General features: G+C 69.5%; 100 protein-coding genes and 4 pseudogenes (2 of these 104 running past the window's edge). 51 read left to right on the top strand and 53 right to left on the bottom strand.

Going from position 1 to position 115343, the window contains the following annotated elements:
• Positions 1-846: the 5' portion of an aminotransferase class V-fold PLP-dependent enzyme gene (locus tag H295_RS0103035; RefSeq protein WP_020133872.1), read on the bottom strand. It extends 849 nt beyond the left edge of the window; 846 of the gene's 1695 nt are visible here — the first part of the coding sequence; its start codon is at positions 844-846; its stop codon lies beyond the left edge, outside the window.
• On the bottom strand, positions 843-1295 hold the full coding sequence (locus H295_RS0103030) for an OsmC family protein (protein ID WP_020133871.1): 453 nt from the start codon (positions 1293-1295) through the stop codon (positions 843-845). The genes H295_RS0103035 and H295_RS0103030 overlap by 4 nt, the downstream gene beginning before the upstream one ends.
• A 276-nt stretch (positions 1296-1571) precedes the next feature.
• Between H295_RS0103030 and H295_RS0103025 the strand changes: the two genes are divergently transcribed.
• The 4 genes and pseudogenes from H295_RS0103025 to H295_RS47765 all read left to right on the top strand — a co-directional run bounded on the left by H295_RS0103025 (position 1572) and on the right by H295_RS47765 (position 4100).
• Positions 1572-2813 carry an NAD(P)/FAD-dependent oxidoreductase gene (locus H295_RS0103025; protein WP_020133870.1) on the top strand — a complete coding sequence of 414 codons (1242 nt, stop codon included), beginning with the start codon at positions 1572-1574 and terminating at the stop codon, positions 2811-2813.
• A 17-nt stretch (positions 2814-2830) separates the two neighbouring features.
• Positions 2831-3148, top strand: a complete 318-nt coding sequence (locus tag H295_RS0103020) for a TusE/DsrC/DsvC family sulfur relay protein (RefSeq protein WP_020133869.1) — start codon at positions 2831-2833, stop codon at positions 3146-3148.
• A 28-nt stretch (positions 3149-3176) separates the two neighbouring features.
• Positions 3177-3650: a DsrE/DsrF/DrsH-like family protein gene (locus H295_RS0103015; protein WP_020133868.1), complete on the top strand. Its 474-nt coding sequence runs from the start codon at positions 3177-3179 to the stop codon at positions 3648-3650.
• A gap of 1 nt (position 3651) precedes the next feature.
• Positions 3652-4100: pseudogene (locus tag H295_RS47765) on the top strand (PIG-L family deacetylase).
• Between the two features lie 16 nt (positions 4101-4116).
• Here H295_RS47765 and H295_RS0103000 read toward each other — a convergent pair.
• From H295_RS0103000 to H295_RS0102950, 11 genes are all read right to left on the bottom strand, one after another.
• Positions 4117-4722: a class I SAM-dependent methyltransferase gene (locus tag H295_RS0103000; protein ID WP_020133867.1), complete on the bottom strand. Its 606-nt coding sequence runs from the start codon at positions 4720-4722 to the stop codon at positions 4117-4119.
• Between the two features lie 10 nt (positions 4723-4732).
• On the bottom strand, positions 4733-4900 hold the full coding sequence (locus H295_RS47090; protein WP_020133866.1) for a hypothetical protein: 168 nt from the start codon (positions 4898-4900) through the stop codon (positions 4733-4735).
• Positions 4897-5202: a three-helix bundle dimerization domain-containing protein gene (locus tag H295_RS0102990; RefSeq protein ID WP_020133865.1), complete on the bottom strand. Its 306-nt coding sequence runs from the start codon at positions 5200-5202 to the stop codon at positions 4897-4899. Before H295_RS0102990 ends, H295_RS47090 begins: the two co-directional genes overlap by 4 nt.
• Positions 5203-5232: 30 nt before the next feature.
• Positions 5233-5529, bottom strand: a complete 297-nt coding sequence (locus H295_RS0102985; protein WP_020133864.1) for a metal-sensitive transcriptional regulator — start codon at positions 5527-5529, stop codon at positions 5233-5235.
• Positions 5530-5573: 44 nt separating this feature from the next.
• Positions 5574-6545 (bottom strand): sulfite exporter TauE/SafE family protein, encoded by a 972-nt coding sequence (locus H295_RS42675; RefSeq protein ID WP_020133863.1) that lies wholly within the window; start codon positions 6543-6545, stop codon positions 5574-5576.
• Positions 6542-7123 carry a rhodanese-like domain-containing protein gene (locus H295_RS0102975; protein WP_020133862.1) on the bottom strand — a complete coding sequence of 194 codons (582 nt, stop codon included), beginning with the start codon at positions 7121-7123 and terminating at the stop codon, positions 6542-6544. The genes H295_RS42675 and H295_RS0102975 overlap by 4 nt, the downstream gene beginning before the upstream one ends.
• Before the next feature lie 77 nt (positions 7124-7200).
• Positions 7201-8586: an MBL fold metallo-hydrolase gene (locus tag H295_RS0102970; protein WP_020133861.1), complete on the bottom strand. Its 1386-nt coding sequence runs from the start codon at positions 8584-8586 to the stop codon at positions 7201-7203.
• Positions 8587-8711: 125 nt separating this feature from the next.
• On the bottom strand, positions 8712-9941 hold the full coding sequence (locus H295_RS0102965) for an NAD(P)/FAD-dependent oxidoreductase (RefSeq protein ID WP_020133860.1): 1230 nt from the start codon (positions 9939-9941) through the stop codon (positions 8712-8714).
• A 47-nt stretch (positions 9942-9988) separates the two neighbouring features.
• Positions 9989-10315, bottom strand: a complete 327-nt coding sequence (locus tag H295_RS0102960) for a rhodanese-like domain-containing protein (protein WP_028808996.1) — start codon at positions 10313-10315, stop codon at positions 9989-9991.
• 68 nt (positions 10316-10383) lie between these two features.
• On the bottom strand, positions 10384-11871 hold the full coding sequence (locus H295_RS0102955; protein ID WP_028808995.1) for a HAMP domain-containing sensor histidine kinase: 1488 nt from the start codon (positions 11869-11871) through the stop codon (positions 10384-10386).
• On the bottom strand, positions 11861-12556 hold the full coding sequence (locus H295_RS0102950; protein WP_020133857.1) for a response regulator transcription factor: 696 nt from the start codon (positions 12554-12556) through the stop codon (positions 11861-11863). Before H295_RS0102950 ends, H295_RS0102955 begins: the two co-directional genes overlap by 11 nt.
• A gap of 173 nt (positions 12557-12729) precedes the next feature.
• On the opposite strand from H295_RS0102950, the gene H295_RS0102945 reads away from it, so the two are divergent.
• Positions 12730-13404, top strand: coding sequence for a ferritin-like domain-containing protein (locus H295_RS0102945; RefSeq protein WP_020133856.1), 675 nt, complete (start codon positions 12730-12732; stop codon positions 13402-13404).
• A 65-nt stretch (positions 13405-13469) separates the two neighbouring features.
• Here the strand turns inward: H295_RS0102945 and H295_RS42670 are convergent.
• Positions 13470-14253 (bottom strand): annotated as a pseudogene (locus tag H295_RS42670) (alkaline phosphatase family protein); the annotation flags it as partial.
• 986 nt (positions 14254-15239) lie between these two features.
• A complete protein-coding gene (locus H295_RS44645) occupies positions 15240-16628 on the bottom strand; it encodes a GNAT family N-acetyltransferase (RefSeq protein WP_106960757.1) in 1389 nt (462 codons plus the stop codon).
• Positions 16629-17092: 464 nt separating this feature from the next.
• Between H295_RS44645 and H295_RS47440 the strand changes: the two genes are divergently transcribed.
• The 4 genes from H295_RS47440 to H295_RS0102905 all read left to right on the top strand — a co-directional run bounded on the left by H295_RS47440 (position 17093) and on the right by H295_RS0102905 (position 25124).
• Positions 17093-17659: a hypothetical protein gene (locus tag H295_RS47440; RefSeq protein ID WP_199788549.1), complete on the top strand. Its 567-nt coding sequence runs from the start codon at positions 17093-17095 to the stop codon at positions 17657-17659.
• 81 nt (positions 17660-17740) lie between these two features.
• Positions 17741-19774, top strand: coding sequence for a hypothetical protein (locus H295_RS0102915; protein ID WP_020133851.1), 2034 nt, complete (start codon positions 17741-17743; stop codon positions 19772-19774).
• Between the two features lie 115 nt (positions 19775-19889).
• The gene (locus tag H295_RS42655; RefSeq protein WP_020133850.1) at positions 19890-24773 is read left to right on the top strand and encodes a DNA repair ATPase; all 4884 of its coding nucleotides are present in this window, start codon (positions 19890-19892) and stop codon (positions 24771-24773) included.
• A gap of 105 nt (positions 24774-24878) precedes the next feature.
• Positions 24879-25124, top strand: coding sequence for a hypothetical protein (locus H295_RS0102905; protein WP_020133849.1), 246 nt, complete (start codon positions 24879-24881; stop codon positions 25122-25124).
• Here H295_RS0102905 and H295_RS0102900 read toward each other — a convergent pair.
• The 7 genes and pseudogenes from H295_RS0102900 to H295_RS0102875 all read right to left on the bottom strand — a co-directional run bounded on the left by H295_RS0102900 (position 25043) and on the right by H295_RS0102875 (position 31033).
• Positions 25043-26119 carry a PucR family transcriptional regulator gene (locus H295_RS0102900; protein ID WP_020133848.1) on the bottom strand — a complete coding sequence of 359 codons (1077 nt, stop codon included), beginning with the start codon at positions 26117-26119 and terminating at the stop codon, positions 25043-25045. The two genes, H295_RS0102905 and H295_RS0102900, sit on opposite strands and share 82 nt — an antisense overlap.
• 454 nt (positions 26120-26573) lie before the next feature.
• The gene (locus H295_RS0102895; RefSeq protein WP_020133847.1) at positions 26574-27074 is read right to left on the bottom strand and encodes a CBS domain-containing protein; all 501 of its coding nucleotides are present in this window, start codon (positions 27072-27074) and stop codon (positions 26574-26576) included.
• 118 nt (positions 27075-27192) lie between these two features.
• A complete protein-coding gene (locus H295_RS0102890; RefSeq protein ID WP_020133846.1) occupies positions 27193-28491 on the bottom strand; it encodes an SLC13 family permease in 1299 nt (432 codons plus the stop codon).
• Positions 28488-28940, bottom strand: a complete 453-nt coding sequence (locus H295_RS44640) for a hypothetical protein (protein ID WP_020133845.1) — start codon at positions 28938-28940, stop codon at positions 28488-28490. The genes H295_RS0102890 and H295_RS44640 overlap by 4 nt, the downstream gene beginning before the upstream one ends.
• Complete coding sequence (locus H295_RS0102880) at positions 28927-30162, bottom strand: cation:proton antiporter (RefSeq protein ID WP_020133844.1); 1236 nt, start codon at positions 30160-30162, stop codon at positions 28927-28929. Before H295_RS0102880 ends, H295_RS44640 begins: the two co-directional genes overlap by 14 nt.
• 302 nt (positions 30163-30464) lie before the next feature.
• Positions 30465-30590, bottom strand: a pseudogene (locus H295_RS48700) (cation:proton antiporter); the annotation flags it as partial.
• A 29-nt stretch (positions 30591-30619) separates the two neighbouring features.
• Positions 30620-31033, bottom strand: coding sequence for a MerR family transcriptional regulator (locus tag H295_RS0102875; RefSeq protein WP_020133843.1), 414 nt, complete (start codon positions 31031-31033; stop codon positions 30620-30622).
• 422 nt (positions 31034-31455) lie between these two features.
• Here H295_RS0102875 and H295_RS0102870 point away from each other — a divergent pair, with 422 nt between their 5' ends.
• The gene (locus H295_RS0102870) at positions 31456-32946 is read left to right on the top strand and encodes a SulP family inorganic anion transporter (RefSeq protein WP_420706178.1); all 1491 of its coding nucleotides are present in this window, start codon (positions 31456-31458) and stop codon (positions 32944-32946) included.
• A 261-nt stretch (positions 32947-33207) separates the two neighbouring features.
• Here H295_RS0102870 and H295_RS0102865 read toward each other — a convergent pair whose 3' ends face one another.
• The 6 genes from H295_RS0102865 to H295_RS0102840 form a co-directional block, all read right to left on the bottom strand.
• Positions 33208-33825: a uracil-DNA glycosylase gene (locus tag H295_RS0102865; protein ID WP_043216877.1), complete on the bottom strand. Its 618-nt coding sequence runs from the start codon at positions 33823-33825 to the stop codon at positions 33208-33210.
• A gap of 150 nt (positions 33826-33975) precedes the next feature.
• A complete protein-coding gene (locus H295_RS0102860) occupies positions 33976-34344 on the bottom strand; it encodes a hypothetical protein (RefSeq protein ID WP_020133840.1) in 369 nt (122 codons plus the stop codon).
• 544 nt (positions 34345-34888) lie between these two features.
• Positions 34889-35698 carry a hypothetical protein gene (locus H295_RS0102855; protein ID WP_028808992.1) on the bottom strand — a complete coding sequence of 270 codons (810 nt, stop codon included), beginning with the start codon at positions 35696-35698 and terminating at the stop codon, positions 34889-34891.
• Positions 35685-36344: an ABC transporter ATP-binding protein gene (locus H295_RS0102850; RefSeq protein ID WP_020133838.1), complete on the bottom strand. Its 660-nt coding sequence runs from the start codon at positions 36342-36344 to the stop codon at positions 35685-35687. Before H295_RS0102850 ends, H295_RS0102855 begins: the two co-directional genes overlap by 14 nt.
• A gap of 71 nt (positions 36345-36415) precedes the next feature.
• Complete coding sequence (locus H295_RS47435) at positions 36416-36655, bottom strand: hypothetical protein (RefSeq protein ID WP_020133837.1); 240 nt, start codon at positions 36653-36655, stop codon at positions 36416-36418.
• 497 nt (positions 36656-37152) lie between these two features.
• The gene (locus H295_RS0102840) at positions 37153-37668 is read right to left on the bottom strand and encodes a nitroreductase family deazaflavin-dependent oxidoreductase (protein ID WP_020133836.1); all 516 of its coding nucleotides are present in this window, start codon (positions 37666-37668) and stop codon (positions 37153-37155) included.
• A gap of 169 nt (positions 37669-37837) precedes the next feature.
• Between H295_RS0102840 and H295_RS0102835 the strand changes: the two genes are divergently transcribed.
• The 3 genes from H295_RS0102835 (at position 37838) to H295_RS0102825 (ending at position 40351) form a co-directional block, all read left to right on the top strand.
• Positions 37838-38935 (top strand): PP2C family protein-serine/threonine phosphatase, encoded by a 1098-nt coding sequence (locus H295_RS0102835; protein WP_020133835.1) that lies wholly within the window; start codon positions 37838-37840, stop codon positions 38933-38935.
• 34 nt (positions 38936-38969) lie between these two features.
• Complete coding sequence (locus H295_RS0102830) at positions 38970-39506, top strand: MarR family winged helix-turn-helix transcriptional regulator (RefSeq protein WP_028808990.1); 537 nt, start codon at positions 38970-38972, stop codon at positions 39504-39506.
• Between the two features lie 155 nt (positions 39507-39661).
• Complete coding sequence (locus H295_RS0102825) at positions 39662-40351, top strand: hypothetical protein (RefSeq protein WP_020133833.1); 690 nt, start codon at positions 39662-39664, stop codon at positions 40349-40351.
• Here H295_RS0102825 and H295_RS42645 read toward each other — a convergent pair.
• The 5 genes and pseudogenes from H295_RS42645 to H295_RS0102800 all read right to left on the bottom strand — a co-directional run bounded on the left by H295_RS42645 (position 40352) and on the right by H295_RS0102800 (position 44710).
• A pseudogene (locus H295_RS42645) lies at positions 40352-41098 on the bottom strand (DUF4142 domain-containing protein).
• Positions 41099-41259: 161 nt separating this feature from the next.
• Entirely contained in the window at positions 41260-41964 is a 705-nt protein-coding gene (locus H295_RS0102815; protein ID WP_020133830.1) for a DUF4396 domain-containing protein, read from the bottom strand.
• Positions 41965-41968: 4 nt separating this feature from the next.
• Complete coding sequence (locus H295_RS0102810; RefSeq protein ID WP_020133829.1) at positions 41969-42214, bottom strand: hypothetical protein; 246 nt, start codon at positions 42212-42214, stop codon at positions 41969-41971.
• 96 nt (positions 42215-42310) lie between these two features.
• Positions 42311-43990 (bottom strand): chloride channel protein, encoded by a 1680-nt coding sequence (locus H295_RS0102805; RefSeq protein ID WP_020133828.1) that lies wholly within the window; start codon positions 43988-43990, stop codon positions 42311-42313.
• Between the two features lie 198 nt (positions 43991-44188).
• Positions 44189-44710 (bottom strand): hypothetical protein, encoded by a 522-nt coding sequence (locus tag H295_RS0102800; protein WP_158691008.1) that lies wholly within the window; start codon positions 44708-44710, stop codon positions 44189-44191.
• 274 nt (positions 44711-44984) lie between these two features.
• Here H295_RS0102800 and H295_RS47760 point away from each other — a divergent pair, with 274 nt between their 5' ends.
• The 10 genes from H295_RS47760 to H295_RS42640 all read left to right on the top strand — a co-directional run bounded on the left by H295_RS47760 (position 44985) and on the right by H295_RS42640 (position 53355).
• Complete coding sequence (locus tag H295_RS47760; RefSeq protein ID WP_234021552.1) at positions 44985-45662, top strand: hypothetical protein; 678 nt, start codon at positions 44985-44987, stop codon at positions 45660-45662.
• Positions 45599-46246, top strand: a complete 648-nt coding sequence (locus tag H295_RS0102790) for a DUF1775 domain-containing protein (protein ID WP_020133825.1) — start codon at positions 45599-45601, stop codon at positions 46244-46246. The genes H295_RS47760 and H295_RS0102790 overlap by 64 nt, the downstream gene beginning before the upstream one ends.
• An 89-nt stretch (positions 46247-46335) precedes the next feature.
• Positions 46336-48138, top strand: coding sequence for a copper resistance CopC/CopD family protein (locus H295_RS0102785; RefSeq protein ID WP_051135488.1), 1803 nt, complete (start codon positions 46336-46338; stop codon positions 48136-48138).
• 128 nt (positions 48139-48266) lie between these two features.
• Positions 48267-49001 carry a hypothetical protein gene (locus H295_RS0102780; RefSeq protein ID WP_043216966.1) on the top strand — a complete coding sequence of 245 codons (735 nt, stop codon included), beginning with the start codon at positions 48267-48269 and terminating at the stop codon, positions 48999-49001.
• A gap of 175 nt (positions 49002-49176) precedes the next feature.
• Complete coding sequence (locus tag H295_RS0102775; protein WP_020133822.1) at positions 49177-49827, top strand: superoxide dismutase family protein; 651 nt, start codon at positions 49177-49179, stop codon at positions 49825-49827.
• Positions 49806-50408 (top strand): copper resistance CopC family protein, encoded by a 603-nt coding sequence (locus H295_RS0102770; RefSeq protein ID WP_020133821.1) that lies wholly within the window; start codon positions 49806-49808, stop codon positions 50406-50408. Before H295_RS0102775 ends, H295_RS0102770 begins: the two co-directional genes overlap by 22 nt.
• A gap of 353 nt (positions 50409-50761) precedes the next feature.
• On the top strand, positions 50762-51199 hold the full coding sequence (locus H295_RS0102760; RefSeq protein ID WP_020133819.1) for an NfeD family protein: 438 nt from the start codon (positions 50762-50764) through the stop codon (positions 51197-51199).
• A gap of 39 nt (positions 51200-51238) precedes the next feature.
• Complete coding sequence (locus H295_RS0102755; protein ID WP_020133818.1) at positions 51239-52339, top strand: SPFH domain-containing protein; 1101 nt, start codon at positions 51239-51241, stop codon at positions 52337-52339.
• 237 nt (positions 52340-52576) lie between these two features.
• The gene (locus tag H295_RS48340) at positions 52577-52711 is read left to right on the top strand and encodes a winged helix-turn-helix domain-containing protein (protein ID WP_020133817.1); all 135 of its coding nucleotides are present in this window, start codon (positions 52577-52579) and stop codon (positions 52709-52711) included.
• Positions 52708-53355 carry a penicillin-binding transpeptidase domain-containing protein gene (locus H295_RS42640; protein WP_324606047.1) on the top strand — a complete coding sequence of 216 codons (648 nt, stop codon included), beginning with the start codon at positions 52708-52710 and terminating at the stop codon, positions 53353-53355. Before H295_RS48340 ends, H295_RS42640 begins: the two co-directional genes overlap by 4 nt.
• A 164-nt stretch (positions 53356-53519) precedes the next feature.
• Here the strand turns inward: H295_RS42640 and H295_RS0102740 are convergent, their stop codons facing one another.
• Both H295_RS0102740 and H295_RS0102735 read right to left on the bottom strand, forming a co-directional pair.
• Positions 53520-54284 (bottom strand): DUF4142 domain-containing protein, encoded by a 765-nt coding sequence (locus H295_RS0102740; protein ID WP_020133815.1) that lies wholly within the window; start codon positions 54282-54284, stop codon positions 53520-53522.
• Between the two features lie 462 nt (positions 54285-54746).
• Complete coding sequence (locus tag H295_RS0102735) at positions 54747-55721, bottom strand: DNA-directed RNA polymerase subunit alpha (protein ID WP_020133814.1); 975 nt, start codon at positions 55719-55721, stop codon at positions 54747-54749.
• Positions 55722-57535: 1814 nt separating this feature from the next.
• Between H295_RS0102735 and H295_RS0102725 the strand changes: the two genes are divergently transcribed.
• The 3 genes from H295_RS0102725 (at position 57536) to H295_RS0102715 (ending at position 60624) form a co-directional block, all read left to right on the top strand.
• Complete coding sequence (locus H295_RS0102725) at positions 57536-58879, top strand: hypothetical protein (RefSeq protein WP_234021551.1); 1344 nt, start codon at positions 57536-57538, stop codon at positions 58877-58879.
• 110 nt (positions 58880-58989) lie between these two features.
• Complete coding sequence (locus tag H295_RS0102720) at positions 58990-60078, top strand: NucA/NucB deoxyribonuclease domain-containing protein (RefSeq protein WP_020133811.1); 1089 nt, start codon at positions 58990-58992, stop codon at positions 60076-60078.
• Positions 60079-60096: 18 nt separating this feature from the next.
• Positions 60097-60624, top strand: a complete 528-nt coding sequence (locus tag H295_RS0102715; protein ID WP_020133810.1) for a hypothetical protein — start codon at positions 60097-60099, stop codon at positions 60622-60624.
• Between the two features lie 41 nt (positions 60625-60665).
• Here the strand turns inward: H295_RS0102715 and H295_RS0102710 are convergent, their stop codons facing one another.
• The 4 genes from H295_RS0102710 to H295_RS42635 form a co-directional block, all read right to left on the bottom strand.
• Positions 60666-60911 carry a hypothetical protein gene (locus H295_RS0102710; RefSeq protein ID WP_020133809.1) on the bottom strand — a complete coding sequence of 82 codons (246 nt, stop codon included), beginning with the start codon at positions 60909-60911 and terminating at the stop codon, positions 60666-60668.
• A 389-nt stretch (positions 60912-61300) separates the two neighbouring features.
• A complete protein-coding gene (locus H295_RS0102705) occupies positions 61301-62830 on the bottom strand; it encodes a helix-turn-helix domain-containing protein (protein WP_020133808.1) in 1530 nt (509 codons plus the stop codon).
• 83 nt (positions 62831-62913) lie between these two features.
• On the bottom strand, positions 62914-63114 hold the full coding sequence (locus H295_RS0102700) for a DUF4236 domain-containing protein (protein ID WP_020133807.1): 201 nt from the start codon (positions 63112-63114) through the stop codon (positions 62914-62916).
• Between the two features lie 147 nt (positions 63115-63261).
• Complete coding sequence (locus H295_RS42635; protein WP_324606045.1) at positions 63262-64089, bottom strand: class I SAM-dependent methyltransferase; 828 nt, start codon at positions 64087-64089, stop codon at positions 63262-63264.
• A gap of 265 nt (positions 64090-64354) precedes the next feature.
• Between H295_RS42635 and acnA the strand changes: the two genes are divergently transcribed.
• The 3 genes from acnA (at position 64355) to H295_RS0102680 (ending at position 70116) form a co-directional block, all read left to right on the top strand.
• On the top strand, positions 64355-67072 hold the full coding sequence (gene acnA, locus H295_RS0102690) for an aconitate hydratase AcnA (RefSeq protein ID WP_020133806.1): 2718 nt from the start codon (positions 64355-64357) through the stop codon (positions 67070-67072).
• Between the two features lie 169 nt (positions 67073-67241).
• Positions 67242-68777, top strand: coding sequence for a sensor histidine kinase (locus H295_RS0102685; RefSeq protein ID WP_020133805.1), 1536 nt, complete (start codon positions 67242-67244; stop codon positions 68775-68777).
• A 274-nt stretch (positions 68778-69051) separates the two neighbouring features.
• Entirely contained in the window at positions 69052-70116 is a 1065-nt protein-coding gene (locus tag H295_RS0102680) for a lytic polysaccharide monooxygenase auxiliary activity family 9 protein (protein WP_199788548.1), read from the top strand.
• A 220-nt stretch (positions 70117-70336) separates the two neighbouring features.
• Here H295_RS0102680 and H295_RS0102675 read toward each other — a convergent pair whose 3' ends face one another.
• A complete protein-coding gene (locus tag H295_RS0102675) occupies positions 70337-71332 on the bottom strand; it encodes an acetylxylan esterase (protein ID WP_020133803.1) in 996 nt (331 codons plus the stop codon).
• Between the two features lie 203 nt (positions 71333-71535).
• On the opposite strand from H295_RS0102675, the gene H295_RS0102670 reads away from it, so the two are divergent.
• From H295_RS0102670 to H295_RS48540, 6 genes are all read left to right on the top strand, one after another.
• Positions 71536-72516 carry an ABC transporter permease gene (locus H295_RS0102670; RefSeq protein WP_020133802.1) on the top strand — a complete coding sequence of 327 codons (981 nt, stop codon included), beginning with the start codon at positions 71536-71538 and terminating at the stop codon, positions 72514-72516.
• Complete coding sequence (locus H295_RS0102665) at positions 72510-73382, top strand: carbohydrate ABC transporter permease (RefSeq protein WP_020133801.1); 873 nt, start codon at positions 72510-72512, stop codon at positions 73380-73382. Before H295_RS0102670 ends, H295_RS0102665 begins: the two co-directional genes overlap by 7 nt.
• A 35-nt stretch (positions 73383-73417) precedes the next feature.
• Positions 73418-75073: an extracellular solute-binding protein gene (locus H295_RS0102660; protein WP_020133800.1), complete on the top strand. Its 1656-nt coding sequence runs from the start codon at positions 73418-73420 to the stop codon at positions 75071-75073.
• Positions 75070-75654, top strand: coding sequence for a hypothetical protein (locus tag H295_RS0102655; protein ID WP_020133799.1), 585 nt, complete (start codon positions 75070-75072; stop codon positions 75652-75654). Before H295_RS0102660 ends, H295_RS0102655 begins: the two co-directional genes overlap by 4 nt.
• The gene (locus H295_RS0102650) at positions 75651-76328 is read left to right on the top strand and encodes a hypothetical protein (RefSeq protein WP_020133798.1); all 678 of its coding nucleotides are present in this window, start codon (positions 75651-75653) and stop codon (positions 76326-76328) included. The genes H295_RS0102655 and H295_RS0102650 overlap by 4 nt, the downstream gene beginning before the upstream one ends.
• Positions 76329-76847: 519 nt before the next feature.
• Positions 76848-76955 (top strand): hypothetical protein, encoded by a 108-nt coding sequence (locus H295_RS48540; protein WP_020133796.1) that lies wholly within the window; start codon positions 76848-76850, stop codon positions 76953-76955.
• Here the strand turns inward: H295_RS48540 and H295_RS0102635 are convergent.
• Entirely contained in the window at positions 76949-78892 is a 1944-nt protein-coding gene (locus tag H295_RS0102635; RefSeq protein WP_020133795.1) for an alpha-glucuronidase, read from the bottom strand. The genes H295_RS48540 and H295_RS0102635 overlap by 7 nt on opposite strands.
• A 20-nt stretch (positions 78893-78912) precedes the next feature.
• Positions 78913-82638, bottom strand: coding sequence for a GH92 family glycosyl hydrolase (locus H295_RS0102630; RefSeq protein ID WP_020133794.1), 3726 nt, complete (start codon positions 82636-82638; stop codon positions 78913-78915).
• 420 nt (positions 82639-83058) lie between these two features.
• Between H295_RS0102630 and ngcE the strand changes: the two genes are divergently transcribed.
• The 9 genes from ngcE to H295_RS0102585 all read left to right on the top strand — a co-directional run bounded on the left by ngcE (position 83059) and on the right by H295_RS0102585 (position 95059).
• Positions 83059-84519, top strand: a complete 1461-nt coding sequence (gene ngcE / locus H295_RS0102625) for an N-acetylglucosamine/diacetylchitobiose ABC transporter substrate-binding protein (RefSeq protein ID WP_020133793.1) — start codon at positions 83059-83061, stop codon at positions 84517-84519.
• Between the two features lie 16 nt (positions 84520-84535).
• Entirely contained in the window at positions 84536-85462 is a 927-nt protein-coding gene (locus tag H295_RS0102620; RefSeq protein WP_020133792.1) for a carbohydrate ABC transporter permease, read from the top strand.
• A 3-nt stretch (positions 85463-85465) separates the two neighbouring features.
• The gene (locus H295_RS0102615) at positions 85466-86389 is read left to right on the top strand and encodes a carbohydrate ABC transporter permease (protein ID WP_020133791.1); all 924 of its coding nucleotides are present in this window, start codon (positions 85466-85468) and stop codon (positions 86387-86389) included.
• Between the two features lie 194 nt (positions 86390-86583).
• Entirely contained in the window at positions 86584-87783 is a 1200-nt protein-coding gene (locus tag H295_RS0102610; RefSeq protein WP_020133790.1) for an ROK family transcriptional regulator, read from the top strand.
• 133 nt (positions 87784-87916) lie between these two features.
• The gene (locus H295_RS0102605) at positions 87917-89005 is read left to right on the top strand and encodes a sugar ABC transporter substrate-binding protein (RefSeq protein ID WP_043216960.1); all 1089 of its coding nucleotides are present in this window, start codon (positions 87917-87919) and stop codon (positions 89003-89005) included.
• Between the two features lie 274 nt (positions 89006-89279).
• Positions 89280-90071: an ATP-binding cassette domain-containing protein gene (locus H295_RS0102600; RefSeq protein ID WP_030313847.1), complete on the top strand. Its 792-nt coding sequence runs from the start codon at positions 89280-89282 to the stop codon at positions 90069-90071.
• On the top strand, positions 90068-91396 hold the full coding sequence (locus H295_RS0102595) for a sugar ABC transporter permease (protein ID WP_020133787.1): 1329 nt from the start codon (positions 90068-90070) through the stop codon (positions 91394-91396). The genes H295_RS0102600 and H295_RS0102595 overlap by 4 nt, the downstream gene beginning before the upstream one ends.
• 123 nt (positions 91397-91519) lie before the next feature.
• Positions 91520-93439: a 1-deoxy-D-xylulose-5-phosphate synthase gene (dxs, locus tag H295_RS0102590; RefSeq protein ID WP_020133786.1), complete on the top strand. Its 1920-nt coding sequence runs from the start codon at positions 91520-91522 to the stop codon at positions 93437-93439.
• A gap of 135 nt (positions 93440-93574) precedes the next feature.
• On the top strand, positions 93575-95059 hold the full coding sequence (locus tag H295_RS0102585; protein ID WP_020133785.1) for an amino acid permease: 1485 nt from the start codon (positions 93575-93577) through the stop codon (positions 95057-95059).
• Between the two features lie 141 nt (positions 95060-95200).
• Here H295_RS0102585 and H295_RS0102580 read toward each other — a convergent pair whose 3' ends face one another.
• Positions 95201-95569, bottom strand: coding sequence for a hypothetical protein (locus H295_RS0102580; RefSeq protein WP_020133784.1), 369 nt, complete (start codon positions 95567-95569; stop codon positions 95201-95203).
• 70 nt (positions 95570-95639) lie between these two features.
• On the opposite strand from H295_RS0102580, the gene H295_RS0102575 reads away from it, so the two are divergent.
• Positions 95640-96668: a hypothetical protein gene (locus H295_RS0102575; RefSeq protein WP_078616546.1), complete on the top strand. Its 1029-nt coding sequence runs from the start codon at positions 95640-95642 to the stop codon at positions 96666-96668.
• A gap of 90 nt (positions 96669-96758) precedes the next feature.
• Here the strand turns inward: H295_RS0102575 and H295_RS0102570 are convergent, their stop codons facing one another.
• The 4 genes from H295_RS0102570 to H295_RS0102555 all read right to left on the bottom strand — a co-directional run bounded on the left by H295_RS0102570 (position 96759) and on the right by H295_RS0102555 (position 103609).
• Positions 96759-98885 (bottom strand): 3-hydroxyacyl-CoA dehydrogenase NAD-binding domain-containing protein, encoded by a 2127-nt coding sequence (locus H295_RS0102570; protein ID WP_020133782.1) that lies wholly within the window; start codon positions 98883-98885, stop codon positions 96759-96761.
• Positions 98882-100108 carry a thiolase family protein gene (locus H295_RS0102565; RefSeq protein WP_020133781.1) on the bottom strand — a complete coding sequence of 409 codons (1227 nt, stop codon included), beginning with the start codon at positions 100106-100108 and terminating at the stop codon, positions 98882-98884. The genes H295_RS0102570 and H295_RS0102565 overlap by 4 nt, the downstream gene beginning before the upstream one ends.
• Before the next feature lie 118 nt (positions 100109-100226).
• On the bottom strand, positions 100227-101255 hold the full coding sequence (locus H295_RS0102560; RefSeq protein ID WP_020133780.1) for a LacI family DNA-binding transcriptional regulator: 1029 nt from the start codon (positions 101253-101255) through the stop codon (positions 100227-100229).
• Positions 101252-103609 (bottom strand): glycoside hydrolase family 2 protein, encoded by a 2358-nt coding sequence (locus H295_RS0102555; protein WP_020133779.1) that lies wholly within the window; start codon positions 103607-103609, stop codon positions 101252-101254. The genes H295_RS0102560 and H295_RS0102555 overlap by 4 nt, the downstream gene beginning before the upstream one ends.
• Before the next feature lie 163 nt (positions 103610-103772).
• Between H295_RS0102555 and H295_RS0102550 the strand changes: the two genes are divergently transcribed.
• From H295_RS0102550 to H295_RS0102540, 3 genes are read left to right on the top strand one after another with little or no spacing between them, the layout of a single operon-like run.
• Positions 103773-105092, top strand: a complete 1320-nt coding sequence (locus H295_RS0102550) for an ABC transporter substrate-binding protein (RefSeq protein WP_020133778.1) — start codon at positions 103773-103775, stop codon at positions 105090-105092.
• Complete coding sequence (locus H295_RS0102545) at positions 105092-106033, top strand: carbohydrate ABC transporter permease (protein ID WP_020133777.1); 942 nt, start codon at positions 105092-105094, stop codon at positions 106031-106033. Before H295_RS0102550 ends, H295_RS0102545 begins: the two co-directional genes overlap by 1 nt.
• Positions 106030-106860 (top strand): carbohydrate ABC transporter permease, encoded by an 831-nt coding sequence (locus H295_RS0102540; RefSeq protein WP_020133776.1) that lies wholly within the window; start codon positions 106030-106032, stop codon positions 106858-106860. Before H295_RS0102545 ends, H295_RS0102540 begins: the two co-directional genes overlap by 4 nt.
• Before the next feature lie 105 nt (positions 106861-106965).
• Here H295_RS0102540 and H295_RS0102535 read toward each other — a convergent pair whose 3' ends face one another.
• The 3 genes from H295_RS0102535 to H295_RS0102525 all read right to left on the bottom strand — a co-directional run bounded on the left by H295_RS0102535 (position 106966) and on the right by H295_RS0102525 (position 109972).
• Positions 106966-108246 carry a ribonuclease D gene (locus H295_RS0102535; protein WP_078616540.1) on the bottom strand — a complete coding sequence of 427 codons (1281 nt, stop codon included), beginning with the start codon at positions 108244-108246 and terminating at the stop codon, positions 106966-106968.
• Between the two features lie 159 nt (positions 108247-108405).
• Entirely contained in the window at positions 108406-109068 is a 663-nt protein-coding gene (locus tag H295_RS0102530) for a response regulator transcription factor (protein WP_007385400.1), read from the bottom strand.
• A gap of 235 nt (positions 109069-109303) precedes the next feature.
• Positions 109304-109972: a DUF3000 domain-containing protein gene (locus tag H295_RS0102525; protein WP_106960739.1), complete on the bottom strand. Its 669-nt coding sequence runs from the start codon at positions 109970-109972 to the stop codon at positions 109304-109306.
• Positions 109973-110088: 116 nt separating this feature from the next.
• Between H295_RS0102525 and hemE the strand changes: the two genes are divergently transcribed.
• Positions 110089-111144, top strand: coding sequence for a uroporphyrinogen decarboxylase (gene hemE, locus H295_RS0102520; RefSeq protein ID WP_020133773.1), 1056 nt, complete (start codon positions 110089-110091; stop codon positions 111142-111144).
• 6 nt (positions 111145-111150) lie between these two features.
• Here hemE and H295_RS0102515 read toward each other — a convergent pair whose 3' ends face one another.
• Positions 111151-111978, bottom strand: coding sequence for a rhomboid family intramembrane serine protease (locus H295_RS0102515; RefSeq protein ID WP_020133772.1), 828 nt, complete (start codon positions 111976-111978; stop codon positions 111151-111153).
• A gap of 135 nt (positions 111979-112113) precedes the next feature.
• Here H295_RS0102515 and H295_RS0102510 point away from each other — a divergent pair, with 135 nt between their 5' ends.
• Complete coding sequence (locus H295_RS0102510) at positions 112114-112440, top strand: hypothetical protein (RefSeq protein WP_028808988.1); 327 nt, start codon at positions 112114-112116, stop codon at positions 112438-112440.
• 54 nt (positions 112441-112494) lie between these two features.
• Here H295_RS0102510 and H295_RS0102505 read toward each other — a convergent pair whose 3' ends face one another.
• On the bottom strand, positions 112495-113889 hold the full coding sequence (locus tag H295_RS0102505) for an FAD-dependent oxidoreductase (RefSeq protein WP_043216869.1): 1395 nt from the start codon (positions 113887-113889) through the stop codon (positions 112495-112497).
• Positions 113890-113944: 55 nt separating this feature from the next.
• Positions 113945-114949, bottom strand: a complete 1005-nt coding sequence (locus H295_RS0102500; protein ID WP_020133769.1) for a DUF4349 domain-containing protein — start codon at positions 114947-114949, stop codon at positions 113945-113947.
• A 156-nt stretch (positions 114950-115105) separates the two neighbouring features.
• Here H295_RS0102500 and hemG point away from each other — a divergent pair, with 156 nt between their 5' ends.
• A protein-coding gene (gene hemG / locus H295_RS0102495; RefSeq protein ID WP_028808986.1) for a protoporphyrinogen oxidase crosses the window boundary here: on the top strand, positions 115106-115343 show its 5' end (the start). The gene runs 1202 nt beyond the window's last position; the window shows 238 of its 1440 coding nt (coding positions 1-238); it begins with the start codon at positions 115106-115108; the stop codon falls past the right edge of the window.

Below are 115343 nucleotides of genomic sequence, written 5' to 3'. Positions count from 1 at the left end.
GGCGACCGTGCCGCCGCCGGGCGCGGTGGGCACCGGATTGCGCACCAGTTCACGGCGTACGACGAGCACGCCGGGGGTCTGCGGGCCACCGACGAACTTGTGCGGGGACAGGAACAGCGCGTCCTTGTGGTCCCCGGCGCCCGGAGTGCTCGGGCCCATCTGGATCGGGATGTACGGGGCGGCGGCCGCGTAGTCCCAGAACGACAGGGCGCCGTACGCGTGCAGCAGGCGCGCGATGCGGTCGGTGTCGGTGAGGATGCCGGTGACGTTCGACGCGGCGGAGAAGCTGCCGATCAGCAGCGGGCGGCCGGTGTGCCGCCGTAGCCCCGTCTCCAACTGTGCGAGGTCGATGTGGCCGTCCGCGTCCTCGTCGATCACCACGACGTCCGCGACGGACTCGCGCCAGGGCAGTTCGTTGGAATGGTGCTCGTAGGGGCCCACGAACACCACCGGCCGCTCGTCCGGCGGCGGCTGGTCCGGGCGGCGCAGCGCCAGGATGCCGACCAGTTTGTTGACCGCAGCAGTGGCCCCCGAGCCACAGAAGATCACCAGGTCGTCCTCGGTGCCTCCGACAGCGTCGCGGATGATCCGGCGGGCGTCCTCGCGCAGCCGGGTGGTCTGCAGACCGGTGCTGGAACTCTCCGTGTGGGTGTTGCCGTAGCGCGGCAGCACCTGTTTGCGCACGAAGTCCTCGACGAAGTCGAGGGAGCGGCCGGAGGCGGTGTAGTCGGCGTAGACGATCCGCTTCGGGCCGTAGGGGCCGTCCAGCACCTCGTCGTCCCCGATGAGGCCGGCCCGGACGCGCTCCAGCAGCGCCGACGAGGCCGGCGCCAGGGACGTGCTCATGGCTCCAACTCGATGTCGATCTCGGGCGGCTGGTGCAGCGTGTTGTGCACCGTGCAGCGCGAGGCCACGGCCAGCAGGGCCGCCCGGCGCTGCTCCGGGAGATCCGACGGTGGCACGACCACGACGCGCAGGGAAGCGACGCGGGCGGGGCGGTCGGTGGCCATGGTGAACTCCGTACGGACCCGCAGTCCTGCCTGACCGAGGCCGTGCCGGTGGAGGAAACGGCCCGCGTAGAAGGCGACACAGGTGGCCAGGGAGGCGGCGAACAACTCGGTGGGAGTGGGTGCGGTGTCCGTACCGCCGGCCTCGATGGGCTGGTCGACCCGCAGGCGGTGCCCGCGGATGTCCACGGTGTAGGCGTCTCGCTCGACGTGGGTGACCTCGAAACTGTGCACGTCCGCGTTCTGTGGCCGGTTCGTGCCGAGGATCTGCTGCGTGCTGCCGGTCATGGCCGGGCCCTTCTCGCTGGTGCCGACTGCTGCCGGAATCCATTCGATCGCGGAAGGTGCGGCGGATCGAGAGGCCGGCGGGGTGCGACAGGGGCCGTTCGGCCCTCGTGCGTGCTGCCGTTGCGATATACCCTGCTGGGTATTTTACCAGTGTGTTTGCGGCGGGCAAGTGGGGTGTGGGGGCAAAGGGGCCGGGTGAAGGCATACCCCGGTGGGTACTCGGGACGGGACCAGCGGCCCATGTCCTGCTCTGATCTGCCGCACAACAGTGGGGACATGGGCACACACATCGTGATTCTCGGAAGCGGAACCGCCGGCACTCTGACGGCCAACCGTCTGCAGCGTATGTACGACGAGCGGGATTTCCGGATCACGGTCGTCGATCAGGACGACGACCACGTCTACCAGCCCGGCCTGCTGTTCGTTCCCTTCGGGCTCGCCCAGCCGCACCACCTCGTCCGCTCCCGGCCGCGGCAGCTGAACACGGCTGTCGACTACAAGTCGGCTCGGATCGACCGAGTGGACCTGAACGAGCGGACGGTGCACCCCGGCGGTGGCATCCGACTGTCCTACGACGTCCTGGTGGTCGCCACCGGGGCCCGGCTGCTGCCGGAGGAGACCGAGGGGCTGACCGGCCCCGGCTGGGGGGAGAAGGTGTTCACCTTCTACGACCTGCCCGGCGCCGTCGGACTGCATGATGCGCTGGAGCGCTTCGACGGCGGCCGCGTCGTCATCGACGTGGCGGACCTGCCGCTCAAGTGCCCCGTCGCACCACTGGAGTTCGCCTTCCTCGCCGACTGGTACTTCCAGCGACGCGGCATCCGTGACAAGGTCCAGCTGACCTACGCCACCCCACTGGACGGCGCGTTCACCAAGCCGGTCGCGGCGAAGGCGCTGGGCGGCCTGCTGACGGACAAGGGCATCGAGCTGGTCACCGAGTTCACGCTCGGCGAGGTCGACGGCCCGGGCGGCCGGCTGGTCTCGTACGACGAACGGGAGGTGCCGTTCGACCTGGCGGTCGTCGTCCCTCTGCACGGCGGCGCGGAGTACGTCGGACGCTCCGAGGGTCTCGGCGACGAGCTGGACTTCGTGCCCGTCGACCCGCACACCCTCCAGCACCCCGAGTACCCCGAGGTGTTCGCGATCGGCGACGCGGCGGGCCTGCCGGCCTCCAAGGCCGGGTCGGTGGCCCACTTCGAGGGCGAGGTACTGGTGCACAACATCGGCCGCTTCCTCGACGGGCAGCCGCTGGACGCCTCGTTCGACGGACACGCCAACTGTTTCGTGGAGACCGGCTTCCACAAGGCGCTGCTGATCGACTTCAACTACGACACCGAGCCGCTGCCCGGCCACTACCCGGGCCCGGTCGGGCTGCCACTGCTGAAGGAGTCGCACGCCGCCCACCTCGGCAAGCTCGCCTTCGAGTGGCTGTACTGGCACAGCCTGCTGCCCGGCCGGGAACTGCCCGGCATCGGCTCGGCGATGCCCGAGCACGGCAAGCACCACGCCCACGCCTGAACCAGAGGAGCACAGCCATGCCCACCGCCACCTATGACGGCACCCCCGTCCCGGTCGACGACGAAGGCTTCTTCACCGACCCCGGCCGGTGGACCGAGCCGATGGCCGAACCGATCGCCAAGGAACTCGGAATCGACACATTGACCGACCGGCACTGGACCGTCATCCACTTCATGCGCGCCCAGTACGCGGAGAAGGGCACCGGCCCCACCGTGCGGGTGCTCGGCAAGACGTCCGGCGTGAGCGTCAAGGAGCTCTACCAGCTCTTCCCGAAGGGCCCGGCGAAGACCGCCGCGAAGATCGCCGGCATTCCCAAGCCGCGCGGCTGCATCTGACATCTCTGCCACCGAGGAGCGTGCCGTCATGGCCGACACCGCCACCATCGAGAAGGTCTCGATCATTGTCTCCAAGGGATCCCTGGAGGGGATCTACCCGGCTCTGATCATGGCCAACGGCGCCCGCGCCGAGGGCATCGAGGCCGACCTGTTCTTCACCTTCTTCGGCCTCGACGCGATCACGAAGAAGCAGTACGACCACATCAAGCTCGCCACCGTCGGCAACCCCGGCCTCCACCTGCCCACCCTCCTCGGCGGACTGCCCGGCGTACCGGACCTGATCACCCGGTACATGGAACGCAAGATGGAGAAGCTCGACATCCCGCCCATTCCCGAGTTCATCGAGATGATCGCCGACACCGGCGCCGGGATCTACGCCTGCAAGGCGTCCGTGGACCTCTTCGAACTCGACAAGGACGACCTCATCGAGCAGGTCCAGGGCATCATCACGGTCGGCGAGTTCTACGAGCACGCGGCCGGCGGCCAGATCATCTACACCTGAGATGACCGCCGCCGTGTCCGGGCTGCCGGACGTGCGGCGGGTGTTGGCGGTGGTCGCCCATCCCGACGACGAGTCGTTCGGGCTGGGCGGCCTCCTCGCCCTGCTGTCCGGCGGCGGGGTGCCCACGACCGTGCTCTGCTTCACCCACGGCGAGGCGTCCACCCTGCACGGCAGGCCCGGCGCGACCTGCACACCATGCGTGCAGACGAACTCGCCTGCGCCGCACGGGAACTGGGCGTCGAGCGCGTGGAACTGACAGACCATCCGGACGGCGCTCTCGGCCACGTTCCCTTGTCCCGGCTCGCCGCGGAGGTGGCCTGCCTGATCGGCGAGCAGCGTCCCGGCCACCTGCTCGTGTTCGACACGGGAGGCGTCACCGGGCACCGGGACCACCAGCGGGCCACCGGCGCCGCGCTGCTCGCCGCCCGCCAGTCCGGCACAGCGGCCTGACGAGCGTCGGACGGTGTCATCTCCGTACGGCGTGGACGAGCGCGTCGAGGGCCGTGCGGCTGTTGCCTTCGGTGTCGGTCGCCGGCCGGGTGCGGGTCTCGGTCCGCAGGATGTCGGCATAGGGCCGCCACAGGTCGGCGACCTGCTCGGCGGTGTACAGCACGCGCGGATCCTGCGGACCGCCGTAGCCGTGCTCGGGATTGGCCGCGTCATGGCCGACGAGCAGCAGGGTGCCGCCCGAGCGGACGGCAGCGGCGGCCCGGGGCAGCACCTGGGCCATGTCCGGCCACGGCAGGTGCAGATACGCGATCAATACCAGGTCGTACGTCGTCTCCGGGGGCGCCCAGAGGATGAGGTCGGCGCGGACGGTCCGCAGCCGCACACCCCGCTCGGCGGCCAGCCGCTCGGCCTTCTCCAGCGCTACGGTGGAGAAGTCGACGGCGTCCACCTCCCAGCCCCGCTCCGCGAGCCACACCGCGTTGCGACCTTCGCCGGCGGCGAGATCCATCGCCCGCCCGGACGGTTTCAGACCGGCCAGCTCCTCGGCGACGAAGCGGTTGGGCTCGGCCTTCCACACCAGTTCGCTACCGCGGTAGCGCTCGTCCCAGCACGCCGCGTCCATGTCCTGCGCCTCATTCCTCCGCGTGCGCGGAATCGTCGTCCGTGTCGATGTCATCGTCCGGGTCCATCGTGTCGTCCCCGGCGAGCAGATAGGGGTAGGGGCAGCCGCTGGGATCCGGAGCGATGCAGGCGTTGCAGGGGCGGGATCGGTCCAGGACGCACTTCGGGGTCGGTCTCACGCCTCGCCGCCTCTCTCGCCCAGGGCGGCGAGACGTTCGGACAGCCGCCCCGAGGCACGTTTGAGGGCCAGGACGGGAACGTAGTGCCGTACACGTGCGTCGGCGAAGAGCGCGAACGCCTCCGCCGCCACCCTCGACAGGGTCTCGGACGGGACGTCCGGGAACTGGTGCAGGAGCCGCTCCTGGACATCCTTGCGGGCACGTTGCTCCGCCGCCGGTGTGGGGGGTCCGGCCGGTCGGGTGTCGGGGCAGTGGCTGCCCGACGGGACGGCCCAGTCGGTGATGACGGCGCGGGAGATCATTTCTGCACCCCCTGAATGGTGGGATCCGGGTCAGGCGAGCGTCAGGAACAGCTTCTCCAGTTCGGCCTCGCTCAGCGGCGGGACGTGTCCTCGTTGCCGTTCGGTGAGGCACTGGCGAATGCCCTCCGCCACTATCTTGAAGCCGGCCCGGTCCAGGGCGTGGGTGACCGCGGCCAGCTGGGTGACGACGTCCTTGCGGTCGCGGTCCGCCTCGATCATGGCGATGACCGCGGCCAGTTGTCCCTGGGCCCGCCGTAGCCGGTTGATCACCTCGGCCCACGAGTCCGCTTCCTTGGTGTCGGTGTTCACGACTTCGGTGGTGTTCACCGGACACCTCCTCAGGGCCGGGTTCCGGGAGCGTGTACCGCGCCCTACGGGATCTGTGGCGATGCGGTGGCGCCGTCGACGCGTACGGTCTCGGCACGGACGGCGAGCGGGACCGCGGAACCGCTCGCGTCATCCGGCATGTCCGAGGCGTGGCTCGTTTGCTCCGGTGCTCGTCCGGAGCGCCTGAGCATGTACCAGCTGAAGACGATTCCCGCCGCGGCGGCCACGGAGGCCCACGTCCAGGGGCTGGTCAGCAGGGTGTGACGCAGGTCGGAGCTGATCTGCTGGCCGAGGACGAACACGCCCATGACGGCGACGAACCAGCCGAAGGACTTGCGCAGCGCGTCCTGCGGGATCCGCCCGGCGACGAGTCCGCCGAGCAGGCTGCCGACCACTGCGGTCGCCGTGACGAGCGCCGCGAAGCCCCAGTCGATGTGCACGCTGGCGAGGTAGCCGGCCAGGCCCGCGAAGGACTTCATGGAGATGACCAGAAGTGAGGTGCCGACCGCGACGGTCATCGGCAGCCCGCCGAGCAGGGCGAGCGCGGGCACGACGAGGAAGCCTCCGCCCGCGCCGACCAGTCCGGTCACCAGGCCCACGACGATGCCGTCCAACAGGACGTGGAGCACGGGCAGTTCGTGGTGGACTTTCTTCGGCGCCTGTCGGCGACCGCGGATCATGGCGACGGCCGTGGCGATCATCATGAGGGCGAACGCGAGCAGCAGGACGCCGCCGGGGATGAACTCGGCGAGCCGTCCGCCCGCGTAGGCACCGGTCATGCCGGCCAGACCGAACAGCAGCCCGGTACGCCAGCGGACGCGTCCGGCCCGCGCATGGGAGACGACACCGGCGGCGCTGGTGACGCCGACGACGAACAGTGAGGTGGCGATGGCCTCCTTGGTCTCCATGCCGGCCAGGTAGATCAGGATGGGCACGGTCAGGATGGACCCGCCGCCGCCCAGGATGCCGAGGCTGACGCCGATGAGCAGGGACGCGGCGATGATGACGGCGATCATGGCGTCCCCCGCAGAGCGGTGACGACGCTGTCGAGGTCGGTGCGTGGTCCGCGGTTGTAGGGCAGTTTCGCCAGCAGCATGCCCATCGCGCAGGTGTTGGTGAGCGCGGCGACGGTCAGCCCGGCGCCGACGGCCGTACCGATCAGGTGCAGTCCGGGCACGAACAGGCCGGCGATGCCGGTGACCAGCACCAGCGTTCCGGCGACCAGTCGGACCTGGCGCTCCAGGTCCCAGCGCTCGGGGCCGCGGTTGAGCGGGCCGCCGGCGGACTCCCAGGCCATGACGCCGCCGTCGAGGACGCGCAGGTTGGGCAGTCCGGCCTCGGCGAGGGCCTGTTCGGCCTGGGTGGCGCGGGCGCCGGAGCGGCAGATGAGTATGACGTCCTCGTCGAGGTGGTGGCGCAGTTCGGCGCGGTGTTCGCGCAGGGTGTCCAGGGGGACGTTGTAGGAGCCGGGGATGTGGGCGGTGCGGAACTCGCCGGGCGTGCGCACGTCCAGCAGGCGCGGGCCCTCACCATCTCGGGTCAGGTCGCGCAGGGCGGCGGGGTCGAGGCGTGGCCTGTCAGGGTGCATGGTCATTGATGAACTCCAGAGTGTTTTCAAGGCGGTTGGGGGTGGCGGTCGGTTTCCGTGACCGCCACCCGGTGAGCGATGGCTCAGACGTCGGCGGACGCGGGCAGGGCGAGCCAGGCGCCGTAGCCGCCGAGGAGGTCGGAGACGTCGGCGCGGCCCTGGTGGCGCAGCAGGCTGGCGGCGATGGAGGAGCGGTGGCCGCCGGCGCAGTGCACGACCAGGGGCCGGTCGGCCGGGATCTCGCCTGCGCGGCGGGCGAGATCGGCCAGCGGGATGTGCAACGAGCCCTCGATGAAGCCCTCTTCGCGCTCGGCGGTGTTGCGCACGTCCAGCACCACCGGCGGTTCCTCGCCGTCCAGCAGCCGGTGCAGTTCGTCGGCGGTGAGCCGGCTGGCCTGCTCCATCTCGCCGGCCAGGGCGGGGAAGGCGCCTTCGGGTTCGCGCAGATAGCCGCCGACCTTGTCGAAGCCGATCCGGGCGAGACGGGTGACGACCTCCTCCTCGCGGTCCTGCGGCGCGATGACGACGACCTCCTGCTCGGGAGCGACGACCATGCCCGCCTGCTCGGCAAAACGGCCGTCGGCCGGCACGTTGACCGAGCCGCGCAGATATCCGGGTGCGAAGTCCTGCGGTGAACGGGCATCGACCACGACCGCCCCCGCCGCCCGCCGTCCCATGAACCCCTCCACCGACAGCGGCCGGGGTGCGGTGGCCGCGTCGAACAGGCCGTGCTCCTTGCGGTTGAGGATGGCGTCGTAGACGAAGTACGCGGGTGCGGAAGGCTGCCCCTGCGTCACCAGCGACACGAACTTCGCCTCGCTCATCGGCCGGCAGGCGTAGTTGGTGCGGCGCTGCTCGCCGATGGTGGACTGGCGCTGGGCGGAGAGGTTCTTGCCGCAGGCGGAGCCGGCGCCGTGGGCGGGGAAGACCCGGACCGCGTCCGGGAGGTCCATCAGCTTGTGCTGGATGGTGTTGTAGAGCATGCGGCCGAGTTCGTCGGCGGTCACGCCGATGGAGGCGAGCAGGTCGGGGCGGCCGACGTCGCCGATGAACAGCGCGTCGCCGGTGAGGACGCCGTAGGGGACGGTGTCCTGGGCGTGCTCGTACACCAGGACGCTGATCGACTCCGGAGTGTGGCCCGGGGTTTCGAGGATCCGGAGCTGGACGTCGCCGAGGGTGATGCGCTCACCGTCGACCAGTTTGTGGATGGGGTACTCGGCCTCGGCGCGCCGTCCGTAGCCGATCCAGGCGCCGGTGCGGTCGGCGAGCTCCAGGTGGCCGGCGAGGAAGTCGGCGTGGAAGTGGGTGTTGATGACCGCCTCGATGGTGAAACCGCGCTCGGCGGCGTCGGTGAGGTACTCGGAGACGTCGCGGCGCGGATCGACGACGACGGCCTTGCCCGTGGTCTCGTCGGCGATCATGTAGGACGCCTGGGAGAGGCAGTCGAGGTAGTACTGGGCGAAGAACATGGTCGGTTGACCTCCATGCCGGATGGGTTATATACCCAGGGGGGTATATAGAAGGGTCTGGTCCGCCCTTGTCCAGAGGCGGTTGGAGTGGTCGGCCCGGGTCGGGGGAGGCCCGGACCGACCGGTCAGAGGCGGCCGGTGAGCATGCCGTGCCAGTAGATCGGCGGCAGGCCGTACCGCTTGAAAGCCCACATCGTGCGCCGCTCCTTGAAGGGGTCGAGCAGCGGGAACGACGGGGTGGGGTTGAGGTCGTAGTCGAACTCGGCCAGCAGCATCCGGTCGCGGGCGGTCACCAGCGGGCAGGACGTGTAGCCGTCGTAGCGGTGCGAGGGGGAGCGGCCACTCATTACCTCCAGCAGGTTCGCCGCGACCACCGGGGCCTGCTTGCGTACGGCCGCGCCGGTCTTGGAGGTGGGCAGGTTCGCCACGTCGCCGAGCGAGAAGACGTTCTCGTACGAAGGGTGTTGGAGGGTGTGCTTGTCGGCTGCGACGAACCCCTGCTGGCTCGCGGGGTCGGCGAGCGGACTCGCCTTGACCCAGTCGGGGGCGCTTTGCGGCGGGACGGCGTGCAGGAGGTCGTAGCCGATGGTCTCCTTGGTGCCGTTCGTGTGGTCGGTGATCGTGACCTCGCGGGCGTCGCCGTCGACGGCGGTCATCTCGGAGCGCAGCCGTACCTCGATGCCGTACCGGCTGGCGACCTGCTCCAACACCTCCGACCAGGCAGGCACCTTGAACATCGCCGGATCGGGGATGACGAGGACGATTCGAATGTCGTCCAGGACCTTCTGGCGGCGCCAGTGGTCGGCGGCCAGGTAGGCGATCTTCTGCGGTGCGCCGCCGCACTTCAGCGGTGTCGCCGGGTGCGTGAAGACGGCGGTGCCGGACCGCATGTCCTTGATCAGGTCCCAGGTGCGCGGGGCGTACTCGGGTGCGTAGTTGCTGCTCACGCGGTCGTGTCCGACGGCCTCGGCCAGGCCCGGCACGCCGTCCCAGTCGAGTTGGAGGCCGGGCGCCGTGATCAGATGCTCGTAGGCGAGTTCGGCGCCGCCGGACAGCGTGACCGTACGGGCCTCCGGGTCGACTGCCAGGGCAGCGCGGCGGATCCAGCGCACGCCGTCGGGGATCACTGAGCCCTCGGGGCGGCGGGTGGTGCGCAGGGGCGCCTGGCCGCCGCCGACCAGGGTCCACAGCGGCTGGTACCAGTGGGTGTCGGACGGTTCGATCAGGGTGATGTCGCTGATGCCGGCGCGGCGCAGGCGGGCGGCGACGCTGATGCCGGCGCTGCCGCCGCCGATGACGGCGACACGGTGACGGCCGGAGACGGGTGAGTCGATGGGAGAGGGGGTGGCGGCCAAGGCGGTGCTCCTTTCCGGCTGGCCGGTGTGCGGGCTTCGGGCGGGGGTCAGGCGGCGTGCTCGTGCGAACCGGCCGCGACGGGACGCCCGCCGCGAGCCCAGGCGCCGGTGCCGCCGGTCACGGAGTAGGCGTCGATGCCGGACGAGTTCATCCGGTCGGCGGCCGTCCTGCTGCGGTTGCCGCTGGCGCAGATCACGAACACCGGTCGGCCGGTGGGCAGTTCGCCGCACCGGGCGGGCACCGTCCGCAGCGGCATGAGCCGTGCGCCCGGGACGTGCCCGGCCGCGTACTCGTCCGCCTCCCGTACGTCGACCACGAGCGCGCCGTCGGCCCAGGCCGCCGCGAACGTCTCCTGTGTCACTTCACGAGCCACTTCGTTGCCTCCTTAATTACCCCCGGGGGTATCTACACGGCGAGAGTACGGCGGCCCGGAGAGTGGCGTCAAATACCCCTAGGGGTATTTGCCCGAGAGGCAAGTCGCGGCTCGGCGACGGAGCTCGGACCGAGTCGTGATCCCTGTGGCGCGGGCCTGGGCAGCCGGACCGTCAGCCGTGTGACGCCCTCCGGTCCGGAAGCGGCGATGACTGTGCCGCCGTGCGCGGTGACCAGTTCCTTGACGACGGCGAGGCCGATGCCGCTGCCGTCCGTGGCGCGAGCGCGGGCCCCGCGCCACAGACGGTCGAAGACATGCGGCAGCTCGTCGGCGGGAATGCCGGGGCCGGTGTCCGCCACCTCCACGAGTGCTTCGGAAGGCGTGGCGGACGTGGTGACGGTGACGGTGTCGCCGGGACGGCAGTGGCGGGCGGTGTTGCTCAGCAGGTTGCCCAGAGCCTGGTGCAGCCGGTCAGCGTCCGCGCGGACCAGCAGCGGAACGGGGCCCGGGACGGTGCGCACGGTCAGTCCGGCGGTGCGCAGTTCGGGCTCCCGCTCGGCCGTGGCGGCCTCGGCCAGGGCGGTCAGATCCACCTCGGCCAGGTGCAGGGTCACACGGGCCGACTCCGCCTCGGCCAGCTCCCCGAGGTCGTCGACGATGCGGCCCAGCCGCAGCGCCTGGTCGTGCAGGGAGCCAAGGCGGTCCGGCGTCGGCTCGGTGTAACCGTCGCGCAGCTCTTCCAGCCCCGCCCGCAAGGACGCCAGGGGCGTGCGCAGTTCGTGGGCGACGTCCGCGGCGAGGCGGTGGCGCGCCTGCTCGGTGTGGCCGACGTCGTCGGCCATGGCGTCGAAGGCGCGGGCGAGGTCGCCCAGTTCGCCCGGTGCGTCGATCCGGGCCCGCGCGGTGCGGTCCCCTGCGGCCAGCGCACGCGCGGTCGCGGCGATCCGGACGACCGGGGCCGTCAGGCGCCGGGTGACGAACCAGCTCACGCCCAGCGCGAGAGCCAGGGCACCGACGGCGGCCACGGCCACCCACCCCCAGGCGACGGACCGGCCCGCCGATCCGGACCCGGCCGAGAAGACCAGCGACACGGAACCGACCGTGCTGCCGTCGACCACCACCGGAGCGCTCGCACTGGGTCCTGAGCCCATGCCCTGCCCGTGATGCCAGCGCCCCGAACCGGACATGCCGTGCTCGTCCTCCGACCCGGACCCGGAGTCGCCGGAGACCGTCTCGCCCTCCGCGTCGCGCACGGTGAGCACCGCCCCGGCACCGGAGGCGAGCGACCGGGCCGCCGACAGGTCGGCCGACGTCCAGTCGCCCGCCGCCCGGTAGGCGTCGGCGGCGGCCACGGCCACCCGGTCGGCGGCGCGCTGCCGGTCGGCCTGGTGGGCGCTGCTGAGTCCGCGGTCGGTGCCGACGAGCGCCGCGGCCGTCAGCAGCGCCACGGACGCCAGCGCGACCACGGCGAACGCGGCGAACAGCCGTCGCCCGAGCGGGCCGAGCCCGCCGGACGGCCGCACCCGGGCGCGTGGTGAACCCGGCTCACGGGTCACGGGACCACCCCAGCCGATAGCCCACGCCCAGCACCGTCTCCACGACCTCGGGGCCAACAACCCCGAGCTTGTGCCGCAGGTTCTTCACATGCGAGTCGATCGTTCGCTCGTATCCGGCGAACTCGTAGCCGCGGACCCGGTTGACCAGCTCGTAGCGCGAGTACACCCGGCCCGGCACCGACGCGAGCGTGGTCAGCAGACCCCACTCGGTGGGTGTGAGTTCCAGCGACACCGTGTCGAGGCTCGCCTCGTGCCGGGCCTCGTCGATCCGCAGCCGCCCCCCGCCGTACGACAGGATCGGCGCCGCCTCCGTCGCCGTACCCCTGACCCGCTGCAACACCGCACCCACCCGCAGCACCACCTCGGTGGGACTGAACGGCTTGGTCACGTAGTCGTCGGCGCCCAGCCGCAGCCCGTGGATGCGGTCCTCGACGGTGGTGCGCGCCGTCAGGACCACCACTGGCACCCGGCCGCGCTCGCGGGTCTCCCGCAGCACCTCGTCCCCGTCCACGTCGGGCAGCCCCAGATCGAGCAGTGCCAGATCGATTCCCTGCTCACCCAGCAGCCGTACGGCCTCGGCGCCCGACCCGGTCGTCAGCACCCCGTACCCGGCGCGCTCCAGATAGCGGCGCAGCAGCTCGCGGATCTCCCTCTCGTCCTCGACGACGAGCACGGTGGTGGTCATGTCCCACACCTACGCGCCACGCGCGCGCTTCCGGGAGGGGCCGAACAGCCCCAACCTGTCGTCGGCCGTCTCCATCCCGTCTCCACACGCGGCGCACGGCGACTGCAGGGCCCGGCGCGACGGTGACGGTGCGGGAACACAAGGATGTTCCTGCGGACCCGAGGAGGTTCGCCATGAAGCGCAACATCAAGATCGCGACGGCGGTCACCGCGGGAGTGCTCGCCATCGGCGGAGTGCTGACCGGTGGCGCGGTGGCGGCGGGTACCGACAGCAGCCCGAAGCCGGAACCCACCGTGCAGCAGCAGATGATGACGGGCCGTCAACACCGCTCCGGGCACGGCGACGGCACGTACGACGCCCGCCGCGACGGGAGCTGCACTGGTTACACCGCCCTGGCCGCGCAAGGCACCCTGACAGCCGCCCAGAAGACCACGCTGGCGAGCATGGCCGAGGAGGAGAAGCTCGCGCACGACCTGTACACGGCGTTCGCCGAACGCTACGACGTGCGGGTCTTCCAGCGGATCGCGACGGCCGAGACCCAGCACCTGAGCGCCCTGCGCACCCTGCTGGACCGCTACGAGATCACCGACCCGACCGCCGGCCAGTCGGCCGGCGACTTCACCGACCCGGCCGTCCAGGCCACCTACGACAGGCTCCTGAAGCAGGGCGAGGACAGCCTGACCGGAGCCCTGACGGCGGGCCGCACGGTCGAGAAGGACGACATCGCCGCACTGACCAAGGCGCTGTCCGGACTCACCGCCCCGGACACGCGCCAGGTGTACACCAACCTGCTCGCCGCCTCCGAACGGCACCTGACGGCATTCGAGCACTGGCTCGCCGCCGAGTAGGACAAGGAAAAGCGGACGGTCCCGGCCTGTACCCGGCCGGGACCGTCTCCGCGGAGGTCCGAGATCTAGACGGCGGCCGTCGGAGCCCCCGCACGCCCCCTGCGGCGGCGCAGCGCGAACACGGTGGTCATCGTGCCGGCGGTCAGCAGACCGGCGCCGACGGAGATCGGCAGGGCCGGGAGCCGGAGCTCGCGGCGGCGACGTTCTGGGCCTTGAGGTCCTGGACGTAGGCCGGGTACGGGGCGTGCGTGGAGGCCGAGGAGGCGGTCTGCGCGTAGTGGTGCGGGGATCGGCTTCACGGACTTGACCGAGCCGTCCGAGTTCAGCAGCACCTGCTTGTTGTTGGGGCGCTTGAAGTCGAACAGGCCGCTCAGGCTGCCCGCCCGCTGGTCGAAGGAGGCGTCGCCGATCCGGCCGGTGCCCCAGTTGTTCTCGATGAACCGGGTGATCGACGCCTGCTCGGTGGCGGTGTGGTCGACCGAGTTCACCCTGCTGTAGGGGGAGATGACCAGCAGCGGCCGGACCGGACTGGCAGGCGGGGCTGTCCAGGGCCTTGCCGTTGGAGCCGGTGGTGGAGTTCGTGAGCCCGTTGAGGACCTTCGAGGAGACGTGGTCGGACCAGCCGTCGGAGTCGTCGTAGGCGACCACGACCGCGGTGGTCCACTCGGGAGACTTCTGCAGCGCGTTGATCTCCTTGACCAGGAAGTGCTGCTCGTCGGTCGGGTCGGAGTAGGCGGCGTGCCCGTCCTGGTACTCGGCGGCCTTCAGGAAGCTGACCGCGGGCAGGTTGCCGGCCTTGAGGGCGGCATCGAAGTCGGTCAGGTCGTAGTTGTCCGTAAGTCTGGCCGACAGTATGTTCTTCAGTGCTTTCGCTGAGCTGCTCATGTACCTTATCGATTTTGATTCCTATTCGCCCCGGGATTCTGTTGCCTGAAGCGGGGTGTGGAGCGGGCCGGGCCGACTGAGTAGACGCTGTACGACGTCATTCTGGAGGCTGGCCCACCGCATGAAGTGGGGGCTGTCGGAGGAGACGCGGCCTTTGGCGGCGCTCGGGCCGTCCGTTCAATTCGTATTGTTGGAAAGCGAAGATCGGCGTCTCGAAGTGTCGGCGAGGACTCCGCCAGCTGGAGGCTCTGGAGATAGTTGCTGGCCAGCCACTGGATGCGGACTACCGGAAATTTCTGACCTTGACGGACGGTGTGGACGGATTTCAATCCACGATGTCACTGCTAGGACTGGAACGACCCGCCACGGAGCGAGTTGGCCTTCATGTTCCGTGACGTGGTCCTGGAGACGGGTCCGTTGTCGGAGTATGGCTTGCCTGAGGAGGCGCCTGTTTCCGGTGTTCGTCGACAGCGGTGGAGCCTCGGGTGTCCTGATGGTCCACGCATATGACGAGAACGCCGAACGGTTCTGGTGGAGCAGCGAGGGGACGACATGTTCTTCCGTACCTTCGGTGACCTGATTGCCTACGTCACGGATTCGACTTCCCTGCACTCCGAGGCGTTCGGCTGAATCGGACAGTTCATTTACGCCGAAGTTGAGCGCGTCGTACTCAAGGGTTTGGCGACACTGTCACCCCGGGAGGCTCGGACCGCTCGGCGACGACTTCGGTCTCGATGTGAGCGGGAACGAGTACGTCTGTTCAGCAACGCGGTGGTGCATAACGCACTCGCCGGCATAGATCTTGGCTTGCAGAACGACGAAGATGGAAACCGCGTACCTGTCCGCTAGCTGGGACAGCGCCCCGGCGGTGGCATGCGGGTGGACTGGGCGGCGGTTGAGAATGCCTGGGGACTGTGGTCCCCGCCCGACTACAAGCAGGTCATCGCCCGCTACGGTGACGTTCTCTTCGAGACGGACTGCGCACAGAGCGGGAGGTCGAGCCAGACTCTGTCGCGCAGTTCAATACCCTCGATGAGGGTGTCGGATGCGTAGCCGGTACGGGTGGTGAAGGCGTCCCGTTCGATGGTCCGCATACGGAATCCCTGCCGCTGGTAGAAGCGCAGGTTGCCGGTGTCGGCCGCAGCGGTGGCGACCAGCATGCGCCGTCCCGACTCGCGCGAGGCCAGGTCGATCGCCCGGCGCACCAGACGGCTGCCCACGCCGGCGCGTTGAAGGTCTTCCCGTACGGCCATGTTCTTGATCTCGAAGGTGTCGCCCTGGTCGGTTGCCACCAACTGCAGATGACCGACCGCGTCCGTTCCCCGCAACGCGACGAGCACGCGCCCGTCCTCGATGTAGGAGTCGAGCTGTGCCGGTGAGTCCTCGGCCAGCTCGAACAGCGGCCTGATGGTGTCCCGTGGGCCGTCGTACAGCACCACGCTCACCTGGTCCGGGACGTCGACCGACGCAGCCGAGTGGGGCGCGGCTCCGGTCGGTGGGACCCCTCTCACCAGCACGGCGCGGGTGTACAGCAGGTGGAATCCCCGGTGCTGCACGTTCTGCTGGGACCTGGAACCCGGCTGCGTCGTCACGACGGCGAGGTCGCATCCGGCGGTAGCGGCGTCGGCGAGCCGAGCCGCGAGCAGGGCTGTCTGCACGCCGCGACGGCGATGGGCCGGGGCCGTCGCCGCACCCGTGAGCTGCGCGACGCCGTCCGCCACGCGGAGGCTGCCGCCTCCGGCGACGATGCCGTCACAGAGCGCGATGTACGGCACCACGCCGGCCGCCATGAAGTCCCGCTCCGCGTTCGCGAGCACGTCACGCGGGAACTCCTCGTGCGAGGGAACCCCTTGTCCGTCGGGATGAGCGAACCCGTCAGTCACCACGTCCAGCCACGCGTCGAACTCCTCATCGCGAGCCACCCGGACGTCGATGCCAGGCGGAGCCACCCGCTCGTACGCCCCGCCGAGAGCGAGGCCGAGGACGTTCTCGAACGCCTCCAGCCGATAGCCGCGCGCCGTGAGCAGGGCGCTGACCGCGGGATCGGCCAACGCGGACACCTCGGCCTGCACCGGAGCACTGCGAGCGGCGAAGGCGCGCTCGATCTCGTCGAGTGCGGCCGTGTCGGGCAGGTCGGCGAATCCCAGACCGGCGATCTTGTTGAACGGTGAGCCGTCCTCGGCGAACGTGGCCACACCGCCGGCCATTCGCGTCACGAATCCGACGTCGTCTCCCCGGCGCAGACAGGCGGCTTCGGCCGCCGCTGCCATCAGCTCGGCCTCGACTCGTTCGAGGCGTTTCGCCAAGGAGACGTCACAGAAGAGCGATGCCCGATTCATGTATGCCCGCATCTCGTCTCGACGCTCATGCCCCGAGGCTAGCCGCCGACCGCCGAGGCGGGGCAGTCGAGATTCTTACGGTTTCGGGAAGGGCCGACGGTGGACCGTGCCCGGCCCGGGCAGTACCTGCTGCCGGGGCGGTGGTGAATGCGACCATGCCGCCCTCGGGGAGTGGGCAGTAGAGGCCGTCGATCCCGTTCAGTGCCTCTACCAGCAGCGCGCCGGCCGGTGGTTGACAGGTCGATCAGCATCTCGGCGTAGCCGTCCAGGAGCCGCTCAGGTAGTTGTCGGTCTGTCATGCCGTCCCCCGGAATTTTGACGCGTCGGTGACGGTTTCTTAGCGGCTACCGGCATGCAGACCCTTATGAACACTGCCGGGAACCGGCAATGCGCGGGCCGGATCGGGTCGTGCAGGATGGATCGCGGGGAGCACAGCGGATGGTTTCGGTGCCGGGCACCGGCAGGTGACCGGCACCGAAACCCGGAACGACTGTGCGCCGTCGATGCCGGTGTTCTTGCGCGCCGCGGGCGGAAAGGGGGATCAGGAGATGCGGACATTTCTGGTGGCGGCCACGGGCCTGCCCACGATCCTGCTGACCGCTGCCCTCGTCGTGGTCGTCTGCTTCTGGCTTCTGTGTGCCGTGGGCGCCGTCGGCGTCGACAGCTTCGACACGGACGTGGACCTGCGGGCATGGCATATGGGCGGCGTGCCGGTGGCGGTCGCCTTCTCCGTGCTGACGGTGCTGGCCTGGTCCTTGAGTGTCGGCGCGGCGGTCGTGGTCGCCGTGTTCGGCCCCTCCGGGCCGGTCATCTGGCTGCTGCACCTGATCGCGCCTGCGGGCGCTCTGCTGGTCGCTTGGGTCGTGACCTGTCTGATCGTGCGGCCGTTGCACAGCCTCTTCCCGGATGAACCCGCGCTGTCCGTGCTGAGCGAGGCTCGCACGGGCGACGACACGGGACTACGAGGCGCCGGGAGCCGCGACCCCTATGGGGGCGCATCCCGTGCCGCCGCGCGGCATCGCGCTGCCTGAGCCCCGACATCTCCGCCGGATCTCACCTCTGGCCCCTTCCTTCTTCGTGCTCAACTCCCTTACGCCTCAAGGACGTATGCCATGACTGCCATGATCGTGGGCATCGGCGTGCTGGTCGCCGTCTGCCTCGTCGCCGTTCTCGTCGTCTCTCTCTTGTTCCGGAAGGTGGAGCAGGGCAAAGCGCTGATCGTCTCCAAAACGCGCAGAGTCGACGTGACGTTCACCGGGCAGGTCGTGCTGCCGGTGCTGCACAAGGCCGAGGTGATGGACATCTCGGTGAAGACCATCGAGATCACCCGGGCCGGGAAAGAGGGGCTGATCTGCCGGGACAACATCCGCGCGGACATCCGGATCTCCTTTTTCGTGAAGGTGAACAAGACCGCCGAGGACGTCGTCAAGGTCGCCCAGGCTGTCGGTACCGCTCGGGCGAGCGACCGGGACACGCTGCAGGAGCTGTTCCATGCCAAGTTCTCCGAGGCGCTCAAGACCGTCGGCAAGCAGCTGGACTTCACCGACCTCTACACCAAGCGCGAGGAGCTGCGCTACCGGATCATCGAGGTCATCGGCGTCGACCTCAACGGCTATCACCTCGAGGACGCGGCGATCGACTACCTGGAGCAGACGCCGCTCACCCAGCTCGACCCGGCCAACGTCCTGGACGCCCAGGGCATCCGCAAGATCACCGAGTTGACGGCGATCGAGCACGTGCGCACCAACGAGTTCCAGCGCCACGAGGAGAAGGAGATCACCCGGCAGAACGTCGACGCCCGCGAGGCCATCCTGGAGTTGGAGCGCCGGCAGGCGGACGCCGAGATCAAGCAGCGCAGGGAGATCGGCACCGTGCGGGCCCGGGAGGAGGCCGAGACGGCACGGGTGGTGGAGGAGGAGCGGCTGCGCTCCCAGGGCGCGTTCCTCAAGACCGAGGAGCAGCTCGGCATCCAGCGCGAGAACCAGGCCCGTGAGGTCGCCGTGGCGGCGAAGAACCGCGAGCGGGTCATCGCCATCGAGAACGAGCGCATCGAGAAGGACCGGCTCCTCGAAGTCATCGCCCGGGAGCGGGAGACGGAGCTGACCCGGATCGCCGCCCAGAAGGAGGTCGAGGCGGAGAAGCGGGAGATCGCCGAGGTCGTGCGGGAGCGGGTCGCGGTGGACCGTACGGTCGCCGAGCAGGAGGAGTCCATCAAGAAGCTGCGGGCTGTCGAGGAGGCGGAGCGCGACCGTCAGACCGTGATCATCGCCGCCGAGGCCGAGGCGCAGGAGAAGCTGGTCAAGGACATCAAGGCCGCGGAGGCCGCCGAGCAGGCCGCCACCCACCGCGCGGCAGAGGAACTCACTCTGGCCGAGGCCCGGTTGAAGGCGGCGGACCTCGACGCGCGGGCAAAGGTGCGGCTCGCCGAGGGTGTTCAGGCGGAGGCCGCCGCCGAAGGGCTGGCCGCTGTGCAGGTCCGTGACAAGGAGGCCGAGGTCATCGAGAAGGCCGGCCGTGCGGAAGCCGGGGCGGCCCAGGCCCGGATGCTCGCCGAGGCCGAGGGCACCAAGGCTCAGGCCATGGCCGAGGCACAGGCCATCGGCGAGAAGCTGAAGGCCGAGGCCGCCGGTCTCACCGAGAAGGCCGCCGCGATGGCCGCCCTCGACGACGCCTCCCGCGGTCACGAGGAGTACCGGCTGCGGCTGCAGGCGGAGAAGGACATCCGGCTTGCCGGACTCGACGTGCAGCGGCAGGTCGCCGAGGCGCAGGCCACCGTGCTGGCCACCGGACTGGAGAACGCCGACATCAACATCGTCGGCGGGGAGTCGGTCTTCTTCGACCGGTTGATGTCCTCGATCGCTCTCGGCAAGAGTGTCGACGGCTTCGTGCAGCACTCCGAGACCGCGCAGGCGCTCGCGAAGCCCTGGCTGGACGGCACTTCCGGCTTCACCGACGACCTGAGCCGGATCCTCGGCTCGGTCTCGACGGCCGATGTGCAGAACCTGACCGTCTCCGCCCTGCTGATGAAGCTCATGAACAACGGCGGCGCGGATGCAGGACAGTTCCAGCAACTCCTGGACAAGGCAGGTGAGCTGGGCCTCGCCGACACCTCGCTGGCCGCGCTCAACGGCAGCGTCAGGCCCTGACCGCCACCGGGTCCGACCTGTACGGCCACGGCCCGATCCCGACCCGTGGTCCGGAGCTGCCGCACAGGGGACGGCAGCTCCGGACCACGTTGCTCCGACTTCCGAGAGGGACTCCATGACCACCGGGACCACCGGTCTGGACACCGGCACGTACGAGGTGCTGCGCGACCGTCTCACCGCACAGGCCGCCGAACTCGCCCGGCGCGCCGAGGCGCTCAACGCCCTGCGGACCGAGGAGTTCGGCTCCACCCGGCTGGAGCTGACGAGCACCCAACGGCTGCGCACCGAGCACAACTGCGTGCCCCGCGACATCGTCGCCGTCGGCGAGACACTGCTCTTCGGCCACAACGTCTTCCTCGGCCTGAGGCCGGAGGCGACGGTGGGCGACGTCTTCGCGCTGTACGACCGCGACCTGAACCGGCTGCCTGAGGACGCCGTGCCCGGCCTGCTCGACGATCCCGTCTTCCTCCGCGAGTTCGCCGCCCTCTACCGCTACTACCGCCAGGCCCACCTCCTCCAGCTCCGCCGCGTCGACGGCAGGTTGCTGGCCGTCTTCCAGACCGGCGAGAAGGCCGGCGACATCCGAGTCCTGCGCTGGGCACTGACCGACGACGGCCGGGCGACCTTCCTGGACGCGCGTGGCGACCGCGACCACGTCTTCCCGCCCTCCCACGACTTCGCATGGAAGCAGACGACCCGGGAGGACCACGTCCTCGGCCGTCACCCACATGTCTCCATCGAGGGTGAGGTCTTCGTCCAGACGGTCGGCGGCACCCTGACCGTCAAGGTGGAGGACAACACCGAGACCGGCGAGGGGATCCACGCCGAACCGGTCACCGAACCGCTGCAATCCCTCGCCGACGCGGACATCTCGTACGCGCGCGTAGGCCCCCTCATCCTCCTGGACATCCGCCCCTACAACGAGGACGGTCACCGCTACCTCGTGTTCAACACGCTCACCAAGAGCGTCGTCCGGCTCGACGGCATCGGCCAAGCATGCCGTGCCCTGCCCGAGGACCAGGGGATCGTCTTCCCCGGCGGCTACTGCCTTGCCACCGGGACGTACAGGACATTCGACGGCATCGACACTGCGGATCTGGAGTTCGAGCGGGTCGTGCGTTCCCCGAACGGTGAGGACGTGCTGTTCGCGTTCCACGCGCGTGTGGAGGGCCGCAGCCTGCTGCTGCCGTACAACATGATCCGCAAGGAGACCGTCACCCCGCTGTCCTGCCACGGCTGGGCCCTCTTCGACGACGGCGCGCTGATGGTGCTGCGTGCCGACAGCGATGAGCCGCAGCGCGTCCACCCGCTCCAGCTGTGGAACTCCCCGTACGTTTCCGACACCCACGCCGCCGCCCAGCACGTCGGCACCGGCCCGCTCGCCCGCGTCGGCAACGCAGACCTAGTCCGCGGCATCTCCGACTGTCTGTCCATCACGCGCGCCGTCGACGAGACCACCCCGACGAGCGAGGTCTACGAGGCACTGGCCGCCGCGTGCGGGCGGGCCACCGACTCCTACCACTGGCTGGGCGAGCCGGAACTGGGCGACCTGCACACGCCGCTCACGCAGGTCCGGGCCACCGCCGAGCAGGTGCTGGCCGAGTTCGAGACCGTCCAGGCCCTCACCCGCCAGGCAGCCGACGCGCTCGCCCGGGCAGCCGCACAAGTGGCGGGGATCGTACGACGCCTGCGCGGCGAGACCCCGCGCAGCGCCGCCGCCTGGGTCACCGGGCTGACCGAACTGCGCCACGCCCAGGGCCACCTGCTCACCCTCAAGGACATGCGGTACGCGGACACTGCCCGCATCGACGAGCTTGTCGCCGATGGGGAGGCCGACCTCGCCACCTTCGGGCAGCGGGCCGTCTCCCACCTGGCCCGAGAGGACGCGTTCGCAGGCCACCAGGCCGACATCGAGCAGCTCGCCGCCGACGCCGAGGCGATCGCCACGGTCGCGGAGGCCGCGCCCGTCGCCGCCCGTCTCGACGAACTCGCCGACGGGCTGCGCACGGTGGCCGAGGTCGTCACCGGCCTCGACATCGGCGACGCCACCGTCCGCACCTCCATCCTGGAGCGGATCGCCGATGTCCTGGGCAGCGGCAACCGCGCCCGCGCCACCCTCGACGGCCGCCGCCGCGCGCTCCTCGACCGAGAGGGACGCGCCGAGTTCGCAGCCGAGTTCGCACTGCTCGGCCAGGCCGTAATCGGCTCGCTCGCGGCAGCCGACAGCCCCGAGGCGTGCGACGAACAACTCGCCCGCATGCTGGTGCAGGTGGAGAACCTGGAGGCCCGGTTCGCCGAGTTCGAGGACTTCCTCGGCGAGCTGGCGGACAAGCGCCACGAGGTCCACGAGGCGTTCTCCGCCCGTCAGCAGACCCTCGCCGACGCCCGTGCCCGCCGCGCCGAGCGCCTGGCCGACTCGGCCGGGCGCGTCCTGCGGACGGTCGCCCGCCGCGCCGGCACGCTCACCGACGCGGACGCGATCGCCACGTACTTCACCTCCGACCCGATGCCCGCGAAGGTCCGCGGCCTCGCCGACGAGCTGCGCGACCTCGGCGACCAGGTCAGGGCGGAGGAACTGGACGGCCGCCTGAAGGCCGCCCGTCAAGAGGCGTTGCGCACCCTGCGCGACCGCACCGACCTGTACACCGCCGACGGCCGCACCCTCCGACTGGGCAGCCACCGCTTCGCCGTCAACACCCAGCCCCTCGACCTCACCCTGATCCCGCACGGCGACACCCTCGCCTTCGCGCTCACCGGCACCGACTACCGCTCGCCGGTCACGGACCCCGACTTCGCCGCCACCCGCCCCTACTGGGACCGCCCGCTGCCCTCGGAGTCACCCGAGGTCTACCGTGCCGAGCACCTCGCCGCACGCCTGCTGGCCGAACACGGATCCGAGGCTCTGGCGGAGGCCGACCTGCCCGCACTCGTCCGGCAGGCAGCGGAGGCGGCGTACGACGAGGGCCACCAGCGGGGCGTCCACGACCACGACGCGGTCCTGATCCTCACGACACTCCTGCGCCTGCACGAGGACGCCGGCCCGCTGCGCCACGAGCCCGCAGCCCGCGCCGCCGCCCAGCTCTTCTGGGCTCACGGCACGACAGCCGAGGAACGCGAGAGCTGGACCCGGCGAGCGGTGTCGCTGGCACGCGCCCGAGACACCTTCGGGTTCGCGCCTGCCATCGACGACCTGCGGGCCGAACTGGCGGAAGCCATCGGCACCCAAGCGGCGGCCGCCTACCTCTTCGAGGAGCTGACCAGCGGCCCCGACGGCTTCGTCATCAGCGTCGGCACCCGCACGCTCCTCGACAAGTTCCGCCGCACGGTGGACAGATCGGCCTACGACGACGACCTCGCCGTCCTCCCCGACCTGCCCGCGCGCAGGCAGCTGGTCGAGGCGTGGCTGACGTCGTACTCCACCTCGACCGGCGCCGAGGTCACCCCTGACGACCTGACCGAGGCGGTGACCGACCAGCTCTGCCCGGACCTGCCACGCTACGAGTCCGCCGCGACCCTGACCGCGACCGTCGAGGGCCTGCTCGGCACCCACCCGCGCATCAGCGACCGCACGCTCACCGTCCGCGTCGACGAACTCCTGGCCCGTACTGAGGACTTCCGGACACACGAGGTTCCGGCCCACCGCGCCTACCAGCGGCGCCGGACGGCGTTGGTGACCGCCGAGCGCACACGGCTCCGGCTGGACGAGCATCGGCCACGCGTCATGTCCGCGTTCGTACGGAGCAGGCTCATCGACGAGGTGTACCTGCCGCTGGTCGGCGACAGCCTCGCCAAGCAGCTCGGCACCACCGGCGAGTCCAAGCGCACCGACACCGGCGGCCTGCTGCTGCTCATCTCCCCGCCCGGCTACGGCAAGACGACGCTCATGGAGTACGTCGCCGACCGCCTCGGTCTCCTGCTCGTGAAGATCAGCGGTCCGGCGCTGGGGCACGCCGTGACCTCACTGGACCCGGCCGAGGCCCCGAACGCGACCGCCCGCCGGGAGATCGAGAAGATCAACTTCGCGCTGGAGGCGGGCAACAACACGCTGCTGTACCTGGACGACATCCAGCACACCTCGCCCGAGCTGCTGCAGAAGTTCATCCCGCTGTGCGACGCCACACGCAGTATCGACGGCGTGCGGGACGGCGACCCGCGTACCTATGACCTGCGCGGCAAGCGCTTCGCCGTCTGTATGGCCGGCAACCCGTACACCGAGTCCGGCAGCCGCTTCCGCGTCCCCGACATGCTCGCCAACCGCGCCGACGTGTGGAACCTCGGTGACGTCCTGACCGGAAAGGAGGATGCTTTCGCGCTCAGCTTCATCGAGAACGCGCTCACCGCCAACCCGGTCCTCGCCCCGCTCGCCGGCCGCGACCGCACCGAACTCGATCTGCTGATCCGCCTGGCCGGGAGTGACCCGACGGCCCGCGCCGACCGTCTCACACACCCGTACGCCCCCGCCGAGCTGGAGCGGGTCCTGGCCGTCCTGCGCCACCTGCTGACGGCCCGTGAGACGGTCCTGGCGGTCAACGCGGCGTACATCGCTTCGGCGGCCCGGTCCGACACCACCCGCACCGAGCCGCCCTTCCAGCTCCAGGGCTCGTACCGCAACCTGAACAAGATCACCCAGCGCATCCAGCCGGTCATGAACGACACGGAAGTGGCCGTACTGATCGACGACCACTACACGGCCGAGGCCCAGACGCTCACCAACGGCGCTGAGGCCAACCTGCTCAAGCTCGCCGAGCTGCGTGGCACGCTGACTGACGAGCAGGCGGTGCGCTGGGCCGAGCTGAAAGCGGCGTACGTGCGTACCCAGACCCTCGGCGGCCCTGACAGCGATCCCCTCACGCGAGCCGTCGCCGCCCTGGGTCTGCTCGCCGACCGCGTCGCGGCCGTGGAGACGGCGATCGACCGTGCCGCCGGCCCACGCCGTCTCACAGCGACCCCGGACGCCCGGCACGCGGCCCGCCCGGCTACCGCCCGCGGGGAGGGGTGAGGCGCCGCCCTCTCGTCCCTATGTCGTCGGCGCCCTGTCTGAGGCGCGTGAGACGGGCGCGCTCCGACCGACGCACGAGGACGGGTTGCTGCGTGTCGACGTGACGTGACGGGTGGCCCTCCTGACTCCGTTTATCACGCCGAAACTCGCCGAAGCCGGGACGGCGAGAACACGAACTGGTTCATCAAGGACCTGCCGCTGCTGATCGCCTTCGCCAAGAACACCCTGATCTACCCGGTCATCGTCGTCGCGATCATCTACATCCCGATCTACGTGCGGCTCGGCTGCGGCAGCTCCACGGTGGGCCAGTCGAGGAGGCGGGCGCCGATGACGGCGGTCTGGAGCATGTAGCGGTGGGCCGCGTCGGCCGGATTGGCGCCGGTGAGCTGGCGGATGCGCTCCAGACGGTAGGTCATGGCCCGCACGCTCAAAGAGAGGCGGCGGGCAGCCTCGGCCGCGACACAGCCGGAGTCGAAGTAGGCGGTCAGGGTGTCCAGGAGAGGCTGCGCACCGCCCCGCGCGGTGGTGAGCGGGCCGAGTGTGTTCACCACGAGGTCGGCCATGGCCTGGCGGTCGCGGGTGAGGACGGGGTACACGAGCATGTCGGTGGCGCGCAGGACCGGTTCGTCGAGACCCAGGCGTTCGGCCATCTCCAGGGCACTCAGGGCTTCTTCGTACGACTGGACGACCCCGCCGGGCCCGGGCTGCGGGCGACCGATGGCGACCCGGCCGCCGTCGGTGGCGGCGTGTGCCTGTTTGGCGAAGTAGGGCAGGACCTCGTTCTCGTGGCCGGGGGCTATGCACAGCAGTTGCCCGTCCTTGGTGGTGAGCAGGACGTTGCGGTTGCCGAAGCGCGCGATCAGAGCCTGTTCGACCTGCCGCGGCACCGCACTGCCCTCGTCGTACGCGGCCGGTCCCTGTGCGACCGCCACGGCGTGGGCGTGGGACAGGCGCAGCCCGAAGCGTTCGGCGCGTTCGGCGAGGCGCCCCAGGTCGCTGCGGCCGTAGAGGAGGTCGTCGATGAACTCCCGGCGGGCGGCCTCCTCCTGACGCACTGCCAGGCGCTGGGCGCGCTCGTAGCCCTCGGCGAAGGCGTCGATGACCTGCTGTACGGCGGCCAGAGTGCTGTCGGCCGAGCCGGGGACATCCGGCCAGCAGGCGCGGGCCGCGGCGAGGTGCGCGCCGACCAGGGCGCGCAGACCGTGGCCGGCGTCCGCGGCCTGTTCGCCGAGCGTGCGTCGGGACTCGATCTCCTCGCGGCTGAGACGTCGGCCGCTGGCCGAGACCTCCGCGAGGATGCGGGCATAGCCGTCCAGATACTGCTCGGGTATGTCCCGCTCCGGCACGTCGTCCCCCGCGCTCTTGATGTCTCAGTGACGCTTCTTCAACGGCCACCGGCACCCAGACCCTAATGAACTCTGCCGGTGACCGGCAATGCGGGCGTGGACAGCTTCGACGCGGACATCGATTTCGACGCCCTGGGCCGGGGCGGTGTGCTGTGGCTGGCCGTGCCGACGGTTGTACGGTGTCCTGCTCCTTGGCGCGCTGGTTCTGATCGACTGGAGGCACTCGGGGTTCTCAGGCGTGCGGCTGGTCTGGTGGGCGGCATTGGGCGTGCTGTTCACCATCATCCTGCTGCCGTCGAGGGTGGCTGCTGTGGACAACAGCCTCGACGCACGAGGACTGTTCATCCGGCGGCGCGTGTGCACGGCCCGTCTGGTGGCGGTGCGGATGGTTGACGGAGTCGCCCGGCGGCTCGTGCTCGGCGACGTGTCAGGGGGCCGGTTGGAACTCGACTGCTCACGTCGTGTCCGGTGGCCCCGCCGCTCCCAGCAGTTCGTGCAGCAGGTGTGAGGCGGTGATCACACCGAGGAGGCGTGTACGGCTCTTTTCCCGCCCACCCGACTCTGTGATGTCTCGCTCCGCGACCGCCACCAGCGGGCTGCGCACCCGGGCCATCAACGCGGCGACTTCCAGCGCGGTGTCGTCGGGATCCGCGACCGGCGGAGGTTCTGCCTTGCCGGGCAGACAGTCGCCCACCCGGCGGCCCACAAGCGCCGCGCACAGCCGGTCGGCGTGTTTCTCGTCCACCACCGCGGCGAGTGTCGGGTCCTCGATCACATAGGCGGGCACCAGCACCTTGACCATCTGGGAGGCGGGCAGGATCGCCTTCGGCTCGCCCCGTTCGTCCAGCACGAGCAGGGCCGGCAGCCGATGCTCGGCCATCAGTGTGGCGGCTTCCATGGCGTCGCTGTCGACGCTCACCGTCTCGTATTCGACCGCCAGGTCACGCGCGCGCACGGCGGGCTCCTCATCTGCTGAAAACGTTCCTGTGCCCAGGGTCGTACACTCGCCGCCCTCCAGCCAGCACGTTGCCGAGAGCCATACGCGGGCGTTCGTGCATCCTTTCACCTCCTTGTCAGGCGAGGACGAAGTAGCGCAGCCACACGTAGAGCACCGACAGCCCCACGGTGACGGCGGTGACGACCAGGCCGTACTTGGTGAACTGCCAGAAGGAGATGGGCTGCCGGTTGCGTTCGGCGATGCCGAGGACGACCACGTTGGCGCTGGCGCCGATCGCGGTGGCGTTGCCGCCGAGGTCCGCGCCGAGGGCCAGCGCCCACCACATGACATGGTCGCTCGCGCCGCCCATGGTGTGCACCAGGTCGGCGGTGATCGGGGCCATGGTGGCGACGTAGGGGATGTTGTCCACGACGCCGGAGAGCACGGCCGAGGCGGTGAGCAACAGCATGGAGCCGCCGAGTTCGTTGTCGCCGATGGCGCCCGCCAGGGACCGGGAGATCTCCCCGATCACGCCGGTCTCGATCAGTCCGCCGATCATGATGAACAGGCCCGCGAAGAAGGCGAGGGTGGGCCACTCGACCTCTTGGAGGATCTCACCGGTCTCCACGGTGGAGACGGCGATCAGCAGGCCCGCGCCGAGCAGGGCGACGACGCTGGGCTCGTAGTGCAGGACGGGGTGGAGGACGAACCCGGCGACCACCAGGACGAGGACCACCAGGCCCTGCACGAGCAGCCTGGGGTCCTTGATGGCTTCCCTCTCCTCCAGCGCCATGATCTCTTCGGCGCGTGTCCCGTCGTAGACGAACGACGTGCGGAACAGCCACCGGCACAGCAGCACGAGCACGAGGGTGAGGAGCGCGGACAGGGGGGCGAGGTGGACCAGGAAGTCGTTGAAGGTCAGGCCGGCCCGGCTGGCGATGATGATGTTGGGCGGGTCGCCGACCAGGGTGGCGGTGCCGCCGATGTTGGAGGCGAACACCTCGGCGATCAGGAACGGGGCGGCGGGAAGCGCGAGCCGCTCGCACACCAGCAGCGTCACCGGGGCGATCAGCAGCACGGTGGTGACGTTGTCGAGGAGCGCCGAGGCGAGGGCGGTGATGACGACGAGCATCACCATCACCCGGAACGGGCGGGCCCGGGCCCGCTTCACCGCCCAGATGGCCAGGTACTCGAACATGCCGGTCTTCTTGAGCACGCCGACGATCATCATCATGCCCATGAGCAGGAAGATGACGTTCCAGTCCACTCCGGAATGCTCGGAGAAGAAGGCCGACTCGTCGTCGGTGGCGCCGATGGCCAGCATCAGCGCCGCCCCGCCCAGGGCCGCGCCGACGCGATGAATCTTCTCGCTGATGATCAGGCCGTACGTGACCACGAATACGGCGATCGCCGCCCAGCCGTGCCAGTCGTTCACGTTCCTCCGACGAGTGGTTGCGTCAGGCGGGTGGCCGGGACGGCGCCCGCGAGCCGGGTGCGGTCGCCGTCGCGTTCGACGACGGCGACCGGCGGAGTGTGCGTACAGGACGTGAGGGCCGTGATGTGCATGACGCTCGTGTCCGGACCGGCCGTGGGCCGGCGCAACCTTCGGTGTGGCAGCCAATCGGCCACCGTGAGCCTGGAGACCTCTACGGACACCTCGTCGAGATCCTGGTCGTCGATCACCGCAGCGAGCGGGTCCTCCAGCGAGTACTCGGGCAGGGGCCGTCCGATGAGCGGCGAGCCGGACATGACGGCGTACGGCTGCCCGTCACGATCGACGGCCGGCAGAGCCGGTCGCTGGTGCCCGGCCGGCAGGACGGCCGCGTGGGAGACGCCGTCGATGGAGAAGGACGGGTAGGACTCGGTGAGTTCACGCGCCGACACGGCCGCTCTCCTTGCTGGTTCGGGAGAGGGGGATGCCGCCGTCCATCGCGGTGAGGTCGTCCACGTGGAACATGCGGGCGATCGGGACGTCGGTGGAGCTGGGCGCGATGATCGAGAAGGCGATGCACACGGCGATCAGTGTGAACGCCTCCTCGCCCTGCGGGATCCCTGCCTGGAGCACCAGCAGCCCGTACACGACGGAGGCGAAGCCCTTCGGCCCGAACCAGGCGGCGACCAGCTTCTCCTGCCGCGTGAACCGGGTGCCGAGCAGTGACAACAGCAGCGAGATGGGCCGGATCAGCACGATGGCCAGGACCACCACGGCGTACCCGCCGAATGACAGGTCGCCGAACAGCTGCGGTGTCAGCAGTGCGCCGAACACCAGCAGGGCCGCGAACTTGGCCAGCTCCGCCAGGGCTTCGCCGAGCGGCTCGAAGGCCGCCTTCGCCTCCAGGGAGCGCGCGGTCAGGACGGCGCCCGCGGAGAACGCGGCGAGGTAGGGGTTGGCGTGCGTGAGGTGACAGACGGCGTACAGGATGACACCGATGGCCAGCGGCAGCAGGGGCTGGAGCTTGGGCTCGGCGCCCAGCAGCCGGAAGCGGACGAGCTCGACCACGACGAAGGGGAGGACGACGCCGAAGACCAGCCCCAGGACCAGCTCCAACGCGATCTTCCCGAGATCGGCCTCGGCGTGACCGGAGGTGGGGCCGGCCGCGGCGATCAGGATGAGCACGACCGGCAGGGCGAGCCCGTCGTTGATGCCGCTCTCCACGTTCAGCAGCTGCCGCAGCTTCGCCGGGACTTCCTTGCGCCCGACGATCGCCGAGGCGAACACCGGGTCGGTAGGCGCCAGCACGGCCCCGACCAGGAACGACGTCGTCCAGTCGAGTCCGACCAGGAAGTGCGTGATGAGCGCCATCCCGACGAAGGCGATTGGCATGCCCAGCCCGAGCGCCCGGGCCGGGTTGCGCCAGTTGGCGCGCAGTTTGGGGAAGGAGACGTGCATGCCGTCGGTGAACAGCACGGCGAACAGCGCCAGGTCCGCCGTGACGGACACGATCTCGCTGTCCGGCGTGATGTGGATCAGGCCGAGGAAGCCGTCGCTGACGAGCGCGCCACCGACCAGGAAGAGCAGAGAGGTGGACAGGACGGTGCGGGCGGCGAGCCCTGACAGCAGGACCGCGATGAGCAGTGCCACTCCGAAAACCACGACGAGCACCATGACCCGGACCCCCGATCGGTGAAGAGAGTTGTCCTCCAACCGCCGACCAGACTTCCCGGCACACCGCTGGGAACCCTACACGTTCTTTACGTGGCAATGACAGGTTGTTGATGCGCACTGTGGCCGGGGGAGACATTGCCGGACTTCGGCAAGGAAGGCGCCCGCGCTTCTCGCGCTCCGCTGTCGTGCTGCTCGCCCGGCGCGGCCCGTGGGTCATGGGCAGCGCCATGCACCTGTCCGGACTCAGCTGCCTCGTGTCCGCCAGGCGTTGGTCCTTGCTCACGCGTGGCCGACGGCGTCCTGGGCGTCCGGCCCGGTGGGATGTTCGCGGGGTCGGTGTGCAGGCCGAAGAAGACGAAGAACACCGCGGCGAACAGGTCCCTCTGCAGGGCGAGCAGGCTGTAGGCGCCCTCGGTGACCTCGCCGGAAGGTGAATTGATGACGTGATGCCGCGGTTCTAGAAGTGAACGACCGATGTGTTCTGCTCCAGTCGGGCGTCCAAGGTAGCGGCGAAGTCTTCGGCGCGGGCCAGTTGGACGCGTAGCTTCTCCACCTGTTCGGCGGCCGCCTGTTGGTAGGTGCGCACGCGTTCGAGCAGGGCCTCGCGTTCGCCGTCGTCGAGTGCGGCGTGGCTGTCCAGGCGATCTGTGGCGTCCAGCAGGTCGCGCATCTGCTCCAGGGTGAAGCCGAGGGGTTTCATCCGGCGGATGACCATGAGCCGGGCGACGTCGGTCTCGGTGTAGAGGCGGAAGCCGCCCTGGGAGCGGGCAGAGGGGATGACCAGGCCGGTTTCCTCGTAGTGCCGGATGGTGCGCAGAGAGAGCTCCGTCCGCCCGGCGACCTCGCCGATCTGCATGTGCTTGTCGTCCACGCTCGCGATTCCTGGCCCTTCTCCTTCGGGCGGGTCGCCTGTACGACCCCACCAGTCTCTACTCTAACGTTAGGGTAGAGTCGTTGAGGGTGAGGGCGGGCCAGCTGTCCCGCTGCTGCCGTTCCGGGGCCTATGGCGCCCCCGGTGAGTATCCGATTCTTGCAGGAGAGAGCGTGCGTGAGCCCGTGATTTTGATCGCCGCCGCCTGCCCGCCGTGACCATTCGCCCCCTTGCGTGAGCCGCCCGGCTGCCTCGTGCGTGCCGCCCACCGCACACCTCTCCACCCTTTGTGACTTCCGGCCCGTATCCCGGGCTGTCAGCGGAGCGCCGGTCCGGCCTCCGCGCGTCCCGCACGTCCCCGGCGTTCGCCGACCGGGCGTGCCCGAGCACGACAGGTGCCCAATTCCTTGTCTTCTGTTGCTGTGTCTCCTGCCGCGCGGCTGCGCGGTCTGCGTCCTGACTGGTTGAACGACCCGAAGGTCTGGCGCACCGAAGTCCTGGCCGGCCTGGTGGTCGCCCTCGCGCTGATTCCCGAGGCGATCTCGTTCTCGATCATCGCCGGCGTCGACCCGGCGATCGGACTGTTCGCGTCCTTCACCATGGCCGTGACGATCTCCGTCGTCGGCGGCCGACGCGCCATGATCTCCGCCGCGACCGGTGCCGTTGCCCTCGTCATCGCGCCTCTGAACCGGGAGCACGGCTTCGGCTACCTGGTGGCCGCCGTCATCCTGGCCGGCGTCTTCCAGGTTGTCCTCGGCGCGGTCGGGGTCGCCAAACTGATGCGGTTCGTGCCGCGCAGTGTGATGGTCGGCTTCGTCAACGCGCTCGCCGTCCTGATCTTCATGGCGCAGGTGCCGGAGATGCACGACGTGCCGTGGGCCGTCTATCCGCTGATCGTCGCCGGGCTCGTGCTGATGGTGTTCTTCCCGAAGGTCACCAAGGTGGTCCCGGCGCCGCTCGTCTCCATCCTCATTCTCACGGTGATCACGGTGGCGGCCGGGATCTCGGTGCCGACCGTCGGTGACAAGGGAGCCTTGCCGTCCTCGCTGCCCAGCCCCGGCCTGCCGGACGTGCCGTTCACCCTCGACACCCTCACCACCATCGCGCCCTACGCGCTCGCCATGGCGCTGGTCGGCCTGATGGAGTCGCTGATGACCGCCAAGCTGGTCGACGACATCACCGACACCCGCTCCAACAAGACCCGCGAGTCGATCGGCCAGGGCATCGCCAACATCGTCACCGGCTTCTTCGGCGGCATGGGCGGCTGTGCCATGATCGGGCAGACGATGATCAACGTGAGGGTGTCGGGAGCCCGCACACGACTGTCGACCTTCCTCGCCGGTGCCTTCCTGATGGTGCTGTGCATCGTCTTCGGCCCGGTCGTCTCCGACATTCCCATGGCCGCGCTCGTCGCCGTGATGGTGATGGTGTCCTTCGCGACCTTCGACTGGCACTCCATCGCCCCCAGGACGCTGAAGCGGATGCCGACGGGGGAGATCACCGTCATGGCGCTCACCGTCGCCGTCGTGGTCGCCACCCACAACCTGGCCATCGGCGTTGTCGTCGGCACCGTCACGGCCATGGTGATCTTCGCCAAGCGCGTCGCGCACCTCGCCGAGGTCACCGCGGTCGTCGACCCCGACGGCAACACGGTTGTCTACCGGGTCACGGGTGAGCTGTTCTTCGCCTCCTCCAACGACCTGGTCACGCAGTTCAATTACGCCACCGACCCGGGCAAGGTCGTCATCGACCTGTCCAACACTCACATCTGGGACGCCTCCTCCGTCGCGGCCCTCGACGCGATCGAGACCAAGTACGCCCAACGCGGCAAGGAAGTCGAGATCATCGGTCTGAACCAGCCCAGTGCCCAGATCCACCAGAAGCTCAGCGGCGAACTCACCGGCAGCCACTGACCTCCAGCGCCGCGGTCGGCTCCAGCCAAGAGCCCTACACGGGCGAAGGGCCGCGGCAGGTGGATGTGCCGGGGCCACGATTGGAATCGAGGCTGCGGCCATGCCCACACCACCTATCGGGACATGACGCTCCTCGTTTGTCGCAGGCGCCCGGACGTGACTCCCTCGACGACAGCGCAACGTCGGGGCCAATGCACCGCCGGGAGATGGGGAAGCGGCGCCGACGTTGGGAAACCTCGGGCGGGGTCGCTTTCGCGGCAGCTACTGCTGGAGCAGCTTCGCCACCAGTTGATAGGACTCGTGTCGGTGCTGCTCCCGAGCGGCACGGACATCTGGATCCGGTGACCACAGGGCTTGCCGGCCCGGGTGATAGGTGCTGACGACCTGGTAACCGCCGTCCTGTATGAGGTGTGGGTGGGTCCTCTCGAGCCGTCGCCAGGAGTTTTGTGCGTCGACTCCCTGCAAGAGGACTACTTCGAGACGGGGAAGCAGCGCAAGCAGACGTGCCAAGACCGTTATCCCCGCCCCGCGTTCTTCGGCGTTCGGCGCACGGTTGATGTACCAGGGGTAGGCGTTCCAGGGCAGCGTGTCGCGCGCCTCTATGCCGGCCTCGGTGAAGCCGGTGCACTGCCGTTCGGCAGTGGCGTCGTCGTTTTCCACGCAGAGGAAACCCGAGCCCGTGCCGTCCTGGGTCTTGGGACCGGGATCCCGGAGAACGCTCAGCACGCGGGCCTCCATGCCTCCGTGCCAGGGCGCCACGTACGGCATCCAGCCTCGGCCGTCCTGGTCGCGCAGTTGGTCGACCATCTCGTTGACTGCGCGTACATGCGGTGCGTATCGGTCTCTTTCCTGCTCGCTACGGAAGGCGTTGTCCGCCATACGTCTGACCACGTCAGATCTCCAAACGTGCTGATCGTGCGACAAGCGTCGCCATGGGCGACGACCGACAGGTTCGCGTGCGGGGGCCCTGACGAGTGCCCAGGTGGGGCTGTGAATCCAAGGCGGACGGGCACCTGGGCCCGCCCATTCTCACAACAGGGCTTCGATGCCAGGGAGTTCACTGCGTACGAGGTCCGGTCGTGCACGCTCGCGGTCCAGGATGAGAATGAGGAAGAGACCTTCGTGGACACGGCGGTTCAGCGGGCGGATGAGGTGGAGTTCGGTGTCGAGGGTGACCAGGATGTCCTCGATCCGTTCCGGCTTGTGGCCGGTCAACTGCAGCGCGGACAGGTGCGCGCGCACCACATCGGTGCAGGCGTGGGCCGCCAGGTCCAGGTCGAGATCCGCGCGGCGGCTCTTGGTGCCCAGTGTCATGCGGCTGACGTAGTCGACGACGGCTACGCCGAGGGCTCCGTCGAGGCGCATGGCCCAGTTGAGTGCCACCTGGATCGTGGACACGGTTGCCCCTCTCGCCGGTACGCCAAATCGTCGTGCCGACCAGGCTTCCCGGCGCTCCAGAGCCGCCGCGGGTCCTTGCTTGTGCACCGTGCGGCGGTTCACCTTTGCATAATGCCATGGTTTTTGGCCGTCCGTGCCACCGATGTGGAGTCGTGACCGTGAAGGGCCGCTGGCGGCGGTCAGGAAATGGGGACTCAGCGTCTGTCGACGAGGATGCGGCGGCTCTGAACGTGGCGGAGGCCGTGGTCCGTGGTGCCGCCGTGCTCCAGGGGTGATTTGGGTGGCGTCGAGGTCGTGCGCGATGACCCTGCGATGCGGGGCGCTTCACGTTCTGGAATTCGTGGGAGCCACGCACAGGTGTAGTCCGCCCGACCACGCGGGTTGTCCGCTCGGGAACCGTCCCCCGACACGACTCTGTCGCGGCGAAGATGACTTCGAGGGCGTGGGGCCCGAGATGAGAGGCATGACTTCAGACTGGCCCCGAGACCACGGTCGTACGTCGTCTCGTGGTGCGAGTCGGATGTCCTGTCCGGGGAGTGGCCCGTTACCACGCCCTGCCTACCGAGCGGGTCCGGACGCGGGTGCGGACCCGGAAGATCAGGAGCCCCAGGAGACCGAGTCCAGTGGCCCAGGCCAGGCCGAGGGCGAGATGGCCCCACAGCGCGGTGTGCCCGAAGGCTCCGCCGGCCGCGAACTGCATCGGGCCGAAGGACGGGAACCATTGCAGGACGGGCTTGTTGGCGAGCGGGTTGCCCAGCGGGTTCTGCAGGAAGGTGTCCATCAGTCCGCCCATGATGATGAGGAAGAAGCCCTCCAGGTCACGCTTGACGAGCACGCCGAGGAGCAGTCCGAGGGCGCCGTAGGTGAGGGCGATCACCGTGAACCCGGCGAGGACGGCGAACCAGCCGCTTGCCGTCGGGCGCCAGAAGAAGAGGATGGCGAGCGCGGTGTAGAGGGCGATCGCCGCCGCGACCAGGGCGACGGCGAGGGACTTGGCGCCGACGAGGGTGGACTGCCGATATCCGGCGAAGACGAGGCGCCGGTCGAAGGCGAGCGCCTTGCGGACGGCGTCGAAGACGACGAAACCGGCGATCATCGTCACGGAGTTGAGTCCCGCGGAGATCAGTGTGAGTCGGCCGCCGTCGACATGCAGTAATTCGCCGGTCGCGTACAGCTTGAAGTCCAGCGTCTCGCCTGAGGCCAGCGCGTCCATCGCCAGGTACCAGACGGGCACGAAGAGCACGAGTAGCAGTCCGGCGAGGCGGTTGCGGGTCTGGTCGCGCACCGAGAAACGCAGGGCCGTGGGGAACTGCCCGTACAACGGCCGCTGTCGGGGAACCTCAGGCGTTGACATGGCGGTCCCCTTCGGCGGCCTTACGCAGGGACAGGCGGCCGTCGACGAGGTCGGCCAGTACGTCGAAGCGGTCCTGCTCGAAGACGAGGTGAGTGATGACCACGACGGCCTTGTCGCGGGCGCGCAGATCCTCGACCAGGTCCCAGAAGCGGAGGTAGGTCTCCCAGTCGAAGCCCTGGTAGGGCTCGTCGAGGAGCAGCACGTCCGGGTCGTGCAGCAGGGCCAGGGTGAGGTTGAGCTTCTGCCGGGTGCCGCCGGAGAGTTCGTCGACGACGGTCTGCTCGTATCGCTCGTAGCCGAGCAGGTGTACCAGTTCGTGGCCGCGGTCGAGGCCGGGCAGGCGGTGGGCGGCGGCGAAGTGGCGCAGGTGCTGTGCGACGGTCAGGCTGCCGTTGAGCACGGGGTCCTGGGGGCAGTAGCCGAGTGTGCCGGACAGGACGATCCGGCCGTGGTCCACAGGGAGGGTTCCGGCCAGCGCCTTGAGCAGGGTGGACTTGCCGGCGCCGTTCTCGCCGACGACAGCGACGAGTCGGCCGGGGGCGACGGTGAGGTCAGCACCGCGCAGGACATGGTGCCTGCCGTAGGACTTGTGCAGGTCGCGGGCTTGGAGTGCGGGCGGTGGTGCGGGTGTGGATCCGGTCGGCATGTGACGCCTCCCTGCCTTACTCGAATGCTTCTCCTTGTGGTGGTACCCGCGGGTCAAGTCCGGCGGGGAGTTCAGTCCGCGGGGGGCGCGGGTGGGGTGGGCTCGACCGCGGTGACGTGCGATGGCATGGTGGCGCCGCCCGGCCCGTCGCCCGGCACGCCCGCTCTGGTGGACAGGATGGACCAGGCGCCCAGGGCCACGGCGATCGCGGCGGCCGTGGCGACCGCGCGGCCAACGCGACGCAGCCTGGCGGGGCCGTCGAGGTCCCGCCAGAGTGGCCACAGGTCGTCCGGCTGCCATGGGTCGCCCACGGTGTTCGTCCGGTGGTCGGCCCGTGCGCCGCGAAAGCGTGGTTCCGGTCTTGCTGTCCGGTCCGGCTCATGGTGAGGGGGTTGCCGTGCGGATACCCGCTCCTGCGCCGAGGGCTCTCTTGGGGCGGACGTGCAAATGGACTGCTCGCTGTCCGTCAGGAACCTCAGCCAGACTTCGTCCGCTGTGCGAGGTACAGCGGCCGGTTCGTCCGGCACTTCTTCGCCGTCCTGCCCTGGGATGGTCACGTTCTTTCCTCCCTCTGGGCGAGGCCGGGCGACCCCGGTGGCCGTACCGGGTGTCCGGGAAACCCGCCGACGGCCGCCGAGCCGTCCTGTGCCGCGTGATTGTGCCGTCATCACTCCTGGGCGCCGGATGGCAGGCGGCCGTCGGGTCGGCCTCCCCGCAGCAATCATTGCATAGTGCAAAATTAGATCGCCAGTCACGCGCGCAGTTTTTCGCAGCGGCTGTGCGGGCGAGCTGTCGCCCTCCCGGGTGGTCAGGAGTGTCGCGTGTGCCCGCGCGGGTTCTCGCCGTCGAGGCGCACGAAAGGAATCTCCCGGCCGGCCGTGCGGTACGACGCCTCGGTGCCGTCCGCTCGAAGGTTCATGAACGTGCACAGGCGGCGGGCCGTGCGCGGGTGCCGGCGGGCGTACCCGGCCATGATGTCGGCGCCTTCCTCGGGATCGAGGAAGTGGGCGGTGACGGCGAGCGGGCGGTTGCCGACCTGGATGAGGGTCTTCGGCTGCACGCGCAGGTTCCGGTACCAGTCGGCCTTCGCGCCGAAGCCGGAGGCCACGGTCCAGCTCGCGGTGGCGGGGTCGTGGGTCACCACTTCGAGGGCCGTCATGTGATCCCGTTCGGTCACTCGGCCGGTGTGGTGCAGCAGCAGGAACCGTTTCCCGAAGAGGGGGCCCAGTCCCGCGCGGAAGAGCAGGACCGGCAGTCGCAGGGCCAGGCGCCGCCATCCGGTGGGCCGTTGCGGGCGGCTGGTTCCGGTGTCTCTGTCAGCCATCGTCGCCTTTCGCGCGTCCGGGATGCCGGCTCTCGGACTCGATTGGGTAAAGGACCTGGAGTCAGGACGGTGTCGTGGGAGCCACCTTTGCATAGTCTAAAGGTGGGGGAGGGGCGCCTGCGGGAAGAAAGGGCGGCTCTCGACAGCCGCTAGACCGCTGGAGTGTGCGATGACGGACCGGAAACCACCGTCGAGTGGGGCGGTTCTGTCCTGCACGCCGGTCGTCGTGATGGCGGTGGTCGCGGTGATGGACGTCGTGGCCGGTCCTGGCATCGGTTTCCTCCCGCTCGTCTCGCTCGGACCCGCGTTCGCGGGACTGGTCGGCGGATGGCGTCGTACGGCGGTGTTCGGGCTCGCGGCCCTTGTGCTGTGCGTGGCGCTCGGTGTGTACGACGGCCTGTTCGAGGAACGTCGCGGTTACACCGCACTGGCCTCGGTGGCCGGTGTCACCGGCGTGGGTGTAGCCGCGGCCGTGATGCGTTCGCGCCGGGAAGCGGAGCTGGCCAGTGTGCGCTCGATCGCTGAGGTCGCACAGCGGGTGCTGCTGCGGCCGGTGCCGCTGACCGCGGGTCCGCTCCAGGCGGCGGTCTCGTACACCTCGGCGGTCGCGGAGGCGCGCATCGGCGGGGACCTGTACGAGGTGGTGGCCTCGCCGCACGGCATCCGCGTGATCGTCGGTGATGTCCAGGGCAAGGGCCTGGCCGCGGTGGAGACGGCCGCCGTCGTGCTCGGCGCATTCCGGGAGGCGGCTCACGACGAGCCGGACCTGCTGGGGCTCGGCGAGCGCCTGGAGCGGAGCGTGGCCAGGGAGCTGGAAGGTGAGAAGTTCGTCACCGCGATCCTCGGCCAGATCGGCACGGACGGCGAGGCGGTCTTCCTCAACTACGGCCATCCGGCCCCTATGGTCGTACGGCGGAACGGCACCGTCGACTTCCCGCAACCGCCCTCCTTCGCTCTTCCACTGGGGCTGGGCGCCCACGGAAGCGAGGGGCCAGAGCCCTACCGGGTGGACTTCGCCCCCGGGGAACAGCTCCTGCTGTACACCGACGGAGTCACCGAGGCCCGCGACGACGAGGGGCGTTTCTACCCCGTCGGCGAACGGGCCCATCTCCTGAAGGACCCGGACGCGCATCGCGCCCTGGAGGCGCTGCGGGCGGATCTCGCCCAGCATGCAGGCGGCCCGCCCCACGACGACGCCGCGATGCTCCTGCTGCGCTACCACGGCCATGGGGGTCACGGGGAAGGAAAATCTGTTCCCATCGCGTGAGTGAGCAGGGGCTTCAGCACGGTACAAAGGAAGCATGCCGGAGCGTGAGGCCCCCACTGGGGCGATGGACGATGTGGACGTGGTGACCCGTTCGGTGCTGACCGCGTCCCGCTTGCTGGTGGCGGTCTCCGCCCGTTCCCTCGCGGCTGTCGAGGAGAGAGTCACGCTGCCGCAGTTCCGGATGCTGGTCGTGCTGTCCACCCGAGGCGCCACCAAATTGGTCACGCTCGCCGACCTGCTCCAGGTCGCGCCGTCCACCGCCATGCGCATGGTCGACCGGCTGATCGCCGCCGGGCTCGCCGACCGGCAGGCCAACCCGGGCAACCGCCGTGAGACGCTGCTGCAGCTCACCGAGGAGGGGCGCCGCACGGTCGCCGACGTCACCGCCCGCCGCCGTTCCGAGATCGCCGTGATCGTGGAGAAGCTCAGGCCGACCCAGCGGCTGGCCCTGATCGAGGCGCTGGCCGCCTTCAACGAGGCCGGGGGAGAGCCGCTCGCTCCGGCCCTGGACCAGGCGGAGCCGCACCCGCTGGGCTGGGCGATGGACGTGCCGGTCGCCCGGGACGCCTGACCCGTTCTCGAGTGTCATGGTCGGGCCGCACTTTTCTGTTCGCCGCTCATTTTGCATAATGCAAGGGAATGGTGAAGGTCGACTGGTGCTGTGCCGGTCCCCGGCGCGCCAGACCTACGGGCGGAGTAGCAGGTATGCGGCGAAGACGGCGGCTCATGGCCGTGCCGGAGCCGCACCTTGTGGCGTATCTGCGCAGCACGGTATGGGGGCCTGCCGAATTCGTCGGGCTGCCGCCGCGCCGACTGACGGCGAGGGCCGTTCTGACCGGGGGCGCGGCCGTGTATGCGGTCGTCGGTTGTGCGGTCGCCGGTTCGTGGTACGGGATCTCCTGGTTGGCCGACGGCGAGGCCGGTCTGCTGTGTGTGGCACTGCTCATTCTTCACCTCTGTGTGCGGCGCGCGGGGCGGGCGCTGGTCGGTGTCGCCGCCGTGCTCGGTATGTGTCTGGTGTTCCAGGCGCCCCAGGCCGCCGTCAGTCTGGTGCTGGCGGAACGTGGACGTGTGGAGTCCGTGGTGGTGACCTCGGTCGAAGGGGGTTCGCACGCCGTCTCCGGGCACGGTCGTTACCTGTGCTCGGTGGCTGACGAGGACGGCGTGCCTCTGAACGTTCGCATCTGGCGCGGCTGCGGGCAGGCCACCCGGCCCGGCGACGCGATCGCTGTGGTGTACGACGTGAAGGGGAGGGTGCCACCGCGAGGCGTGGAGGCCAGTTCCTCTCTGCTGGACCCGCTGCGTGAGCTGGGCGGCTGGGCCGCAGCCTTCGCCGTCGTGTCCGTGGTCGCGGTGGTGCGTTCGCACCGGCTTGCCGTGCCCGCATCCGGACCGAAGCTTGGATCCGGCAGCTGATCATCCGACGGCCGGGTTGGGGGAAGGCGTGGGTGAACTCGTGTTCACGTCCAGGTCCGGCCTGGGGGTGAGGACGACGACAGGGGAGCCCGGTTGGGGTGCGGGCGGGGTCAACTGTCCCTTCGGGAGCTTGGGTGGCGTGGTCTGCTGAAAGTTGACCTGCTGGTAGTTGACCATGCCGGTGTTCTCCAGGACCGTGATGTGGTCCAGCACCGTGTCGTTGGCCAGGTCGGCCAGCTGACGGACCAGGGTGTTCTCCGTGGTGGCGCGGATCTTGGCGATGACCGGGAAGATCTGGCCGTGCGTGACGCGCATGATGTTGACGGCGGTGGAATCGAACTCCCGGCCGACCTTGGAGTCCGCGGTCGCCACGAACTGCTGCTGCTAGGGAGACGCCTGGTTGGGCAGGGTGATGTTCAGTTCAGGAGCGATCCGGCGGCACAGCTGGTCGAGCCCGGCATGACCGACGACGAGATGTGCGCCGGCCTCTTTCATCTCCGCCGTCGTGCCCCGCTGCATCGCCAACTGGCCCAGCGGGTACTCCCACAGCCCGGCGGCACGCACCTTGACCACGAAGTCCCGATCGGCTTCGGTCAGTGATCCCCACTGGGTGCTGGCGATGATGCGGGACTGGTTCTTCGAGGCGTTCTGTACTCCCAGCAGGGACGGGTAGGCGAGCGCGGCCAAGGTGAGGACCAGGGCGCCGCCCACGAAGACGGTGCCGAACGTTTTGCCGGAGAAGGGCATGGGGCCTCCTGAGTCGCGGACGATGTGTCAGGAGGTACGGCCCGGTCGACGAATTCCGTCATTGCACTAGGCAAATTTTGCATCCCGTTGCGTGATGTGTGTCACTGAACGACGTGGGGTCCAGGCGATGGACTTTCCAGCGCGGCCACCGTCGGCCGGGGTCACATCTTCTCCTTCCATCCCGCCCGGACCAGCCAACCGTTGACGGGCCACGCGGTGAAGAAGCCGACGACCATGGCGAGTTGCATGAACAGCCAGTACGAGGCGGTCGTCTTGGCCAGGCCCGGCGCGAAGAGGACCTCCTGGTAGAACCACATGCCCGCGAACAGGCCGATCTGGAACGACACGATGGAGAAGGTGTCGGCCTTCACGGCGGCCCACAGTGCCCGCATGGGGCCGATGTCGCGCATGGGAGCGATGGTGAAGTACTGGAAGCCGATGCCGAGCAGCCAGGCGAACGAGAAGTCCAGCAGGAAGTCCGCGTACAGCGGCTTTCCGGCGAGGGTGAAGCCGGTCGCGTGGACCAGCCACTCACCGGCGATGTCCCCCAACGCGCAGCCGGCCCCGCAGTGGCTGATGGCCTTGGCCGAGCTCACCCACGCGGGCAGGTTGTCCGGATCCGGCTCGCCCTCCGCCTCGATCACGGGGCGGGAGGTGCGTCGGCCGTGGGCGGCGTAGAACCACAGGGCGACCGGGCCCCAGTACAGGGCCGTGATCGGATACACGAGGTGCATGATCCACATGCGCTGGCGTGCGCCGCGGAGCCCGATGTCCGCGATGATCGCCAGTGCGCTGGCACCGGCCAGCGCCAGGCTCACCCAGCCGAGCACCTCCAGCCAGGCCGGCGGATCGAAGTGCGCCTGCACGGGCTCAGGTCTCGTGCAGATGTGCGGAGGCCACGCGCCCCGGCCGCATGATGCGTATCTTGTGGCTCTCGCAGGCGGGGCACTGCGGGGACTGCAGGGGTGAGGGCGTGCGCTCGTTGCCCAGGTGGTAGACGGCGACGAGCCGGGCGTGCTCGTCCACCGTCACATCGATGTCGTACGTGCTCTCCCATCCGTGTCCGCACTGGAGACAGGCGAAGGAGTAGGCGCGCTGGACGTGGTGTGCTGACATGGTCCACCTCCCTGGGGGACGGTCATTCCGTCGAGGTCACCAGTACCCAGTTTTGCACAGTGCAAAATAGATGCTCGAGGTCCTCTCGGGATCCGATCACCCGACCGTGTGCACCGCGCGCAGCGCGCTCTGGTGGCTGAGCCAGCCGACCGGTGAGCCGAGTGCGGGATCGAGGACCGGGACCCCGCTGCCCGCGGCCGAGAGCAGGGTGTGGAGGGCCTGCGCGAGGGGCTGGTCGGTCGTGACGCGGGCGGGCATCTCGGCCAGGCGGCCGACCTCGACCGGGGCCGCGTCCGGCTGTTCGGTCAGCGCCTCGGCGATCGCCTGGGCGGTGACGACACCCACGTACTGCCCGGAGTCGTCGACCACCGGCAGTGCGCCGTATCCGGACAGGCCCAACAGGTCTGCCGCATCAGTGAGTTCGGTTGACGCGGACAGCGATGAAGGGAGGGGGTCCATGACGGAGCCGACCTGCTGGGCGCCGATCCGGGCTCCGGGGGCGGCGCCTTCGAGGTCGATGCCGCGGCGGCGCAGCTTGAGGGTGTAGATCGTGTCGCGGGTCAGCAGGCGGCTGGTGACGGTGGCCAGCACGATGGCCAGCATCAACGGCAGGATGATCGAGTACTCCCCTGTCAGCTCGAACAGGATCACCACCGCCGTGATCGGCGCCCGGGCGGCCCCGGCGAACACCGCGCCCATGCCCACCAGCGCGTACGCCCCCACCGAGCCGGCCGTGCCGGGCAGCAGGTGGTGGACGCCGGTGCCGTAGGCCGCGCCGAGCATCGCCCCGATGAACAGGCTGGGCGCGAACACCCCGCCCGAGCCGCCGATTCCGATGGTCAGACTGGTCGCCAGCATCTTGCCCACCAGCAGCAGGAGCAGGAAGCCCACCGCGTATCCGCCGGCGGTGGCCTTCTCCAGCACCGGGTAGCCGACCCCGTACATCTCCGGCAGGGCGAGCAGCACCAGGCCGAGTGCCAGTCCACCGACCGCGGGGCGCAGCCACTCCGGGCCGCGCCAGGCCCAGTCGCAGGCGTCCTCGATCAGGTAGAGCACCCGCGCGAACCCCACACCGACCACCGCGGCGACGACACCGAGCAGGGCGAACAGGCCGTACTGCGCGAAGTGGTCGACACGGAAGGCGGGCAGCTTCAGGAAGGCCGCATTGCCGAACGCGGCCCGGCCGATCACGCTCGCGGTGACGCTGGCCAGTACAGTCGCGCCGAACGCCTCGGCGGAGAAGGTGCCGAGGATCAGCTCCATGGCGAAGAACACCCCGGCGAGCGGCGCGTTGAAGGTCGCGGCGATACCTCCCGCCGCACCGCACGCCACCAGCAGCTTCATCCGGTGCTCGGTCGCCCTCGTCATCCGGCCCAGGGTGGAGCCGAGCGCCGAGCCGATCTGCACGATCGGTCCCTCGCGGCCCACCGAGCCGCCGGAGCCGATGGTCAGGGCGGAGGCCAGGGTCTTGACCACCGCCACCTTCGGGCTGATCCGGCCGCCGCGCTGGGCGACCGCCAGCATCACCTCGGGCACCCCGTGACCCCGTGCCTCCTTGGCGAAGCGGTTCACCAGAGGCCCGTACAGCAGACCGCCGAGCACCGGGACGATCAGGACGAAGTACGGGCCGAGCCAGGGCACGTGCGGGTTCCCGGTGCCGGGCGCGGCCGCGTAGTCCGCGTGGCCGGAGAAGAGGTGGGTGAAGGCCGTGATGCACCAGCGGAAGACGATCGAGCCCGCGCCCGCCCCCGCGCCGACCATCACGGCGAGCGCCATCAGGCCCCAGGGTGCGGTGCGCAGCCCCGTTGCTCCGTGTGCGGGGGTGAGGGTGGCTTTCGTAGTTCGGGTCCGCTCGTTCTGTTCGGCCGTCTGTCGGGCTGCCTGTCCGGCCGCCTGGGTGGTACCCATTCGTTCCCCTTCCTTACGTTTGCATTATGCAAAGCATGTCAAGGGGGTGTTGTGTCGGGGGTTTGTTCACGCGGTGGTGACCTGCGCCTGGACGCGGACGAGGCCCGCCACGCCGAACTGGAGCGCGATCGGCAGCATGTGCCGGGGCGTGATGCCGTGCACATGCCGGAGCAGCACATGTGGACCGTCGCCGTCGAAGGTGACGGTGCTCCCGTCCGGGAGCAGGATTCCCGCCGTGTCCAGCATCCCGATGCCTTTAGTCGACTTGCCGCCGACGAGTGTGCCGCGCTCTCGGCCGGGGGTGGCGACCATGCCGAGATGTTCGGGGACGCCGTCCTCGTTGCGGACGGTCATGGTGAGGGTGCCGTCGCCCGAGCGGTCAAGGTGGGCGGCGGCGTGAGTGACCGTCAGGTCGATGCCCTGGGGCCGGGCGGTGGCCTCGCCGGGCGTGCTGGTCGCTACGGCGGAACCCGGGGTGGAGGGGGTGGCGGTGGGGCTGTCGTGTGCGCATCCCGCGGTCAGGCTGGCGAGGAGGGCGGAGGTGGCGACCGCCAAGGTCATTCGGGCGCGTAGGTTGAAACCTGCCACGTTTGCATGGTGCCAATGCCGGCTGTCGAGCTCACACTGACCCTCGACCCGCTCGGCGCCCCGTTCGGCGGACTCGTGACCGGTGGCACCCCCGCACGTGAACGCGGCGGGCGGCTCTTGCGTATCCCCCTCGGATCAAGGGGCCTGCCGGGCGGAGGGAGGGGCGATCATTCAGGGCGAGTGTCGCGCGACCGGGCAGGGACCTCCGTCCCGGACGGAGACCGGCCGCGTCACGGCCTGTGTCAGGGCCGGGGTGTTCGCCCTGGCCGGGAGCGTGATCGCCGCTCTGGGGCATCACGCGGTCGCCGACGGGGCGATGCCGTGGCGGCTCGTCCTGCTGCTGGGGGCAACTCAGTTCGCTGCCGTGTGGCCCGTGGCCCGGCGGCGGTTCTCCCTGGGCTCCGCTCTCGGCTCGGCCCTCGCCGTGCAGGGCGGGGTGCACCTGGCGCTCACCGTCGTGGGCACGTTGGTTCCGGCCCCGGGCGGCATGCGCCGTCCTATGCTTTCCGCCGCGGCCGAAGGGGACACCTGGCAGCACGCCTCCGCCGCCATGAGCGCCGTCCACCTGCTGTCAGCGCTGGCCGTGATCTGGTTGCTGCACCGCGCCGACGCGGCCGTGGCGGTCGCCCTGGGGATCGCGCGTGCCGTGAGAGGCGTCGCGACCGCCGTTGCTTCCTGGCTTCGTTCACTGTCGGGCGGCGCTCGGGTCCGCCCGCTGCCCGCCCTGCCGCTCATCGGATGCTCCGTGCGACCGGTGCGCGAAAGGCCACCGCTCCTCGCGGACGCACTGGTGCGCAGGGGACCACCGGGACACGCCCCCGTCCCGACCGGTCCCTCGTCCGGGCCGCCCCCTCGGGCTGTCCGGCTTCTCCCGCAAGGAGCATCCCTGTGTCCATCCACCCTGCCGCCCGCGCGACGGGTCGTCTCGGCGTGGCCGGAGCCGCCGCGCTGACGGCCGCGTCGACCCTGGCCGATCCCGCCTCCGCCCACGCGGAGGTCGAGGCCGACATCCCGCGGGCCCTGGCCCGGAACGTCACCCTCACCTTCGTCTCCGAGGCCGAGTCCGACAGCGCCGGCTTCCAGCGGGTGCGTGTCGTCCTGCCTGACGGCATCGCTCCCGGCGATGTCACGCTCGCCGACGCCCCGAGGGGGTGGAAACTCAAGGCCAGATCCGACGGGTACACCGTCGCGGGCCCCGCCCTCAAGACCGGGACCGACGCCGAACACAAGGTCAGGATCCGGCGGTTGCCGGACGCCCGACAGCTGATGTTCAAGACCGTCGAGACCTACGCCGACGGTGAGATGTCCCGCTGGATCGAACTGCCGACCGGTGGCGCGGAGCCTGAACAGCCCGCTCCTGTCCTGGAGGTGCAGGGCGCCACGGAGGCCGCGGCGACGAGCGCCGGTCCCGACCGGAAGAAGGCCACGGGGCGGAGCGGCGGGGTGTCCGCCGGGCTCGTCGCCGTACCGCTGCTCCTGGCGGCGGGAGCCTGGTGGTTGATCAGGCGGCGGCGGGCCTCCTCGGGCAGCGGCTGACCGGCACTCGTGCCGCCCTGCTGCGTGCCGGACCCGATCAAGGGTGTCCGGCCGCACCCGAGAACCAGCAGCCGATCCGGAGACATGACATGGAACGACGTAGGACCGAACGAAGCGGCCGGTTGACCAGGGCTCTGCTGATCGTGGTCGCCACGCTGGCCGGCGTCCTGCTGGGCGGTGCCGCACCCGCCTCGGCTCACGCGGTGCTGACCTCCAGTGACCCACGTGCGGCCACCGTGCTGAAAACGGCGCCGAAGGAGGTGACGGTCTCCTTCGACGAGTCCGTGGCCCTCGCCGAGGACTCGGTGCGGGTGCTCGACCCCGACGGCCGCCCGGTGACCGCGGGCGACCCCACCCACGCGGACGGCGCGGCGGACACCGCCCGAGTACCCGTGACCGGCGACCTCCAGGAAGGCACGTACACCGTCTCCTGGCGCGTGCTGTCGGCGGACAGCCACGCCGTCTCCGGCGCCTTCACCTTCTCAATCGGAGCACCGTCGCAGACCCGGGCAGAGGCGACCGCCGAACCGGCCGTGGACCCGGCCGTCAACGTGCTCTACGGCGTCGGCCGCTACGTCGCCTACGCCGGACTGGCCCTGCTCATCGGCGGCGGGGTGTTCGTCACGGTGTGCCGACCCGGGGCCGCCGCCGTGCAGGCGGCGCGCGGGTCACTGCTGACCGGTTGGTGGGCCCTGACGCTGTCGACGATCGCCCTGCTGCTGCTCCGCGGGCCTTACGCGAGCGGGGACGGGCCGGGCGGTGCGTTCGACCCCGGGCTGCTGCGGGACGCCGTGGGCAGTCGGCCGGGTATCGCCCTGATGGCCCGTCTGGTCCTGCTCGTGGCGGCCGGGTTTCTGCTGCGGCGGGGGCGGTTCGGGGGGAAGGCGGGCCGGGGTTGGACCGTCCTCGGTGTCGCGCTCGTCCTCGGTCTGGCCGCGACCTGGGCCGCGTCCGAGCACGCCTCCGCGGGAATCCAGGTGCCCGTGGCGATGGTCTCCTCCGTACTGCACCTGCTCGCCATGGCGGTGTGGCTCGGCGGGCTGACCGCCCTGCTCCTCGCGTTGTACCGGGCACCGGCCGCCGAACCGCTCCGGCCCGCCGCCGTGGCCCGCTTCTCCCGGCTCGCCCTGGCCGCGGTGGCGGTGCTGGCGGCCACCGGTGTCTACCAGTCCTGGCGCGGGCTCGGCTCTTGGGAGGCGTTCGCCACGTCCTACGGCCGACTGCTCGTCCTGAAGATCGGGGCGGTGGTCCTGATGCTTGTGGCGGCGTCGTATTCGAGGAGCTGGACCGAGCGGATGCGGACCGTGTCTCGGGAGGAACCGGTGCTGGTGACTGTGGGGGGCGGGGACCAGGGTCTTCCGACCGGCCCGGTGTCGGACGGGTCCGGGACCGACACCCACCGGCGCGGGCTGCGTAGGTCCGTACTCGCCGAGGTGGTGATCGGCGTCCTGGTGCTCGCGGTCACTACTGTGTTGACGGGCAGTCAGCCGGGACGGGCCGCCGCCGAGAGCTCGGCGGCCGAGACGGTCTCCAGGGTTCCCGGCCAGCCTGACGTGAGCCTGACCCTGATCCCTTTCGACACGGGTACGCGCGGCGGGCGCGGCAAGGTACAGGTGACCCTGGAACCGGGGCGCGTGGGACGGAACGTCGTCGAGGCGGTGATCTTCGCCGCCGACGGCAGTCTCGTCGCCATCCCCGAACTGCGCCTCACCTTCACCCACTCCGCCCGCAACGTCGGCCCGCTCGACGCCCGGCTCGTCGACCAGCGCGGCTACTGGGGCAGTGACACCCTCGACCTGCCGCTCGCCGGGACCTGGACGATCCGGGCCACCGTCCGAATCTCCGACATCGACCAGGTCACCGTGTCGAAGAACGTGAAGATCAACCCGTGAGGCGGCGCCGAAGCGTTCGCCGACGCGCACGCGTGAACGCTTCGGTCCGCGAGCCCGTAAGAGACGGGAACCTGCCGGCCGGAGGAGCCACCCGATGCCCCGAACGCACCGCCTGCGCGGTGGCACGCATGGCGGCCACCGCGCGACCGGTGCGCGCAGCGGTGTTCGCGGCGGTCTGCGTCGTGACGACGGCGCTGGGGCACGCACTGATGTCCGGTGACTTCCTGCCGTGGTGGGCGGTGGGTGTGGCCTTCGCCGCGACTGTCTCGGCGGGGTGGTGGCTGACGCTCCGAGAGCGCGGCGTGGAGACGGTCGTCGGCGCCACGGTCGTCGCGCAGGGGATGCAGCATCTGCTGTTCAGTCTGGCTCCCGGGCTGGTGTCCGCGAGGAACACGGCGGCCGGTGCGCCGGAGGTGTCGAGGTTCTCCGCGACCCAGCACGGCATGGCGGCGATGTCCCACTCGGGCATGCTCGTGCACCACCCCGGCACGATGGGGCAACCCGCCGAAGAGCCGCTGTTGTCCCTGGTGACGCACGGGGGTTCCGGCGGGATGCTTCTGGCTCACCTGGTGGCCGCCGTCGCGTGCGGTGTGTGGCTGTGGCGGGGTGAGGCGGCCGTCCACCGGATCGGCCGCGCCCTCGCCGCCGCCTTGTTCGCACCGCTGCGCCGCGTCTGCCGCGTGCTCTTCCGTACGGCGGCTTGGTGCGAACTCCCGTCGCGCCGGTCCGCTGCCGGTGGTCCTGAGTGCCGGCGATCCACTCCCGCCGAGCTGAGACACGCTGTCGTCCGCCGGGGGCCGCCCTGCCCCGGTATGGCAGTCTGCCGCCCGTCTCCCCAACCGTTGCTCGCGATCGGGTCCTGAGGACAGACCGATCCCGGCGGTGTCAGAAGGACGGGCGCGTGGCCGGTGCGCACATGAGTGCGCCGGCCTCTCACTCAACTCTCCGGATCGCGCCTGACGTCGTGCCGCGGATGCCGCCGTGCAACCCGCTACGTCGTCCGGGCTCGTCCGCACGCCGACGATCGGGAGTTCTCCCATGCAAGACAGCACATCCGAAACCCTGTCCCCGAGCTCCGTGGAGCCGCGGAAGCGCCCGACCTGCCGCCGGGCCCGGCAGGCGGTCGCCTGCGTCACCCTGGCGGCGACGGCCGCTCTACTGGCCGGTTGCGGTGGTGACAGCGCCGAGAACACCTCTGCCGAGAAGGCGGCCCCGTCGTCCCCCTCGAAGACCATGGACGGCATGGGTGACATGGCGATGGGCGACCCGTCGGCCACACCGGCCGACAAGGTCCCCGGCGCCGAGGTGGTGAAGGGCACCTTCGCCCTGCTCGACACCCGCCCGCCCGGCATGGACGACGTCAAGGGCACCGCCTGGCTGGCCCAGGGGGCGCAGGGCACCACCGTGACCGTCTCCCTCACGGGACTGAAGCCCGGCGCCGCCTACATGGCACACCTGCACGCCCAGCACTGCTCGGCCGGGAACGGCGGGAAGCACTTCCAGTTCGAGAAGGGCGGTGCGACCGCGCCTCCGAACGAGGTGCACCTGATGTTCACCGCCGACAAGTCGGGGATGGGCATGACGACGGTCAACAACACCCGCAAGACCGGAGAGGACGCCGTCGCGATCGTCGTCCACCCCGCCGAGGCACAGGACAACCGGATCGCATGCGCCGACTTCGACTTCTGAGAGCGTCCGCCGTCCTGTCGGGGTGCCTGGGCGCGCTGCTGTTCCTAGGCGGCGTACCCGCACACGCCCACACCGCGCTGAAGGACGCGACACCGGGACCGGGCGACAAGGTCGCCCCCGGCGTGGACGTCCTCTCGCTGACCTTCGGTCCGCTGAAACCCGGCACCACGCCGAAGGTCAGCCTGGTCGGACCCGACGGCACCCCGGTGTCCGTCGGACAGCCCGTCGTCGCCGACGACTCCGTCACCTGCGCGGCGGTCGTCCCGCTGCGCTCGGGCGTCAGCACGCTCAGCTACACCGTCGTCTCCGCCGACGGCGACACACAGAGCAGCGCGTTCCAGTTCGAGGTCGCGGACGGCGCCGGGACCGTCGCCGTCCCGGCCGCCTGCCGGGGCCTGCACCTGAGAGCACCGGAGCCGGGCGGGGCCAAGAACGCGGCCCGGGCCGGGGACACGATCCTGGGACTCGGCCGCGGGACCGCCCTGTCGGCAGGAGGCGCGGCCGTCGTCGTGCTCGCCGGCGGAGGCATGCTGGCTCGGCGTGCCAGGCGATCGGCGCACGGAAGGAGGCCGGCCGGGTGAGAACGGTGGGACCCGGCAGCCACCGAGGCCGCCGGGTCCCACCTGCACACATGGCGGGATCGAAATGGTCGGCTCGACGAGCAGACCGTCGTTGTTCTGGGCAAGGACGCTGTCGCACTGATCGTTAGGAGCGGATGCGCGGCTACGAGCAGGTCGCCCGGCGGAGCGTCGAGGACGTTTGCATCGAGCTGTCCGGCGCCGACGAGTTCGCGGCCCTGCCGAGCGCCTCGCTCGCACCCTGGCCCCTGATCGGGAGGTGCGTCCCGGCCGTCGGGGCTGACTCCTGGTGTCTGTCCTGTCCGGCGCTACGGGGAGTAGCTTGGTAAAGAAAGCCCCAAGAGGAGGGCGGTTCGATGCCGTGGTTCGTCTGGTTGCTCGCCGCCGCGGTCCTGGGGGCCGCGGAGTTCTTCACCCTGACACTGGTCCTCGGACTCCTGTCGGGCGCCGCCCTGGTCACCGCCGTGGTCGCCGGAGTGGGAGTCGGCGCTCTCGGCCAGGCCGTGGCCTTCGCGGTGACGGCGGCAGCGGGTCTCGTCCTCGTCCGTCCCCTCGCGCTACGGCTCCTGGCACAGCAACCCCTCATCCGCGAGGGCAGCGACGCGCTGGTCGGCAAGCGGGCCGAGGTCGTGCAGGAGGTCACCGCCACGCACGGCCTGATCAAGCTGGCGGGCGAGGAGTGGTCCGCCCGCTCCCTCGACGAAAGCCTGGTGATCCCGGCGGGAGCGCTGGTGGACGTCATGGAGATCGAGGGCGCCACGGCCATCGTCTACCCCCGCGAACTCCTTCCATGAACGGCTGAGAACGGCTGAACACACAGCAACGGAGGCACTGTGGACCCGGTTGTCATCGTCACCCTGGTGGTGGCCCTCGTCGTCGTCTTCCTCTTCGCCGCCGCGGTGCGGATCGTCCCGCAGGCGCGCCGCTACAACATCGAGCGGTTCGGCAGATACCGCCGGACACTGCAGCCCGGCCTGAACTTCGTCCTGCCGGTGGCGGACCGCGTCAACACCAAACTCGACGTGCGTGAGCAGGTGTACTCGTCCGACCCCAGGCCGGTGATCACCGAGGACAACCTCGTGGTGAACATCGACACCGTGCTCTACTACCAGATCACCGACCCGCGGGCCGCGGCCTACGAGGTCGCCGACTATCTCCAGGCGATCGATCAGCTCACCGTGACCACGCTGCGCAACGTCATCGGCAGCATGGACCTGGAGGAGACGCTCACCTCGCGTGAGGAGATCAACTCCCGGCTGCGCGCCGTCCTCGACGACGCCACCGGCAAGTGGGGGATCCGGGTCAACCGCGTCGAGATCAAGGCCATCGATCCGCCGGCCACCATCAAGGAGGCGATGGAGAAGCAGATGCGGGCCGAGCGTGACAAGCGCGCGGCCATCCTGCACGCCGAAGGGGAGCGGCAGGCCAAGATCCTGACCGCGGAGGGCACGCGACAGAAGGACATCCTGGAAGCACAGGGCGCGCAACAGGCCATGATCCTGCGGGCGGACGGCGAGGCCAAGGCGGTGGAGCTCGTCTTCCAGGCCGTCCATCGCAACAACGCCGACCCGAAGGTCCTGGCCTACAAGTACCTGGAGACGCTCCCGCACCTGGCGAGCAGCGACAACAACACGTTCTGGGTGATCCCGGGGGAGCTGACCGAGGCGGTGCGGACTGTCACCAGTGCGTTCGGGGACCAGTCCGCGGCCGGCCGTCCCCAGCCCGCGCAAGCCGAGGAAGTCGCCGACGCCGACACCCCGCGCGACGGTCGGGTTCCGGAACTCGACGCGGGCTCGTCGGTCTCGCTCGACGCCGCGACGGCTGCCGACGAGGCCGGGAAGCAGGCCGCCGCCGCAGTGAGCGACGCCAAGGCGGAGGCCGAGGCCGCGATGTCGCCCCAGGTGCCGCGCCGCGGGCAGACGTCCGGCGACTGAGAGCGTGCCAGGGCCAACGCCAGGAACCACCTGGCGTTCCCCGTGTATCGACCAGCTCGCGCATTCCGTCTTCCGACTCCTGCCTTGGGCTTGCACATCGATTCGTAGACGGCACCCGAGGTTCCGACGTGATCGCACAGGCGACGGTTCGTGAACTGCCCGCGGTACTCCAGGCGAGGCGGTCGTACCGTCAAGGGGGCACCACACAGCGGTAGTTCAGGCTTGTACGATGCAAAGGTGCAGGGGGACAAGTACCGCTTCGGGGAGTACGAACTGGACGCGGGGCGGCATCAGCTCCGCCGGGCCGGTGAACTGGTCCATGTGGAGCCGCGGGCCATGGACCTGCTGCGCCACCTGGCACGGACTCGCTGACGGCCAACAGCCAGCTGTTCCACAACGATTCCGGGGTACGCCCCAACGCGGGCTCCACGATCGCCCAGGCGTTCACGGTCTCGTGCAACACCTCCTTCATCAAGGACGGCTTCCACTACCTCGTACACGACGGAGACGCCTCCGCCCTCCACGAGGAGGCCGTTGACGTCTTCGGCATGGGCAGTTGGTCCATCGGCGGAGGGGTCGCCACCACCGACCCGAGCATCCCGGCGGACGTCCAGGGCGGCGACCAGGCCGCCCAGTTCATAGGCCAGGGCCGGGTGACGGCCACCCCGTTGTTCATGGCGTCCGTGGCGGCCACCGTGCGAGGCGTCGGCTTCAAGCAGCCCGTCATCCTGCCCGGGCAGCACCAGGACACCGCGCCCCGGCCCATCTCCGTCCGCACGGCCGGCTACCTCCAGTCGATGATGCGTACCGTGGCCACCAGCGGTACCGCCGCACCGCGCCTCGGTGGCCTGACCGGCGTCGGAGCCAAGACCGGCACCGCAGAGGAGGGCGACCACACCAACGGCTGGCTGACCGCGTACAACTCCCGCGTCGCCGTCGCCGCCCTGGTCGAAGGCGGCAGCTCCGGGGTGGACTCCGCCGGGTACGTCGTCCGGCACCTGCTCACCAGTAGCTGACGTATCGCCGGAAGCGACCGCCGCGGCACCGACGGTCCGCGGGCCCGGTCGGCCTCACCACCGTTCGGACGGAAGAGAGCGGCCTGCCGACGTCCCGCGGAAGGGGCCAGGACCCGATGACGTACCGGCCGGCTTGGGCGCGTGTGCGGAGCTCTCCTTGCCGGTCATCCGACCGTCGGGGTGGGCGACGGCGACTGAGCGGTGGTCGGGCCGGTCGGTACTCCGTCGGTCGGTAGACCGGAGGGCACCGTGAGCGCGACCACGGGCGCTCCCGGTTGCGGCACTGGCGGTGTGACCTGGCCGGCCGGAAGCTTCGGCGGGTTCGTCTCCATGTTGTTGACCTGGTCGAAGTTCACGAGCTCGGTCTTCTCCATCATCCCGATGTGATCCAGGACCACATCGTTGGCCTGGTCGGCCAGTTGACGAACGAGGGTGTTCTCGGTGGTGGCGCGGATCTTGGCGATCGTGGAGAAGATCGAACCGTGCGTGACGCGCAGGATGTTGGCCAGGTCGGAGTCGAACTGCCGGCCCGTGTCCGACTTGAACTTCTCCAGGAAACCCTGCTGCTGGGGAGTGGGCTCGTTGGGAATGGTGATGTTCAGCTCGGGGGCGATCCTTCGGCAACTGGCGTCGAGTGCGGCGTGCCCGATGACCAGATGACGACCTGCCTCGCGCACGGCGGCGGTCGTCCCCTTCTCCATGGCCAGTTGCCCGGAGGGGCCCTCCCACAGTCCTGCGGAACGGACGAAGACCACGAAGTTGCGGTCGGCCTCGGTGAGCGGTCCCCATTGGGTGCCGGCGATCACGCGGGACTGGTTGGTCGACGCGTTCTGGACGCCGAGCATGCTCGGGTATGCCAGGGCGACGAGGGTCACGGTCAGGGTCCCGCCGACAGCGACGGTTCCGATCGTGCTGCGGGAAATGGGCATCGGACCTCCTGGGACGGAAAGCGGGTACGCCAACAGGTACGGTGCGCAACGGAAAGAGCACCCTTGCCTAGAGCAAAGATTGCACTATGCCGAAACTGGTGTTTGGTCCCAGGGCTTCGTTGGTCCCCGCCGCCGAGACCGAAGGGCTCCTCTTGGCAGGCGCGGCCTGAGGGGACGTGGGTGGACGAACGAATCGTGGAGGTCAACAGTGAACGCGGAGGCTCCCCTGCCTTCGATCGGGTCGAGTTCGGCAATCCGCGTGGGATGTGCAGGTGGTGGATGGTCGGGAGGACATGTGTCACAGCCGTCGATGGCGGTGCGTTCGGCCGCCGGAGAGCGTCTAGTCGGCCGTGGGTGCAGTCCTTGGGCCTCCACGACAGAGCCGTGGGGCATCTCCCACAGCCGTTGAGCGCTCCGTACTGCTTGCTCTCCAGCCACTGCCCGCCGCACGGCGGCCCGGACTCAGGCGGTGCTGCCGAAGGTGGCGAGCGGGTCGACTCCGGGGCTGTCCTTGAAGGCCAGGCCCATATCGGTCAGCTTTGCCTTGACCTCGTCGATGGACTTTGTGCCGAAGTTGCGGATGTCGAGGAGGTCGGCCTCGGAGCGGGCGACCAACTCCTCCACGGAGTGGATGCCTTCACGCTTGAGGCAGTTGTAGGAGCGGACGGTGAGATCGAGTTCCTCGATCGGCAGGGCCAGGTCGGCGGCGAGGGCGGTGTCCGTCGGGGACGGGCCCATGTCGATGCCCTCGGCGTCGATGTTGAGCTCGCGGGCGATACCGAACAGCTCGACCAGGGTCTTGCCGGCCGACGCCATGGCGTCACGGGGGCGCATGGCCTGCTTGGTCTCGACGTCGACGATCAGCTTGTCGAAGTCGGTGCGCTGCTCGACGCGGGTCGCCTCGACCTTGTAGGTGACCTTGCGCACGGGGCTGTATATGGAGTCGACCGGGATACGGCCGATCTCTTGGCCCACCTGCTTGTTCTGTACTGCGGAGACGTAACCGCGGCCGCGCTCGACCGTGAGCTCCATCTGCAGTTTGCCCTTGCTGTTGAGCGTGGCGAGGATCAGGTCGGGGTTGTGCACCTCGACAGTGCTCCGCAGCGCGATGTCGGCGGCGGTGACCAGCCCTGGGCCCTGCTTGCGCAGGTACATCACGACCGGCTCGTCATCGTCGGAGGAGACGACCACCTCCTTGATGTTGAGGATCAGGTCGGTGACGTCCTCCCTGACGCCCGGCACGGTGGTGAACTCGTGCAGGACACCGTCGATACGGATGCTGGTGACAGCAGCGCCGGGGATCGACGAGAGGAGGGTGCGGCGGAGCGAGTTGCCGAGGGTGTAACCGAAGCCCGGCTCCAGCGGCTCGATCACGAACCGGGAGCGGAACTCGTCGACGACCTCTTCGGTCAACGACGGACGCTGGGCAATCAGCATGAGGTGGAGCCTCCAGCTATTCGTCGCCCAGTACCGGGCGTCATGGGCATCAAAGCGTTGGAAATCCTTCGGTCTCGTCCGGGGGCGGGAACTTCGTCGCGAACCCTCACGGAAACCCGACCCGCGCCAGGCGCGCCTCGCGTTGATGCGCGGCATCACCTTGGGAACGGCCACGGGCCGCATGGCCGCTCTGGGCGAGTGCAGAGCTCGTGTCCCAACTGGCCGCACAGTTTCCCCCTCCGGCCGTTCACGGACCGACGAAAAGGCGTCCACGGCCCCCGTTGCTTGTGGCGTTCTTACTCCTCCCCGCATCAAGCTTTGCATGATGCAAAATAGCACGATGGCGCCGACAGCCGCCGACTGCGCATGTGGAGCGGGAGCCTTGTGGAAGCCGCAGCGCGGACTCAGTCGGGCCACGTCACATGACGGAGGCGGCGACTCGATCCTCAGCAGCTCCGGGGAATCTGCGGCGTGGAAGTCAACGCGGGGCGCCGTCGTGCCCGTCTGGGTGCCATGCGCCCGCCTCTGGCCTCAGATGCCCAGAGAGACAGGGCCCACGCCATGCCCCCTGCTGCCTACCGCGACACCGACGTCCCCGTCGACGACGAAGGCTCGGATGTTCGTCGACCGCCCCGGACGAGGCGTTGCTGTCGTCGGGTCCTGGCGATGGGGCGACAGGTTCCCCAACGCGACGTGAAAACAGCTTAGTTGTGCAGTCCCCGTCGCTACGGTCGGCCCGACAGGAGCAGCGTCGGCTCCAGAGTGGAGCGGCCGGCTCGTTGGCCGGGGTCACGGCGGGATGATCCCCACCCCTGACTCCAACAGCCTTCGACCGGACCAGATCGGCGTTGCTGCCGTCCTCCTCGCGCAGCGGCACGATGTGCGCTACCGGTCGCTTCGCGGCGCGGAACTCTGCCCCGGGGTGCCGCAGCACGGTCAGGTTCTCCGTGGTGCCCGGCATCCAGTGCGGAGCCTCCGAGAGGCCGTCGGGCCGTACGTCGATGCTGATGAGCGCGGAAGGCGTCGACGGCTTCGGCGGGCTGCCGAGGTCCGTGCCCTCTGATGCGCTCGCTGGACTACTGAATAAGGTGCAAACCGGCTTGGAGCATCTCGTGATTCCGCTGACGGCCGTCCATGCGTTGCTCGTGTGGTGCTAGGTACGCACCCTGCTCACCGAAGACCTCGACTTGTCTTGCGGCACGCTTCAGGTCTGTCGGCGCTGCTGCTGAGCACGGGAAATCTGAAGGCTTCACCCACCAACTTGCCGCCGATTGGTGCACCTACCGTCACCGCTGCTGGCCTGGCTCTGCCAACCGCCGTCTACTGGGCGGTCATTGCTCGGCGCTCGATCAGGAGCGTCCTCCGGTGTCCTTCAGAACGATCCGGATTGTTGTCCCGAAGGCCGTGCGATGGAGGGGCTGTGTCAGGACCGCATCTCAGACGATGGCGATGGCCGAGGCGAGGCTGCGGGCGACGGCAGTTGCCAGAGCTGACCAACCGCGGAGGGGGCGGCCGAGCCGTCCCCCACACGTTTCAGCCCCGCTCGCTTGTCGTCCCCATGTCTTCACCTCAGGCGATCGCCTACGGGCTCATGTCTCAGGTCCTCGGTGACGGGGTGCGTTCCAGCATTTCAGCAGGCTGAAGGGCGAACCACCCCACCCTCTGTGAAGGGACAGACAGCTCGATCTGCGCCTGGGTGCCGAAGTACCCGGTCCTACGGATTCAGCCAGGTTTCGACACGGGTGTGTGGCCTGTGCATGTACCGGAAAGGACCTCGACCACTCATTCGATCATCGTATGTAGGAGTGTTGCGCGTGCGACGAAGACTTCTTCCTGCCCTGTCCGCAGCCGCAGCCGCAGCCGCCGTTGTCCTACCGCTCACCACCGCGTCCCCGGCGGCAGCGAGCCCGCCGACGACCAGCTGTCAGATCGAGCACGAAGCGTCGATCATCTTCTGGGGTGTCGCCTGCACTCAGCCGGGGGAACCGGTGATCGGCGCCTTCGCCACTTGGCGAAACATACCCATCACGTTCACCAGCGGCTCCACCGGCGACACGACCGTGTCTGCGGCCAACTACCTCACGATGACGCCCAACACCGAGGGTGGCCTCTTCGCCAACTACGTCCAGGTCGGCCTCTACGCCGAAAAGACGGGCGCATCAACATCCACGTATGGCCCGCGGTGGACGGAGCTGGGTGACAGCGGCGGTCGCACGGAAGCCATCACGGCCGGCACCAATCCCTCGACGCCGGACGGAACGAACCACACGTACATGGTGCTGCGCCAGGACAACACCGACCAGTGGGACGTGCTCTACGACTTCAACTGGGTCGGCTCCACCACCGACCAGCTCGCCGTACCACGGGGCAACGCGAACCGGATCGACATCGGCCTGGAGGTGATGGGCCCTCAGTACCTCACGGTTCCGCAGATCGCCAACCGCGTGCAGTACATGGCCGAGAACAAGACCTGGTACCGCGCCGCGACCGCCAACACCGCACAGGTCGCTTCCCTGGGCCTCTGCGGTCAGGGCAGCACCGCGCCCTACTGCTTCGACATGCAACTCACCGACAACACCACCTTCACCCAACTCGCCGTGGCCAAGCCAGGACCGACGACGCTGCAATCCCTCGACGGCTCGGCCGGCCCCGAACAGGGCCTACCCGGCGGGCAGTCATCCTCAGCCGGAACCACGCCGTTGGCGACGCACGGGACCTACAACGGGGTCGACCAGACGGCGCTCGCCGCATGCATGACGCAGGACCCGGACAGCTGCCTGACCACCGTTCCGGGACTGGCACAGTGCGTCCAGACCGTTCAGCGGTGCAACGCAGCCGCGCTGACGGCCAAGGACACGGACGCAGCCCGGATGTCGGCTTCCACCGCCTCCGGCACCAGCCGCGAGCAGATCCTGGCAAGGGCGGCCGCGTCCTTCGACGTCCCCGCCCAGGAACTGGACATCACCGCCGCGAAGAGCACCGCCACCCCGCCCTCCGCGGCCGGTTCCGGCGCCACGGACGCTGTCTGGACCGTCGATTCCTCGTCCCCGACGCACGGCCTGGAGCAGCGAGGTCACCTGTTCCACGGCTTCCGAGCCACCTACTCGGCAGTGACCGGCCGACTCCTCGACGCCTGCTGGGGGACGATGTGCAGCTGATACGACTCCGCACAAACCGTCGCGTCACTTCCGGGTCTGCGGGCCGAATATCCGGCCTCGCCCACGGGCCAAGACTGATCACTACGGCACTGGCCGCCTTCGCCACCCTCGTGGCGATCCTGGGACCGACGTCGACAGCAGAAGCGGCGACGGCCGCTCCGCTGCGGCAGCCGACGACTGCCGCGCTGGCTGCCGAGGCCGATGACCTCCGCACGGAATGCGCCGACCATCCCGAGGCCAACTCGCAGACCGGCTGGGTCAAGAGCCGCTTCGAGACCTGCGTGCATCAGCCCGTCAACCTGACTCTCAAGAGGACCAACGGGGAGATTCTCGGCCACCTGACGTTCGACCTGTGGGTCCTGGGCTTCGCCTACGACGGCTCCCGCCGAGTGGACTACGTGAGCAGCATCGAAAACATCGTGCCGGTGTCCGTCAGCGGCGACGACCCCGCCACCTGGGTCCTCAGCCAGCAGTACTCCGACACCGTCAACCTCGGAGACTCCGGCACCAACCCCGTCATCACCCCGCCCACAGACACTCTGCGCAGCGCTCCGCTCGCCGAATGGGTGGCCGTACCGCAGTGGACCGTCACCTACACCTCACCCGACACCGGCGGCTACGACCCGGCCAACTCGCAGATCGTCGCCGGCCGCATCACCCTGGCCATGACCCTCACCTCACCGACATCCGTACCGTGGATCGAACCGGACATGGCGCACTCCGACATCCGCTTCGACTACGCCGGACCGGTGGCCGGCAAATACCAGGGCACCGTCTTCACCGGCGCACGCGTCGAACTCCAGCTCAGCCTCAGCGATCCCGAGGTCGACCAGAGCGCTCGCCACATCCTCGATGCCCAGCAGTTCCCCGAGCGGACATTCCCCTCATGGCCCGGTAAGTCCGTGCCCGGCGCGCAGGAGCCGCTCCACCGGCTGACCGATACCGAGCAGAGGGATGCCAACAGGAACCAGGCCATCAAGACCTGCAAGGACGTGTGGGGCGACTACTCTGGGAGCGGTCTGGAATGCGATGAATACCCCTTCGCTAGCACCAAGGAGCGTGGAGAGAATAACTTGCGCTACTCAGCCAGACTCATAGACGGAACCGACAATGGAAAGGGAGGCAACCGATTGAACGCCATGTACACGGCAAACCGCGTCCTCGACGGTGACGCCTTCTACGTCACCATCGTCCCGTGACGCGGAGAATTCCCGATCGTGACGCTCATCATGGAGTACAGCACGAGTGCCCGGCCGGACCACTGTGTGATCGAGGTCTATGACGCCGATGCGTACGAAGGCGACGCGGAAGCCTGGGACCGCGCCGAGACTGAAGTAGTCGCAGGCAACGGCTATCACCTGTACCTCCGCACTCTGCAACCCGATTTGCGCGTCGAGGTCGCCATCCGAGTCTGGGACACCCCCCAGGATCCCCCTGAGGGCGTCGAAGGTTGGATCGGTATCAGCCTGGAGTCAGAAACCAGCGAACTGGTCGTGAACCAACTCACTTCCGGTCCGGTCGGCATGACCAGGTTGCCCCGCCCCGGTGTCTACGCCGGACATGCATGGTGGACAGGCCGGCAGGCCGCGGCGGATTACTACGACCAGAACATCCGGGGAGGCTCCCGGCAACTCGACACCGTGGAAGATGTTCGGCGTGTCCTGGAACTGTCGCCGGTCGTGGAGCGCTACACCCTCGACCTGTGGTTCCTTCGCGAGTCTGCGCCCGAGGACGAAGAGGCATGAAGGATCCAACACCCCGCGTATGAAGGGAGCGGGGTGTTCCCCTACCGCGACGCACACGTACCCGTCGCATGCTGACTGAGGTGCTTCAGTGTGCGGATGCCGATCGCGGCGCCCAATGCCGTGGCCACGAGGTACTCGGCCAGGACGCCGCGCATGGTGTTGTTGGCCAGGTCGGAGCATGCCCAGCTCCAGAAGTCGCCGAGTCTCCCCACCGTTTCGCCACCCGCCTGTATCGGCTCACGGCTGTTGCGGCGTGTCCTGGCCAGCGGACCGAGCTCAGCAGTCATGGGGTGTCCTCCAGGTGACGACGCAGGGCGATGCTGATCCTGACAGCAGGCACTGACAAGGGCGTTGGGCTCTTCGGCTTACATGTGTCACGTGGGCTGCGACGGCGTGGAGGCCGCCGGAGATAACAATGACGGGCCCGACCAAGGATCGGTCGGGCCCGTCAAGCATCTACCGGAAGCTGTCGGGGCTCCCGCAATGGACTTCGCTGACGCTCGCGTCAGGCGTGGGCGAGACCGGGGAAGGCGTGGCCGTCGGGGCTCAGTGGCTGGCGCAGGCCCTCGATCCCGGCCAAAAGTCCCAGAAAAGTCCGACAGGCGCCACCACACCTCTTCCAATCCCGCATTCGTGCAGGTCAGAGGGGGTTTGGCAGTACCGATCCTGGGAGCTTTCAGATGTCCCGAAAGATCTCGATCTGCGCCCCCACCGAGTTCAGCCGCTCCGCCAGATCCTCGTAACCCCGGTTGATGACATAGACGTTGCGCAGCACCGACGTGCCGTCCGCCGCCATCATCGCCAGGAGGACGACCACGGCGGGGCGCAGGGCCGGAGGGCACATCATCTCCGCGGCGCGCCAGCGGGTCGGGCCCTCGACCAGGACGCGGTGCGGGTCGAGGAGCTGGAGGCGGCCGCCCAGGCGGTTCAGGTCGGTCAGGTAGATCGCGCGGTTGTCGTAGACCCAGTCGTGGATCAGCGTCTGGCCCTGCGCGACCGCCGCGATCGCCGCGAAGAACGGGACGTTGTCGATGTTCAGGCCCGGGAACGGCATCGGGTGGATCTTGTCGATCGGCGCCTCCAGCTTGGAGGGCCGGACCGTGAGGTCGACGAGGCGGGTGCGGCCGTTGTCCGCGAAGTACTCCGGCGTACGGTCGTGGTCGAGGCCCATCTCCTCCAGGACCGCCAGCTCGATCTCCAGGAACTCGATCGGCACCCGGCGCACCGTCAGCTCCGACTCCGTGACCACCGCCGCGGCCAGCAGGCTCATCGCCTCGACCGGGTCCTCGGAGGGGGAGTAGTCCACGTCCACGTCGATCTGCGGCACGCCGTGCACGGTGAGCGTGGTGGTGCCGATGCCCTCGACCCTGACGCCGAGCGCCTCCAGGAAGAAGCACAGGTCCTGGACCATGTAGTTGGAGGAGGCGTTGCGGATGACGGTGACGCCGTCGTGGCGGGCGGCCGCGAGCAGCGCGTTCTCCGTCACGGTGTCGCCGCGCTCGGTCAGCACGATCGGACGGTCGGGGCGGACCGCCCGGTCCACCCGCGCGTGGTACTGCCCCTCGGTCGCCGCCACGTCCAGACCGAACCGGCGCAGCGCGATCATGTGCGGCTCGATGGTCCGGGTGCCGAGGTCGCAGCCGCCGGCGTACGGCAGCTTGAAGCGGTCCATACGGTGCAGCAGCGGGCCGAGGAACATGATGATCGAGCGGGTGCGTACGGCCGCCTCGGCGTCGATCGACGCCATGTTCAGCTCGGTCGGCGGAACCAGCTCCAGGTCGACGCCGTCGTTGATCCACCGCGTCCGCACCCCGATGGAGCCCAGCACCTCGAGCAGGCGGTAGACCTCCTCGATGCGGGCGACCCTGCGCAGCACCGTGCGCCCCTTGTTGAGGAGCGAGGCGCAGAGCAGGGCCACGCACGCGTTCTTGCTCGTCTTGACGTCGATCGCGCCCGAGAGCCGGCGCCCGCCGACCACCCGCAGATGCATCGGGCCCGCGTAGCCCAGAGAGACGATCTCGCTGTCCAGTGCTTCACCGATACGGGCGATCATCTCAAGGCTGATGTTCTGGTTGCCGCGCTCGATGCGATTAACGGCGCTCTGGCTGGTGCCGAGCGCCTCCGCGAGCTGCGACTGTGTCCAGCCCCGGTGCTGCCGGGCGTCACGGATGAGCTTGCCGATGCGTACGAGGTAGTCGTCTGCCATGGGGTTGAGGCTATCTCAGATATGAGATTGCGCATTCCGGGACGTCCGTTCGGGTGAGTGACCCGCGCGGACCTGAGGAGACGTCAGTGGCGCTTGGCGGTACGGGTCCGGCGCCATCCGAAAGGTCCGGGAAGATCCATGGATGTCGTACGACGTCCCGTGCTGCTGTGGGTGTGCTTCGGGCCGTGGCTGCCGCCGCCGGTCGTGATGGACCACGAGCGCCGGTTGATGTTCAGCCGCACTCCGGGAAGGATCCGGAAACTCTTGCGGAACGTGAGCGGCATGGGGGCCTCCTGTCGAAGGTCTCGCGTGCTGTCGTTGCCGTTCGAATACCCCGGCCCGGCCAAGAGATGGCTGCCGGGTTTCGCACCGCCCCGTCCCCGTGCGCGAGTTGGGCGGTCGTCACCCCTCGCGGCGCGGCGGGCGCCAGATCATGATCCGGGTCGCCGGGAGGTGTTCCGCGAAGCGGCCGTCCGGCGAGATCCGCCGCAGCAGCGCGCGCAGGTCCCGCTCGAACTCCGCCAGCCGGTCGCCGAACAGATGCCGAACAGATGGGGTGCCGAGTCGGAGCGGGAGAACGTCCACGCCGCCAGGTCGTCCGCGCCGCGCTCCACGACCTGCCCGGCCGGCACGACATGCTGTTCGAGCTCCTCGAAGCCGGCCCGTGCCATGACCAGGTCCTCCCGGCCGGGGGTGCCGTTGACGAGCCGGCCCTGGCCCGCGCGGCGCACCGGGCCGAGGTGTCCGCGCACCAGGTCGCCGATCTCGGCGTAGGGGGAGGCGGGCCACGGAAGGGGAGTGGTCGCGGCCGGTGCCTCCTTGTCGTCGCTGATGTGGACGAACGCACCGCCCGGCTCCAGCATCCCCCGCACGGTCGCGGCGACCCGGTCGCGGTCCGTCCAGTGGAAGGACTGGGCGAACACCACGACCCTGAACGTCCCGAGGCCGGCCGGCAGGTCCTCGGCGCGGCCGGGCACCCAGCGCGCGTTGGTGACCCCGCGCCGCCCGGCCTGCCGCTCCGCCTCGGCCAGCATGTCCTCGTCGGGATCGAGGCCGACCGCCTCCGTGAAGTGCCCCGCCAGTGCGAGCAGTACCGTGCCGGGCCCGCAGCCCACGTCGAGGAGCCGGCCCCGGCCGTCCAGTCCGAGGGCCCCGGCCACCGTCCCGGCGAGACCCGGGGCGTACGGCAGCCGGCCGCGCGCGTAGTGGACCGCGCTCCCCTTGAAGAGGGTCGGGTCCCATTCCCATCCGTCAGGCATGCCCGCTCCCATCCGTCAGGCATGCCCGCTCCCATCCGTCGGGCATGCCGGTCAGGACATCACAGCGGGGCCGGGCATGACCATCCCGGCCTCATGTACTAGAGTTATCTCGACATCGAGATATCTGCCGAGGCGTACCGCAGCAGCACGCGCCCGTCGAACCCGACGGTAAGGCATGCCTAACTTAGCCTTACCTTAGCGGATCGGCCAGGGTGGCGTGGCGGCAGGATGCGGTGGTAAGCGCACAGAAATGAAGGAGACTGTCGTGTCGGCGAACAGCTTCGACGCCCGCGCCACGCTGAGCGTGGGTGACGAGTCGTACGAGATCTTCCGGCTGGACAAGGTGGAGGGCTCGGCCCGCCTGCCGTACAGCCTCAAGGTTCTCCTGGAGAACCTGCTCCGTACCGAGGACGGCGCGAACATCACCGCCGACCACATCCGCGCCCTCGGCAGCTGGGACTCCCAGGCCCAGCCGTCGCAGGAGATCCAGTTCACGCCGGCCCGCGTGATCATGCAGGACTTCACCGGCGTGCCCTGTGTCGTGGACCTCGCGACCATGCGTGAGGCCGTCAAGGAGCTCGGCGGCGACCCGGCCAAGGTCAACCCGCTCTCCCCGGCCGAGCTGGTCATCGACCACTCCGTCATCGCGGACAAGTTCGGCACCAACGACGCGTTCGCGCAGAACGTCGAGCTGGAGTACGGCCGCAACCGCGAGCGCTACCAGTTCCTGCGCTGGGGCCAGACCGCGTTCGACGACTTCAAGGTCGTCCCGCCGGGCACCGGCATCGTCCACCAGGTGAACATCGAGCACCTGGCCCGCACGGTCATGGTCCGCAACGGCCAGGCCTACCCCGACACCCTGGTCGGCACCGACTCGCACACCACCATGGTCAACGGCCTCGGTGTGCTGGGCTGGGGCGTCGGCGGCATCGAGGCCGAGGCCGCGATGCTCGGCCAGCCGGTCTCCATGCTCATCCCGCGCGTCGTCGGCTTCAAGCTCACCGGTGAGCTCAAGCCCGGCACCACCGCCACCGACCTCGTGCTGACCATCACCGAGATGCTCCGCAAGCATGGCGTCGTCGGCAAGTTCGTCGAGTTCTACGGCGAGGGCGTCGCCGCCACCTCGCTCGCGAACCGCGCCACCATCGGCAACATGTCGCCGGAGTTCGGCTCGACCGCCGCGATCTTCCCGATCGACGACGAGACGATCAAGTACCTCAAGCTCACCGGCCGCACCGAGCAGCAGCTGGCGCTCGTCGAGGCGTACGCCAAGGAGCAGGGCCTCTGGCTGGACCCGAAGGCCGAGCCGGACTTCTCCGAGAAGCTGGAGCTGGACCTCTCCACGGTCGTCCCCTCCATCGCAGGACCGAAGCGCCCGCAGGACCGCATCGTCCTCGCCAACGCCGCCGAGCAGTTCAAGCAGGACGTCCGCAACTACGTCGACGACGTCGACGAGTCCGGCAAGGAGTCCTTCCCGGCCTCCGACGCTCCGGCGGTCGCCCCGAACGGTGCCCCGTCCAACCCGGTCACCGTGACCGCCCCCGACGGCTCGACGTACGAGCTCGACCACGGTGCCGTGACGGTCGCCGCGATCACCTCCTGCACCAACACCTCGAACCCGTACGTCATGGTCGCCGCCGCGCTGGTGGCCAAGAAGGCGGTCGAGAAGGGCCTGACCCGCAAGCCGTGGGTCAAGACCACCCTCGCCCCGGGCTCCAAGGTCGTCACCGACTACTTCGACAAGGCGGGCCTGACCCCCTACCTCGACAAGGTCGGCTTCAACCTCGTCGGCTACGGCTGCACCACCTGCATCGGCAACTCCGGCCCGCTGCCGGAGGAGGTCTCCAAGGCCGTCAACGACCACGACCTCGCGGTCACCTCGGTCCTCTCCGGCAACCGCAACTTCGAGGGCCGGATCAACCCCGACGTCAAGATGAACTACCTGGCCTCCCCGCCGCTGGTCGTCGCGTACGCCATCGCGGGCTCCATGAAGGTGGACATCACCAAGGACGCGCTCGGCGTCGACCAGGACGGCAAGCCGGTCTTCCTGGCCGACATCTGGCCCTCCGAGGCCGAGGTCAACGACGTCGTGGCGAACGCCATCGGCGAGGACATGTTCAACAAGTCCTACTCCGACGTCTTCGCGGGCGACGCCCAGTGGCAGGCGCTGCCGATCCCGACCGGCAACACCTTCGAGTGGGACGCGGAGTCGACGTACGTCCGCAAGCCCCCCTACTTCGAGGGCATGACGATGGAGACCACGCCGGTCAGCGACATCACCGGCGCCCGGGTCCTCGCCAAGCTGGGCGACTCGGTCACCACCGACCACATCTCCCCGGCCGGTGCCATCAAGGCCGACACCCCGGCCGGCAAGTACCTCACCGAGCACGGTGTGGAGCGTCGTGACTTCAACTCCTACGGCTCCCGCCGAGGCAACCACGAGGTCATGATCCGCGGCACGTTCGCCAACATCCGCCTGCGCAACCAGATCGCGCCGGGCACCGAGGGCGGCTACACCCGCGACTTCACGAAGGACGACGCCCCCGTCTCCTTCATCTACGACGCCTCCCGCAACTACATCGAGCAGGGCATCCCGCTGGCCATCCTGGCCGGCAAGGAGTACGGCTCCGGCTCGTCCCGCGACTGGGCCGCCAAGGGCACCGCGCTGCTCGGCGTCAAGGCCGTCATCGCCGAGTCGTACGAGCGCATCCACCGCTCGAACCTCATCGGCATGGGCGTCCTGCCGCTCCAGTTCCCGGAGGGCCAGTCGGCCGCGACGCTCGGCCTGACCGGCGAGGAGACCTTCTCCTTCACCGGCGTCGAGGAGCTGAACAACGGCACCACGCCGCGCACGGTCAAGGTCACCACCGACACGGGCGTCGAGTTCGACGCGGTCGTCCGCATCGATACCCCCGGTGAGGCCGACTACTACCGCAACGGCGGCATCATGCAGTACGTGCTGCGCTCGCTGATCCGCAAGTAGTCCTGCGCGGACAGCAGTCCTTCGCGGACAGCGGTCCTGCGCGAAAGGGCCGCACTCCCGGTGCCGGGGGTGCGGCCCTTTCGCCGTTCCCGCAGAAGAACACGCAGGTCATCACCCACCCTCAGGTGGAACACAGGGTTCCCTCAGCGGGCCGGGACACGATCGGGACATGACTGGCACCAGGACCCGGCCGCGACGGCGCCCGCGCGCGACGCGCACCCGGCTGCTCCTCCTCGTCGGCGCCACCCTGGCCGTCGTCTGCGGGGCGACGGCCCTGACCACCGCGCTGTTCCAACGCGCCTACGTCATGGGCGAGTTCGACGGCCGGGTCGTGAACGCCGCCGAACGCAGCCTCGGCGACGCAGCGCTCCACCCCTCGTCGAGCACCTACCTGGGGTTCCTCCGGGACGACGGACACCCGTCCGGGATGCTGGCCGCCCGGCTGTCCGGCGACGGGAAGGTCCTTTCCGCGGCCGTGGCGGTGCAGGACGCCCCGCCACGGGACCTCGACGCGGCCCAACGAGCCGCCCTGACAGGCCTGCGCGCCGACGGCTCGCAGCACACCCGGACCGTCCCCGGGCTCGGCGCCTACCGGCTCACCGTGCTGCGGAGCGGCGGCGTACAGGTCATGACCGGGCTGCCGACGGCCGACGTGGAGAACATGATCGGCCAACTGGTGCTGGTCGAGGCCGCCGTCGCGGCTGCCGGGCTCGCCGTCGCCGGCTGCGTCTGCGCGGTGGTCGTACGACGGCAACTGCGCCCCCTCGGCCGGGTCGCCGCGACCGCGGCCGAGGTCGCCCGGGCCCCGCTCGGACCCGGCGGCACCCTCACCCGGGTGCCCGTGCACGACACCGACCCGGACAGCGAGGCCGGGCAGGTGGGCGCCGCGCTCAACCACCTCCTCGAACGGGTCCGGCACAGCGAGGAGTCGGTGCGGAGCGGCGAGGAACGCATGCGCCGCTTCCTGGCCGACGCCAGCCACGAACTCCGTACGCCCCTCGCCTCGATCGCCGGATACGCCGAGCTCGTGAACCGCGGCACCGGCGTCGTCGACCCGGTGCTCGCCTGGCGCCGCGTCTCGGCCGAGTCGGCGCGCATGACGGCCCTGGTGGAGGACCTGCTCCTGCTCGCCCGCCTCGACGAGGGCGACCCGCTCCGGACCGCGCGGGTGGATGTGGCGGCACTGGTCGCGGAGGCGGTGTGGGAGGCGAGGTCGGCGGACAGCAGCCACGACTGGCAGCTCGAACTTCCCGTGGAGCCGTCGGCGTCGGCGACCGGCGACGCGCCCCTCCTGCGTCGGGCGGTGGCGGCCCTCCTGTCCAACGCGAGGACGCACACGCCGGTGGGAACAAGGATCGTGACCTCGGTGGAAGCGTCGCACGACCACTGTCTGATCAGCGTTCGCGACGACGGCCCCGGCATCCCCCCGCCCCTCCTCCCCACGGTCTTCGAACGCTTCACCCGAGCGGACACCTCCCGCTCCCGGGCGGACGCGAGCGCGGGCGGCTCGGGTCTGGGCCTGTCGTTGGCGCTGGCGGTCACGGAAGCGCACGGAGGCCACATCGCCGTCCAAAGCGCCCCGGGCCGCACGGAGTTCACGATCCGGCTGCCGAGCGGAACGGAACCCGGTGCTGAGAAGAGCGGCGACGCGGACCTCCGTGCCGCCGCCCTCCCGCCCCGCCTGCGGCGTCAGTTGGTGAGGTAGAGGTACTGCCGGACGCCGACGGTCGTGGCGTTGTTCCTGATGACGTTCCCACGTGTCCGAGTTTGACGACGTTCTCGCCGTCGGCGCCGAGAGCGAAGTGGTCCCACACGAGCGCCAGACGTTTACAACTGCGCCCCTTCCCGCTACCTTCCGCAGAAGGCAGGGTGGGAGCGCTCCCATTCGGACGGACCGGAACCCGCCCGCATGTGCGCTCCCACCCCGCCGCAACCCCACACCCGCACGGCCCGTACCTCAAGGAACGGACTGGACTGTCATGATCCTGACAAAGTTAGCGAGGGTGACCCGCCCCAGAGCCCTCTTCCTGGTCCTCGTCTCCCTGCTCGCCACCATCCCCGCCCTGAGCCTGGTCCTCACCGCGGGCGGCAAGGCCGAGGCCCACGGCACCCCCATGAAGCCCGCCAGCCGCACCTTCCTGTGCTGGCAGGACGCGCTGACCGACACCGGTGAGATCAAACCGGTCAACCCCGCCTGCAAGAACGCCCAACAGGTCAGCGGCACCACGCCGTTCTACAACTGGTTCTCCGTCCTGCGCTCCGACGGCGCCGGCCGCACCCGCGGATTCGTCCCGGACGGCCAGCTGTGCAGCGGCGGCAACACCAACTTCACCGGCTTCAACGCCCCCCGCGACGACTGGCCGCTCACCCACCTCACCGCGGGCAAGACGGTCGACTTCTCCTACAACGCCTGGGCCGCGCACCCGGGTTGGTTCTATGTCTACGTCACCAAGGACGGCTTCGACCCCAAGAAGACCCTCACCTGGGACGACATCGAGGACCGGCCCTTCCTCAGTGCCGACCACCCGCCGCTGCACGGCAGTCCGGGCACGGTCGAGGCCAACTACTCCTGGACCGGCCAGCTCCCGGCGAACAAGTCGGGCCGCCACATCATCTACATGGTCTGGCAGCGCTCGGACAGCGCCGAGACCTTCTACTCCTGCTCCGACGTGGTCTTCGACGGCGGCAACGGCGAGGTCACCGGCATCCACGAACCGGGCAACCCGACCGAGCCGGTGCCCGGTGCCTGCACCGCCACCCGCAGGACGACGGGCAGTTGGAGCGGCGGCTACCAGTCCGAGGTCACCGTCACCAACTCCGGTGACGTGCCGATGCTGGGCTGGATGGTCGACTGGAACCTGCCGTCCGGCCAGAAGGTCGACAGCCTCTGGAACGGCAACGCCACCTACGACGGCCAGAGCGTGATGGTCCACAACGCCAACTGGAACGGCTCGTTGAGTCCGGGACAGAGCGCGACCTTCGGCTACGTCGTGACGGGCTCCGGCGGCGACTCGGCCACGACCCTTCCGTGCAGGGTCGGCTGAGCCTTCGTCAGCAACCGCGGAAATGCTCAGGGCGGACCCGGTGGACTGTGTGCCACCGGGTCCGCGAGCCGGTCGGCGCGAGGGGGGTGGGTGGCCGACGCGGAGGGAGCATGGCCTGTGACGACATCGAGTGTCAGACAACGTTGTCGAGTGGTCTATACATCACTCTACCGCCCCAAAGGACAACGATGTCAAATCAGTTGGGGCCTGCCCCCTGTCCTCATCGGCTGAACCCCGGCACCCCGCCCAGCCAGTCGAGCTGGCGGCGCACCTGCACCGCCTCGCCGCCCTCGTGGCCGTTGTACGGATAGACGTGGATCTCCTTGCCCGGGTCCGCGCCGGTCAGTTCGCCGTAGCGGTTGCAGGCGGCGTACGCCCCGCTCGGCGGGCACACCGTGTCCCGCAGGCCCACCCCGAAGTGGGCCGGGGCGAAGGCGCGGCGGGCGAAGGAGATCCCCTCCATGTACGAGAGCGTGCGGTACGCGGCCTCCTCCGCGCCCCGGTGCACGGACAGGTAGGCGCTGATCTCGCCGTAGGGACTGGCGTCGGTCAGGTCCAGGGCCCGCCGGATCCCGCACAGGAACGGCGCGGTGACCAGGACCGCCGCCAAGTCCGGCACCAGCCCCGCGACGGCCAGCGCCAGGCCGCCGCCCTGGCTGTTGCCGACGGCCGCGACCCGGTCACCCGCCACGCCCGGAAGCGCCCGCACCGCCGCCACCGCGCGCACCGCGTCCGTGATCAGTCGCCGGTAGTGGTAGTCGCGCGGATCGAGCAGACCGCGTGCCGCCGGACCCGGGCCACCCGGGGCGAGGGCGTGCGGGTCGGGGGTCGCGCCGCCGTTGCCGTACTGGTCGCCCTGGCCGCGGTTGTCCATCAGCAGATGCGCGTACCCGGCGTTCACCCAGGTCAGCCGCTCGTGCGGAAGGCCGCGCCCGCGCCCGTACCCGGCGTACTCGACGACCGCGGGCAGGGGCGAGGCCACTCCCGCCGGCCTGCTGTACCAGGCGCGGACCGGGTCGCCGGCGAAGCCCAGGAAGGTCACGTCCCAGGTGTCGGTGAGGCGCAGCCCGTTCTCGGCCGGGCGCACCGACACCAACACGTCCGGGTGGTCGGCCTCTTTCAGGGTGTCACGCCAGAACGCGTCGAAATCCGGGGGTTCCTGGACATCGGGGCGGTAGCGCTCCAGCTCGTTCGTCGGAAGGTCGAACGCAGGCACAGGGCACCTCGCATGAGTCGGTCAAAACAGTGAAACTTGCGGAGGGTTACGGGATTCGGCCTTCCCGTTCCTACCCCACTCCTGCCTCAGGTATCTCCTGACTCACCCATTGACAGCGCTTTCTGAGTGGCCCTAAGTTGCCGCGAAGTTACCGGTAAGAGCTCGAAAGTTTCGGTTCCGTCCCCCGCCTGAGAGGACCGAGCGTGAGCACCTCCGTCAAGTCGGCACCTCCCCCCACCGGCGTCGAGGACCGGCCCGCCGTGATCCCTCGACGGGCGCCGGGCGGAGGGTGGCGCCGGGCCCTGCGCCGGGACTGGCAGCTGTACTCGCTCGCCGTGCTGCCGCTGCTGTTCTTCCTGGTCTTCCGCTATCTGCCGATGATCGGCAACGTGATCGCCTTCCGGCGCTTCGAGCCCGGCGGCTCGATGTTCGGCGAGGACTGGGTGGGCCTGCGCTATGTGCGCATGTTCCTCAGCGACCCGACCTTCTGGCAGGTGTTCCGCAACACCCTGTGGCTCGGCGGCCTCACCCTCGTCTTCTGCTTCCCGATCCCGATCGTCCTCGCCCTGCTGCTGAACGAGGTCCGCCGACGCTCGCTGAAACGGTTCGTGCAGTCGGTGTCGTACCTTCCGCACTTCCTGTCGATCGTGATCGTCGCGGGCCTGACCCTCCAGATGCTCGCCACCGACGGCCCCGTCAATCACGCTCTCGCCTGGCTCGGCCACGACGAGATCCGCTTCATCCAGGAACCCGGATGGTTCCGCACGATCTACGTCGGCTCCGAGATCTGGCAGACCGCCGGCTGGGGCACGATCCTCTACCTCGCCGCGCTCACCACCATCGACGAGGACCTGTACGAGGCCGCCCGCATCGACGGGGCCAACCGCTGGCAGCAGATCTGGCACGTCACCCTGCCCGGCATCCGGCCGACCATGATCACGCTGCTGATCCTCAACGTCGGGACCTTCATGGCGGTCGGCTTCGAGAAGGTCCTGCTGCTGTACAACCCGCTGACCTACCCGACCGCCGACGTGATCTCGACGTACGTGTACCGCACGGGTGTCGAGTCCAACAGCTTCAGCTACGCGGCCGCCATCGGGCTGTTCGAGGCGGTCATCGGCCTGGTCCTGATCACGTCCGCCAACACCCTCTCGCGCCGCACAGTGGGGACCAGCCTGTGGTGAAGCCGAGCCGTTCCTACCGGGTCTTCCAGGGCGTCAACGGGGTGATCCTCACCCTCGTCGTGGTGGTCACCCTGTACCCCTTCGTCAACATCGTCGCCCGGTCCTTCAGCGGGGAACGCCAGATCCGGGCCGGTGAAGTCACCCTGTGGCCCAAGGGGTTCAACCTCACCACCTACAAAGTCGTCTTCCAGGACTCGATGTTCTGGCGGAACTACGGCAACACGGTCCTCTACACGGTCGTCTCGACCGCCGTGGCCATGGTGCTGACGACCTGTTACGCCTACGTGCTCTCCAAGAAGAACCTCAAGGGGCGCGGGGTCCTCGTCGGCATCGCCGTGTTCACGATGTTCTTCACCGGCGGCCTGATTCCCCACTACATCCTCGTCACCGAGCTCGGGCTGAAGAACAGCGTCTGGGCCATCGCGCTGCCCAACGCGATCAGCGTCTTCAACCTGCTGGTGATGAAGGCCTTCTTCGAGAGCCTGCCGACCGAGCTGGAGGAGGCCGCGCAGATCGACGGTCTGAGCACCTACGGCATCCTGCTCAGGATCGTGCTGCCGCTGTCCAAGGCGGTCGTGGCGACCATGCTGCTCTTCTACACGGTGTCCTTCTGGAACTCGTGGTTCGGGGCGTTCCTCTACATGGACCGCGCCGACCTGATGCCGGTCACCGTCTATCTGCGCAACCTCATCGCGGGCGCCACCGGAGGCGGCAACGCGGGCGCGGGCACCGCCGAGCTCAGCCAGGTCGGCGCGAGCATCCAGGCGGTCACCATCGTGCTCACCGCGCTGCCGATCATCTGCGTGTACCCCTTCGTCCAGCGCTACTTCGTCTCGGGCGTGATGCTCGGCGCGGTCAAGGGCTGATCCCAGCACCTCACCTACGGAACAAGGGAGTTCCCATGCCGAACGCAGGAGAGCTGTCACGGCGTCAGATCCTGGCCGCCGCCGGTTTCGCCGGCCTCGCCACCCTCACCGGCTGCGGCGGCGGGGACGACGGAGGTGACTCCAAGGACCTGTCGAAGAAGCAGGACGGCGCGATGAAGGACTACCGCGCCGGACAGCAGTTCAAGGCGACCAAGGCGCTGTCCTTCTCGATGCTGCACAACGACAACCCGGTCTACCCCCTCAAGAACAGCTGGCTGTTCTGGAAGGAGGTCACCCGGCGCACCGGGGTCACCATCAAGCCGCTCGACGTGCCGCTCGCCGACTACGAGAAGAAGCGCAGCGTCCTCATCGGCGCGGGCGACGCCCCGTTCATCATCCCCAAGACCTACCACCCCGGCGAGGTCGCCTTCGTGTCCTCGGGCGCGATTCTGCCGGTCAGCAAGTACGTCCAGCTGATGCCCAACTTCCGGGACAAGGTCAGGAAGTGGAAGCTGGAGCCCGAACTCGACTCCATCCGCCAGTCCGACGGCGAGTACTACCTGCTGCCCGGCCTGCACGAGCGGCCCAAGTCCAACTACTCGATGGCCTTCCGCACGGACGTCCTCGACAAGCACGGCCTCACCCTGCCCACGACCTGGGACGAGGTGTACGACGTCCTCAGAGCACTCAAGGCGGAGTACCCGGACAAGTACCCGTGGTCCGACCGCTGGAGCACCAACACCCCTTTCCCCTGCGGGGCGTTGTTCGGCTATCTCGGCCAGGCGTACGGCGTCAAGGCGGGCTGGAACTACGACAACATCAGCTTCGACACCACGGCGCAGAAGTTCGTCTTCACAGCGGCGCAGGACGCCTACCGGCAGATGGTCGAGTACCTCAGGAAGATCGTCGCCGAGAAGCTCCTCGACCCGGAGAGCTTCACCCAGCAGGACGACCAGGCCATCCAGAAACTGCTGGCCGAGAAGTCGTACGTGATCAGCGCCAACTCGCAGGAGCTGGTGCAGAACTACCGCTACAACCTGAGCAAGCAGGTCAAGGGCTCGACCATCGAGATGATCCCCGTGCCGCTCGGTCCCGCGGGACCGATCCTGCTGAGCGGCGTCCGCCTGGAGAACGGCATCGTGATCTCCAGCAAGGCCCTCAAGAGCTCCGACTTCGTCGCGATGATGCAGTTCGTGGACTGGCTCTGGTACTCCGACGAGGGCCAGAAGTTCTCCAAGTGGGGCGTGAAGGGCGTCACTTACACCGAGTCCGGCGGCAAGTTCACCCTGAAGCCCGGCATCTCCCTGATGGGTTCCGACCCGGACGCCCCGAAGGACCTCCAGAAGGACTTCGGCTTCTTCAACGGCGTGTTCACCTACGGCGGCAGCTGGGAGCTGGTCTCCTCCAACTTCAGCCCCGACGAGAAGAAGTTCCAGGACGTCATGTCCCAGCGGAAGCAACTGCCGGTCGACCCGGCCCACCCGCTCCAGTCCTTCGAGCAGGAGCAGGCGACCCTCTGGGACACCCCGCTCAAGGACACCGCCATCCAGAACACCCTCCAGTTCGTGCTGGGCAAGCGCCCGATGTCCGACTGGGACGCCCACCTCGCCGAGCTGAAGGCGAAGAACATGCAGCAGCTCGTCGACCTCCACAACAAGGCGTACGAACGCTTCAAGAAGGACAACGGGTGAGCCTCCGCGCCGCCGCGCAGCGTCCCGGCCCCCTCTCCGCGGCCGGGCACGGGCGTGACGGCACCGGCCGAACGGAACCTGGCGCCGCCGCCCAGTTGGCCCGCGACGCCGACTGGCCGGTCCGTGGCCCCGCCTCGTTCGCCCGTGGCTTCGCCCCGCTGGTCCGCGGCGTCGACCACCTGGCCGGCCGGCGCACCGGCGACTTCGCCCCCTTGGCGCGCGGCGCGGACCACTCAACCACCCGGCTTCCCGACGCCCGGGTGCCCACCCTCGCCGGGACGCCGGTCGACGCGAGCCGCGAGGGACCGCGACCAGCCCCCTGCCGAGGCCGACCGCGTCGGTCCCCACCGCGGGCGGGCGCGCCGGAGGCCTCCGTCCAGTGGTCCACGGCCGACGACGGGTACGGCAGCGCCCGCACCGCCCGGCCGTGGAAGGACCGCCCCCGCCCACCCCGGACCGACGTACCCACAACGACCGAGGTGAGCCGGACCGGGAACGAGCCCCCGCCCAGGGGCGGCGCGGACGCCGACCGCCAGGGCATCCGAGCCGCGCACCATCTGCCGACCGGGGAGACCCCATGAGCACCCCCGTCGCCTTCGGCCATGGCTCCCTCTCCCGGGCTGCCGCCCTCGTCCACACCCTCCTCACCGTCGAGGCCCTGCTGCTGGTCAGCGCATCGCCCGGCCTCGCCGGGCTGCTCCTTGTCGGCCCCGACCCCGCGAACCTGCCCCTCGCCGCCGTCAGCATGCTGCCCCTCGGCCCGGCGACCGCCGCCGCCCTGTACGCCCTCCACCACCGCGACCACGACCTGACCGACCTCCACCCGGCGCGGGCCTACTGGCGAGGCTGGCGGCTCAACGCCGTCCCCGCCCTGAGACTCTGGACCCCGCTGCTGGCCTGGCTCACGGTCATCGCCTTCACGCTCACCCACTTCCCGGCCACCGGCCTGCCCGGCTGGTGGGCGGTCCTGCTCGCGGCCGTCGGCGCCGGCTCCCTCCTGTGGGGCGCCCACGCACTCGTCCTCACCGCCCTGTTCGCGTTCCGGGCCCGGGACACCGCCCGCCTCGCCGCCTACTTCCTGTTCCGGCACGTCCGGGCCACCCTCGGCGCCGCCTCACTGCTCGTCCTGACCGCCGCCGGGACCGCCGTGCTCACCGAGGCCCTGCCCGCCCTGCTCGCCGCCCCCTTGCTGCTGTCCCTGCTGCACAGCAGCCGCCCGGTGATCGCCGAGACCCAGGAGAACTTCACCGCATGACCCCGTCGAGCCCCAAGATCCCCTACGGCGGCGACTGCAACCCCGAGCAGTAGCCGCAGGAGATCCGGGCGGCGGCCCACCGCCTGTTCGACACGGCCGGCATCGACTCCGGCCACGCCGACGCCCACGACCGCGTCTTCCTCACCGACACCCCCGGCCCGCTCGCCCCCTCATGGCCATCCGCGTCGGCCAATGGGACGCCCGTCCACCGGAGTTCACCCGGCCCGTGCCGGAGCCGGCCTCACAGGGCCGGCTGGTCGTCGAGATCGTGCAGCTGAGGGGAGCCCGAGGCGGTCGCCCCGTACGGCTCCGCCTTCTGCGCGAGAACCCCCGCCGTGACCCGCAACGTCGCCACTGCCCTCGACCAGCCCGGTGTGAAGCAGGTCGTGCGTCGCGTCCTGGCCCGCCTCGACCTCGTCGGCCCGTACGCCGGGTACGAGGGCCTGGAGACGGCGACCCGGGTCGCTCCCGACGGTATCCGGCTCCTCTCTTCTCAACCGCACCACCGAGCCGCCCCACTTGACGGCTCGCACCCACGCCACCGACCAGCTCACCGGCCGGCAGGTCGAAGCCGAGAAGCCCCTGCGCCTCGACCCGCTCGGCGTGGCCCTCCTGCGCCTTCAGTAGATCGTCCGCCCCCGCTCGTCCGGCACCCCGGACTTCCGGAAGAAGTAGCTGTTGACCTGATCGCGCCACTCGCGGGCACTGCGGAGCTGCTCCTCGAACCGCTCCGCCACCCGCGCATGGCGTGCCGGGTCCACGAACCCCACCAGCGAACCCCACACCTCCCGGGCCGTCTCCACCTCCGCCACGCCTTCGAAGTGGGTGTCGTAGATGTGCTGGACCACCGTCTTGCCGCTCTTCAGCACGTGGTCGTACGACACGTGGTGGAAGAACAGCAGCAGCTCGTCCGGGCATGTCCCGGGAGACTCGTACAGCTCGGCCCACGGCTTGGCGTACTGCCCGGCGTACCCGGTCCCGCTCGCCACGCTCCGGTCCACACCGACGCCGTCCCGGTCGGCGAAGTGATAGGTGCCCCACGGGCTGTACTCGTAGCCGTCGACACTCGGACCGTAGTGGTGCCCCGGCTGCACCATGAAGCCCACCCCGAGCGGAGCGGTGTACTTCTCGTACGTCCGCCAGGAACCGTCCAGGATCGAGCGCAGGCCCGCCGCAGGACCCGACCCGGGCCCCGCCCCGAAGCTGAGCAGGATCCACTCGTCGAGGATCCGGTGCGGATCGGCGCCCGGCTCCCAGGCCAGCCGCCCGAACGTGTACAGATTCGCCTGGGCCAGCGGATGCCCCGTCCAGAACGGGTCGTCCCCGACGTTGGACACGGCGACGAGCCCCCCGCGCGCCAGCGCGCCCACGGGGGACCCCTCGGCGATCTCGCACCGCAGGACCTCGCTCCACATCGGCCCCAGCCAGCACACGTGCCGCTGCTGCCCGGTGTACTCCTGCGTGGCCTGGAGCTCCACCGCAAGGCGGGTCCCCGGCATCGCCCCGATCAGCGGTGAGACCGGCTCCCGCACCTGGAAGTCCATCGGGCCGTGCTTGACCTGGAGGACGGCGTTGTCCGCGAACTCCCCGTCCAGCGGCACGAAATGGTCGTACGCGGCCCGCGCCCGGTCCGTGGAGCGGTCCCGCCAGTCCTGGCGGTGGTCGTAGACGAAGGCCCGCCAGTGAACGGTGCCGCCGTGCGGGGCGAGGGCGGCGGCGAGCATGTTCGCCCCGTCCGCATGGCTGCGCCCGTACGCGAACGGCCCCGGCTGCCCCTCCGAGTCCGCCTTCACGACGAACCCGCCGAAGTCGGGGATCACCGCGTACACCTGGGCTGCTGCCATGGCCCACCACCTCCGGACCTCGGCGTCGAGAGGGTCGGCCGTCTCCAGCCCGCCCAGGACGACCGGCGCGGCGAAGGTCACCGACAGATGCGTGCGGATGCCGTACGGCCGCAACGCGCCCGCGATGTCCGCCACTTCACCGATCCGGTCGGTCAGCAGCCGGGCCTCCGCCGCGTGCACGTTGACGTTGTTCACGGCCACCGCGTTGATCCCGCAGGCCGCCAGCAGCCTGCCGTACGCCCGGACCCGCTCCAGATCCCCGCGAGCCCGTCCGTCCGCCCAGAACAGCGACCCGCCCGCGTACCCGCGCTCCACCTGGCCCATGACCGGGTGCACGGCCACGTTGTCCCAGTGGTCGAGCATCCGCAGCGCCAACTCCGGCCGGTGTAACTGGAGTTCGGCCTCTCCGAGGAAGGCGGCCTCCCCGAGTCGTACGACATGGAAGAAGCCGTACAGCAAGCCGCGCGCGCCGGTCGCCGTGACGGTCGTACAGCCGTCACGGCGACCGTAGGTGAACCCCTCGCCGCCGTCGTCGCCGGTCAGCTCCAGCACGAGGTCGGGGTCGTCCTGGACGACCGCGCCCCCGAACCGGGCGCAGGCCTCCGTCACCTCCCCGCGGACCGTGTCCACCAGCGGGCCCGTGCCGCGGATCAGGGTCCGCCGGGTGCCGATCGGCCGGAACGCACCGTCCGCCAGCCAGGCCGGATCGACACCCTGCATGGGACCCCCAACGCCGTTGCTCAGCCGAGCAGTTCGACCTCCGACAGGACCGCCTCGCCGTCGAGCACCAGACGGTACTTCCCGTACGTACCCGGAGACCTCACGGTGAACGCCCGTGTCTGCCGGTCCCATGCGAAGGGCTCACCGGAGCGTCGGTCGAGGGTCTTCCATGTGCTGCCGTCGGCCGAGCCCTGGAGTGTCCAGCCGGTCGGCGCCTTCGCGTGGTCCGGCGACGAAGTGAGCGTGTACTGGGCCCCCTTGACCTCGCCGGACACCGGAAGGTCGACCGAGGTCACGGTCGCGTCCGTCGCCGAGGTGTTGTCGAACAGGGCCCCGTCACCGGACAGCACGTCCGCACGAGGCGTCGGCACCTCGTCGTCCTGGGTGATCGACACCGGCGCCGCGTTCTTCCCCGTGCCCCACTTCGACGGCTTCGGACCCATGGCGAAGTCCAGGACGGCCCCCTTGGCCAGCACCGAGTGGGGGAGTGAAGTCGACGTCCACGGCTTGCCGTTGACCTTCAGCCCCTGCACGTACACGTTCCGCGCGCTGTTCTCCGGCGCCCTGACCACCAGGTCCCGGCCGTTCTCCAGATGGACCGTCGCCTTGGTGAACAGCGGTGACCCGACGGCGTATTCGCCGCTGCCCATCACCAACGGGTAGAAGCCCAGCGCCGAGAACAGGTACCAGGCCGACTGCTCGCCGTTGTCCTCGTCACCGTGGTAGCCCTGCCCGGTCTCGCTGCCGACGTACAGCCGCGACAGCACCTCACGCACGTTCTTCTGGGTCTTCCAGGGCTGACCGGCGGCGTCGTACATGTAGGTGACGTGGTGGGCGACCTGGTTGGAGTGCCCGTACATACCCATCCGGACGTCCCGCGCCTCCGTCATCTCGTGGATGACACCGCCGTAGGAGCCGACGAAGTCGGGCGAGGCCGTCTCCGGCGTCGAGAAGTACGTGTCCAGCTTCTCGGCCAACCCCGCACGTCCGCCGTACAGGTTGGCGAGCCCCCGGGTGTCCTGCGGGGCGGTGAAGGCGTACCCCCAGCCGTTGGTCTCGGTGTAGTCGTAGCCCCACACGCGAGGGTCGTAACTCGGCGAATCCACCCGCCACTTGCCGTCGGCGTCACGGCCCTGGAAGAAGCCCGCCTTCGCGTCGAAGAGGTTCACGTAGTCCTGGGCCCGGTTGAGGAAGTACTCCGACTCCTCCCGGTAGCGCCTGTCTCCCGTCTTCGCGTAGAGCGCCCGGCCCATCCGTGCGATGCCGTAGTCGTTGAGGTAGCCCTCCAGAGCCCAGGACAGGCCCTCGTGGGTGTCGGTGCTGGTGTAGCCGAGGAAGGGCGAGGTCTGCATGCCCTTGCGGCCCACGCCGGAGGACGGGGGTGCGACCGTGGCGTTCTTCAGGGCCGCCTCGTACGCCGACTTCGCGTCGAAGTCGACGCCCTTGACGTACGCGTCCGCGAAGGCCACGTCCGAGGAGGTGCCGGTCATCAGGTCCGCGTAGCCGGGCGAGGACCAGCGCGAGGTCCAGCCGCCGTCCTTGTACTGCTGGACGAACCCGTCGACCATCTCGCCCGCCTGAGAGGGCGTCAGCAGCGAGTACGCCGGCCAGGTCGTCCGATAGGTGTCCCAGAAGCCGTTGTTGACGTACACCTTGCCGTCCACGATCTTCGCCCCGGTGTGCGTCGGGGTGTCCTGGGACGGCATCGGCGAGAACGGCGAGGCGTACTGGTACTTCGAACCCACCTTCTCGAAACCGGAGTTGGGGTACAGGTACAGCCGGTACAGGCTGGAGTACAGCGTGGTCAGCTGGTCCTCGCCGGCGCCCTCCACCTCGACCTTGCCGAGGATCCGGTCCCAGGCGCGCTGAGCGGCCCCCTTCACGTCGTCGAAGGAGGTGCCGTCCGGGATCTCCTGGCGCAGGTTGTCCTTGGCCTGGTCGAGACTGATGAGGGAGGTGGCGATGCGCAGGGTGACGGTCCTGTCGTCGAAGCGCAGGTATCCCTTGACTCCGCTCGACGCCCCGTCCACCGCCGGCTTGTCAAACACCCCGTAGACGAACAGCCGGGTCGCTCCCGTCGACAGGCCGGACTTCACGTCCGAGTAGCCCGTGAAGGTCCCGCTGTCCTTGTCGAGCGTGAGTCCCGCCTGGTCCGTGACGTTGTCGAAGAGGACACTCGCGTCGTCGCCCGGGTAGCTGAAGCGCAGCACCGCCGCGTGGTCCGTCGGCGCCATCTCCGCCTTCAGCCCGTTCTCGAACCGCACCCCGTAGTAGTACGGCCGCGCGGTCTCGTTCTCGTGCCGGAAGGCCAGCTCACGCGCCTCCCGGCCGGTGGCCGGCGTGCCGGTGGCGGTCGACGGCATCACCTGGAAGGTCTGCCGGTCGCCCATCCAGGGGCTCGGCTCGTGGCTCGCGCTGAACGCCTGGATCGTCGGCAGGTTGTCCTCGTTGTTCGCGCGTGCGTAGTCGTAGAGCCAGCTCAGCGAACCCGCGTTGGTCACCGGCGTCCAGAAGTTGAAGCCGTGCGGCACGGCCGTCGCCGGGAAGTTGTTGCCGCGCGAGAAGGCGCCGCTGGAGTTGGTGCCGCGGGTGGTGAGCGCGTAGTCCGACAGATGCGCCTTCGGCTGCTCCGGCGCGGCCCGTTCCAGCGTCACGTCGTCCAGCCAGCCCCGGAACTTCGCCGGCCCGGCGGGGGAGTCGTAGCCGACGAGGATCCGGTCGACGGTCTTGCCGGCCGCGACCGACCCGATCCGTGCGGCCACCTGGTTCCACTGGTTGACGTACAGCGCCTTCGACGCGCCCTGCCCCTGCGGTGAGAGCGGGAATCCGTGCTGGTCACGCGCCCCGAGGCGGCTGAGGAAGGTGCCGTCGGTGAAGGCCAGGTCCACGGAGACGTTCGTCGAGTCGTAGTCCCGGTCGCCGTCCACCATCGACGGGTAGATCCGGTACGACAGCCGGGTCAGCCGGTCGACCGTCACGTTCACGTCGAAGATCTTGTTGTACGAGTACGCCCGTCCCTGGGCCGTGTGCCGTCCGGCGTAACGCAGGGCCTTCTTTCCGGTGAATCCCGCGGCGGCCTTCGCGGTGGGCGATCCGGTCGGGCCGTGGTCGACGAGGGAGAGCATGTCCGGGGGCACCGGCCCCTCGTTCCCGCCCGTGGAGATCTGGAGGTCGGCGAGCTGGATGATCCCGGAGGCGCCGTTGTTCTTCGTGATCTCCAGCCGGAAGTGCTGGTACTCGGCGACGGCGTCGGCGGGGATGTCGTACGACCTGGTCTGGAACCGCTCGCCGAAGGTCTGGTCGGCACGGGTGTCGAGGGTCTTCCAGTCCTTGCCGTCCGTGGAGCCCTTGAGGGTCCAGTCCCTCGGGTCGCGCTCGGCGAAGTCGTTGGCCGAGGTCAGCGCGTAGGTGACCGCCTTCACCGGCTTGTCCAGGTCGAACTCCGCCCAGCCCGTGGACGCGAAGGCCAGCCACTTGGTGCCCGGTTCGCTGTCCGCGAGGTTCTCCTTCACCTCGCCGCCGGAGGTGTTCTCGGCGCTCGCCCGGATGTCCGTGACACGGTCGGTGACATTGCCGGGGATGCCGGTACGGTAGCCGCCGTCGACGCCGGAGGACCTGCCGGCGTCGACCGTGCTGGTCCAGTCGGGGGCCGGGTCGCCGGCCTCGAAGGAGGAGTGGAACTCCTGGTCGGCCGGGGCGGGGGCCTTGGGCAGGGCGACCGCCGCGCCCTGGGAGCCGACGGTCACGCAAAAGGCGGCCGTGAGAACGACCGCCGTACTCCGTCTGAGCCGAGTTCTGTTCCGGGCCATGGTCGAGTACCCTCCTGCACAAGGATGGACAACGTTGTCAGGCAATCCGTGCAAGGATCAGTAGGGGCCCAAGTGGACAGTGGTGTCAAGGGTGTTGGCTGCGGCATTCGAGGTCTATGTCGCGGATTTTTCCGGCAAGTCTCGCACAGGGCGCTCACATTTCCGCGAGGTCTCAACTCGAAAACACCCATGGCCAACCTTGCATTCGATCTTGCTCCGTCGGCGGGAAGTGGACTATACCTGTCGGCGATTCACCCCACTCGCACGAACCTCTTGCACGAACCTGCTTGACCTGACCGCGGTGCCGGGGAGGATCCGGTTCACCGCCTGAGTCCTGGAGAAGGCGAGGACTTGAGCATGGGATCCACTTCCGCCGAGAACAGCACGAACGGCAGCGCGGGCGTAGGCCGGCGCGATCTGATCAAGCGGTCGGCCGCACTCGGTCTGATCTCCGTTCCCACCATGAGCTTTCTGTCCGCCTGCGCCAGCAGCGGCGGCGACGACAGCGGCGACAAAGCCAAAGCGGGCAAGAAGACGGCGAAGAACCCCCTCGCCGTCAACGACACCGCGCAGATGGAATTCGTCCTGTTCGACGGCGGTTTCGGCAAGGAGTACGCCGAGGACGCCGTGAAGATCTACGAGAAGAACTTCCCCAAGGCCAAGGTGAAGTTCTCCGCCACCCAGAAGATCCAGTCCACCCTCCAGCCCCGCTTCAACCAGGGCACCCCGCCGGACCTCATCGACAACTCCGGCGCCGAGCAGATGGACATGGGCGTCCTGGTCGGCAAGAACCAGCTCGCCGATCTCACCCCGCTGCTGGACGCGCCGTCGTACGACGACCCGAACAAGAAGGTCCGCGACACCCTGCGTCCCGGCATCGTGGAGATGGGCCAGTTCGACGGCGACCCTGTGTGGATCATGTACTACGCGTACACGGTCTACGGCGTCTGGTACTCCCAGAAGGCCCTCGAATCGCTCGACGCCGAGTACCCGAAGACCTGGGACGAAATGCTCGCCGTGTGCGAGAAGGCGAAGAAGAAGGGCATGGCGGGCTGGACGTACGCGGGCAAGTACCCGTACTACATCCCCTTCTCGCTGTACCCGATGATCGGCAAGGTCGGCGGCCGTGAGGTCCTCGACGCGATCGACAACCTGGAGCCGAACGCCTGGAAGAACCCGGCGGTCAAGGCGTGTTTCGACGCCTACTACGAGCTCTACAAGAAGGGCTACATCCTCAAGGGCACGCCCGGTCTCGACCACATCCAGTCGCAGACCGCGTGGGCCCAGGGCAAGGCGCTGTTCATCCCGAACGGCTCCTGGGTCGAGAACGAGTCGGCGAACGTCATCCCGGCCGATTTCAACCTGGCCGTCTCCGCGCCCACCGGCATCGACTCCTCCGACAAGATGCCCTTCGGCACCATCTGGGCCTCCGGCGGTGAGCCCTTCATCGTCCCGGCCAAGGCGAAGAACACCGCGGGCGGCATGGAGCAGCTGCGCATCATGCTCAGCGAGGCGTCCTCGAAGAACTTCACCTCCAAGGTCAAGTCGCTGACCGCCTACAACGGCGGCACCGACGGCATCACGCTCACCCCGGGCCTCAAGTCCGGTGTGGCGGCGCTGGAACTGGCCGGGGACAACGTCCTGAACCCCCGTCTCCAGGACTGGTACGTCCAGCTCCAGAAGGAGCAGATCGGGGTGGCGGGTCTCGGCGAGATGATGGCGGGACGGCTCACCCCGGCGGAGGCCATCAAGAAGATCCAGGGCTTCGCCGACGCGGCCGCGAAGGACTCGTCGATCAAGCACTACAAGCACCAGTAACGGCAACGGAGCGGCGATGCAGCACGGCAAGTACCGGTTCATCGTGGGGTTTCTGGCGCTGCCCCTGGGACTGTACGCGCTATTCGTGGTCTGGCCGTTCATCCAGTCCATCTACTACTCGTTCACGGACTGGACGGGCCTGAGCCCCGAATTCAAGATGGTCGGCCTGGACAACTACCGGAGGATGCTGGACGACGAGATCTTCTGGAAGTCCTTGCAGCACAGCTTGATCTTCGCGCTCGTGCTGCCGCTGATCACGATCAGCCTGGCGTTGTTCTTCGCCTTCATGATCAATGTCGGCGGACGGAAGAGAAAGGGAGGCCCGGTCGTGACCGGCGTCCGGGGCTCCTCCTTCTACAAGATCGTGTACTTCTTCCCGCAGGTCCTCTCGATCGCGATCGTCGCCCTGCTGTTCGCCTTCGCGTACAACCCGGACAGCGGGGCGATCAACTCGATCCTGCGCGGAATCGGGCTCGACAGTATCCAGCCGCTGTGGCTGGGCGACCCGGACCTCGCCCTGTGGGCCGTGATGGCGGTGCTGGTGTGGTCCACGGTCGGTTTCTTCGTGGTCCTGTTCAGCGCCGGTATGGCCTCCATCCCGGCGGACCTGTACGAGGCCGCGCTGCTCGACGGGGCCGGGCGGGCCGGCACCTTCTTCCGGATCACCCTGCCGCTGCTGTGGGACACCGTGCAGTCCGGCTGGATCTACATGGGCATCCTCGCCCTCGGCGCCGAGTCGTTCGCGGTCGTACAGATCATGACGACCGGCCCCGGCGGTCCCGACTACTCGACCACCGTCATGGTCCTGTACGTGTACCAGAAGGCGTTCCGTGACGGCCAGGCCGCCTATGCCACCACCATCGGCGTCGCCCTGCTCGTCGTCACGCTGGCGTTCGCCGCCCTGGTGATGCGACTGGGTCGGCGCGAGCGGCTGGAGTACTGATCGATGAAGACGACCGAGACCCCCGCCCCCTTGCCGGCCGAGTCCGGAGCCACCGTGTCCAAGATCGACGTGCCGGCCGAGCGGCCGGCGAAGCGCAAGCGGGACGGAAACGTCCTCAACGTCTTCTCGCACGGCGTCCTGATCATCTGGGCCTTCATGGTCGTGATGCCGCTGCTGTGGGCGGTGATGACGTCCTTCAAGGACGACAGCTCCATCTTCAACTCGCCCTGGGCGCTGCCGCGCAAGCTGCACTTCGGCAACTGGGCGCGGGCCTGGACCGACGCCAACATGAGCGACTACTTCCTCAACACCATCCTGGTGGTGGCGGGTTCGCTCATCGGCACCCTGGTGCTCGGCTCGATGGCCGCCTACGTACTGGCCCGGTTCGATTTCCCGGGCAACCGATTCATCTACTTCCTGTTCATCGGCGGCATGAGCTTCCCGATCATGCTGGCGCTGGTCCCGCTGTTCTACGTCGTGAACAACATGGGCCTGCTGAACACGATCCACGGGCTGATCCTGGTCTACATCGCCTACTCGCTGCCGTTCACGGTCTTCTTCCTGACCGCGTTCTTCCGTACCCTGCCGACCTCGGTGGCGGAGGCGGCGTTCGTCGACGGGGCCTCGCACAGCCGGACGTTCTTCCAGATCATGCTGCCCATGGCCAAGCCCGGCCTGATCAGCGTCGGCATCTTCAACTTCCTCGGCCAGTGGAACCAGTACATGCTGCCGACCGTGCTCAACACCGACCCGGACAAGCGGGTGCTGACCCAGGGGCTGGTGCAACTCGCGGCCAGCCAGGGCTACAAGGGCGACTGGTCGGGCCTGTTCGCCGGCCTCGTCATGGCCATGCTCCCGGTCCTCGCGGCGTACATCATCTTCCAGCGACAGGTGGTGGCAGGGCTGACGGCGGGCGCCCTGAAGTAGCTCCGGGGCTGCCCGTGCGGGCGCCACCTCTTCAAGATCCGGATCTTGAAGAGGTGGCGCCCCTTCGGCATGGGCAGGAGCGCTGAAACTGTTCAACCTCTTGACGGGAGGCGACCCGAACGGCTCAGCTTAGAGTTCACTAGTTGGACATAGACGGGGCCTCATCGCTGCGGTCCCGCGCGCAGGAGGTCGTCGTGGAGACTCCGGGGTCGCAGTCGTCGCTGCACCGAGCCAACCTGGAGCGCGTCGTGCGGGCCGTCCGGCTGGCCGGGTCGCTCACGCAAGCGGAGATCGCCCGGACCACGGGACTGTCCGCCGCGACCGTCTCCAACATCGTCCGCGAGCTCAAGGACGGCGGAACCGTCGAGGTCACGCCCACGTCGGCGGGTGGCCGACGGGCGCGCGCGGTCTCCCTGAGCGGGGACGCCGGCATCGTCATAGGGGTGGACTTCGGGCACACCCATTTGCGCGTCGCGGTCGGGAACCTCGCCCATCAGGTGCTCGCCGAGGAGTCCGAACCGCTGGACGTGGACGCCTCCGCGCCGCAGGGCTTCGACCGGGCGGAACAGCTGGTCAACCGGCTGATCGAGGCGACCGGCGTGGACCGCACGAAGATCGCCGGGGTGGGTCTCGGCGTGCCGGGCCCCATCGACCTGGAATCCGGCTCCCTGGGCTCCTCCGCCATCCTGCCGGGCTGGATCGGCACCAAGCCCGCCGAGGAGCTCCAGGGCCGCCTCGGCGTGCCCGTCCACGTGGACAACGACGCCAACCTCGGTGCCCTCGGCGAGCTGGTGTGGGGCAGTGGCCGGGGGGTCAGGGACCTGGCGTACATCAAGGTCGCGAGCGGTGTGGGCGCCGGACTGGTGATCAGCGGCAAGATCTACCGTGGCCCGGGTGGCACAGCGGGAGAAATCGGGCATATTACTCTTGATGAATCCGGCCCCGTCTGCCGTTGCGGCAACCGCGGCTGCCTGGAGACCTTCGCGGCGGCGCGCTATGTGCTCCCGCTCCTCCAGTCCAGTCACGGCACCGACCTGACCATGGAGGGCGTGGTGAGGCTGGCGCGGGACGGAGACCCTGGTTGCCGTCGGGTGATCGCCGACGTCGGCCGACACATCGGCAGTGGAGTCGCCAATCTCTGCAACTTGCTGAACCCGAGCCGAGTGGTCCTGGGCGGTGATCTCGCCGAGGCCGGTGAGCTGGTGCTCGGGCCGATCCGGGAGTCTGTCGGCCGCTATGCGATCCCCAGTGCGGCCCGTCAACTGTCCGTGCTTCCAGGGGCACTTGGCGGCCGTGCGGAGGTGCTCGGAGCACTCGCCCTCGCGCTCAGCGAGATGGGTGATTCGACCCTTTTGGACAGCACGCTGCACGCAGCGACACCTGCCTTCACTTAGAGAACGCAGGACGCCGTTGCCATCTCGTTAAGTATTTACTTCTTGACGTCGCACGTGTGGCCGAGTTGACTTCCAGCCACCTCGGCCGCAACGACGCGGCCTCGTCAGGGAGGTTTCTCAAGTGAACACGCTCATGCGTCGTGTGGCCGTATCCGTCGCCATCTCCGGGCTCGCCGTCTCGGTCGCGGCCTGTGGCAAGGCGGGCGACGACAAGACCAGCGACAGCAGCAGCTCGGGCTCCGGCAGCAAGTCGATCGGTCTGCTCCTGCCCGACAACGTCACCGCGCGGTACGAGAAGTTCGACAAGCCGTACTTCGAGGCCAAGGTCAAGGAGCTGTGCAGCGACTGCACCGTCTCCTACGCCAACGCCGCGGCCGACCCGGCCAAGCAGGCTCAGCAGATGAGCAGCATGGTCACCAAGGGCGTCAAGGTCATCGTGATCTCCGCCCAGGACTCCGCCGCCATCAAGTCCTCCATCGCCTCCGCGGTGAGCAAGGGCGTCAAGGTCGTCGCGTACGACCGTCTGGCCCAGGGCCCGGTCTCCGCGTACGTCTCCTTCGACAACGTCAAGGTCGGCGAGCTCCAGGGCCAGGCCCTGCTCGACGCCCTCGGCTCCAAGGCGACCCCCAAGGCCAACGTCGTCATGATCAACGGTGACGACGCCGACCCGAACGCCGCGCAGTTCAAGGAAGGCGCGCACAAGGTCCTCGACGGCAAGGTCAAGATCGCCTACGAGCAGTCGGGCCTCTGGAAGGACACCGTCGCCGCGCAGAAGATGTCGGCCGCCATCACCCAGCTGGGCGCCAAGAACATCGCGGGCGTCTACGCCGCCAACGACGGCATGGCCGGTGGTATCGCCAACACCCTCAAGGGTGCGGGCATCAGCAACATCCCGCTGACCGGTCAGGACGCCGAGCTCGCCGCCATCCAGCGGATCGTCGCCGGCACCCAGTCCGCCACGGTCTACAAGGCCTACAAGCCGGAGGCCGACAACGCCGCCGAGCTCGCGGTCAACCTCCTCCAGGGCAAGGACATCAAGTCCCTGGCCGACACCGAGGTCACCAGCGGCTCCGGCGACAAGGTCCAGGCGAAGCTGCTGACCCCCGTCTCCGTGACCGTCAAGAACATCAAGGACACGGTCGTCAAGGACGGTCTCTACACCGTCGCCCAGATCTGCACCGCGGACTACGCCGCCGCGTGCAAGAAGGCCGGCCTCCAGTAAGACACCCTGCCCCTCGGGGCGCGTCCCGCACGGGACCCGCCCCGGCGGCAGGCACAAGGCCTGTCCGGTGCCCGCACCGCCTTCATACCCCGCTGCGGGGCGGGCGCCGGACGGAAGCATGGCGGACGCAGCCGTTGCCAAAGGGCACCGGCCGCGCGCATGTTCGACTTATTAATCAGTGCTTACGGCGCAACTCGTCCCACGAGTGCTGAAAGCACAACCTTCCGCGCCTTACCCCAAGCGCGGCATCCCCGCCGGTCAGGCGGCGAAGGAGATGGTTCACGTGTCCGCTACGCCCGTGCTGGCGTTGCGCGGAGTCTCCAAGCGGTTCGGTGCGGTCCAGGCCCTCACCGACGTAGAGCTGGAGGTCCACGCCGGAGAAGTGGTCGCCCTGGTCGGCGACAACGGCGCAGGAAAGTCCACGCTGGTCAAGACGATCGCCGGCGTGCACCCCATTGATGAGGGCGTCATCGAGTGGGACGGCAAGCCGGTCAGCATCAACAAGCCCCACGACGCCCAGGGACTCGGCGTCGCGACGGTCTACCAGGACCTCGCCCTGTGCGACAACCTCGACGTGGTCGGCAACCTGTACCTCGGACGCGAGCTGCTGCGCCGCGGCGTCATCGACGAGGTCACGATGGAGAAGAACTCGCGTGAGCTGCTGAACACGCTCTCCATCCGCATCCCGAGCGTCCGCATCCCGATCGCGAGCCTCTCCGGCGGTCAGCGTCAGGTCGTCGCCATCGCGCGCGCCCTGATCGGCGACCCCAAGGTCGTGATCCTGGACGAGCCCACCGCGGCTCTCGGCGTCGAGCAGACCGCGCAGGTCCTCGACCTGGTCGAGCGGCTGCGCGAGCGCAACCTCGCCGTGATCCTCATCAGCCACAACATGGCCGACGTCAAGGCGGTCGCCGACACCGTCGCCGTGCTGCGCCTGGGCAAGAACAACGGCTCCTTCTCGGTGAAGGACACCAGTCAGGAAGAAATCATCTCCGCGATCACGGGTGCGACGGACAACGCCGTCACCCGTCGTGCGGGACGTCGCAACGCGGAGGCGGCAAAGTGAGCGACACGTCGAAGGTTTCCAAGGCGGAAACGGCGGAGGACCAGGCACCCCAGACAACGGTTGCCCCCTCCGACGACCCCACCGCCGCGCCGGTCTCGGTCGTCGACCCCCGGCTGCTGGTCCGCGAAGAGGGCTTCAAGGGCTACTGGACCGAGTTCACCCGCAAGGTCAAGGGCGGTGAGCTGGGCTCGCTGCCGGTCGTCGTCGGCCTGATCGTCATCTGGGCGATCTTCCAGTTCAAGAACGACCGCTTCCTGAGCGCCGACAACCTCTCCAACATCAGCTACTACCTCTCGGCCACCGGCATGATCGCCATCGGCCTGGTGTTCGTGCTGCTGCTCGGCGAGATCGACCTGTCGGTCGGTTCCGTCAGCGGTCTGGCCTCCACGCTGTTCGCGGTGTGGGTGGTCAACCACGGCATGAACGTCTGGCTGGCGCTCGTCCTGGCGATCATCACCGGTGTCGCCATCGGCGCGCTGCACGGCTGGTTCTTCGCCAAGATCGGGGTACCGGCGTTCGTCGTCACCCTGGCGGGTCTGCTGGGCTGGAACGGTCTGATGCTGTGGCTGCTGGGCTCCAGCGGCACCATCAACATCCCGTCCGACTCGGGCCCGATCCATCTGTTCGGCCAGAGCTCGTTCTTCATGGACCAGGCCATCATCGGCGCCTACCTGCTGGCCGGCCTCGCCGTCGTGCTGACCCTCGTCGGCAACTTCAGCGAGCAGCGGCGCCGCAAGGCCGCTGGTGTGCCCTTCCGGCCGACCGCCGAGATCCTGGTGCGCGTCGGCGCGCTCGCCGTCGCGGCGTTCGTGGCCGCCGCCGTGCTGAACAACGCCTCGGGTGTCTCCAACTCGCTGGTGATCTTCCTGGCGGCGCTGGTGGTCGTCGACTTCGTGCTGCGCCGCACCACGTACGGCCGTCAGGTCTTCGCGGTGGGCGGCGGCATCGAGGCCGCGCGCCGTGCCGGTATCAGTGTGCCGATGGTCCGGATCACCGTGTTCGCCATCTCCGGCGGTTTCGCCGCGATCGGCGGTATGTTCTTCGCCGGCCAGACCGCGAGCGCCACGCTCAGCGCCGGCGGCGGCAACACCCTGATGCTCGCCATCGCGGCGGCCGTCATCGGTGGTACCAGCCTCTTCGGTGGCCGCGGTTCGGTGTGGTCCGCCCTCCTGGGCATGCTGGTCATCCAGTCCATCACGACCGGTCTCGACCTGCTGAACATGAACGCCTCGATCCAGTACATGATCACCGGTGGTGTTCTGCTCGGCGCCGTCGTCATCGACTCGGTGTCGCGAAGGTCTCAGAAGGCCGCCGGCCGCGGATAACCGCTGCTCGGCCACGACAGGTCGCCCGGCACCCACAAGGTGCCGGGCGACTGCCATGTCGGAGAACATTAGACTCGACCACGCCCGGCAAAGCTCGATCAGCTCTAATGCAAGGAGGCACGGGTGCCGCTGCTGACCCGTATCAGGGGACCGCGTGATCTGGACCGGCTCAGCCTTGAGGAGCTGGACCAGCTGGCGGAGGAGATCAGGAGCTTCCTCGTCGGTGCTGTCTCCAAGACCGGCGGCCACCTCGGCCCCAACCTCGGTGTGGTCGAGCTGACCATCGCGCTGCACCGGGTCTTCGACTCGCCCAAGGACCGGGTGCTCTTCGACACAGGGCACCAGTCCTACGTGCACAAGCTGCTCACCGGCCGCCATGACTTCTCGAAGCTGCGCTCCAAGGGCGGCCTCTCCGGCTACCCCTCGCGCGCCGAGTCCGAGCACGACGTCATCGAGAACAGCCACGCCTCCACGGTCCTCGGCTGGGCCGACGGCCTCGCGAAGGCCAACCAGGTGCTGAAACGGGACGACCACGTGGTCGCCGTGATCGGTGACGGCGCCCTGACCGGCGGCATGGCCTGGGAAGCCCTGAACAACATCGCCGACGCCAAGGACCGCCCGCTGGTCATCGTCGTCAACGACAACGAGCGCTCCTACGCGCCCACCATCGGCGGCCTCGCGAACCACCTGGCGACCCTGCGCACCACCGACGGCTACGAGCGCTTCCTGGCCCGCGGCAAGGACCTCCTGGAGCGCACCCCGGTCGTCGGCAGGCCCCTCTACGAGACCCTGCACGGCGCCAAGAAGGGCCTCAAGGACTTCATCGCGCCCCAGGGCATGTTCGAGGACCTCGGTCTGAAGTACGTCGGCCCCATCGACGGCCACGACATCGAGGCGCTCGAGTCGGCGCTGGCCCGCGCCAAGCGGTTCAACGGCCCGGTGATCGTGCACTGCCTCACCGAGAAGGGCCGCGGCTACAAGCCCGCCGAGCAGGACGAGGCCGACCGCTTCCACGGCATCGGCCCCATCCACCCCGACACCGGCCTGCCCATCAAGGCCGCCGCCGCCAGCTGGACCTCCGTCTTCGGAGACGAGATGGTCAGGCTCGGCCAGGAGCGCGAGGACATCGTCGCCATCACCGCGGCCATGCTCCAGCCGGTCGGCCTGAAGAAGTTCGCGGACGCCTTCCCGGACCGCATCTACGACGTCGGTATCGCCGAGCAGCACGCGGCCGTCTCCGCGGCGGGCCTGGCCACCGGGGGAGTGCACCCCGTCTTCGCCGTCTACGCCACGTTCCTCAACCGCGCCTTCGACCAGGTCCTCATGGACGTCGCCCTGCACAAGTGCGGGGTGACCTTCGTCCTCGACCGGGCCGGCGTCACCGGCGACGACGGCGCCTCCCACAACGGCATGTGGGACATGTCGATGCTCCAGGTCGTCCCCACGCTCCGGCTCGCCGCCCCGCGCGACGCCGAGCAGCTGCGCGCCCAGCTCCGCGAGGCCGTCCAGGTCGACGACGCGCCGACCGTGCTGCGCTACTCCAAGGGCGTCGTCGGCCCCGCCGTACCCGCCGTGGGCACGGTGGGCGGCATGGACGTCCTGCGCGAGCCCGGCACCGACACCCCGGACGTCCTCCTGGTCTCGGTCGGCGCCCTGGCCCCCATGTGCCTGGAGATCGCCTCGCTCCTCGACCGGCAGGGCATCTCCACCACCGTCGTCGACCCGCGCTGGGTCAAGCCGGTGGACGAGGCCATGGCGCCGCTCGCCGAGCGGCACCGCGTGGTCGTCACCGTCGAGGACAACTCCCGCGTCGGCGGCGTCGGCTCGGCGATCGCCCAGGCGCTGCGCGACGCGGGCGTGGACGTCCCGCTGCGCGACTTCGGCATCCCGCCGCGCTTCCTCGACCACGCCTCCCGCGCCGAGATCATGGCGGAGATCGGGCTCACCGCGCCCGACATCGCCCGCCAGGTCACCGGCCTGGTCTCCAAGCTGGACGGCCGCTACGACGAGGCCCGCGCCGAGGTGGAATCAGCCCGCGACTAGACACCCGTATGGGCCGGTCGCACCACTCTTCACAGTGGTGGGACCGGCCCATTCGCGTGAATCCGCCTGTGCCGGGGCATACGACCTACGCCCCCTCTCGATCATGTCGAGGACGACACAGCGTGGGAGGTCATCGTGAGCAGCACCCTCTTCCGGACGAAGAAGGTCGAACAGTCCATCCAAGACACCGAGGAGCCGGAGCACGCGCTCAAGAAATCCTTGTCCGCGCTGGATCTGACCGTCTTCGGTGTCGGCGTCATCATCGGTACCGGCATCTTCGTCCTGACCGGCACCGTCGCCAAGAACAACGCCGGTCCGGCGACCGCCCTGGCCTTCGTGGTCGCCGGCGTCGTCTGCGCGCTCGCCGCGCTCTGCTACGCCGAGTTCGCCTCCACCGTCCCGGTGGCGGGATCGGCGTACACCTTCTCCTACGCCTCCCTCGGCGAACTGCCCGCCTGGATCATCGGCTGGGACCTCGTCCTGGAGTTCGCGCTCGGCACCGCGGTGGTCGCCGTCGGCTGGTCCGGCTACATCGCCTCCCTGCTCGACAACGTCGGCATCCATCTGCCGGAGGCGCTCAGCGGCCGGGACGGCGCCCACGGCTTCGGCTTCGACATCCTCGCCGCGCTGCTGGTCCTGGTCCTCACCGGGATCCTCGTGCTCGGCACGAAGCTCTCCGCGCGGGTGACCTCGATCGTCGTCGCCATCAAGGTGACGGTCGTCCTGACCGTGATCGTCGCCGGCGCCTTCTTCATCAAGGGCGACAACTACAAGCCGTTCATCCCGAAGTCCCAGGCGGTCGAGGCGGGCGGCAGTCTCCAGTCCCCGCTCATCCAGCTGATGTTCGGCTGGGCGCCCTCCAACTTCGGCGTGATGGGCATCTTCACGGCCGCGTCGGTCGTCTTCTTCGCCTTCATCGGCTTCGACGTGGTCGCCACGGCCGCGGAGGAGACCCGCAACCCGCAGCGGGACATGCCGCGGGGCATCCTGGGCTCCCTGCTCATCTGCACGACCCTCTACGTGGCCGTGTCGATCGTGGTGACGGGCATGCAGAAGTACACCGACCTGTCCGTCACGGCGCCGCTCGCGGACGCGTTCAAGGCCACCGGGCACCCGTGGTTCGCGGGCTTCATCAGCTTCGGCGCCGCGGTCGGCCTCACGACCGTCTGCATGATCCTGCTCCTCGGTCAGACCCGGGTGTTCTTCGCGATGAGCCGCGACGGACTGCTGCCGACGTTCTTCTCCCACGTCCACCCGAAGTACCGCACCCCGCACCGCCCGACCATCCTGCTCGGCGTGGTCATCGCGATCGTCGCCGGCTTCACACCGCTCAGCGAACTCGCCGAACTGGTCAACATCGGCACCCTGTTCGCGTTCGTGGTGGTGGCGATCGGCGTGATCATCCTCCGCAAGTCCCGCCCCGACCTGCCGCGCGCCTTCCGCACCCCGTGGGTCCCGGTCATCCCGATCCTTTCGGTCCTGGCCTCCCTCTGGCTGATGCTCAACCTGCCGGCGGAGACGTGGCTGCGGTTCGCGATCTGGATGGTGATCGGGTTCGCGGTGTACTTCCTGTACGGCCGCACCCACAGTCGCCTGAATCAGCGGGCCGAGACGGAGTAACGCGCAGCGGGTGCGTTGCCGGTGGGGGCCGGTCGCGCAGTTCCCCGCGCCCCCAGGCACGTCAGGGGCGCGGGGAACTGCGCGACCAGCCACGACGCACCCGCAGCCGCCGCACGACATGCGCGGCACATCCATAGGCGCTCAGGAACGAACCGTCCGCGGCCCCGCCACCTCCGCCCCCAACTCCCCGACCCGCCGCCGCAGTTCACGGTCCGCCGTGACCACCAGCACCGGCCGCTCACCCGCGACCCCGGCCACCAGCTCCACCATGTGGTCGTCCCCGCTCCCCGCAGCCGACTCCACCCGCACCCCCGGCACGGAGGACACCCCCCGAGCCGCCCCCTCCACCACCAGCACGATCTCCACCGGACCGTCCTGACCCGGCACCCCGTCCGCCGCCAGCCGGTCCCGCAGTCGCTCCGCGGCCCCCCGCCGGTCCCGCCACCACCCGTCCGGCACCGAGCCGACGACATTCGCGGCGTCCACGACCACCAGCAGCACGTCACTCATGCCCCCAGCGTCCCATGCCCGGCCCGCCCGAACTCCTGGTCGACTCCCGGATTACAGTGGTCCCGTGTCAATGGTCCGTACAGTGAACGGCAACTGGCTCATCCGCGCCCGCGACGGCCGGCTCGGCGTCTACGTCACCCACGACGACGAAGTCCGGTGCCGGTCCGAGCACAGCCCCGGCGGGGACACGTGGTCGCCGTGGCGCAAGGTCGGCGGCGAGCAGCGCCTGCAACCCGGACTCGCCGTCGGACAGGGCGCCGACTGCTACGCACACCTCGTGTCCTGGCGCCCCACCAAGGCCGCGGAGGCGGGCCTGGTCCACTCCACCCACTTCCGCGTCCACCTCGCACCCCTGGACTGGACTCCTCTCGGCCACCCCGACAGGACGGGCGCGCGTACCGGCCTGCCCGCCGTGGCCGTCGACGCCGAGGGCCGGGCCCATGTCTTCGTCCGCAACCGCGGGGACGGCGTGCGCGCCCTCGTACAGAAGGAACGCGGCGGCTGGAACGCCTGGGCGGATCTGAACGGGTCGGACGTCCACGAGCAACTGACCGCCGTGACGGGGGAGTCGGGCCGGGTGGAGCTGTACGCCACCAACCCCGCCGGCATCCTGCGCTGGGCCCAGGAGGAGGCCGGTGCGCCTCCCGTGCCGGACGACCCGCTGCCGGTCCGCGTCGAACCGGGCACCCTGAGTGCGCTGCCCACCTCCAAGGAGCACGTCACGCTGTTCTTCGCGGACCCCGAGGGCATGCTCCACGCCTGGCGGCGGGGGACGGAGCCCGTTCCTCTGCTCGCCGCGGCCGGCCCCGGCCCGCTCGCCCTGCTGCGCTGCACGCTGGAGGGCCACGACTGCACGCTGTTGGCCCAGCGGTCGTCCTCCGGCCGGGTCGCCTTCGCCGCCTGCCCCACCGAGCAGGAGTCGGCGGGCCTGTGGTGGACGGAGTCCGGCCCGCAGCTGCCCGCGGGCACGGAAGTAGCCCTCGCCGAGGACGCGGACGGCCGTATCGTCGCGGCGACGATCACCCCGGACGGCGTCCTGCGGATCGCCCGCCAGAAGGACGAACCGGGGCTGGCACTGGCGGCCTGGCAGGAGGTCTGAGCGCCCCCTGAGGGCCGCGCACGCACGACGGAGGGCCTCCGGCCCGGAAGCCCGGAGCGGAGGCCCTCTGTACGGCCGTACGGGACGCGCTTACGCGGGAACCGACGCCAGGCCCGGGGCCAGGAACTTCTTGCCGTTCACGCGCTCGGAGACACCCTCGCGGTCCAGGTACGGCGTGATGCCGCCCAGGTGGAAGGGCCAGCCGGCGCCCGTGATCAGGCAGAGGTCGATGTCCTGCGCCTCGGCGACGACACCCTCGTCGAGCATGAGCCCGATCTCCTGGGCGACGGCGTTCAGGACGCGCTCGCGGACCTGCTCCTCGGACAGGACGACATCGCCCTGCTTGAGGAGTGCGGCGACCTCGGGGTCCAGCTCCGGCTTGCCGGAGTCGTAGACGTAGAAGCCGCGCTTGCCCGCCTTGACGACGGCCGCGAGGTTCGGGGAGACCGTGAAGCGGTCCGGGAAGGCCCGGTTGAGGGTCTCCGAGACGTGCAGACCGATCGCGGGACCGACCAGCTCCAGCAGGACCAGCGGGGACATCGGCAGGCCGAGCGGCTCCACCGCCTTCTCCGCCACGGCCACCGGGGTGCCCTCGTCGATGACGTTCTGGATCTCGCCCATGAAGCGGGTCAGGATGCGGTTCACGACGAACGCCGGGGCGTCCTTGACCAGCACCGCGGTCTTCTTCAGCTTCTTGGCCACCGCGAAGGCGGTCGCCAGCGAGGCGTCGTCGGTCTGCTCACCGCGGACGATCTCCAGGAGCGGCAGGATCGCGACCGGGTTGAAGAAGTGGAAGCCCACGACCCGCTCGGGGTTCTTCAGCTTCGACGCCATCTCCGTCACGGAGAGGGAGGAGGTGTTGGTGGCGAGGATTGCGTGCGCCGGGGCGACCGCCTCGACCTCGGCGAACACCTGCTGCTTGACGCCGATCTCCTCGAACACGGCCTCGATGATGAAGTCCGCGTCGGAGAAGCCCTCCGCCTTGTCCAGCACACCGGTGACCAGGGCCTTGAGGCGGTTGGCCTTGTCCTGGTTGATACGGCCCTTGCCGAGCAGCTTCTCGATCTCGGCGTGGACGTAGCCCACACCCTTGTCGACGCGCTCCTGGTCGATGTCGGTCAGCACGACCGGCACCTCCAGGCGGCGCAGGAAGAGCAGCGCGAGCTGGGAGGCCATCAGACCGGCGCCGACGACACCGACCTTGGTGACCGGGCGGGCCAGGTTCTTGTCCGGGGCACCCGCGGGACGCTTGCCGCGCTTCTGCACCAGGTTGAACGCGTAGATGCCGGAGCGCAGTTCGCCGCCCATGATCAGGTCGGCGAGGGCCTGGTCCTCGGCGTCGTAGCCCTGCTGGAGGTCGCCGTTCTTGGCGGCCTCGATGATGTCCAGGGCGCGGTAGGCGGCCGGAGCCGCGCCGTGCACCTTGGAGTCCGCGACGAAGCGGCCCTTGGCGACGGCCTGGTCCCAGGCCTCACCGCGGTCGATCGCCGGACGCTCGACGACGATCTCGCCCTTGAGGACGGACGCCGTCCACAGCAGGGACTGCTCCAGGAAGTCCGCGCCCTCGAACAGCGCGTCGGCGATGCCCAGTTCGTAGACCTGGGCGCCCTTGAGCTGCTTGTTCTGGTTGAGGCTGTTCTCGATGATGACCGAGACGGCCTTCTCGGCGCCGATCAGGTTCGGCAGCAGCGTGCAGCCGCCCCAGCCGGGGACCAGACCGAGGAAGACCTCGGGCAGCGAGAAGGCGGGCAGGGCCGCGGACACCGTGCGGTACTGGCAGTGCAGACCGACCTCGACGCCACCGCCCATCGCGGCACCGTTGTAGTACGCGAAGGTCGGGACCGCGATGCCCGCGAGGCGCTTGAAGACCTCGTGGCCGCCCTTGCCGATCGCCAGCGCGTCCTTGTGCTCCTTGAGCAGTTCGACGCCCTTGAGGTCGGCGCCGACGGCGAAGATGAACGGCTTGCCGGTGATGCCGACACCGACGATCTCGCCGGCCGAGGCCTCCTTCTCGACCTGGTCGATGGCGGTGTTCAGGTTCGCCAGCGACGCCGGGCCGAAGGTGGTCGGCTTGGTGTGGTCGAAGCCGTTGTCCAGCGTGATGAGCGCGAAGCGCCCCGCGTTGAACGGCAGGTCCAGGTGGCGTACGTGCGCCTGGGTGACGACCTCGTCCGGGAACAGCTCGGCCGCACCCTTCAAGAGCTCAGTGGTGCTCACTTGCTGCCTCCGGCGTCCTTGTGGTTCGGGTTCTCCCAGATGACCGTCGCGCCCATGCCGAAGCCGACGCACATGGTGGTCAGGCCGTAGCGGACCTCGGGCTGCTCCTCGAACTGGCGGGCCAGCTGCGTCATCAGACGCACACCCGAGGAGGCCAGCGGGTGACCGAAGGCGATCGCGCCGCCGTACTGGTTGACGCGCGCGTCGTCGTCCGCGATGCCGTAGTGCTCCAGGAAGGCGAGGACCTGGACCGCGAAGGCCTCGTTGATCTCGAACAGGCCGATGTCGGAGATCGACAGACCCGCCTGGGCGAGGGCCTTCTCGGTGGCCGGGATCGGGCCGTAGCCCATGACCTCCGGCTCGACACCCGCGAAGGAGTACGAGACCAGGCGCATCTTGACGGGGAGGTCGTTCTCCCGCGCGAAGTCCTCGGAGGCGATCAGGGAGGCGGTGGCGCCGTCGTTCAGACCGGCCGCGTTACCGGCGGTGACCCGGCCGTGCACGCGGAACGGCGTCTTGAGACCGGAGAGGTTCTCCAGGGTGGTGCCCGGGCGCATCGGCTCGTCGGCGGTGACCAGGCCCCAGCCGGTCTCACCGGCCTCCGGGTTGGTGCGGCGGACCGAGATCGGGACCAGGTCGGCCTGGATCTTGCCGTTGGCGTACGCCTTGGCGGCCTTCTCCTGGGAGCGCACGGCGTACTCGTCGGCGCGCTGCTTGGTGATCGTCGGGTACCGGTCGTGCAGGTTCTCGGCGGTCATGCCCATGAACAGGGCCGACTCGTCGACCAGCTTCTCGCTGACGAACCGCGGGTTCGGGTCCACGCCCTCGCCCATGGGGTGGCGGCCCATGTGCTCGACACCACCGGCGACGGCGATGTCGTACGCACCGAAGGCGACCGAACCGGCGACCGTGGTCACGGCGGTCAGCGCACCGGCGCACATGCGGTCGATGGAGTAACCGGGCACCGACTGCGGCAGCCCGGCGAGGATGCCCGCGGTGCGGCCGATGGTCAGGCCCTGGTCGCCGATCTGCGTGGTCGCGGCGATGGCGACCTCGTCGATCTTCGCAGGGTCCAGACCCGGGTTGCGGCGCAGCAGCTCCCGGATCGCCTTCACGACGAGGTCGTCGGCACGGGTCTCGTGGTAGATACCCTTCGGGCCCGCCTTGCCGAACGGGGTGCGGACGCCGTCGACGAAGACGACGTCCCTGACGGTACGAGGCACGATGGCTCTCCTCCAGATGCGGGATCTGCACTGCTGCGATGCGCTGAGCGCGCGCTCAGGGCCCATGCTACTTATGAGTAACGTGACTGCCCACCCCTGGAGGCCGGAGCGGCGAAGGTCACACCCCGGGCGGCGCCGTGGAACCCCGCGGGGTCAGTACCGGAGTGGGCACCGGATGCGATCCGGGCCCCTCGCCGGTGATCACCCCGAACAGCGTACGCGCCGCCTCCGCACCGAATCCGTGCACGTCGTGGCTCATCGCCGAAAGTGTCGGACGGGTCAGCCGGCACAGCTGGGAGTCGTCCCAGGCGAGCAGCGAGACGTCCTGCGGAACGCTCAGCCCCATCTCCGCGGCGACCGACAGCCCGGCCACCGCCATGATGTCGTTGTCGTACACGATCGCCGTCGGCCGGTCCGGCGCCGCCTCGGTCAGCAGGGTCCGGGTGGCCCGCGCCCCGGCCTCGCCCGAGTAGTCGGTGGTGACCTGCCAGGCCCCGGCGAGCTCCAGCGTCCGCGCCGCCTCGTCGAAGGCGGCCGTGCGCATGGCCGTGTGGCCGAGGGCCGCCGCGCCGCCCACCCGGGCGATCCGCCGGTGCCCGAGCGCCGCGAGATACCGCACGGCCTCCGTCACGGCGGTCGCGTCGTCCGTCCACACCGAGGTCAGCGTGCCGGTGAGGGAGGGATGCCCCACGGCCACCACCGGGATCCCCAGCCGCTCGACGGCGGCGACCCGCGGATCGTCCGCCCGGAAGTCCACGAGGATCGAGCCGCCGATCTGCCGGCCCCGCCACCACGCCTCCTGGAGCCCGACCTCCTCCTCGACGGTGCGCACGAGCCGCAGCAGCAGCGAGCAGTTCCGCTCGATCAGCACGCTCTCCACGCCCGAGACGAAGTCCATGTAGAACGGTTCGAGCCCCAGCAGCCGGGCCGGCCGGCAGACCGCGAGACCCACCACGTCCACCCGCGACCCGGCCAGCGTCCGCGCGGTGGGGTTCGGCGCCCAGCCCAGCTCCCGCGCGGCCCGGAAGATCCGGTCCCGGGTCGCCTCCGACAGCCCCGGCTTCCGGTTGAAGGCCAGCGACACGGCCCCCTTGGACACCCCGGCGCGTGCGGCGACCTCCTTGATGGTGACGCGGGAGGTCGTCATGCAGTGGGCTCCATGCAGTACAGGGCGGACCGGGCGGCGTCCGGATCGGGCGTCTGCCACCCGCTGACCCCGATGGTCACCCGCTCCCCGGGAAGCAGGGTGACGAGCCCGCGATCTGCCCGCGCGTCCGGGTGCAGCCGGTCGGCCTGCAACAGCAGATCCCGTACGAGGGTGCGGGCCGTCACGGTGACGGCACCCGGCGCCACGGTGACGTCGAACCCGGGCCGGGGATAGGGGATTTCACGGTCGGGCGAGGGGAAGCGCAGGGCCCGCAGCCCGTCCGCGTCGGCCACCAGGAACTCCTTCGGGCCGGCGGGCTCCAGCTCGTCCGGCACCGGCACCTCGGCCACGGCCCGCCGTCCCGCCCGGAACTCCAGCTCCGCCTCGCCGAGCACCGCCCCCTCGACCGACATCCGCCGCAGCCGCAGGACGCCCGCCCACTCCTCGCCCGCCTGGTTGACCACGGCCACCGCCCGCTCGCGGACCGTCAGCAGCCGGTCCGCGTACAGCCGCCGCAGCTCGTGGTAGAGCGGCTTCTCCCGGCCGTCCCCGTCCACCGCCGCCCAACTCGTCACCGGCCAGCAGTCGTTGAGCTGCCACACCACCGTCCCCGCGCACACCGGCCAGTGCGACCGCCAGTGCTCGATCCCGGCGGCCACCGCCCGCGCCTGGTTGACCTGCATGAGGTAGTGCCAGCGGTCGAAGTCCCCCTCGGGAAAGGCGAAGTGCCGCTCCAGACCGCGCCGCAGCTTCCCGTTCCCGTCCTCCGCCTTCTGGTGGTGCAGCATGCCGGGGGAGTCCGCCGCGAGCTCCTCCCCGGCCAGCGCCCGCCTCAGCGTGGCGTGCGCGGGCGGTGCCTGCCAGCCGAACTCGGCCACGAAACGCGGCACTTCACTGCGGTACTCGGCGTAGTCGAGCCGGTTCCACACCTCCCACGAGTGATGCGTCCCGTGCGCCGGGTCGTTCGGGTGGTGCTCCCAGGACCCGGACCAGGGACTGCCCGCCGTGTAGGGCCGCGTCGGGTCCAGCTCGGCCACCACCCGTGGCAGCAGGCCCAGGTAGTACCCCTCGCCCCAGGAGTCCCCGGCGAGCCGCGCCTCCCAACCCCAGTCCCGGAACCCCCACAGGTTCTCGTTGTTGCCGTTCCACAGCACCAGCGAGGGATGCGGCATCAGCCGCACGACGTTCTCCCGGGCCTCCGCCTCCACCTCGCCCCTGAGCGGCTGCTCCTCCGGATAGGCCGCGCAGGCGAACGGGAAGTCCTGCCACACCAGCAGCCCCAGCTCGTCGCAGGTGTCGTAGAAGTCCTCGCTCTCGTAGATCCCGCCGCCCCAGACCCGCACAAGGTCCACCCCGGCGTCGGCGGCCTGCCGCAGGCGGGACCGGTACCGCTCACGCGTGATCCGGGAGGGGAACACGTCGTCCGGGATCCAGTTCACGCCGCGTGCGAAGACCCGCTCACCGTTGACGACCAGACAGAAGCCGGTGCCGTGCTCATCGGCCGACCGGTCCAGCCCGACGGTCCGGAAGCCGACCCTGCGCCGCCACACGTCCAGCGGCCGACCCTTGTGGAGCAGTGTCAACTCCACTTCGTACAGCGGCTGTTCACCGTACCCTCGCGGCCACCACAGGCGCGCTTCCGGGACTTCGAGCCGTACCGTCCCCGAGGCCTTGTCGATCGCCGCGCGCGCCCGCACCCCGCCCACCACGGCCTCCACGGTCAGCGGCGCCTCCACCCGGGCGCGTTCCACCTCGACCGCCAACTCCACGACACCCACGCCCTGTTCGACGCTGACCAGCGGGCGCACCCGGGCGATCCTGGCCGTCGACCAGCGCTCGACGCGCACCGGCCGCCAGATCCCGGCCGTCACCAGCGTGGGCCCCCAGTCCCAGCCGAACGAGCAGGCCATCTTGCGGAGGTACTGATAGGGCTCGGTGTACGCGGCCGGCCGCTCGCCCAGCTTCCCGCGCACCGCCTCTGCCTCGGCGTAGGCGGAGACGAACCGCACGCTCAGCCGCCCGGACATGCCGGTCACGTCGAAGCGGTAGGAGCGGTGCATGTTCCTTGTCCGGCCCAGGAGTTGGCCGCCCAGTCGGATCTCGGCCACGGTGTCCAGGCCGTCGAAGACGAGGTCGGTCTGCTCATGCCCGTTGCTCGGCGGCAGATCCCGCTCGTACGTCCACTCCCGACGCCCCACCCATGCGACCTCCTTCTCACCCAGGCCCAGGAAGGGGTCCGGGATCACCCCGGCCGCCAGCAGATCGGTGTGCACACAGCCCGGCACGACGGCGGGCAGCGCCTCGCCCTCGTGCCGCAGGATCCAGCCTTCGGTGAGCGGTGTGGCCTGAAGCATGTACACACTCCCTGAACCGATCAAGTCCCTTACTGCGGACACCCTTTGCCATGACGGCCATCGTTGGCGGGATAGCGACTTTACCGGTTAAGAAAACGTTGTCAGAGTTCCGAACCAGCCAACCCGCTCGTGCTCGTCCGTCCCGTGAACGGAGCTGATGCACATGAACCGCCGTACAGCCGTGTCCCTGGCCGTGGTCGCCAGTGCCGCCCTGCTGCTCCCGGGCTGCACCGGAACCGGGGGATCCACGAAGGGCGCCGACGCCGACGCCCCTGACGACCCGTCGAAAGTCACCGGCACCATCAAGGTCCTCACCGTCCGCACCGACCTCGTGCAGGACGGCACCCTGAAGAAGTACGCCGCCGAGTTCAACAAGACCTATCCGAAGGTCAAGGTCGAGTTCGAGGGCCTCACCAACTACGAGGCCGAGGTCAAGATCCGGATGAACACCGAGAACTACGGTGACGTCCTGCTGATCCCCGCGGTCATCAAGAAGGCCGACTACCCGAGGTTCTTCGCCTCGCTGGGCACTCAGGCGGAGCGGGCCAGGAAGTACCGCTTCACCGACTACACCACCGTCGACGGCAAGGTCTACGGCCAGAGCCCGGTCGGCGTGGCCCCCGGGTTCGTCTACAACAAGCGGATCTGGAAGGAGGCCGGGGTCACCGAATGGCCCACCACCCCGGCCGAGTTCCTCGCCGACCTCAAGGCCGTCAAGGCGAAGACCGACGCGATCCCGTACTACACCAACTTCGCGGCGGGCTGGACGCTCACCTCGTGGACCTACGTCGACGGCGCCGTCAGCTGCGACCCCGAGGCCACCACCAAGCTCGCCGAGGGCGACCCGTGGGCGAAGGGCGCCGACCTGCGCGTCGGCGACACCCTGCTCCACGACATCGTGAAGCAGGGCCTGGCCGAGAAGGACCCGACGACCAGCAACTGGGAGGAGTCCAAGCCCCGTACCGCCAAGGGCGAGATCGCCACCCAGTGGCTCGGCACCTGGGCGATCGTCCAGTTCCGGGACGCGGCGAAGAAGGCCGGGGCCGACCCCGACGACATCGGCTTCATGCCCTTCCCGGCGCAGACCGGCGGCAGGTTCTGCGCGACCGTCTCGCCGGACTACAACCAGGCCGTCAACGTCCACTCCCGGCACAAGGAGGCCGCCCGCGCCTGGATCGACTGGTTCACCGACAAGTCCGGCTACGTCGAGGACAACCTGTCCATCTCCCCGCTCAAGGACGCGCCGATGCCCTCGGTCCTCAAGCCGTACGAGGACCAGGGCGTGAAGCTCATCGAGGTGGACGACGCGCAGGGCGCCCGGGTCAAGCAGCTCGACAGCGACTCGGAGGTCGGCATCTACGCCCCCGAGTACCGCCAGAACCTCGTCGACCTCGCCCGCGGTGCACGCAAGGGCACCCTCGACGGCTTCCTCGGCGACCTCGGCAAGCGCTGGACGGACGCCCAGAAGAACCTGGGGTCGTGATGGCGGACACCACCGAGAAGGCGGCCGTGGTGGTGAGCACGGCCGCTCCCGTCCCGGCGCCCGCCTCGCGCCGCACCCGTGCCTGGCGGGGCGTCACGCCCTGGCTGTTCCTGATCGCCCCGCTCGCCCTGCTGATCACGTTCACGTACGCGCCGATCGTCAACATGCTGGCCTACAGCTTCACCGACTGGGACGGCGTCAGCCCCGTCCTGCACTACACGGGCGCGGCCAACTACGAGGAGGTCTTCACCCGCCCGGACCTCTTCGAGGTCTTCTGGGTGAGCGGCTACTACCTGGCCGCCTCCGCGGTCCAGATCGTGCTGGCCCTCTACTTCGCGACGGTCCTGAGCTTCAACGTCCGCTTCCGGAACTTCTTCAAGGGCGTGCTCTTCTTCCCGTACCTGATCAACGGGGTCGCGATCGGCTTCGTGTTCCTCTACTTCTTCCAGGACGGCGGCACCCTCGACTCGGTGCTCGGCCTGCTCGGCGTGCACACCGACCACGCCTGGCTCGGCACCCCGGTCTCCGCGAACACCTCACTGGCGGGCGTCTCGGTCTGGCGCTACCTGGGCCTGAACTTCGTGCTCTTCCTGGGCGCGATCCAGTCGATCCCGGGCGAGCTGTACGAGGCCGCCGAACTGGACGGCGCCAACCGCTGGCACCAGTTCCGCCACATCATCGCGCCGGGCATCAAACCGGTCCTGACCCTGACCGTGATCCTGTCGATCTCCGGCTCACTGTCGGTCTTCGAGATCCCGTACATCATGACCGGCGGCGCGACCGGCACCGAGACCTTCGTGATCCAGACGGTCAACCTGGCCTTCCGCTTCAACAAGACGGGCCTGGCCTCGGCGGCCGCCGTCGTCCTCCTGCTGATCATCCTGCTGGTGACCTGGGTGCAGCGGCGCCTGGTTCCCGACGACAAGGTGGACCTCGTATGACACGCCGTGGGATCGCCCGCACCCTGGTCCACCTGTCGCTGGTCGCGGCGACCCTGGTCGTCCTGCTCCCACTCGTCGTCGTCCTGCTGACCTCCCTCAAGTCTGAGAAGGAGATGGCGGACACGAGCGGTGCGCTGGAACTCCCGCACGACCTGCTGAACTTCCACAACTACGGGGCGGCGTTCCGGGACGGCGAGATGCTCTCCGCCTTCACCAACACCACGATCATCCTGCTGGTCTCGGTCACCGGCACGGTCCTGATCGGCTCGATGACGGCCTATGCCATTGACCGCTTCACCTTCCGCTTCAAGAAGCTGGTGGTGGCGCTCTTCCTGACGGCCGCCCTGGTGCCCGGTGTGACGACCCAGGTGGCCACGTTCCAGATCGTCAACAGCTTCGGCATGTTCGACTCGCTGTGGGCCCCGATCGTCCTCTACATGGGCACCGACATCGTCTCGATCTACATCTTCCTCCAGTTCGTCCGCTCGATCCCGATCTCCCTGGACGAATCGGCCCGCCTGGACGGCGCCAACGCCTTCACGATCTACCGCAAGATCATCTTCCCCCTGCTGAAGCCCGCGACGGCGACCGTGGTGATCGTGAAGGGCATCACCGTCTACAACGACTTCTACATCCCGTTCCTCTACATGCCCTCGGAAGATCTTGGCGTGATCTCGACGTCCCTGTTCCGCTTCAAGGGCCCCTACGCGGCCCACTGGGAGGTCATCTCGGCAGGAGCGGTCCTGGTCATCCTGCCGACGCTGATCGTCTTCCTGTCGTTGCAGCGCTTCATCTACAACGGCTTCATGCGAGGAGCGACCAGGTAAGCGCTTTAGGGGCGCGGGGCTGCATCGATTTGCGGCTCCGCCGCGTGGGCGCGAGCAACCACAACGAACCCGCAGCCGCCGTACCTCGAAGAACCCCTGCGGCGGCTATGCGGACAAAGCGGCAACAAGAACCGGCGTGACCTGCTCAACCTGCCAGGCCCGAGCCCCGAGCCCAGCCAACGCCGCCCCCACGGAATCCGCACTGACCACGCTCGGCGGCTCCCAGCAAACCCGCCGAACCGTGTCCGGAGTGATCAGGTTCTCCTGAGGCATGTTCAGCGACTCGGCCAACGCCGAAACCGCAGCCCGCGCCGCGGACAACCGAGCCGCCGCCGCAGGATCCTTGTCGGCCCAAGCGCGCGGGGGCGGAGGCCCCGTGACCGGCTGCCCCGGCTGCGGCAACTGCACCTCCGCAAGCCCCCTGGCCCGGTCCACCGCGGCCTGCCACTGCTCCAGCTGCCGCCGCCCCATCCGATGCCCGAACCCGTTCAGCGCGGCGAGCGCGTGCACGTTCACCGGAAGCGCGAGCGCCGCCTCGACGATCGCCGCGTCGGACAGCACCTTGCCCGGTGACACGTCCCGGCGCTGGGCGATCCGGTCCCGCGCCTCCCACAGTTCCTTGACGACGGCCAACTGCCGACGCCGCCGTACCTTGTGCATCCCGGAGGTCCGGCGCCACGGGTCCTTGCGCGGCTCGGCCGGCGGAGCGGAGGCGATCGCGTCGAACTCCTGAAGCGCCCACTCCAGCTTGCCCTGGCGGTCGAGCTCCTTCTCCAGGGCGTCCCGCAGGTCGACGAGGAGCTCCACGTCGAGGGCGGCGTAACGCAGCCACGGCTCGGGCAGCGGGCGGGTCGACCAGTCGACGGCGGAGTGCCCCTTCTCCAGGACGAAGCCCAGCACGCCCTCGACCATCGCGCCGAGCCCCACCCGGGGGAACCCGGCGATCCGCCCGGCCAGCTCGGTGTCGAAGAGCCGGGAGGGGATCATGCCTATCTCGCGCAGGCAGGGAAGGTCCTGGGTGGCGGCGTGCAGCACCCACTCGACACCGGAGAGCGCCTCGCCGAGCCCGGACAGGTCGGGACAGGCCACGGGGTCGATCAGTGCGGTGCCCGCGCCGGCGCGGCGCAGCTGGACGAGGTAGGCGCGCTGTCCGTAGCGGTAGCCGGACGCGCGTTCGGCGTCGACGGCGACGGGCCCGGTGCCCGCGGCGAACGCGGCGATCACCTCGGCGAGCGCGGCCTCGTCGGCGATCACGGGCGGAATGCCCTCGCGGGGCTCCAGCAGAGGGATCGGCGCCTCCGCGCCAGAGGATCCACCATCGTCCGGAGGGCCGCCTCCGGTGGTTCGCAGTGAAACGTCTGCTGCGGTCTCTTGGGCGTCGGTCACATGTCAAGGGTATCCGTGTATGGACAGCGCCTGCCGACGGAACGTTCCGTCGGCAGGCGCCTTAGGGTCGTAAACCAGTCAGCCCGGTGAAAGCTCTGGTTCACGTCCGTGAACAGTGAGGCTCGGGGAAGCCTCAGGGGGTGAGGTCCGCCGGCGGCCTCAGTGGATGATGCCGGTGCGCAGGGCCACCGCCACCATGCCGGCCCGGTCGCCCGTGCCGAGCTTGCGGGCGATCCGGGCGAGGTGACTCTTGACGGTCAGCGCGGACAGGCCCATCGAGACGCCGATGGCCTTGTTCGACTGGCCCTCGGCCACCAGCCGCAGCACCTCGACCTCACGGCCGGAGAGCTCGCGGTAGCCGCCCGGGTGGCTCGGGGCACCCGGGGGGCGGCGGTGCATACGGGCGGCGGCGGCGCCGATGGGGGCGGCGCCCGGTCGGGTGGGGAGCCCGAGGTTGGTGCGGGTGCCGGTGACGACGTAGCCCTTGACGCCGCCCGCGAGGGCGTTGCGCACGGCGCCGATGTCGTCGGCCGCGGAGAGGGCGAGGCCGTTGGGCCAGCCCGCGGCGCGGGTCTCGGACAGCAGCGTCAGGCCGGAGCCGTCGGGAAGGTGGACGTCGGCGACGCAGATGTCTCTTGGGCTGCCGATACGGGGACGGGCCTCCGCCACCGACGAGGCCTCGATGACATCGCGCACACCGAGCGCCCAGAGGTGACGGGTGACGGTGGAGCGGACACGCGGGTCGGCCACGACCACCATGGCGGTGGGCTTGTTGGGGCGGTAGGCGACCAGGCTTGCGGGCTGCTCGAGGAGAACGGACACCGGGCCTCCTGGGGTGCGGGACGGCTTGGAAGGTCACAGACGTCTTCGGCACCGAACCCGGCGTCCTTTAGAGAATGATCACGATCTAGTGAGTAACAATTAGTGCAATTCGGACGTGCGATCGATCGTTCGGCGAGCACATCGGGTCGTTCGATGACTCACTCCTGACTGAAAGTGGCCGTATCGACAAATTGATGCGCCATGTGGGTGGACGGTTCCGCTGGTCGGCGGGGGGTCAGCGGGCCTGGGGGTCCCGACGCTGTGGCAACGTCACCACCGACGCGTCACCCGGCCCGGCCGGGGGCAGACCGGCGACCTGGGCCAGCAGATCGCACCAGGACGTCAGATGCGCCGCCGCGTCCGGCACCCCGCCCAGACCCTCACGCGGCGTCCAGGACGCGCGGATCTCGATCTGCGAGGCCGCCGGGCGCTCCGACAGCCCCCCGAAGTAGTGCGAGCTCGCGCGCGTGACGGTGCCGCTCGGTTCGCCGTACGACAGCCCGCGCGCCCCGAGCGCCCCGGTCAGCCACGACCAGCAGACCTCGGGCAGCAGCGGATCGGCCGCCATCTCCGGCTCCAGCTCCGCGCGCACCAGCGTCACCAGCCGGAAAGTGCCCCGCCAGGCGTCGTGCCCGTCCGGGTCGTGCAGCAGCACCAGACGGCCGTCGGCGAGGTCCTGGTCGCCGTCGACGACGGTGGCCTCCAGCGCGTACGCGTGCGGCGCGAGCCGCTGCGGAGCCCGGGTCGGCTCGATCTCGATCTGCGGCCTCAGCCGACTGCCGCGCAGAGCCTGGACCGCGGCCTGGAAGGCCGGCGGAGCCGCACCGCTCCCCACCCGGTCCCCTTCCTTCGCCTCGTCCATCCCACCAGCGCCGTCCGACATTCGTCCCTGAGCCGCAGCCATGCCGGAAGGTTAAGGGGAAGGGCGGTGTGGTGCCGTCCTAGACACCCGGTCTCGGCGTCACGCACACACGGACACCGCGCACTCGGCACACGGCGCACCGTGCGAGACTTTCCGTCGTGAGTGCACTCGAGACGCCGCCCCCCGCCACGTACGACTCCGCCTTCCTCAGGGCATGCCGGCGCGAACCCGTGCCGCACACCCCCGTCTGGTTCATGCGGCAGGCCGGGCGCTCGCTGCCGGAGTACCGCAAGGTCCGCGAGGGCATCCCGATGCTCGAGTCCTGCGCCCGGCCCGAGCTGGTCACCGAGATCACCCTCCAGCCGGTGCGCCGGCACAACGTGGACGCGGCGATCTACTACAGCGACATCGTCGTCCCGCTCAAGGCCATCGGCATCGACCTCGACATCAAGCCCGGCGTCGGACCGGTCGTCGAGCACCCGATCCGCACCCGCGCCGACCTGGCCCAGCTGCGCGACCTCACCCCCGAGGACGTCACCTACGTCACCGAGGCCATCGGTCTGCTCACCCGCGAGCTCGGCTCCACCCCGCTGATCGGTTTCGCCGGCGCGCCTTTCACCCTCGCGAGCTACCTCGTGGAGGGCGGCCCGTCCCGCACCTACGAGAACGCCAAGTCGATGATGTACGGCGACCCCGAGCTCTGGGCCGACCTGCTCGACCGCCTCGCCGAGATCACCGCCGCCTTCCTGAAGGTCCAGATCGAGGCCGGCGCCTCCGCCGTCCAGCTCTTCGACTCCTGGGCCGGCGCCCTCGCCCCCGCCGACTACCGCCGCTCCGTGCTGCCCGCCTCCGCGAAGGTCTTCCAGGCGGTCGAGGGCTACGGCGTCCCCCGCATCCACTTCGGCGTCGGCACCGGCGAACTCCTCAAGCTCCTCGGCGAGGCCGGCGCGGACGTCGTCGGCGTCGACTGGCGGGTCCCGCTCGACGAGGCCGCCCGCCGCGTCGGCCCCGGCAAGGCGCTCCAGGGCAACCTCGACCCGACGGTCCTGTTCGCCTCCACGGACGCCGTCGAGGCCAAGACCCGCGAGGTCCTGGACTCGGCCAAGGACCTCGAGGGCCACATCTTCAACCTCGGCCACGGCGTGATGCCGACCACCGACCCGGACGCCCTCACCCGCCTCGTCGAGTACGTCCACACGCAGACGGCCCGATAAGCGACCTCACCACGTGTGCCGGGGCCGCGCCCTCCTGCCGAACAGCAGGCCGCGCGGCTCCGGCGGCGGGGGAGTGCCGGCCTTCAGCGGCCAGGCGAGCAGCATCCCGGCGAGGAAACCGACCACGTGGGCCGCGTACGCGACCGTGCCCGCGGTGGAGACGCCCTCGCCCGACGAGTAGAACGCCTGGAGCACGAACCAGAACCCCAGCACCAGCCAGGCCGGCAGTCTCAGCGGCAGGAAGACCAGGAAGGGCACCAGGACCCACACCCTGGCCTTCGGGTACAGCACCAGATAGGCGCCCAGGACCCCGGCGATGGCCCCCGAGGCGCCGATCAGCGGGTCGGACGAGTCCGCGTTGAGGACCGCGAAGCCGTACGAGGCCGCGTAACCGCAGACGACGTAGAAGAGCGCGAAGCGCACATGCCCCATGCGGTCCTCGACGTTGTTGCCGAAGATCAGCAGGAACAGCATGTTGCCCAGCAGGTGCAGCCAGCCGCCGTGCAGGAACATCGCGGTCAGGACCGACAGTGCCGGGGACTTGTCGTAGCCCGGCGGGGCCACCACACAGCCCGTCGTGCCCTGTGCGTTGGTGCCGACCTCACCCGTGGGGACGAGCCTCGGCATCTGATGGTGGATCAACTCCTGCGGGACGGCCGCCCAGTGGTCCAGGAACGCCTGGAGATGGCACAGCTGCGCCACGCTGCTGTCGCCCGCCACGGAGCCGGCCAGGCCGGGCGTGAAGAGGAACACGAGGACGTTCGCGGCGATGAGCGCATACGTCACCACGGGGGTGCGGCGCACGGGATTCACGTCATGGACGGGGATGACCACAAGAAAGTACTGCCCCCGATGTGTCCGGCGAATCGGGGCGGGCCGGTGAACACCCGCACGCACGCGTGCGTATGACTCCTCAACCGCCCGTGGCACGGGGAAGGCGGGCCGCGGGGACTACGTGAGGAACAGGCGATGAACGACCGTATTACTCCTCCGATGCACGCGCTTCCCGACGGTGAGGCCGAACTGTCGCTGGTGGTGCGACTGCCGTGGGAGGACGTGGCCAGGCTCGGTCAGGAGGCCGGGAGGCTGGCGTCCCAGATGCAGCGTCCGGTGACGCTCGACGAGGCGGTGAGCAACCGGCTCAGGACCACGCGGCCGGCGGCCCACGCCAAGCCCGCGGGCGAGCAGCCGGCCGCGATGCCCGCCAGTACGAGTGCCTCCGTCTCGGCGCTGCCGCCCCGGCCGCCCGCCGACCAGGCCCGGCAGGCCATCGAGCGGATCAACGGGACGGCCTAGCCGTCGGGCAGCCTCCCTGGGGCCGAGGGGCAGCCCCAGGGGCCGCGGCAGCCCTCAGGAGCCCCGCACCTTCGCGGCGGCCTTCCTGGCCGCCACCAGAACCGGGTCCCACACCGGGCTGAACGGCGGCGCGTACCCCAGGTCCAGGGCCGTCATCTGCTCCACCGTCATCCCCGCCGTCAGGGCCACCGCGGCGATGTCGACCCGCTTGCCTGCGCCCTCCCTCCCGACGATCTGCACGCCGAGCAGCCGCCCCGTGCGGCGCTCGGCGAGCATCTTCACCGTCATGGGGGAGGCGCCCGGGTAGTACCCGGCCCGGCTCGTGGACTCGATCGTGACCGACTCGAACCGCAGGCCCACCCGACGGGCGTCCTTCTCGCGCAGCCCGGTCCTGGCGATCTCCAGGTCGCAGACCTTGCTGACGGCGGTGCCGACGACCCCGGGGAAGGTGGCGTAACCGCCGCCCACGTTCATCCCGATGATCTGGCCGTGCTTGTTGGCGTGCGTGCCGAGCGCGATGTGCCGCTCCTGCCCGGAGACCAGGTCGAGAACCTCCACGCAGTCGCCGCCCGCCCAGATGTTCTCGTGGCCGCGCACCCGCATCCCGAGGTCGGTCAGCAGACCGCCGTGAGCGCCCAGCGGCAGTCCGGCCGCCTTCGCGAGGGCCGTCTCGGGGCGTACGCCGACGCCGAGCACCACCACGTCCGCCGGGTACTCGGCGTCCTCGGTGACCACGGCCCTCACCCGGCCGTCCTCGCCGGTGAGCACCTTGGTCACCTCGGCGTCGTTCACCATGGTGATGCCGAGGCCCTCCATCGCCTTGTGCACCAGGCGCCCCATGTCCGGGTCGAGCGTGGACATGGGCTCACTGCCCCGGTTGACGACCGTCACCTCGTAGCCCCGGTTGATGAGCGCCTCGGCCATCTCCACGCCGATGTACCCGGCGCCGACCACCACCGCCCTGCGGCCACGCGTGCGTGCCAGCGTGTCGATGAGCGCCTGGCCGTCGTCGAGGGTCTGCACCCCGTGCACACCGGCCGCGTCGACCCCGGGCATCTCGGGCCGGATCGGCCGGGCACCGGTCGCGATCACGAGCTTGTCGTACGACGTCCAGGACTCGTCCCCCGATTCGAGGTCACGCGCGCGTACCCGCTGCCGGTCCACGTCGATCGCGATGACCTCGGTGCGCAGCCGCAGGTCGATGCCGCGGGCCCGGTGCTCCTCCGGCGTGCGGGCGATCAACTGGTCCCGCTCCTCGACGTCCCCGCCCACCCAGTACGGGATGCCGCACGCAGAGTAGGAGGTGAAGTGACCCCGCTCGAACGCCACGATCTCCAGCTCGTCGGGGCCTTTCATCCGACGGGCCTGGGACGCGGCGGACATCCCCGCGGCGTCCCCACCGACCACGACCAGACGTTCCCGCACGTCCCGCACACGACTCATGTCCATGCGAACACGCTACGAGGGCGGGGCATTTCAGGCTCGGGCGCCCCGCCCCCGGGCATCAGTCCTTCCCGCCTCGCTCCTGCGGGACGTCCGGGTCCGGGACCGGGCGGGCCGTCGGCAGGGGGCCCAGGGTGGCCGGGGCGCCGGTCGGGGCCGGGCGGCGGGGGAGGCGGGGGCGGATCAGGCGCAGCCAGACGAGCACGACCAGGGCGAGTCCCACCAGGAACGGCAGCACCGCGGCCAGCGCCATCACGATCCAGCGCAGCATGGTCACGAACGCGTCCCAGCCGCCCGCCAGCGCGTCGGCGACGCCCGGGTCGTCGTCCTTCTCGGCCTTCACGACCGGCTTCTCGGCCAGCGACAGCGTGATGGTGGCCAGCGTGGTGCGGTCCTTCAGGGACGCCTGGCGGGCGAGCAGCGACTCCAGGTCGGCCTCGCGGGTGCTGAGTTCGCCCTCCAGGGTGACCACGTCACTCAGTTTGGTCGCCTTGTCCATCAGCTCACGGATCCGCGCCACGCTCGCGCGCTGGGTCGCGATCCGGCTGTCCACGTCGACGACCTGGTCGGTGACGTCCTGCGCGTTCGCGGTGCGCTCCAGCAGCTTGCCCGCGCCCTGGAGGTCGGCGAGGACCTCGTCGTACTTCTCGACGGGCACCCGCAGCACCACCTGCGTCTGCTCGTGCCCCTCCTCGTCCCGTGTCGTGGACTCCTTGCCGACGAACCCGCCCGCGTTCTCGGTGGTGGTCCGGGCCGCGTCCAGGGCCTTCGGCACGTTCTTGACCTGCACGGTCAGCGAGGCGGTGCGGATGATGTGGTTCGCGCCGACCTTGGGCGCGGAAGTGGCCCGCTTGCCGCTCGCGGCGTCCTCGGCACCGGCCCCGCTGCTCCCGGCCCGGGACTGGGCCTGCGGTGCGTCGGCCCGTTCGGCGCTGCTGGAGTCGGCGCCCTTGTCGTCGCCCGCGCTGCACCCGGCCAGCGCCAGAGCGCCCACCAGCAGGACCCCGGCCAGGGCCCGGCCGCGGCCCGCGGAGCTTCGTGAACGGCGTGAACGTGGTGTGGGCATGAGCGTCCCCCGAGGGTCGTGAACAGCTGACGGTCCTTCGACGCCGCAAGGGCCACAAACGTTGGACCCCGCCGGTCCCGATGCGGTCACGGTCAGGACTCGTGAAGGACACCGGGCCGCCGACGGGCTGTCAGTGGGGTCTGAGACGCTGGGGCCATGAACGGATCACAGGTGGTCGTCGTCGGAGCAGGCATCGCGGGACTGGCCGCGGCGCACCGGCTGGCCCGGCGCGGCGCGCGCGTCACCGTCCTCGAGGCGTCCGACCGGGTGGGCGGCAAGCTGCTGGCCGGAGAGATCGCCGGCGCGCGGGTGGACCTCGGCGCGGAGTCGATGCTGGCGCGCAGGCCGGAAGCGGTGGCCCTCGCCGAGGAGGTGGGTCTCGCCGACCGCCTCC

The organism is Streptomyces sp. 351MFTsu5.1 (assembly GCF_000383655.1).
Classification (GTDB): Bacteria; Actinomycetota; Actinomycetes; order Streptomycetales; family Streptomycetaceae; genus Streptomyces; species Streptomyces griseorubiginosus.
This window is presented reverse-complemented; position numbering and strand designations above follow the sequence as displayed.

What these genes read in the sequence shown, in the direction of transcription:
- H295_RS0103020 (WP_020133869.1), top strand. Translation starts at nt 2,831, where the DNA reads ATGCCCACCGCCACCTATGACGGCACCCCCGTCCCGGTCGACGACGAA.
- H295_RS0102805 (WP_020133828.1), bottom strand. Translation starts at nt 43,990, where the DNA reads ATGGCGCTCGCCGTGATGGTCGGCGCGGGGGCGGGCGCGGGCTCGATC.
- ngcE (WP_020133793.1), top strand. Translation starts at nt 83,059, where the DNA reads ATGGGATCCACTTCCGCCGAGAACAGCACGAACGGCAGCGCGGGCGTA.
- H295_RS0102540 (WP_020133776.1), top strand. Translation starts at nt 106,030, where the DNA reads ATGACACGCCGTGGGATCGCCCGCACCCTGGTCCACCTGTCGCTGGTC.
- H295_RS0102780 (WP_043216966.1), top strand. Translation starts at nt 48,267, where the DNA reads ATGGCGGCCACCGCGCGACCGGTGCGCGCAGCGGTGTTCGCGGCGGTC.
- H295_RS42675 (WP_020133863.1), bottom strand. Translation starts at nt 6,545, where the DNA reads ATGATCGCCGTCATCATCGCCGCGTCCCTGCTCATCGGCGTCAGCCTC.
- H295_RS0102855 (WP_028808992.1), bottom strand. Translation starts at nt 35,698, where the DNA reads ATGTCAACGCCTGAGGTTCCCCGACAGCGGCCGTTGTACGGGCAGTTC.
- H295_RS0102735 (WP_020133814.1), bottom strand. Translation starts at nt 55,721, where the DNA reads ATGCTGATTGCCCAGCGTCCGTCGTTGACCGAAGAGGTCGTCGACGAG.
- H295_RS0102810 (WP_020133829.1), bottom strand. Translation starts at nt 42,214, where the DNA reads ATGTCAGCACACCACGTCCAGCGCGCCTACTCCTTCGCCTGTCTCCAG.
- H295_RS0102685 (WP_020133805.1), top strand. Translation starts at nt 67,242, where the DNA reads ATGACTGGCACCAGGACCCGGCCGCGACGGCGCCCGCGCGCGACGCGC.
- H295_RS0102705 (WP_020133808.1), bottom strand. Translation starts at nt 62,830, where the DNA reads ATGGCAGACGACTACCTCGTACGCATCGGCAAGCTCATCCGTGACGCC.
- H295_RS0102575 (WP_078616546.1), top strand. Translation starts at nt 95,640, where the DNA reads ATGGTCCGTACAGTGAACGGCAACTGGCTCATCCGCGCCCGCGACGGC.
- H295_RS0102850 (WP_020133838.1), bottom strand. Translation starts at nt 36,344, where the DNA reads ATGCCGACCGGATCCACACCCGCACCACCGCCCGCACTCCAAGCCCGC.
- H295_RS0103015 (WP_020133868.1), top strand. Translation starts at nt 3,177, where the DNA reads ATGGCCGACACCGCCACCATCGAGAAGGTCTCGATCATTGTCTCCAAG.
- H295_RS0102740 (WP_020133815.1), bottom strand. Translation starts at nt 54,284, where the DNA reads ATGCCCATTTCCCGCAGCACGATCGGAACCGTCGCTGTCGGCGGGACC.
- H295_RS0102775 (WP_020133822.1), top strand. Translation starts at nt 49,177, where the DNA reads ATGCAAGACAGCACATCCGAAACCCTGTCCCCGAGCTCCGTGGAGCCG.
- H295_RS0102545 (WP_020133777.1), top strand. Translation starts at nt 105,092, where the DNA reads ATGGCGGACACCACCGAGAAGGCGGCCGTGGTGGTGAGCACGGCCGCT.
- H295_RS0102605 (WP_043216960.1), top strand. Translation starts at nt 87,917, where the DNA reads ATGCGTCGTGTGGCCGTATCCGTCGCCATCTCCGGGCTCGCCGTCTCG.
- H295_RS0102635 (WP_020133795.1), bottom strand. Translation starts at nt 78,892, where the DNA reads ATGCAGGGTGTCGATCCGGCCTGGCTGGCGGACGGTGCGTTCCGGCCG.
- H295_RS0102500 (WP_020133769.1), bottom strand. Translation starts at nt 114,949, where the DNA reads ATGCCCACACCACGTTCACGCCGTTCACGAAGCTCCGCGGGCCGCGGC.
- H295_RS0102505 (WP_043216869.1), bottom strand. Translation starts at nt 113,889, where the DNA reads ATGGACATGAGTCGTGTGCGGGACGTGCGGGAACGTCTGGTCGTGGTC.
- H295_RS0102600 (WP_030313847.1), top strand. Translation starts at nt 89,280, where the DNA reads ATGGTTCACGTGTCCGCTACGCCCGTGCTGGCGTTGCGCGGAGTCTCC.
- H295_RS0103030 (WP_020133871.1), bottom strand. Translation starts at nt 1,295, where the DNA reads ATGACCGGCAGCACGCAGCAGATCCTCGGCACGAACCGGCCACAGAAC.
- H295_RS0102760 (WP_020133819.1), top strand. Translation starts at nt 50,762, where the DNA reads ATGCCGTGGTTCGTCTGGTTGCTCGCCGCCGCGGTCCTGGGGGCCGCG.
- H295_RS0102840 (WP_020133836.1), bottom strand. Translation starts at nt 37,668, where the DNA reads ATGGCTGACAGAGACACCGGAACCAGCCGCCCGCAACGGCCCACCGGA.
- H295_RS0102825 (WP_020133833.1), top strand. Translation starts at nt 39,662, where the DNA reads ATGGCCGTGCCGGAGCCGCACCTTGTGGCGTATCTGCGCAGCACGGTA.
- H295_RS0102915 (WP_020133851.1), top strand. Translation starts at nt 17,741, where the DNA reads ATGACTGCCATGATCGTGGGCATCGGCGTGCTGGTCGCCGTCTGCCTC.
- H295_RS0102970 (WP_020133861.1), bottom strand. Translation starts at nt 8,586, where the DNA reads ATGTTCTTCGCCCAGTACTACCTCGACTGCCTCTCCCAGGCGTCCTAC.
- H295_RS0102650 (WP_020133798.1), top strand. Translation starts at nt 75,651, where the DNA reads ATGAGCACCCCCGTCGCCTTCGGCCATGGCTCCCTCTCCCGGGCTGCC.
- H295_RS0102620 (WP_020133792.1), top strand. Translation starts at nt 84,536, where the DNA reads ATGCAGCACGGCAAGTACCGGTTCATCGTGGGGTTTCTGGCGCTGCCC.
- H295_RS0102660 (WP_020133800.1), top strand. Translation starts at nt 73,418, where the DNA reads ATGCCGAACGCAGGAGAGCTGTCACGGCGTCAGATCCTGGCCGCCGCC.
- H295_RS0102700 (WP_020133807.1), bottom strand. Translation starts at nt 63,114, where the DNA reads ATGCCGCTCACGTTCCGCAAGAGTTTCCGGATCCTTCCCGGAGTGCGG.
- H295_RS0102990 (WP_020133865.1), bottom strand. Translation starts at nt 5,202, where the DNA reads ATGATCTCCCGCGCCGTCATCACCGACTGGGCCGTCCCGTCGGGCAGC.
- H295_RS0102615 (WP_020133791.1), top strand. Translation starts at nt 85,466, where the DNA reads ATGAAGACGACCGAGACCCCCGCCCCCTTGCCGGCCGAGTCCGGAGCC.
- H295_RS0102525 (WP_106960739.1), bottom strand. Translation starts at nt 109,972, where the DNA reads ATGGCTGCGGCTCAGGGACGAATGTCGGACGGCGCTGGTGGGATGGAC.
- H295_RS0102975 (WP_020133862.1), bottom strand. Translation starts at nt 7,123, where the DNA reads ATGACCATGCACCCTGACAGGCCACGCCTCGACCCCGCCGCCCTGCGC.
- H295_RS0102865 (WP_043216877.1), bottom strand. Translation starts at nt 33,825, where the DNA reads ATGGCGGACAACGCCTTCCGTAGCGAGCAGGAAAGAGACCGATACGCA.
- H295_RS0102835 (WP_020133835.1), top strand. Translation starts at nt 37,838, where the DNA reads ATGACGGACCGGAAACCACCGTCGAGTGGGGCGGTTCTGTCCTGCACG.
- H295_RS0102680 (WP_199788548.1), top strand. Translation starts at nt 69,052, where the DNA reads ATGATCCTGACAAAGTTAGCGAGGGTGACCCGCCCCAGAGCCCTCTTC.
- H295_RS44645 (WP_106960757.1), bottom strand. Translation starts at nt 16,628, where the DNA reads ATGAATCGGGCATCGCTCTTCTGTGACGTCTCCTTGGCGAAACGCCTC.
- H295_RS0102830 (WP_028808990.1), top strand. Translation starts at nt 38,970, where the DNA reads ATGCCGGAGCGTGAGGCCCCCACTGGGGCGATGGACGATGTGGACGTG.
- H295_RS0103000 (WP_020133867.1), bottom strand. Translation starts at nt 4,722, where the DNA reads ATGGACGCGGCGTGCTGGGACGAGCGCTACCGCGGTAGCGAACTGGTG.
- H295_RS0102785 (WP_051135488.1), top strand. Translation starts at nt 46,336, where the DNA reads ATGGAACGACGTAGGACCGAACGAAGCGGCCGGTTGACCAGGGCTCTG.
- H295_RS0102770 (WP_020133821.1), top strand. Translation starts at nt 49,806, where the DNA reads ATGCGCCGACTTCGACTTCTGAGAGCGTCCGCCGTCCTGTCGGGGTGC.
- H295_RS42655 (WP_020133850.1), top strand. Translation starts at nt 19,890, where the DNA reads ATGACCACCGGGACCACCGGTCTGGACACCGGCACGTACGAGGTGCTG.
- H295_RS0102555 (WP_020133779.1), bottom strand. Translation starts at nt 103,609, where the DNA reads ATGCTTCAGGCCACACCGCTCACCGAAGGCTGGATCCTGCGGCACGAG.
- H295_RS0103025 (WP_020133870.1), top strand. Translation starts at nt 1,572, where the DNA reads ATGGGCACACACATCGTGATTCTCGGAAGCGGAACCGCCGGCACTCTG.
- H295_RS0102710 (WP_020133809.1), bottom strand. Translation starts at nt 60,911, where the DNA reads ATGACTGCTGAGCTCGGTCCGCTGGCCAGGACACGCCGCAACAGCCGT.
- H295_RS0102945 (WP_020133856.1), top strand. Translation starts at nt 12,730, where the DNA reads ATGAAGCGCAACATCAAGATCGCGACGGCGGTCACCGCGGGAGTGCTC.
- H295_RS0102550 (WP_020133778.1), top strand. Translation starts at nt 103,773, where the DNA reads ATGAACCGCCGTACAGCCGTGTCCCTGGCCGTGGTCGCCAGTGCCGCC.
- H295_RS0102880 (WP_020133844.1), bottom strand. Translation starts at nt 30,162, where the DNA reads ATGGTGCTCGTCGTGGTTTTCGGAGTGGCACTGCTCATCGCGGTCCTG.
- H295_RS0102580 (WP_020133784.1), bottom strand. Translation starts at nt 95,569, where the DNA reads ATGAGTGACGTGCTGCTGGTGGTCGTGGACGCCGCGAATGTCGTCGGC.
- H295_RS42635 (WP_324606045.1), bottom strand. Translation starts at nt 64,089, where the DNA reads ATGCCTGACGGATGGGAATGGGACCCGACCCTCTTCAAGGGGAGCGCG.
- H295_RS0102510 (WP_028808988.1), top strand. Translation starts at nt 112,114, where the DNA reads ATGAACGACCGTATTACTCCTCCGATGCACGCGCTTCCCGACGGTGAG.
- H295_RS0102950 (WP_020133857.1), bottom strand. Translation starts at nt 12,556, where the DNA reads ATGACCACCACCGTGCTCGTCGTCGAGGACGAGAGGGAGATCCGCGAG.
- H295_RS0102560 (WP_020133780.1), bottom strand. Translation starts at nt 101,255, where the DNA reads ATGACGACCTCCCGCGTCACCATCAAGGAGGTCGCCGCACGCGCCGGG.